Here is a 115,343-nt window from a genome sequence, read left to right as displayed (position 1 = left end):
GACCATGCCCAGCACCAGGGTCAGAGGAAAACCGATGGAAAAGATATTGAGCTGCGGTGCCGCACGGGTCATGACACCGAACGCGATATTGATGATCAGCAACGCGGTAATGGCCGGCAGCACCAGCCGCAGCCCCGAACTCATGACCCAGCCAAGCCCGGTGGCCAGCTCCCAGAAGTTACTGACCAGCAGACCACTGCCCACCGGCATCGTGGTGAAGCTCTCGACCAGAATTTCGAGCACCACCAGATGGCCGTTCATGGCCAGGAATATGAGCGTGACCAGCATGGTGAAGAACTGCCCGATCACTGCAGAGGACACGCCGTTGGTAGGGTCAACCATCGAGGCAAAGCCCATACCCATCTGGGTCGCGATGATCTGCCCGGCCACTACGAAGATATGGAAGAACAACTGCAGCGAAAGCCCCATTCCCGCGCCAATCAGGATCTGCTCACCGATCAGCAGCAGCGCGCTCAGGTCCAGCGCCTCGACCGGCGGCATGGCCGGTAGCACCGGCGCGACCACGACAGTCATGGCCACCGCGAAATACAGGCGCACACGCCGCGGCACCAGGGTCGTGCCGATGATCGGCATGGTCATCAGGACTGCGACAATCCGGAACAGCGGCAGCATGAAGCTGGCCACCCAGGTACTGATCTGGGTATCGGTCAGCGCAAGCAAGGGTTGCATGCGGGACTAGCCGATCAAGGTCGGAATACTGCCGTACAGCGACAGGATGTATTCCATGAATATTTTCAACAGCCAGGGGCCCACGACAATCAGGGTCACGAGCATCACGATCAGACGCGGAAGAAAACTCAAGGTCTGTTCGTTGATCTGGGTGGCCGCCTGGAACATCGCGACCAGCAGACCACAGATAAGGCTCGGCACTACCAGAATCGCAACCAGCACAGTGGTCAGCCACAGCGCTTCACGAAACAGATCGACAGCTACTTCCGGCGTCATCGGGCAGACTCCTCGTCAAAACGACTCATACACCACCAAAACTTCCCGCCAGCGTCCCGACGATCAGCGCCCAGCCATCCACCAGCACGAACAGCATGATCTTGAACGGCAAGGAAATGATCAGCGGCGAGAGCATCATCATACCCATGGCCATCAGCACACTGGCCACGACCAGGTCGATGATCAGGAATGGAATGAAGATCATGAAACCGATCTGAAAAGCGGTCTTGAGTTCGGAAATCACGAAGGCCGGAACCAGAATGGTCAAGGGCGCAGCGTCAGGCGTCTGAATGTCGGTACGCTTGGACAGGCGCATGAACAGGTCCAGGTCGCTGGTGCGAGTCTGGGCCAGCATGAAATCCTTGATCGGCACCTGCGCCTTGGCCACCGCATCCTGGGCACTGAGCTTCTCTGCCAGATAAGGCTGCAAGGCGTCCTGATTCACCCGGTCGAACACCGGAGCCATGATGAACATGGTCAGGAACAGCGCCATGCCGGTCAGAATCTGGTTCGAGGGCGTCTGCTGCAAGCCAAGGGCCTGCCGCAGGATCGAGAAGACAATGATGATCCGGGTAAAACTGGTCATCAGCATGACGAACGCCGGAATGAAACTCAGCGCCGTCATGATCAGCAGGATTTGCAGGCTGACCGAATATTCCTGCTGCCCGGCCGGGTTGTTGGACAACGTGATCGCCGGGATCGATAGCGGATCGGCAGCGAACGCGACAGGCGCCGCGATCAGCAGCGGCAGCAATATCAGGAAACGCAAGGCACCCATCACTTCTTGTCCTTATCCTTGCCCATCAACTCCAGCAGGCGCTGGGCGAACTCGGGAGTTGCCGACTCGCGCACCGGCATCTGCACCGGCTCCTTGAGCACATGCAAAGGCGTAATGCGTCCCGGCGTGACACCCAACAGAATCTGTTCGTTGCCCACCTGCACCAGCACCAGTCGATCACGCGCACCAAGCGCCCGCGATCCCAGCAGCTCGATGACCTGATTACTGTTGGGGCCAACGGTCTGGACCCGGCGCATGACCCAGGCCAGCACGAAAATAAGGCCGACCACGAGCAACAGGCCAAGCAGCAATTGCAACACTTGCCCGCCCATCCCGCTGGAAACCGCATTGCCGGCCTGTGGCGCCGCGGCAACCGCCTGGGCCACAGGTTCGCTGGCCAACGCCAGCGAAGGCAGCGTCAGCAGAACACTCAGCAAGCGCCTCACTTAGCGCAACTTCTTGATGCGTTCGCTCGGACTGATGACATCCGTCAGACGAATGCCGAACTTCTCGTTCACCACGACCACCTCGCCGTGGGCGATCAGGGTGCCGTTGACCAACACATCCAGCGGCTCGCCAGCCAGACGATCCAGCTCGATCACCGAGCCCTGGTTGAGTTGCAGCAGGTTACGGATGTTGATGTCGGTGCTGCCCACTTCCATGGAAATCGACACTGGAATATCCAGAATCACGTCCAGGTTGGGGCCGTCCAGCGTCACAGCCGCATTGTTCTTGGGAACGCTGCCGAACTCTTCCATGGTCATGCGCGAGGAAGAATTACCTGCATCGGCCGCCAGCAATGCGTCGATATCGTCCTGACCACCTTCGCCGGCTTCACCCAGGGCCGCAGCCCATTCATCGGCCAACGCCTGATCTTCAGCAGACGTCATTTCGTTTTCATCAGCCATCGGTTGTCCTCAGCGGGCATTGATTCAGTTACGCAACAATTCCGGCATCGATCTGACAGATCAACGCCGCTCTATGGGTTCGATTACTTGCAGGGCAAGATTGCCCTTGTGCGAGCCAAGCTTGACCTTGAAAGAAGGCACGCCATTGGCACGCATGACCAGTGTCTCGGGCAACTCGACCGGAATCACGTCGCCAGGCTGCATGTGCAGGATGTCGCGCAGCAGCATCTGACGCTGAACCACAGTCGTGCTCAATGGCACGGACACATCGAGTACATCTTCTTTCAACGCCTTGATCCAGCGCTCGTCCTGATCGTCGAGGTCCGACTGGAAGCCGGCATCGAGCATTTCGCGGATCGGCTCGATCATCGAGTACGGCATGGTCACGTGCAGGTCACCGCCACCGCCATCGAGTTCGATGTGGAAAGTGGAAATCACCACCGCCTCGCTTGGCCCGACGATGTTGGCCATGGCCGGGTTCACTTCAGAGTTGATGTACTCGAAGTTCACTTCCATGATCGCCTGCCAGGCTTCCTTGAGGTCGATGAACGCCTGATCCAGAACGATCCGCACCACGCGCAGCTCGGTCGGGGTGAATTCGCGCCCTTCGATCTTGGCGTGACGACCGTCACCACCGAAGAAGTTATCCACCAGCTTGAACACCAGCTTGGCATCGAGGATGAACAGCGCCGTGCCGCGCAGTGGCTTGATCTTGGCCAGGTTGAGGCTGGTCGGCACGTACAGCGAGTGCACGTACTCCCCGAACTTCATGACCTGGACACCACCGACCGCCACGTCCGCCGAACGCCGCAGCAGGTTGAACATGCTGATACGGGTATAGCGGGCAAAACGTTCGTTGATCATTTCCAGGGTCGGCATCCGACCCCGTACGATCCGGTCCTGGCTGGTCAGGTCATAGCTCTTGATACTGCCAGGCTCATTGTTACTTTCGGTCTGGACCATACCATCGTCAACGCCATGCAACAGCGCATCGATTTCGTCCTGGGACAGCAGGTCTTGCACGGCCATGTCAGAGTCCTACTGCAATACGAAGTTAGTGAAGAGCAGCTGTTCGATCACGGTCTTGCCGAGTTCTTTCTGCGCCACTTCCTGAATGCTCGCAGTCGCTTTCTGACGCAGCATTTCCTGGCCGATTGGCGTGGCCAGTGACTCGAAAGGAATCGATGCGAACAGCATCACCAGATTGTTGCGGATCACCGGCATATGCACTTTCAACGCTTCCATGTCAGCCGCATTGCGCGCCAGCATGGTGATGCTGACCTGCATGTAGCGTTGACGGCCATTGGCGTTGAAGTTGACCACGAAAGCCGGCGTCAGGGGCTCAAAGACCGCCGCAGGCTTGACGTTGGCTGCCGCCGCGACAGCCGCAGGATCGGGTGCGCTGGCAGACTTGTGCATGATGAACCAGGTTGCACCTACCGAAAGGCCGACAGCGAGCAACAAAGCCACGACTGCGACGATGATGAGCTTGAGTTTACCTTTGGAAGCGGGGTCTTTAACTTCTTCGCTCTTCGCCATGCCAATAATCCGTCACTATTCAAGGGGTTCGCTGATGCGTGAGAGAGGCAGAGCAAGTGTTATGCCAGAGTTGCGGGGAGGAAGGCGGGAGCACGAATGAATTCGTTACATGTGCACAGGTTTTTCGCGACTGAAGTCGCTCCCACACAATCTGCAGGAGCGACTTCAGTCGCGAACAGGCCAAGCACTTCAATGCTACTTTTGCGAATCAATTCGCTCCTGCCAGGGAGCGTGATTCATTGGCAAATCAGGCGTAGAAGTCGATCTCGCTGGAACCGATCACGCGGGCGGCAGGCTGGCTCACCGGCGCTGCTGCATCGGCGATGGCGTTGTCATCCAGGCCGTCATCGGAACCCGAACCACCACTGCGACCACTGCGCTGGGCACGGCTGGCCTGTTCCTGAGCCTGCTGCTGGGCTTGTTGCTGCGACTGATCGGAAACGTTGACGTCAACCTGGCCAAGTCCCTGCTGCACGAACGACTCACGCAAGCGGGCCATCTGGTTTTCCAGCGCTTCACGCACGCCCAGGTGGGCACTCATGAAGGTCACTTGAGTCTGCTGCTCCGGCGCCATATTGACGCGGATATCCAGACGTCCGAGTTCGGCAGGTTCCAGCTTGATTTCAGCGGACTTCAGGTTCTGGCTCGACAGGTACATGACCCGGTCGACGATCCCTTCGCTCCAGCCACTCTGATTCATCGCCAGCGGCTGGTTGATCAGGGTAGCCGGTGCAGCGGCCGGCGTTCTGGCCGGTTGCGCAGCCTGGCTCAGGGCGGCCAGACGCTCGGCGAAGTTATCGACTCGCGTATCGCCGTTCACGCTCTTGGTGTCCTTGAGGCCATCGCCGATCAGGTTGCTGAACGACTTGTCGCTGCTCTCGGTGCTGCTTTCATCGGACGGAAGCTGTTCGCTCAAGGCCGCCAGGTTATTGGCAACATTTTGACTCGGGTCGTTATCGGCATTGTTAGCCTTTCCCGAAGCCTGGGCATGCTGCGCCGCCTGCGACCTGGAATTGGCGTTCTCCAGCGCAAGCTGCACCGCATGCAGACCGTCCAGAGGATCAGCCTCAGGATCGAACGAATCTTCAGCCGCAACAGCCGTGGTCGGCGTAGCGGGCAATGCGGCTACTACCGGAAGGGCCTTGGCGGCATCGCTTGCGGCATTGGCAGCCGCCAGTGCCGCAGGCGTCTGGGCTGCGGCGAGCTGCAGGGCAGGATCAAGCGCAGGATCGGTGACCGGTGGCGTCAATACCTCGGCGACCTGGCCATCGGCATTCGACTGATCATCGCTGCTGGCACTGGCCGAGTCGGCAGGCAAACCATTGCCGCTTTCGGCAACGGTCGAGTCATCGGCGGCAGTCGTATTGTCGGCTTCGGTCTTGTCCTTGCCCGCGACGGTCTTGTCCTTTTCAGGTACAGACTTGTCACGCACAGGCTTGGGCGCAGCGTCGTTGCGATCAGCGACCTTGTCCTTGGCCTGCTTGGCGTAGACATTGGAAAAGCTGGAACCATCGCCCTTGCCGCTGTCAGCCGACTTGATCGCATTGTTGGCCGCTGCGGACTTTGACGTCGCAGTTACGTTGGCCTGAAGAAGCACGTTAGGGGCAAGGGGCATTTCGATCTCCGCACATGAGCAGCTGGTTCCATGAACAACAGCAAGATGCGGGCCAGCTTTGGCAGAAAATCGAAACGGGAAGAAATCAGGTCTGGCCGATGAACAACTGGCGCTCGGCGTCGAATAACTGGCGGATGGTCAGGTACTCGCTGTCGATCCTGCCGATCAGGTCTTCCAGACCGATGCGTTGCTGTTGACGGGCACGCTCTTCAAGCTCGCGACACAGATCCGACAGGAGCAAGGCACCCATGTTGCTGCTGCTGCCCTTGAAGCTGTGAGCCGTCAGACTCAATTCCTGCAGGTCGAGCATCTCGGTATCGACTGCCCGACGCAATTGCGATACGCGCTGCTCGGAGTCCTTGATAAAAACATCGAGCAAGGTGGGATATTCGTCCTCCATGACTTCCTGCAAGACACTCAAAACACTGTAATCCAGATGAATCGACACTTGTTCACTCCTTGATCAAGACTCTGGAGGCGATTATGCCATTGCTCTCCAGAAAAATTCCACGCAGGCAACCCGGCCATCCTTAGACCATTGCGCCTGCTGGCTCAATTCACGAATCAACCTCAGCCCTCGACCATGCAGCCCGTCCAGGGAAGGAGGCATGGCAAGCACTTCCTGCACATCGAAGCCTTGCCCGCTGTCTTCGACCCGCACTGTCAGCCTGCCACCCTGCTCCACAGGCTCGACCTGCAGATGCACACGGATGAAACCCGACTGCAGCGCCTCAAGACGCTCCGTTCGCTCCTTATAATAGCGGGCAAATCCGGCGGCATCCTGCTTGAGTGTCGAATCCAGCCCCAATACGCCATGCTCCAGGGCATTGCTATACAACTCGGTGAGCACGCTATGCAAGGCCGCACTCTGCTCTTGCAGGCCCGGAACCTCAAGCAATAACTGCATCAGGTAAGGCAAGGGGTTGAATCGGCGCAGGGTCGAGGCACGAAACTCGAAGCTGAGCGACCAGTCCAGCGGGCTCGACATGGCATTGTCCGAGTAATTCGATACCGCGGGCGCGTCCTGCTCGTCATCGATGACGCTGATTTCCAGCATGCTCACATCATCACGCGCCCGCCCGCCAAAATCGTTCAGCGCCTGGAGAATCTCCTGAATCAACAATTCAGGCTGACGGTTTGCCGTCAGGACTTCGCGCAGGCGTTGCGCGCCGAACAACTCATCGCAGCTGTTGCTGGTGTCCAGTACACCATCGGACAACAGGAAAATCCGATCCCCGGTGGACAGCGGATAAACCTCGGTACGGTCATCGAAAGATTTGGCACTCAGCACGCCCAAAGGCAAATGCAGCGACATCAGCGGCAAATGGCTGCCGTCGGCAACCCGCAACAGATAAGCATCCGGCAAGCCGCCATTCCAGATCTCGACTTGCTGCTGCTTGAGGTTGACGGACAGCAGCGCTGCACAGCAGAACATGTCCACCGGCAAAATGCGCTTGAGCTTGGCATTCATTTCCCGCAGCGTTTCGGCCACCCCGTAGCCTTTGGCGGTCATGCCATAGAACACTTCGGCCAGAGGCATCGCCCCCACCGCAGCCGGCAGGCCATGACCGGTGAAGTCACCGAGCAGGACGTGCATGTTCCCGGCCGGCGTGTAGGCCGCCAGCATCAGGTCACCGTTGAACAGCGCATAGGGCGATTGCAGATAACGAATATTCGCCGCCCCGAGACACCCCGAATGCGCCACCTGATCGAATACCGCCTTGGCGACGCGCTGCTCGTTGAGCAGATATTCATGGTGCCGGGCAATCAGGTCGCGCTGCTGCAGGACGGTTTCCTGCAACAGTCGCAGCCGGTTCATGGCATTGATCTTGGCCGCCAGCACCAGCGGATTGTAGGGTTTGGAAATGAAGTCATCGCCACCGGCATCCAGGCAGCGGGCCAGGGCCTCACCCTCGGTGAGAGAGGTCAGGAAAATGATCGGCACCAGCGAGTCGCCGGACAGACTCTTGATGCGCCGCGCCGCCTCGAAACCATCCATGACCGGCATCAGCGCATCCATCAGAATCAGATGCGGACGCTCGGCCTCGAACATCGCCAGCGCTTCGATACCATTGGCGGCACTCAGGACTCTGTGCCCCTGACGGGCAATGATTGTCGACAGCAGCAAACGGTCGCTGGCACTGTCGTCGGCGATCAGTATGCACAGCCCCTTGGATGCGGGCATCAACTCAGCTGGAACAGTTTCGAGAAGTTGGAAATGGTGAGGATCTTGATGACATCCGGCGTGCAGTTCACCAGCCGCACCACGGCGTCATCACCACCGGCATGATCGCGCAGCAGCAACAGCATTCCCAGCGCCGAACTGTCCAGATAGTGAGTACCGCCCAGATCAACCACGTAATTCAGGTTACCGGCATGCACCTCATAGGCGCCGCGAAAGTCCTGGTGAGTGGAAAAATCGAAACGCCCTTCAATGAAAATGGTCAGTTGCTGACCATCCTGGGATGGTGCGGAAGTGATCTTCGCCATAAGAATTCCTGAAGTACGTCATCACATATTCGCAAGCGTAGACCAGAGAACAGGGACACGAGTCTCAGGATCAATAATGATCATGCCGGGGCAGGCGCTGGGACAATTCGTCGAGCAGTTTCTGTTCACGCTTGTCTTCGAGCTGGCGCGCTTCATCGATGTAGCGCTGCACCAGCTTGCGCAGGCCTTCGACTCGCGCATAGCACTCCTGCCAGGCACCACGGGCCTTTTCCAGGTTCAGCTTGTGCCATTCCAGACTCTTGTTCTGCTGGCCGACCGCGGTTTCCAACTGATTGAGAAAGCGCTGGTAGTTGGTCAGCCATTGTCCCGAGACACCATGACTGCCCTGGCTGATCCATTGCTCCTGATAACTCAGGCGGAAGCGTTCCAGCTCTTCAAGCTTGCTGTAGGCCAGATTGACCTGGCCCTGAAAGTGTCCCAGACGCTGGGCTGCCGTACGTTCGGCGGCCTCCGCCATTTCGACCACTGGCGCCAGGCGCGCCGCACGACTCTGAGCCATGATCTATCAGCCGCCGGGAGCCGGGGCGAACACCGAAGCCAGGGCGTCGCTACTGGCCTGCATGCTTTCGTTGTCGCGCAACCCTTGACGCAGATAGCGCGCCAGAGCCGGTTGCAGGGCAATGGCCGTATCGGTTTCGCGATCACCGCCCGCCACGTAGGCACCGACGCTGATCAGATCACGACTCTGTTGATAACGCGACCACAGTTGCTTGAACAGTTGCGCACGCGCCATGTGTTCAGGGCTGACGACTGCCGGCATGACCCGACTGATGGAGGCTTCAATATCGATGGCAGGGTAATGACCCTCTTCGGCCAGACGCCGGGACAACACGATATGGCCGTCCAGCACACCCCGGGCGGAGTCGGCAATCGGATCCTGCTGGTCGTCACCCTCGGACAACACCGTATAGAAGGCAGTGATCGAACCACCTCCCGCTTCGGCATTACCGGCACGCTCGACCAGTTTGGGCAAGCGGGCAAATACCGAAGGCGGATAGCCTTTGGTGGCGGGCGGCTCACCGATGGCCAGGGCGATTTCCCGCTGTGCCTGGGCAAAACGGGTCAGGGAATCCATCAGCAACAGGACATTCTTGCCACGGTCACGGAAGTATTCGGCAATCCGCGTGCAGTACATTGCAGCGCGCAGACGCATGAGTGGTGCATCGTCGGCAGGTGACGCGACCACGACCGAGCGTTTGAGTCCTTCTTCACCGAGGATGTGCTCAATGAACTCCTTGACCTCACGGCCCCGCTCACCGATCAGGCCCACGACAATGATGTCGGCTTCGGTGAAGCGCGTCATCATGCCGAGCAGCACACTCTTGCCCACACCCGTACCGGCGAACAGACCCAGACGCTGACCGCGCCCTACCGTCAATAATCCGTTGATGCAGCGAATACCCACATCCAGCGGCTGGCTGATCGGGTTGCGCTTGAGCGGGTTGATGGTCGGGCCATCCATCGGCACCCAGTCTTCGGCCTTGATCGGCGGACGACCATCCAGCGGACGACCGGCGCCATCGAGTACCCGCCCCAGCATGCTCATGCCCATCGGCAGGCGCCCGGTATCGGCCAGCGGCACGACCCGCGCACCCGGCGCAATACCCGCCACGCTGCCCACCGGCATCAGGAAAACCTTGTTCCCCGAAAACCCCATGACCTCGGCATCGACCTGCACCGCATCATGACTGTCATCGTTGATCACCACGCAACGACTGCCCATGGCAGCCCGCAGACCCTCGGCTTCGAGGGTCAGGCCGACCATGCGCAACAGGCGCCCTTCCACCACCGGCTGGACAGGCAAGGTAATGGAGTCGGCATATGACCCCAGGCGCTTGCCGAAGCTTGTGCGATCAAGGCGCATCGTTTTTCTCTGGATCAGGCGCGCCTGCCATTGCGGCTGCGTCGTCACTCAGCTCGATATTCAGGTCGGCAGCACCGGGATGAGCGACCTGCTCATGCAACTGGTCGTACATTTTTGCTATGGCCAGGGAAATGCGCGTCTCGACGCTGGCATCGATGCGGCTATGTTCGGTTTCGATCCGGCAGCCGCCCGGCAGCAAACTGTCGTCTTCGAGAATCTTCCAGGTTTCGTCATGCCGCTCACGCAACGCCTTGACCAGCTCGAAGTCTTGCGGATTGATGAAGATTCGCAGGTTCTGCGCGCCCATCGGCAGCAACTTGAGGGAGTCGCGCAGGACGTGGGCGATCTGCTGCGAATCCGTCTGCAGCTCGCGCTGGATGACCTGCCGGGCAATGTGCTCGACCAGATGGATCAGCGCCTTTTCGATCTGCGAATCCTGCTCGGCCACCGGCTCCAGCAGGTTGCCCATCAATTGTTCGAGACTGGCAAGCCTGGCCGCCAGAGCCACTTCCGCTTCCTGGCGAACCTTGAGTTGGGTGCTGTGGAAACCTTCTCTTTCGCCCGTGGCAAAGCCTTCGTTCCAGGCTTCCTGACGAATGCTTTCCAGCTCTTCCAGGGTCAGTGGCTGAACCTCGTCCAATGGAACTTCTTCCATTTCGGCAGGTTCTTCCGCCACGGGCTCCGGTTCAGGTTCCGGTTCTGGCTCCTTGTGCGGATCAAAGCTGGGCAATGACCACATGTCGAAACCACGGACATCCTTGGCGCGAATAAGATCGCTAACCGATTCTTTACTGGAGCTAGCCATGAGTCAGAGCAATCCTTAGATCATTTCCTCGCCACCTTTGCCACCGAGTACGATCTCGCCGGCCTCGGCCATACGACGCGCAATGGTGAGGATTTCTTTCTGTGCGGTTTCCACGTCGCTGACACGCACCGGACCCTTGGCTTCCAGGTCGTCGCGCAACAGTTCGGCAGCGCGCTTGGACATGTTCTTGAAGATCTTTTCCTTGATCGCCTCGTCCGAACCCTTGAGCGCCAGTACCAGTACGTCCGAAGACACTTCGCGCAACAGCGCCTGGATACCACGGTCGTCCACGTCGGACAGGTTGTTGAAGACGAACATGAGATCTTCGATCTGCACCGACAGGTCTTCGTCGACCTCGCGGATCGAATCCATGAGCGCGCCTTCGATGGAGCTGTCGAGGAAGTTCATGATGTCGGCAGCACGCTTGATACCACCCAGGGTAGTACGCGAAGTGTTGGCGTTGCCGGAGAACTGCTTCTCGAGAATCTGGTTCAGCTCCTTGAGAGCTGCCGGTTGTACGGTATTGAGCGATGAAACGCGCAGGATGATGTCCAGACGCACCTTATGGTCGAAATGGCCAAGCACTTCGCCCGCCTGGTCGGCATCCAGATAGGCCACTACAATGGCCTGGATCTGCGGGTGCTCGAAGCGGATAACGTCGGCGACCGCGCGCGGCTCCATCCACTTCAGGCTGTCCAGGCCGCTGGTATTGCCACCCAGCAGAATGCGGTCGATGAGGCCGTTGGCCTTGTCTTCGCCCAGAGCCTGGGTGAGCATCTTGCGGATATAGCCATCGGAACCGACGCCAAGGCTGGTCTGGTCGCCGACGATATCGACGAACTCGCTCATGACTTCCTCGACCTGCTCGCGATGCACATTGCGCATCTGAGCCATGGCCACGCCCACTTTCTGGACTTCCTTGGGTCCCATGTGCCGAAGCACCTGGGCCGCATCGGTTTCACCCAGAGAAAGCAGCAGTACGGCTGCCTTCTCCACTCTGCTCAGTTTGGCTACGACGGCTCGATCATTCATCAGTGTTAATCCACTCTTTCACAACCTGGGCCACACGACCCGGGTCTTCGGCCACCAAACTCTTGATTGCATTCAACTGTGCGTCATAACCCTCGGTCGGGCTAGGCAACAGGATACTTTGCGGACCACCCAGGCTGACGCGGTCATTGGACAGTTCACCATCCATGCCACCGCCGCCCATGCCACCGAAGCCACCCAGCTCCGAATCGCCAAATCCGCCCAGCTCCTTGCCCTTGCCGCTGGTGATGTTGTTCAGCACAGGACGCAGAACACCGAACACCAGAATCAGGATGAAGATCACACCCACGGCCTGCTTGAGGATGTCCCAGAACCATGGCTGCGAGTAGAACGGTATTTCCGGAATCGCTTCGCCGCGCTCGGTGGAGAACGGCACGTTAATGACGCTGACGCTGTCACCACGGCTGGCATCGAAGCCGACCGCATCCTGGACCAGACGGGTAAAGCGGGCCAGATCGGTCGCACTCCATGGCGCACGGGTCACTTCGCCGTTGGCCGGATTGGTCTTGACCATGTCATCGACAACCACAGCCACCGACAGACGGGTCAGACGGCCCTGCTGCTGCTTGGTGTGACTGATGGAGCGATCCAGCTCGAAGTTCTTGGTCGACTGCACACGCTTGTCGGCCGGGTACGGCGCCAAAGCTGGCTGGCCGGTGGCCGGATCCATGATCTGCTGGCCGTTGGCATCGAGCAGCGGCTGACCGGGAGCGATGGCCGCTGCGGCACCGGCAGCACCGCCACCAGCGGTCTGAGGCGCGGTCGCCGGACCTGGCGGCTGGTTGCTCAAGGCACCCGGTACACCTTGCGGGCCGGAGCTGCTGGAGCGTTGTTCATTGACCGACTGTTCGCTGCGCAAGGCAGGCTGATCCGGGTTGAAGCTTTCGGCTGTCGACTCGACCGCGCTGAAATCAACCACTGCAGACACTTCGGCCTTGTAGCGGTCGCTACCCAGGATAGGTTGCAGAATGTTCTGCACGCGCTGGGTCAACATGCCTTCCATGCGGCGGCTGTAATCGAACTGTTTGCCGGCCATGGTCAGTTCGGAGTTTTCCGCCTGATCGGACAGCAAATGGCCCTTCTGGTCGACAACGGTGATCTGCGACTTGCTCAACTCGGGAACGCTGGTCGCGACCAGGTTCACGATGGCCACGACCTGGCTTGGCTCCAGGGTACGGCCGGCATACAGCTCGACCAGTACCGAGGCGCTTGGCTTGCGGTCATCACGCACAAACACCGAACTCTTCGGAATCGCCAGGTGCACGCGCGCAGCCTTGACGTTGTTCAGGGACGAGATAGTACGGGCCAGTTCGCCTTCCAGACCACGACGATAACGTGTGGCTTCCATGAACTGGCTGGTACCCAGGCCCTGATCCTTGTCGAGAATCTCGAAGCCGATATTGGAGTCGTTCTGCACGACGCCAGCCTGAGCAAGCTGGATACGCGCACGCTGAACATCATCGGCCTTGACCAGCAAGGCACCGGAGTTGGGCTCGACGGTATAGGCGATATTCGCCGCAGTCAGCGTCTCCATGATCTGCTTGCTGTCCATGCCCGCCAGGCTGCCGTAAAGCGGCCGGTAATCGGGTTGCTGGGACCAGAGCACCACGGCAAAGCCAATGGCCACACTGGCAGCCAGACCGACCATGAGGCCGATCTGACGCAGCATGGTCATTTCAGAAAGATTTTCCAGAAAAGACAGACCAAACAATGGTTTCTTGTCTGGAGCGCCCGCTCTTGCCGGAACGGTTTCGGCTGTTGCTTCGGCCATGACTCAGTACGTCCTTTAAACCGGCATCTGCATGATGTCTTGATAGGCTTGAACCAGTTTGTTGCGAACCTGGGTCAGAGCCTGAAACGAGACGCTGGCTTTCTGCGACGAAATCATCACGTCAGTCAGGTCGACACCGCTCTTGCCGATTTCAAATGCATTGGCCAACTGACCGGCAGCCTGTTGGGTTTCCGAAACCTTGTTGACGGCCTGGCCAAGCATATCGGCAAAGCTGCTGGTGCCGACTTCCGGCGTGGCGGTCACTGGTTTGGATGCCGCCATGGCATCCATCTGCATGGCCCGCATATCCAACATCAAGCGATTAAATTCAACACCTTGGCTCATGGACATTTTCTCTCGTAAGGCCCGCAATTTTTTGACACTGATTCAGCGGATAGTTAAGACATAGCAACAAGAGTGCCAAATAGATAACGGAGACCGTTTCACTCTGCCCTACCCACCACCCCAGCACTTCGGGAACCATCTATCCTGGTATTCATGACATCAATATGCCATTGAATTACAACATTCATACGACAAAGGCGAACGAATAGATCACAGGCTCAGGTCGCGAACAGGTAACCCTCGACATCCATGCCCGCATCCCGCATCTGCGCCAGCTTGTAGCGCAGCGTCCGCGGGCTGATCCCCAATCGTTCGGCCGCCTCTTTTCGACGCCCGCGCTCAGTGCGCAGCGTGTCGATAATCACCTGAAACTCACGACGCCTGAGATCATCTCCCAACGCACCGGCCGATTCGGAACTCACTCCTGCCGGGGAATTTTCCACCGGCACGACAGCTGGCGATACCATGGACGCTGCAGCTACCGCCTGCGCCACACCCGTGACAGGTCCCGCCAGACAGAAATCATCTGCCTCGATCACGCCGCCCTGCTGCAATATCAAGGCGCGCTGTACGGCATTATCCAGCTCGCGCACATTACCCGGCCACGAATACCCCACCAGACACGCCTGCGCCTGGGCAGACAATCGCACCGGGGCATGCTTCATTTTATTGACGTGCTTGGCTAACAGACGCTCAGCCAACGGCAGAATATCGGCAGTCCTTTGACGCAACGCTTGCCACGCCAGCGGAAATACCGATAACCGATAAAACAGATCCTCACGAAACCGCCCGGCCGCCACTTCACCCGCCAGATCACGGTTGGTGGTCGCCAGCACCCGAATATCCAGACTGATCGGCTTGCGAGCACCCACCCGCTCAACCTCCCGCTCCTGAAGCACGCGCAACAGCTTGGCCTGCAAGCCCATGGGCATTTCGGAGATTTCATCGAGCAGGATCGTACCGCCATCAGCCTGCTCGAACTTGCCTGCCTGCGCCGCAATGGCGCCGGTAAACGAACCTTTCTCATGGCCGAACAGCGTCGCTTCGAGCATGTTGTCCGGAATCGCCGCACAGTTGATCGCGATAAAAGGCTTATCGGCACGTGGTGAGTTTTGATGAATGAATCGCGCCAACACCTCTTTGCCGGTCCCAGACTCGCCGGAAATCAGCACGGTGGAATCGCTTTTTGCGACCCGACTCGCCAGATTCAAGAGCTGAATGCTGGCCGGCTCGACGGCGATCGGCCCGTCCTGCTCGGCAGGCCCAAGTCGCCCCAGCGCATGCCTGGCGACCAGCGCCAAAAGGGCTCGCGGCTCGAAAGGCTTGACCAGATAATCCGCCGCGCCCTGGCGCATTGCATCGACCGCGCGCTCGACGGCACCATGCGCGGTCATCAGCAGAACCGGTAATTGCGGATGACGGTTGCGCAACAACGCCAGCAACTGATGACCGTCCATGCCAGGCATGTTTACATCACTGATCACCAGGCTGAACGACTCCTGATCCACTGCGAGCAAGGCATCTTCCGCCGAACCCACGGCACGATAACCATAACCGGCCAGTTCAAGCGTCTCGCCCAGCGCTTCGCGCAACGCACGGTCATCTTCGACCAACAGCACCTTGATCGACATCAGTTGCTACTCACTGAAGTGGGAACCGCAATCAACGGCAAACTGACGATTGCGCAGGTTCCGCGATTGACAGTGGAACGGTATTGCACGCTGCCCTGATGGGCCCGCGTCACCGCCGTGACCACTGCAAGACCGAGGCCCGTGCCGGTAGTCTTGGTGGTGAAGAACGGCTCGCCAATACGCGACAGCGCCGCCTTGTCCATGCCGCCGCCATTATCACTGAAGCACAGCCGCAGGGTATTGCCACGGCTGTAGGCGTGTATTTTCAGACGCGTCCTACCGACACTGGCCTGCACGGCGTTTTCCACCAGATTGAGCAGCGCCCCCACGAGGGTGTCGCGATTACACAGCAATTCCCCGGCAATTGAATCACACTGCCAGCGCACCGCCACATCCTGCACATGGGTCTGCGCCGCAGACTGCAGGGCCTGGAACAGCGCGCCCGGCGTCAGGCGGTCGGTCAACGGCAATTCACCCCGGGCAAAGACCAACATGTCACGCACCTGATGCTCGAGCTCATGCAGGCGCTCCTTGAGCCGCGCAGCAAAACGCTGCTGGGTTTCCACCGGCAACTCCTGCTCGGTCAAATGACTGGCGTAGATCATGGCTGCCGACAGCGGCGTGCGGATCTGATGCGCCAGAGAAGCGACCATTCGCCCCAGAGAAGACAAACGCTCATGGCGAGCCAGTTGCTCCTGAAGATGACGGGTTTCAGTCAGGTCATTGAGCAATACCAGTTGCCCTGGCTCGGCATCCAGCGAGCGGGTGGCAATCGACAGGCGACGACCGTCGCGCAGGGAAACTTCATGTCCGTCATCTTCACGCGGGGCGAAGCAACGGCTGATGACATGGCGCCAGAGCATGCCCAGCAGCGGCTGCCCCAACAACTCGATGGCCGCCGGGTTGGCTTCACGCACAACGCCCATGCCATCAATGACGATAACGCCACCAGGCAACAAATCCAGCAGGTTCTGCAGACGATTGGCCAGACGCTCTTTCTCCGCCAGCTCCTGCATGCGCTCGACACCAGCCTGCTCCAGCTCGCCTTTCAACTCGGCGACGCGACTTTCCAGCAGGCCGTAGGAATCCGTCAGCTGTACGGACATCTGGTTAAACAACGAGAAAGCCTGCTCGAGCCCCTGGCGACTTTCCAGTTCCAGGGAGGGCTGAGCGTTGCAGGGCAAGTCGGAAGACATGTGGACAGCCTTGGACATAAATCATCTCTCGCGTGGCGAACCGTCATTAAACGGTATGTTGAGAGTGACTTAGCAATCCCCGTGCCGAAAAAAAACCCCTGAAAATTCAGAGGTTTGATTTTTCGCACACAGAACAGGCGTCAATCATCCGCCTGATCATCACCTTCTCGACGACTCATGCCGTACTTGCGCATCTTTTCTACCAGCGTTGTACGACGAATCCTGAGACGCTCGGCAGCACGCGCCACAATCCCGTTTGCATCGTCCAGTGCCTGCTGAATCAGACCTTGCTCCAGACCACCGAGGTAGTCCTTGAGATCCAGACCTTCGGGAGGAAGCACGGCACCGGACGCAAAGTTCGGCGTATGACCATTGATGGCCACGCGCTCTTCCAGATCGCTGCGCAGGCTGTCGACCATCTGCTCGTCTTCATCATCGACGTAGCGGAATTTTTTCGGCAGCTCAGCCACACCGATCACGCCATAGGGATGCATGATCGCCATGCGCTCAACCAGATTGGCCAGCTCACGGACGTTACCCGGCCAGGCGTGCCGGCACAGCGACATGATGGCCGCCGAGTTGAAACGAATCGAACCTCGTTTCTCGTGCTCCATGCGCGAGATCAGCTCGTTCATCAGCAACGGAATATCTTCGACCCGCTCCCGCAGGGGCGCCATCTCGATCGGGAAAACGTTCAGACGGTAATAGAGGTCTTCACGGAAACTGCCGATCTCGATCATGTTCTCGAGATTCTTGTGCGTTGCGGCAATGATCCGCACATCGATACTTTGAGTCTTGTTGCTGCCGACCCGCTCGAAGGTACGCTCCTGCAGGACGCGCAACAGCTTGACCTGCATCGGCAACGGCATGTCACCGATTTCATCGAGGAACAACGTGCCGCCATTGGCCAGCTCGAAGCGCCCGGCGCGACTGGTGATCGCCCCGGTGAATGCGCCCTTCTCATGACCAAACAATTCGCTTTCCAGCAACTCGGCCGGGATTGCGCCGCAGTTGACCGGAACAAAAGGCGCATCGCGACGCTTGGAGTGATAGTGCAGGTTACGCGCTACCACCTCCTTGCCCGTCCCCGACTCACCCAGGATCAGTACACTTGCATCGGTATCGGCAACCTGCTGCATCATCTGCCGCACATGCTGAATGGCACGGCTGGTGCCTACCAGACTGCGGAACAGGTTGGGCTCGCGATGACGACCACGCTCGCGGGCCTGATCGTACATTTCACGATAGACCTGGGCACGGTGCAGGGCATCCAGCAACTTGCTGTAGCTGGGTGGCATTTCGAGCGTGGAAAGTACGCGCCGACGCAGATCTTCAGGCAGGTCGACGGCAGAATTTTCGCCCATCAACAGAACCGGAAGGAACTCATCCCATGCAGCGACTGTCTTAAGGAGTCCCTGAAGGCTTCCAGGGGCATTGACGCTACCCACGAGTACACAAAGGACTTCGCGAGTGGACGTCAGCGAGCCGACAACCTGCTGCCAGTCCTGACTCGAGCAGGATAAATTTTCTTCGCCCAGAAAATTCAGGATAACCGCCAGATCCCGGCGGCGCTGGCTATCGTCATCGATTAGCAGAATCTTGATTTCACGCCACATGCAATAGCAACTTCCCTAGTCAACTCAATGCCCGCGATCGGGGGCAGCTTGGCATCTCAGCCGGTATATCCGATAAGACGCCAGAAAATAGTGAACATCACTAGTTAAGTCAAAAAAACACAGACAGTCAAATTTATGGCGAAACTATTGTCAGACAATAAAAATGACAATTAAAAGCTAGCCAAACAGATGGTATACCTTCGCGGCATTTTTCGCATTGCGGATTTGCGTCATTTCATCGGCGATTGCCTGACGCTCGTCAGTAGCAACGTCAATCAATTGTCGATACACGCCCAACAGCTCTTCCAGATTGGTGCGCAGCCCCGGCTCATCGGCAGGCGCTTCGCTGACCACCGCCTCCACACACTCACGGCATGCCAGATCAAGTTTGACGATCGCGTCCCAGTCACGCTCGGCCAAGGCCCCGACCAACGCTTCACGGGTTTCTTCGATACGCTTGAGCGCAGCACTCATGGTGTTTTCTCCAGAAGACAGCGAACTATTGTACGGTGCCGATTGCATCCCAGCCTTCCTTGACTGTGATCAGCAGGCCGGCAACTTCATCGAGCATCTTTTGATCGTTCTTGGCATTGGCTTCAGCCAGGCGCGTCATCATGTAATGGTAAAGGCTGTCCTGCTTGAGCAGAGCATCGGTAGGCTCGTTTTCCAGGTCCAGACCTTCACGCAACCCGCCGACAATACCAATTGCCTTGCTGATGAACACGCCTTTATTGGCGATGTCCTTGCGCGCCATGGCACCCTTGGCCTGAGCGATACGGTCCAGGCCACCCTCCATCAGCATCTGAACCAGACGGTGTGGGCTGGCCTCCGAGGTCTGGGCCTGGGAGCCAATCTTCTGATATTGACGCAGTGCTAACATCGGGTTCATAGGGGGCCTCGTAGCAGATCCAGATTACGTATACCCAAGCTATCGACGTACGGTCAGAAAACTTTAGCCCAAAAGCAAAAACCCGACACGAGGTCGGGTTTCTGGCACCGCTTTTATTTACGAAGCATTCTTCTGCGCGTTCATCGCCTCGAAAATCGAAGTGATGTTCTTGGCGGTAGCATTCAGCTTGCCGACCGCCAGGTCCATGGCGTTGTACTTCTTGGTCAGCGTTGCAGTCAGGGTCTCGATACGACGATCGAGCGCATCCTGCTCAGCGGTAAGACGAGTTTGAACCTGAGTCAGGCTGGTTTTCTTGGCAGCCAGAATCCCGCCGGTCTTGGTGTAGGGATCGATGGCTTTTTCCATACGCTCGATCAAACCACCAGTACCGGTAAACAGATTCTGGATCTGACCACCGAGCTTCTTGTCGTTCATCGCAGCAGTAAACTGGGAAGTATTCAGCGACAGCGTACCGTCGCTCTGCTGAGTGGTGATACCCAGCTGTGCGAGAGAGCCCAGACCACTGTTGGAGGTGGCAGTAGCAATCTGACCACGAATGGCCGCAAGCAAGGCACGCGGGGTCGAATCACCAGTCAGCGCAGCCGCCGTGTATTTTCCTTCACTGTCTACAGCGCCCTTGGTCAGGGTCGTGACCAGCTTGGCCAAGGTGTTATAGGAGTCGACAAAAGTTTGCAGCGAGGTTTTCAAGCCCTCGGTATTACTCGCAACCGTTATCACGGTATCGCTGGTGTTGTTGGCACTTTTGGCAACCAACTCGAAGCTCAGGCCGGACACCGCATTGCTGACGGTATTGGTCTTACTGGTCAGGCTCAATCCGTCGATGGTGAACTCGGCATCCTGAGCCAGTGCCGAAATCGCGCCCGCACCTGGAATGGCTCGACCATTGGCATCGGTCGAAGTACTGGTGGTACTCATCAGCTTGGTACCATCGATATTCAACATGCTGAGCTCGGTACCGCCGTCGACCGAAATATCGCTGTTTTTACCGGTCGTCGTCGAACTGAACACCAACCGCGAGCCATTGCTGTCAGTAATGATGTTCGCCGAAATACCTTTGCCCTGAAGTGTCGAGTTGATCGTGTCGCGCACCTCTTGCAAGGTAGAGGTCTGCGTGATCTTTACTTCATGGATAGTGCCATTTTGAGTGATTTTCAGGGTACCACTCGGAATAGCACTGGTCTGCGTGGAATCGAGCGCAGTCGTCGCAACCTTGGAAGCAGACGCCAACTGGCTTACATTAAGGGAATACGAACCACTGACTGCAGTGTTACCCGCAGTTGCCTTGACCACCGACTCATTGGCCGAAGTCGCTGCAAAACCCTGAAATGCAGGCGTCGTGGTGCTTTTGAGAGTATCCATCGACTTCTGAAAGGCACTCAATGCAGCCGTGAGCTGATCGACACCGGAAACCGATCCAGAAGTAAGTTTGGTCTGTTTGTCGATCTGGTTCTGCTTGGCTGCTTTTTCAACACCTACCAAACCATCCACAATCTCTTTGATATTCAGACCGGAGTTAATGCCTGTAGTCGCTGTAATTGTAGCCATGATGCTTATCCCTCAAGAATGCCGCCGACCTTTTGACCCTTTCAAGGAATCGGAAAATCCGCAACAAGTTTCGTGCCAGTAGTCAGGCCTTGACGTGAAACAACAAGCTGTGCGCGTCGCTCAAGCTATCGGCCAGTTTCAGAATTTCCGCATTCGGAATCTGTCGGACTACCTCACCGGAGTCACTTGCAATCACTTTGACAATGACTTTTCCAGAATCTTCGTCAATCGAAAATTCGAGGTTACGCTTGACCGACTGAAAGAATTTCTGAATATCTTCCGCCGCCGCCTTAACCTTCTCCTCGTCCTGTGAGTCATCCCTTTTCAAATCTGCACTATTACTTTCGGCCGTCGGGGCAACCCGCTCGACAGAAGGCTTATCAACAGGCTTATCCGTTGCAACAACAGGGCTTGCCGATTGAGCGGCAGGATAAGACAGGTTCAGCTTTACACTCATATCCATGACCATCACCTCCGAAAGTAAAAAAGCGAGAGAGCACTTTTACGCACTCCCCCGCCAAACTCATTCCGATATTACTGAAGCAGTTTCAGTACAGCGGAAGGCAGCTGGTTAGCCTGAGCCAGAACAGAGGTGGAAGCCTGTTGCAGGGTCTGTTGCTTGGTCAGCTGTGCAGTTTCAGCAGCGAAGTCGGTATCTTGTACGCGACCCAGTGCAGCACTGGCGTTTTCGTTGATGTTCTGCAGGTTGGAGATGGTGCTCGACAGACGGTTTTGTGCAGCACCGAGGTCAGCACGAGTGGCGTTGATGGTCGACAGAGCCGAGTCGATCGCGTCCATTGCAGCAGAGAACTTGGTTTCTGCATCAGCGCTGTCGGAACCGGCGATGCTGATGGCCGAACCAACGCCCAGGGTGTCAGCGTCGAAGCTGGAGCTCAGAGTCAGAGTGATCTGGTTCGAAGCGCCAGTGTTGGAACCAACCTGGAAAGTCATGGTGCTGGCAGTACCGTCGATCAGGTTCTTGCCGTTCAGGTTGGTACTGTTGGCGATACGGGTCAGCTCTTCACTCATTGCAGTGAATTCTTTGTTCAGAGCGTCACGGTCGCTTGCACTGTTGCTGTCGTTACGGGACTGGACGGCCAGTTCACGCATACGTTGCAGAATGTTGGTGGATTCTTGCAGAGCGCCTTCAGCGGTCTGAGCCAGGGACATACCGTCGTTGGCGTTCTTGATGGCCATGGTCTGGCCTTTGATCTGCGAGTTGATACGGGTGGAGATTTGCAGACCGGCGGCGTCGTCTTTGGCGCTGTTGATTTTCAGACCGGAAGACAGACGAGTCATCGAAGTCGACAGAGCGTCAGAAGCGCGGCCCAGGTTCTTTTGAACGTTCAAGGATGCAACGTTGGTGTTTACTGTTAAAGCCATGATGAATTCCTCGTTGGTTGTGTGCTACGTGGCTTCCGGCCCCTGCAAGCGCCGGGTGTGCCTAGAGAACCTTCGTAATAGTTATCGTCGCGGTGGCAGGTTGCTTGAGCATTTTTTTCAAAAATTTTGCCACCAATCTGCCAGCCCTTATAAAACAAGGGTTTGAGCCACGACCAACAAGGAAATGACGCCAGTAATTTGCCCTCGATCCGCAGGTATATAGGGCGGCAAAAAGCACGAATGCAAAATGCGTATATATGGCAACAGAGCCTTTCACGAAAAAAGCGCTTGCCGGATGCCCCGCAAGCGCTTTTTTTTGAGCTGACTGCAATCAGTCGCGATAAATGATCGCCGAGCCCCAGGACAGCCCCACACCAAAACCGCTCAACGCAACACGCTTCCAGGAAGAACCGAGTACATGCTTTTCAATCAGCAAGGGGATGCTGGAGGAAACCGTGTTGCCGGTTTCGACCATATCCTTGACGAATTTCTCGGGCTTGTCCTCGAAACGACGTGCCACGGCATCGACAATGGCCGCACTGCCCTGGTGAATACAGAAGGCGTCGATATCGTCAGGCTGCAGACCGGAGTCGCCCAGCAGTTCATGCAGATGCGCCGGCACCTTGAGCAGGGCAAAGTTGAATACCTGGCGACCATTCATGAAGAACACGCCGTTGCTGACCTTCAGGTGCGGCGCGCCGGAACCGTCGGTACCAAACTTCGCCTTGCCCAGTTGCCAGGGAGCATCTTCACCCATCCAGGTAGCGGTGGCCGCATCGCCAAACAGCATGGTGGTGTTGCGGTCCTCAGGGTCGACGATCTTCGAGTAAGGGTCGGCAGTCACCAACAGGCCATTCTTCAGGCCTGCCGCTTCCATGAAGCCCTTGATCGCATAGATGCCATAGACGTAGCCAGAGCAACCCAGAGAGATATCGAACGCCGCGACAGAGGTCGGCAGGCCCAGCTTGTCCTGGACGATTGCAGCCGTATGCGGCAGCCCTTCTTCATCGCCGTTCTGGGTGACAACAATCAGCACATCGATGCTTTCACGCTTCAGTTGAGGATTGTTGGCCAGCAGGGTATTGACCGCTTCCACGCACAGATCAGAAGTTTCCTGAGCAGAATCCTTGCGCGGGAGAAATGTGGAGCCGATTTTCCCAAAGATGAATTCTTCATCCTTGCCGAACTTGGCACCTTGAGCGTAGTTATCCACGCCAGCTGTGGGCACGTAACTCGCTATGCTTTTTATGCCAATCATCATGGCTTCCCGATTAGTAAACAGGTAAATGTTTGTCCCAAGAAAATCAGGGCGCTACCGAATAGAGGCAAAATTTGCGGGCATTTTCAGGGCATGCGACACACTTCGCAAGTCGAACCGGCGCTGCGCCCTGTAACACGATAATGTGGAGATGCACTTTATGACCCGCAGGTCACTCCCGGATGCATGCTTTGCGATTTGTGGAGCCTGAAAAAGCAGAAAAAAGTGCCTTCCCCGACTCAACGAGGAAGAGGCTATCCGCCTGCCTTGCAGGCGGATAGCACAAGGGATGCAGGATTAACGCGCAGCCAGCGTGAATCCCTGACCGTTGAGGTCAAGATTTCGGTTGTAAGCCTCATCCTGGGCAAACTGTGCCGACCATTTATCGATCAGCGCAGCACGCGCTTCATCAGGGGCATTCACCACGCCGGAATGCACAACTTGCACATGCGGCGTCCAGACCGTCAGATAACCGGCCTGGCCAGCCTTGAGACACAGGTCGACATCGCCCAGCGCTTCGGCAAACACGCCTTCATCCAGACCGTCCAGACCGTCGAACAACGCCTTGCCGATCATCAGGCAGGCCGAAGAAACCGCCGAGTAGTTCTGCTCGACCACCAGACGCTGCATGTAGCCGCGGGATTTCTTCGACTCGCCCACGAACGCCGAACCGATACCGCCATTGAGACCCAGAATCAGGCCCGCCTGAGTCACGGTGCCCTCGCGGTCCACCAGCCTGACGCCGACAATGCCGACTTCCGGACGCTGGGCCTGATTGAGCAGCGACTCGATCCAGCCGACATTGACGATCTGGCTCTGGGCATCGAGCAGAATCAGGTACTCGCCCTTGGCTTCCTGGCTGACCAGATTACGCAAGGCAGCAGTGCTCATGCGCTGATCAGCCCGGAACACGCGAACCCGATTGGAAAGTTTTTCCTGCTGATCGAGCCAGGTCGACAATTCAGGCGAGCTGCTGTTGTTGTCGGCAATCAGCACTTCATAGCGCTGATAGCGGGTGCGCTGCAGAATGCTTTGCAGACAGCGCTGCAATTCCGGCAGGTTGTCCTGGCTGTGCAGCAGGATCGACACCATCGGTCTATGTGCGTGGCGATAGTCGATCTTGTAGGTGCCCGGTAGTATCGAACTGACTTCGGCCTGATAACCGCGCTTGCCAAGATGGCGGGTAAGCGCCTTCTTCTCGTCGTCATTTTCTTCCAGTTGCGGCGCTTCGCAGATCAGCACCGGCTCACTCAAGTGCGCGAGACCACTCATGCCGCCCTGCTCGATCAGACGCAGCAACAGATCGAATTCCAGCGCCTTGGGGAACTCACGGGAATAACCACCTGCCTCGACCAGCAGCTCACGGCGAATCAGCCAGTGACGCGCCATCAGCGTTGGCAGGCTTTGCAGCAGATCCAGATTGAAGCCCGGACGGAACAGCGGCGCCAGCGTACCGTTAGGCTGACGATGGATTTCATCCACCGCCACCGCACGGCATTGCGCGGCATCGATCAGTTCGACGCTAGCCTGCAGCAGGCCGCTCATGGTGAACTCATCACCGGCCTGAGCCAGCAGCAACCAGTCGCTGGAAGACTGCTTGGCGACTTGATTGATCTTGTCGACGTAATTGCTCTCGGTAACCTTCACGAAGTGCAAGGTATTTTGCAGCGTGGTGACCGCTGGCAACTCACCCGTGGTGAAGACGATGACCTTGAACGCACGATAGTGGCCATTGATCAGGCTGTCGAAAGTGGCCTGCAATTTGAAGATATCGGCATCCAGATCAAGCAGCAGAATGCTGATCCCTGAGCCGGCAGGCTGCTGTGCCAATTGAGCGTTGAGCTTTTTCAGTTCGACCGGGCCGGGATTGCGCGCATCCAGCCACTTGAGCAGACGGCCGGAAGGCATGTTATCGAGCAGCTTGCCGTTATCGCTGCTGGAAACCGCCTTCAAGCGCTCGCCCCAGGCCACGATCCGCTCTGCTTCCTCCTCATCGTCTGCAGACTTGCTCAGCTCCTGAGCCAGTTTATGCACGACGCCATGATTAAATGCATAGGTTCCATAAGCCTGCCAGAGTCGACTGACCAGGCTCTCGGCATCGGGGTTGGTTTGTGGGCGCAGCAGTTCGTTCTGTTTGAGCAGCGCGGCTTCCAGCCCCTCCAACTGCTGGCGGCCGGCCGGCATGATATGAATCAGAAACTCGATGTTTTCCAGCTCATCGAAAAACGGCTGGTTGTAGAACGGCATTTCGACAAACTGCCGCGGCTCGAAACGCGGTTCGGAGTGCTCAAAGGCAACGCTCCATACTGCACTGATCAGTTTTTCCTTGCCTTGATAGCTTTGCGTGCTCAGCGATTGGCCCATCGCCTCGAAAGCGGCCAGGACCTGATCCTTGTCAAGTCCTGCGGACTGACCAAGGGTCGCCAGCAGTGTCTCGGCAAAGCCCTCACGCCCGGCCCGGGCCTTGGGATCGATATGAGTGAGTGCAGCCTTGATCGCTGAACCATGGCGTGCCTGTGCCTCTTCATCTGCAACGAAGTGCAACGCATAAGGGACCGGCAGGATGCGCAGTCGGGCAGCCGCTGCCAGGTAAGCCATATGGCCGATTTCCTGCCAGTGCGGATCGGTACTTTCCGGAACCGAGGCGAACCATTGCCGGGCCAGTACGGTACGGGTAACGGCGTTTAACAGGGAAAGGCTCTGCCCCATGAAGCTGACCAGGCGCTCACTTGCCTGATCGGTCGCATGATCCTCTGCAACCTTGCGATCACGACGCAAGTAGTCCACCTGCCCGACCTGCGCCTGATAACTCAGGCTGTAGCCCTGACAGGCGCCATATGACTCATTGCCTTCAAGAAAACGCAATGCGTCATTCAGCGCGCTCGGCAACAGGAAGCTGCTGACATCACCATAGGCCATGAACGGCGTGGTGACGTGCCTGACACCTTCGGCAACTCTGGCGCTCAGATCGGCATCAGCCAGGGCCGCAGCATGCACATACTGGATGCCGGCAACCCTGGCGATCTCGCTATCCGACTCAGGCGATGTGTCCACAACCACCAGCGTACAAGGATAATCGGCGTAGTACTTCAAGGCGCGACGCAGGAAATCCGGCTGATCCTGAGCCAGCAACACCAGTGTCAGACGCTGATTCAACGGCGTAGCTTCATTCCCGAAATTGCTTTGCATAGTCTTTCCCATAGCGAACCGATAGCCTCCTCAACACACGGAAACCTGCCTGAGCCGTTGTTGAAGCAAGAGCGAAAACATAGCAGCTCCAGTGCAGGTCCTGCACTGGAGCTCATTGATTATTTGCAGATCAATCCGGAAGCCAGCCATTGGCCCAGTACTGCAGGTTATCGCCGCGCAGCATGAAATCACGCAAAACCGTTTCCCGCAGTTCGTCACCCATACGGTAGCTGGCATTCGGATCGGACAGGTGCATGCGGATCGCCTGCAGCCACTCTTCGGAGCTGTTGGAGTAGACCCGGGTAGCCGGCAAATGGCCGCGATAAGCCTCGGTATCCGAACAGATGACCGGGTAGCCACACGCGCCATATTCCAGCAGACGCAGGTTGCTCTTGCAGTCGTTGAAGATATGGAATTCCAGCGGCGCCAGAGCCAGGTCCAGATTCAGGCTCGCCAGCTTGGCCGGATAGGTCTGCAGGCTGACCGCAGAATGGAACTCATGGATGTAAGGCCTGAGCAGATCCGGACACATGCCGAAGAATACCCATTCGACTTCATCGGCCAGCTCGCGCACCACATCGACAATCAGCTCCAGATCGCCCCGGTGACTGGTACCCCCCCCCCAGCCGACACGTGGCTTGCCGGAGCTGCGACGCACGCTCTTCAGGTTGTTCCACAAATGGGTCGCCAGCATGTTGGGCACGACGCGAATATCGCTGTGCATGCTGGACAGCGCCTGAGCCAGCGGATGGGTCGAAACCACCACCCGGTCACAGAGCCCGATCCCCTTACGCAGCATGGCCGCAATGTTGTCCGGCATATTGCGCCGATGCTCGTTCCTCTCCGGAACATCGGCGATATAGTCGTCCAGCTCGAAAATGCGCATGGCACTGGAGAAGTTCTTCGCCAGGGCGATATCCGGCACCTTGGCCTCGGTGTAGCGTCCTTGAAAGACGATGACATCCGGCGACTGACGCTCGATCTCGATAATCTTGGGCGACTCGTAGGTCATCTGCCCAAGTACCCGCCCGGCAGCCACCAGTTCCAGCAAAGGCTGGCTGACCCGGTAATGTCCTACTGCCGAGGAGTTGACCGCCATGCCCAGGATCGACGGCAGATGACGAGTACAGAACGGGTTCCAGCCGGCCACCAGCCCTGGCTCAAGATGGAAGGAAGAGACTTCACTAAGATTCAGGTTCGGGTTATACGCCGGATCCCTGGCCATTTTCGGCAGCCACTTCAGGTAGAAGGATTTTTGCTCGCTTTCAAGCGTCTGGCGCGAGGCATCGGAGCGCTGAACCGCTGCCGGCTCGGCCAGCATCACCGAGGAGCAAGGCGTCCCGACGATCAGATAACCCTCGCCACCAACGCGCATGCACAGGTCAAGATCCTGCAAGCCCTGGGTGAAAGTCGCAGCGTCCATCCCGCCAACACTGTCGAAGACATCTTTGCGAACCATCAGGCAGTTACCGCTGACCGCACTCCAGTTCTGCGTCAGTTGCAGCCGCTGCATGTAACCGCTCGCACCGGGAGAAGAGTTGACGAAAGGCTTGCCGGCCAGCCCTTCCATGCCCAGCACCATGCCTGCGTACAGGATGTTGCCTTGCAGGTTGAGGATCCGCGAACCGACAATACCGACCTCCGGACGTTGCGCATGATTGAGCAGCTCATCGAGCCAGTCGGCTTGATGAATCAATGCATGTGGGCTGAGCGTAAGCAGATACTGACCGCGAGCCTGCGCAGCCGCAAAGTTCTGCGTGGCTGCGTCGTTACCAGCATCGGGCGATGCGAAAATCCGCAGCTTCTCGCTGCCCAGCTCACCCATGGCGGCAAACCAGGTCCGGGCCTCGGCACTCTCGCTGGCCTTGTCGACAATCAGTACTTCGTAATTCGGATAACGGGTTTTGCTGAGCAGACTGTCGACGCAGCGCTCCAGATCGGCCAATTGGTCACGACAGGTGATGACAATCGACACCAGCGGACTGGAGGCATGCAGGTACTCGATGCGGTTGAGCAGCGGCAACTGGTCATGGTGGATGACATGCTGCATGCCGATACGCTGCAAATGCGCCGAAACCAGCGGCTCGCTGCGCTCGATCACCGCAGGCAACGACAGCCACTGGGCAAATGACAGGCAGGACTCGACCTGGACTTCGGCGATGTGTTCGATGGTTTGCGGGCCGGCACCTTCCACCAGCCGCCAGATCACATCATGGGGCGCCAGTTCGCCATGCGCCGGATCGAAACCACCGAGGGTCAACAGGTTACGCCGCTCAAAGGCCAGCGTGCGCCCTACATAGGGGTAGGCGCGCATCAGGTCGAGGTTGAAGTCCGGCTTGAAAACGGGTTCACGGGACTCATCATCAGTGATTGCGCCCTCGTCGCTGTAAGCACACAGCAGACCGGAAATCTGGGCAATACGCTCGGCCAGAACCAACAGCGCAGGCTGAGTCAACCGGTCACCTGCACGCAGCAGATACACCCAGTCGGCATTTTCCAGCAACGGCAGCACATCGTTCAGTTGCTGCGACCAGTTGGCCTGCAACGGGAAGCGCAGCACCTGCTGATCCTCGATGCTGGCGGCGTTGGTCAGCACCACCACGGACTCGGCCGGGTAGTCCTGATCGGAGATGCTCTTGAGCGTCATATCCAGAGCGTCGGCATCACTCTCGGCATCGATCACTACCGGAACGATGCGTGGATGCCAAGCCCAACGCGCCATGCGTTGTTCCAGCAGTTTTTTCTGCGGCGCAGTAAAACGCCGGCACGCCAACCACTCGGCATACAGTTCGGCATAGCTTTCACTGTGACTGCCGACCCGGCTGCGCATGATGCCTTGTCGACTCGCCATGACCCCGTAAAGACCAACCTCGTCCCACTCCCTTGGTGTCTCCAGAGCCTTGCGCAAGGCCATGAAACGCACCCAGCCCTGGGCTGGCGCCTGCTCGCCGCTGCGCGCCTTGAGCATTTCGTTCAGCCAGCTCCACTCGTTGGTGGCGACGTGATACATGTCCGGCTGACTGCTGAAACGGCCAGGATGCAGGCGCTCGACACTTTCAATGCTGTGCAACGCAACCAGATTGCCGCGCCGCAGCAGGCAGTTGAACAAGGTAAAGTCGAGCAAGGCGACAAAGCCCTGCCCCGGTTGCGCCAGGGAAGGCAGATATTCCATGACATCGGCCCTGCGCATCAAGGCAGTACTGAAGCCTCCAAGGGTATTGCGCGGCGTACGCTCGAAAATCGCCAGCATGTCCTCGCCCTTGAACAGGGCATCGTAAGGCACCAGGCCAACGTTCTCCATGCGGGTCGGCAGCACGTAGTCATCGACATCCACCAGATGCCGCCTGCCAATGACCAGCAGCACGTCGGAATGTTGATCCAGCACCTGAGCCTGACGAGCGATGCAATACCGGTACAGGCGATCGTCATCGCACAGAAACTTGATGTACTCGCCCTGTGCTTCTTCAAGGCACTTGAGCAGATTGCCCTGAAAACCCAGACGATACGGGTTGCCTACGTAACGCGCAATGACGCTCGATGACGCCACCAGCTCGTCGAATATCTGCTTGATTTCGCCGGTCTGGCAATCGTCGCAAACGATGATTTCAAGATTGTCGTAGCTCTGTTCCAGAGCACTTTGCAGTGCTTCGCGGAAGAACCGGGGATTGAGGGCGGGGATGACGATACTGACGAGGGGAGCTGGATTCACAGTGCGAACTCATGAGCGGCGGGAAACCAGCCTGTCGAATGGCTTCCCTCACCGCTGAAAAAAGACGGCGGATGCTCAGTGCCAGCAATCAGATCTGGCTGAACAGGTTCAACTTGGACAATTGCACAAACACGGCCTGGGATGCATCAAGCATGGTTTTCTGCAGTGTCAGCCTGGTGGTTGCCTCAACCATGTCGGCGTTGACGAAAGTACCCTGCTCGACCTCGTTGTTGCCCTTGAGCAAGTCGTTGGTCACGCCTTGCGCCGTGGCTGCAACCTGACGCGCACCGCCAGCCGAACGCGCCGTGGAAGCCTGTTCCGTACTGCTGACTATGTTACCCAGGGCAGAGGTCAATGCCGCATCAAGCTTCTGCGAAGCAACCAGATTGCCATCGGTAGGCGTGTTCAAGGCCTTGATTACCGTCGACAGGGTATTGAGTACGTTCTCGGTCTGGTGCGTCGAGGACTGCACGACAAACTGGTCACCGTTGGCCGGCGTTCCGTTGATGGTGAAGTTGACGCCCGCAGCACTGGCGGTAGTCCCGCTCAACGTGCCAGTGGAGACTGGCGTACTGCTGCTGGTGACCGGCGAAGCATACAGTTCATAGTTGGTGGCACTGGTGAACTTGAGAATCGCACCATTGGTCGGGAACGTATTGTTGAACGCCGTCAGTTCCGCCGCCGTAGTACCAACTGCCGAGCCGCTGATGGTCGCAGTCGACGGGTTACCCGGACTACGGGAGGTGGTGATGCTGTCCGGCGTCGAGGCCAATTGATAGGTACGGTTGGCCAGGGCCGTGTCGGCAGCCGCCGTAGTTGCCCTTTCCGCTGCACTCAGGTTGACGTTGAGGGTCAGCTCGACGCCACGAAAGGTGAAGGACTGATCATTGAAGCTGTCATGAGTGAACACGCCTGCCGTCGAGGCATCGGTGGTCACGTCATTGCCTGTGCCATCAGTGATCTTGAACTGGGTTCCACTGAGGAAGGTCAGCGTGTAGGGCTCGCCTGCCTGATAGTTGGAGTTATAGGCATTGCTGGACTTCACCAGGCCGCCGGTCAGCGACACCTTGCCATCCTCGACCGCAGGCGAAGTCAGGGTCGAAGAGGTGCGAGTGGTATTGAGTGCCTGCTCGAAGGCTTCAAAACCAGTGGTATTGCTTGCCAGGACCAGGCCATCACCAACCGCCAGATTCACGTGAGTCTGGTCACCGTTATAGCTGTAGGTACCATCGGCATTCTGCGAATACGGCGGGACCGAAGACTTCGAGCCCGAGAAAATGTACTGGCCGTTGGAGTCCTGGCTGTTCATCAAGCCGAGAATCTCGTTCTGCACCTGCTTGAGGTCGTTGGCCGTGGAAATGCGGTCGGCGTCGGTGTAGGAACCGTTACCGGCCTTGACGATCAACTCCTGTGCGGTCTGCATTGCGGTGACGATACTGGACAGCGCGGTTTCAGAGTTGGTGGTGTTGGTGTTGATCGTACCGATATTCGACGAATACTGAGCCAGCATGGAGTTCTGCTGCGCCAGTTGCAGTACGCGAGCAGCACCTACCGGGTCATCACTGGCGGTATTGAGCTTGATCCCGCTGGAGACCTCGTCGCCACTCTTGATCATGTTGGCATAGTTGCGCTGATAGTTCGCAGTCGTGGCTTCGTAGAACTGGGAAGTGGAAATACGCATGGCTCACGACTCCTTAAAGACTGTTGATCAGCGTGCTGAAAATGGTTTGCGCCGCCTTGATGATCTGCGAAGAGGCGGTGTAGTACTGCTGATACTTGATCAGGTTGGCAGCTTCTTCGTCCAGCGACACGCCGGATACCGAATCACGCGCTGACTTGGCCTGGGCCAGAACGGCGTCAGTGGCCGTGACATCGCTTTTGGCCTGGCTGGAACGAGTACCGACCTTGGCAACCAGATCGCCGTAGGCGCCAGACAGGCTGGTACCGACGCTGCCACCGGTGACGCCGACGCTCTTGGCAGTCTGCAAGGCAACACCGGCCAGGGCGTTACGGTTGTCGGAAGAACCTGCGCCAGTCAAATCGATGCTGAACGTGTCGTTGACGACCGGCGAACCGGACAGGGTCATCTCGATCTCGAACGCGGCCTGGGTGCTTGGCGTAGTGCGGGTATCGGCGTACCCCACACTGAGCTTGATGTTGTTGCTCTGGCCTTGCACGATCGAGCCGCCGACGGCGTTGCCATTCTGGTCGAGAACCGCAGCGCCAGTGGCATCTACCACGGTGTAAGCTTGCACGCCTGTGCTGCTGACCGCCCCCATCACCAGTTTCATGGGTGTGGAGCTTTGCAGCGCGTTACGCAGGTCACCCGTCTGGATCGAGTCGTAGATATCCGATTTGGTGTTCAGAACCGGCTGGGTAAAGCCACCGGTACCGGAGTTGCTGGCACCCGCCTTGGCGGTCAATGGCGCGGCAGCCGCAATATCCTTGGGATCGGTCAAGGCGACAGCGATACCTGAGGCACCGTTACGCGATGGCGTGACCTTGAAGCTGTCACCGGCCGCCAGGTTATTGCCGTTGAGGCTGACGGTGAAGCCGTCGAACTGGGTCGGCGGGTTATCCGCCAACGAACCGGTGCCGACGCTTTCGCCATTGGGCAGGCGGCGGACCGTGAAATTGTTGGCATCGCTGAAGGTGACTTCATAGTCGTCAGCCGTCAGCTTGCTGGTGTCCTTGATCGTGACATCCAGGTTGCCCGAGCCTGCGCTGTTACCGACCTTGCCGGTGCTGCGCTGGCTGATCAGGGCATCGCTGTTGATATTGGTGAACAGGCTGGAGCCGAAATTGCCCTTGCTGTCGATGCCCTGGCTCATCTGGCTGTTGACCTGATCGGCCAGCACCAGTGCCACGCGGCCAAGCTCGTTGGTCGCAGGCGTCAGGACTTCGGAACGGTAGCGCAGAAGACCACCGATAGCGCCACCGGTCACCACTGAAGTGACGTCAGTAGAGGTCTGGCCAATCTTGACTTGCAGATTGTACTGCAGAGGATCGGTCTTGCTCGGGCCGGCAGTGAGGGTCGCTGCGGTGGAGCCGCTTACCAGGGACTGCCCGGTGCCAGTCATGACATCGTAGGTGCCATTACTATTCTCAAGGACCTTGACGCCAATCAGTTCGTTGAGTTTACGCACCGTTTCATTACGCGTATCGAGCAAGGTATTGGGCGTAGTGTTGCCCGCAGCTGCACTGGTAATCTGCTTGTTGAGACTGGCAATCGTGCTCGTCAGCTCATTGACCTGATCGGCCAATGTAGTGAGCTGCGCATTGACATTGTCGTTCTGCGACGACAGTTGCGCGGCCACCGAATTGAAGCGGGCACTCAGCGCGCTGGCCTGGGTCAGGAAGGCAGAGCGTTCGGCCGACTGCGTCGCGTTGGAAGCAATGGACTGCAGGTCGGTGAAGAACTTCGACATCTGCGCCGCAACACCCGTGGTGCTGTCCGACAACAGGGTATCGGTCTTGCTCGCCTGGCCGGCATAAGCCGCAGCATCGGCGCTCAGCGACGTGCTGGTTTGCAATTGGGCATCAAGATAGCCGTTGTAGATACGACGCACATCGGACAGCGTCGTACCGGTACCGATGTAGCCGATACCCAGGCCAATATTGATCTGCGCCGAAGCCGTGGTCATTACCTGCTGACGCGAGTACCCGGCAGTGTCCACGTTGGCCGTGTTGTTACCGATGGTATTGATCGCGGCACTGCTGGCATTAATACCCGAGAGCCCAATTGAAATCAGCGACATGATTCAAACCTTATAAAGTCGTGGAAGAGCCCGTTGCAGCGGCGTAGTTCTGGTAACTCTTCATCTGTTTCGCAATCTGCGAAATCTTGCTTGCGTAGTTCGGGTCGGTGGCGTAACCGGCCTTCTGCAATTCTTTTACATACTGCTCAGAGTTATCGGCAGAGTTGATGACTTCTTTATAACGATTGTTGTTCTGCAGCAGGCTGACCAGGTCATGGAAGCTGTCTGCATAGGAGTCGTAGGAACGGAAATCTGCCGTCTCCTTGACCATCTTGCCGTCACGGAACTCGCTGGTGATTGCCCGGGCCTGCGCCCCTTGCCAGCTACCGGTCGCCTTGATGCCGAACAGGTTGTGGCTGCTATCGCCATCCTGCTGGCGCATGATCGATTTACCCCAGCCGGTTTCCAGCGCAGCCTGCGCCACCAGCATGACCGGATCGACCCCGATACGCGCTGCCGCTTCCTTGGCCAGAGGCAGCATGGTCGCCACAAACTGGTCGGAGTTGCTGAAGGCACGCTTGGCTGGCGCCAGTGGCGGCTGAGCCATGGTGCGCACGTATTGCGGCTCGGCCAGGTTGGGATCCAGAGTCCAGTCACCATTGTTACTGCCAGCCGCTTGCGCACGCTGTGCAGCCAGCGGGCTATTGGCGTTAGCGTTGGCCGTTGCAGTCGAAGGCACAATCCCCAGCAACAAACGATCAGTGAGCTTGCTAGGCAATGCCAGGCGACGCGAGTTGAGCAGCGCCATATCGTTGCGCCCCTCGGCAACACCTGTGGCCCCCGCCTTGTCAGCGGCTGCCGAACGTGTCGCCCACAACGGACGCTGATAGACGCTGGCGGCCAGCCCGGACTTCGCGGCATCGGTGGCGGCAGCCGGGTTTTCAGTAGGCGCAGCGGCGTGCTTGACGCCCTTGTCCTTCGACAGCTGGCGCATCAGCACATCCTGCAGGCCAATACCATTGGCGCGGGTCGACAGGGTTACCGCCAACTGCTGGTCATACATGTCCTGATATTGCCGCGTTGCCGCAGTGTTCATCGGGTTGTCCTTGGCCAGAACCTCGTTGGCCGAACGCATGGCCTTGAGCATCTGGCTGACGAACAGCGACTCGAACTCCCGGGCTACCTTCTTCAGGTTTTCCGGACTGTCCTTGTCGCCGTTCTTCAAGGCAGCCAGACGATTGACGTCGGTATAGGCACCCGAATCGATCGTCGAGGACATTCCGCTCTTGGGCATATCCATGCTCGACTCCTCAGATCACGATCAGGTCGGCTTGCAACGCACCGGCCTGTTTCAATGCTTCGAGAATGGCCATCAGGTCGCCCGGAGCCGCGCCAACCTGATTGACCGCACGGACGATCTCATCCAGCGTGGTACCCGGACCGAACTTGAACATCGGGTGCATTTCCTGCTGGGCGTTGAGCCTCGAGCGCGGCACGACAGCAGTCTGGCCGTTGGAAAGCGCGCCTGGCTGGCTGACGATCGGGTCTTCGGTAATGGTCACGGTCAGACTGCCGTGAGTCACGGCGGCCGGCGATACCTTGACGTTCTGGCCGATCACGATCGTACCGGTACGCGAGTTGATGATGACCTTGGCGGCGGTCTGGCCCGGATCGATTTCCAGGTTTTCCAGAATCGACAGGTAATCCACACGCTGACCCGGATCCAGAGGCGCAGTCACCCGCACCGAACCGCCATCCAGAGCCTGGGCAACGCCTGGGCCGAGCATGTCGTTGATCTTGTCGACGATGCGCTTGGCAGTGGTGAAGTCGGAGCGATTGAGGTTCAGGGTCAGGCTGTTGCCCTGGTTGAAACCACTCGGCACAGCCCGCTCGACCGATGCGCCGCCGGGAATACGGCCAGACGACGGAACGTTGACGGTAATCTTCGAGCCGTCGCGACCTTCGGCATCGAAACCACCGACCACCAGATTGCCCTGGGCAATCGCATAGACGTTGCCATCGACACCCTTGAGCGGGGTCATCAGCAGGCTACCGCCACGCAGGCTCTTGGAGTTACCAATGGACGAAACACTGATATCCACCACCTGACCCGGCTTGGCGAACGGCGGCAGATCCGCATAGACCGCCACCGCAGCCACGTTTTTCAACTGCACGGTGCCAGAACCGCTCGGCACCTTGATACCGAACTGCGACAGCATGTTGTTGAAGGTCTGCAGAGTGAACGGCGTCTGGGTGGTCTGGTCACCCGTACCGTTGAGCCCCACGACCAGGCCATAACCGATCAACTGGTTGGCCCGCACGCCCGAGATACTGGCAATGTCCTTCAAACGCTCGGCCTGAGCTGCGAAGGCCGTGGACAGCAGCAAGGTTGCCGCAATCAGATGCTTGAACTTGATCATGTCTATCCCGCTATCAGAAAGGGAACAACGGGCTGAGGAAGAACCGGTCGAACCAGCCTGGCTGGTTGGAGTCGGCAAATGCACCAGTACCTGAATACGTGATACGCGCATCCGCCACACGGGTGGATGACACGGTGTTATCGGTAGCAATGTCGTCGGCACGAATCAGACCGGCAATGCGCACCAGTTCGTCACCGGTATTGAGGGTCAGCCATTTCTCGCCGCGCACTGCCAGAATGCCGTTGGGCATCACGTCGGCCACCGTCACGGTCACCGAACCGGTCAGGCTGTTGCTCTGCGCTGCCTGCCCCTGCCCTGCGGTCGAACGGGCCCCGGTGTAACCGGCGTTGAGGCTCAGGTCGTTGCTGCCGATCGGATTGTTGGTCGTCAGGCCGGAACCGAACAGCGAGGTCAGGCCAATGCTGTTGGTGCTGTCCTTGGTGATCGCAGAACTGGCAGCCTTGCTGGACGCCATACGCTCGGAAAGCGTGATGGTGATGATATCGCCCACCCGGAAGGCCTTGCGGTCACCGTACAGGTTCTGCTCGAAGCCGGCCTGATAGATCGCCCCGTTGTTGGCAGCGGCAGACATCGGCGTGCGCGGCAACACCGGCGCGTAATAAGGGTCATTAGGCTTGGCAGAAGGCGCCACACAGCCTGACAGCAATGCGATCCCGCACAATGGAGCGATCAATACTGAAAAACGCAGAACACTTAGGCGTTTCATGACACTTGAAACCTCGCGGTGTAGCAGGCGCCCATCAGGCGCCCTGTCGGTTTGAGCAGATACATCAGGGTCTTACAGATTCTGAGTCAGGTTCTGCAACATCTGGTCGGCAGTCGAAATCACCTTGGAGTTCATCTCGTAGGCGCGCTGGGTAGTGATCATGTTGACCAGTTCCTCGACGGTGCTCACGTTGGAGTTTTCCAGGGTGTTCTGCAGGGTCGTACCCAGGCCGTTCAAGCCGGGAGTACCCACCTGAGGCGCACCACTGGAACCGGTTTCCAGATACAGGTTGCCGCCGATGGCCTGCAGGCCGGCCGGGTTGATGAACTCGGCAGTCTGGATGTTGCCGATCACTTGTGGCGTGGCGGTAGCACCGGCGACCGTGATCGACACAGTACCGTCCTGACCGACAGTGAAGGTCTGGGCGTTCTGCGGAACGACAATCGCAGGCTCCAGGGCATAACCGTTGGCAGTCACGATCTGGCCGTTGGCATCCAGGTGGAAAGTACCGTCGCGGCTGTAGGCGATGGTGCCGTCAGGCTGCGAGATCTGGAAGAAACCGCGGCCATTGACCGCCAGATCCAGAGGGTTTTCAGTGGTCTGCAGGCTGCCGGCAGTGAAGTTCTTCTGAGTGCCGACAATCCGCACACCGGTACCCAGTTGCAGACCGGACGGCAGCTCGCTGTCCTGAGTCGACTGGGCACCTGGCTGACGCTTGATCTGATAAAGCAGGTCCTGGAACTCGGCCCGATCACTCTTGAAACCTGTAGTCGAAACGTTCGCCAGGTTGTTGGAGATGGTGGTCAGGTTGGTGTCCTGAGCAGCGAGGCCGGTTTTGGCAACGTATAGTGCAGGAAGCATTCGTTTTCTCCTCAAGCGCCGGATTGTCGGCGCAAGCTGTCAATGGTTAGCCAAGTTGCAAGACGCGAGCCATCGCCTGATCATCTTCTTCAGCTGTTTTCATCATTTTCACGTGCAGCTCAAACTGCCGGGCCAGAGCCAGCACCGAGGTCATTTCTTCCACGGCATTGACGTTGCTCGCCTGCAGGAAACCGGACTCGACACGCACATTGGCGTCGACCGGCGCAGCCTGGCCGCTCTTGGTATGGATCAGGCCATCAGGACCTTTTTCCATGGTATTGAGATCAGGGTTGACCAGCTTGATGCGGTCGACCTCAGCCATCACCTGCGGACTTTCACCCATGGAGCGAATACTGATGGTGCCATCGGCACCGATCTCGATCTGCTGCTCGGGCGGCACGGCAATCGGCCCGCCGTTGCCCATGACCGGCAAACCGCTGCCGTCACGCAACACACCCAGGGCATCAATATTCATGCCAGCACTGCGGGTATAAGCCTCGCCACCATCGGGAGTCTGGACCGCAATCCAGCCATCGCCCTTGACGGCAACGTCAAGTTCACGACCGGTCTGGACCAGCGCACCACCGGAAAAGTCAGTACCCGGACGCTCGCTCATCGCATAGGCACGCGAAGGCATGACCTCGCCAAATACCGGCATGGAGCGCGCCTGCTGCAGGTCGCGCATGAAACCATTGGTCGATACGTTAGCCAGGTTGTTGGCGTGAGCCTTTTGCGCCATGGCGTTTTCAGACGCACCGCTCATTGCGACGTAAAGCAACTTGTCCACAGTCTTCCTCCTCTGACAGACGCTTGCCGCCTGTAGCTGTTCTGATAGGGAGAAAGCAATTTTTGAACCAACTTTTCAGACTTGGTACAAATGGCTGATTCCCTTGTAAAAACCGGAGGATGCCGAGCAACCTCGAACAAGGCCAGGCGCAAGAGTGGCGGTAGATTGCCGCCACGCTCCAGACCGGTACGAGACACCGCCAAAAAAACTTCGCTTATCGCTGTTCGTTCGACTTGCCGGCAAAGTGATAACCTTGTCCCAGGTCCACCCACCGGAAATCGACATGCCCTTTCGCGCCAGCCTTATCGCGCTCATCGCAACGCTGCTGACGCTCAGCACACTGCTCGCCCAGGCCGCCCCCGCCCGCTACTACAGATGGCAGGGAGAAAGCATGATCATCTGCGCCCAGACCAGTCCCGGCCCTGGCTGGAAACGACTGCACGGCTCGTTCATCAAATCCGACTGCTCGGTCTGACAAGCACCACGAAAGCTCAATTCCGCGACGGCAATTCGCATATCGCAGAAACAGAAAAGCCCCTGTAGAGGGGCTTTTCTATCACTCCATCAACCCGATTATCAGGTCATCTGGATAGTGGTCTGCATGATGGTGCTTTGAGTCGAAATGGTTTTCGCATTCGCCTGATAGTTGCTTTGTGCCTTGATCAGGTTAACCAGCTCCACTGTCAGATCAACGTTGGAGTCTTCCAACGCCTGACCAGTGATATAACCCAAAGTCCCCGACTGCGGAACACCAGTAAGGGCAATGCCCGAATCAAAGGTTTCGCGCCAGTTGGTACCGCCCGCAGGCGACAAGCCCTGCACGTTGGCGAATGTAGTCAGGGCAACCTGACCAATCACCTTGGACTGACCGTTAGTGTATGCCGCAAACAGATTACCACTGGCATCAACACTCATATCCTTGATCTGACCCGCTGCATAGCCATTCTGAGCACCGCTGGTGCGCCCGGAAAGAGTCGCCGTCTGAGACGAACCAGTCATATCGAAATGAATACCACCCGGCACACTTGCCGCACCGTTTGCAGCCCATGTAGTAGAGATACCAGTCCCGCTCTGAGCGGCTGGAATCCAGTTATTGATCTGAAAAGTACCATCAGTGTTTACCGAGATATTGGTACCGCTCGATGGCAAAGATGGCGTCGCCGCGGTATCAATGACCAGAGCTCCGGAAGAGTCAAAGGTCAGGTTATTACGATCCGGCGTAGTACTGGCCGGGTTACTGATACTGCGACCATCGATCAACGAATACATCGCCCAGGTATTGGTACCTGTTTTGGCGAAGTAGTTTTCAAGAGAATGCTCGTTACCCTGAGAGTCAAAAACCTTTGTGCTATAGGTGAAAGTGTAACTATTGGTATTGGTTGCATCAAACGGACTGATTGTTGGAACAGTCGCCGTCGAGTTAAGGCTTGCAACGTTAGTGATAGTACTGGTTGCCTTGGCTGGTTGATTGGAGCTGTCAACTCTCAGATCACCCAACACACCGACAGAAACCACACCATTTTCGTCAACGTTATAGCCCTGCAGGTTCATGCCAGCACTGTTGACAACATAACCATCCTTATCAGTACGGAATGCTCCGGCACGAGTATAAAGGCTGTCACCATTGTTGCTGATCATGAAGAAGCCGTTACCATTGATGGCCAGATCCAGGCTATTGCCAGTACCGGTAGTCAAGGTTCCCTGGGCAAACTGCTGGGAAACGGCGGCAGTAGTTACACCACTACCAATACTGGTACCGCCTGAAGTACCACGAATCGATTGCGCATACTGGTCGGCAAACTCGATACGCGACTGCTTGAAGCCATTGGTCGCCACGTTGGCAATGTTGTTGCCGGTAACGTCGAGACTTTTGTTTGCCGCATAGAGCCCACTAAGGCCGATATTGAATGACATGTACCACTCCTACGCCGTCTAGTCGGCTCTATATTCCGATTGATTGCACTTTGGACAAGGCGATTGAACTGCCGCCTGCCAGATTCAGTGTCATTTCCCCGCCACTCACAGCTGTTGTAACACTGTTGACCGTTGCTGGCAGGTAAGTACTCAAAGCCGTGTTTGTACCGTTAATGGTTCCATTTGCAACAAAACTGTAAGTACCAGATGGCATGGCAGCGCCCTCACTATTGAGGCCATCCCAGGTGAAACTTGCATTACCTGCAGTCTTGGTGCCCAGATCGATTGTATCGACCAGGTTTTTACTGGAGTCGTAGACCTTGACTGTCGTCGCCGAGGTCGAGGACGGCACGACCACCGATCCAGCCAGACCTTTGCTGGTATCCACTTGCGCGGTACCGGTCTCGACAATCACCGAGCGCCCGACCAGCGAAGAAGCCTGCAACGCTTGAGAAGATTTGTAGCTGGTCGCAATCGAATCGACCGTCGAGGTCAGGTTCTGCATGCTTTCCAGACTGCTGAACTGCGCCAACTGCGCAACGAATTGCGTGTTGTCCTGCGGATCCAGCGGGTTCTGGTTTTTCATCTGCGTTACGAGCAGCTGCAGGAACGCATCCTTGCCCAGCGCCTCACCCGAATTGGTAGCAGTGGTTTTAGGGTTCTGCAGCGAGCTTATAAAACTCGTCGATACATCGTTTTCAACGGCCATAACTATCGCCCTTTATCACTGACCGAGGGTCAGAACCTTCTGCATCATGGATTTTGCGGTGTTCATGATTTCGGCGTTCGTCTGGAACGAACGACTGGCGGAAATCATGTCGGCCATTTCTTCCACGACATTGACGTTGGGGTAGTAGACATACCCGTTCTTGTCAGCGGAGGGATGATTAGGCTCGAAGCGCGCTTCAAGGTTGGAACTGTCTTCGATGATGCCGTTGACCTGCACACCCTGCCCGGCATCGCCCTGATCCTGGAACAGCGAGCCACCGGTCGATTGCTGGTTCTGCAGCACAGTCGCGAACACCGGGTGACGGGCACGATAGGTCTGGTCCATGCTCGACGAGACGGTCTCGGCGTTGGCGATGTTACTGGCCGTGGTGTTCAGACGGGTGGTCTGGGCACTCATGGCGCTACCGGCAATGTTGAACACATTGGCTAGTGACATGAATTATTCTCCGCGAAGAGCTGAAACCAGCCCTTTGAATTTGCTGTTGAGCAGGGTGAAGCTGGCCTGGAAACCCATGGCGTTATCGGTATAGCTGGCCTGCTCGATCTGCGAATCGACGGTGTTCTGGTCCAGCGAAGGCTGCGACGGAGTGCGATACATCAGCGTACCGTCGCCACCGCTCATACCTTCAGCTTCGATATGATGGCTATTGGTCGTGTTCAGCGCGAAACGACCGTTCTGGGCTTTCTCACTCTCGGCAGCCAGCACCGAGGAAAAGTCCAGATCACGGGCCTTGAAATTCGGGGTGTCGGCGTTGGAAATGTTGTTGGCCAACACCTCTGCACGCTGAGCCCGGAAGTTAAGGGCCTTTTCGTGTATGCCTAATGCTTTATCGAAGCTGATGCTCATTTCGGGAAACCTTTGCCGGTTGACCTGATTCTCGTATCACAGAGAAAGCAATCGGCGTGCCAAAGTGGCATTCCCAATGTTTACGGGGCTTCCAGCGCATGCCAGGGCGGCAATGCCAGAAAAGCGGCAAGGCATTTCCGCTGCGAAGGGGTAAAGCGGCAAGGGATGCGTCGTTTTTTTGCCATGCCCATGGCGGGGCTGCCTTGCCGCAGGCAGCAGAAACGCTCGGACCGGTCACTGAGCCGTGGCAGGCAACTCGACATAACCGGGTTTCAGGCCCGAGACCTCGACCCCCTGGGGCATCGCACGACCGGCAGTGACAATCACCTGCTGTGGCGCATCGGCCATTTCCTTTCGATAGACAACGAAGGTTCTGCCTGCTGCATCCTGACGCAACACCTCAGGCGGAACCGTGAAACCGTTGTCAGCCCGATAAGTGACGATGGCCAGCCGGGCGCTCATGCCCAGACGGACTTTCAATTGCTGGGCGGGCGTCAAAGGAGCGATGCCTATGACGACCTCATACGTCGTGCCGCCACCGAACATATCAGGAGCCACGCCCTGCGCAGCAATCGACGATATCGCCCCTTGCAGGGTAATCCCCTCGAAACCATCACCCGTGACCTGCACAGGCATACCATCGGCCAACTGGTGCAGATCCACCTCTTCGACCCGCGCCACGGCCCTGATCTGCTCCAGACTCGCCAACTCGAAAAGCGGTGTACCCTGAGGCATGCGCATCCCTTGCTGGATCAGCGGCGCCACGCCCCCCTCCGGCCTTTGTGGCCGCAGCACAATTCCAGCGAACGGAGCATCAATCTCCCGCCGGGCATGCAGCGCCTGCAAGGCCTGATAGCGCGACTGGGCATTTGCCAGCTCCATATCGGCTATCTGGCGATTTTCCCCCCTGCCCTTCTCTATGACCGCATTCAGCTCCGACTGCGAGGCCGTCATGTCAAGCCGCTGCACCCTGGCCTGCTGCTCAAGCGAATCCACATCCATACGCGCAACGATACCGCGCTCGAACAGTCGGCGAGTGTCAGCCAGTTTTCGCTCGGTATCACTCAAGCCATACTGAGCAGTTGTCAGCGCACGGCGCGCCCGCGCAACTTCTTCGCCCTGCGCCCAGTTCTGCATGTCTTTTACTGTGCGTTGAAGCTTCAATTGGGCAGCCAGCGCCTCACGCAACTGAATATCCAGTTGCGTCGTATCCAGCGTCAGCAAACGTTGCCCACGCTCGACCCTTTGCCCCTCGACAACCGCAACTTCCTGCACCACACCTTCAAACGGCGCAGCCAGAGTGGATCGGCTGGCCGCTTCGATTCGTCCCACCAGCCCCAACTGACTCTCCAGCGCCTGTGGCTGCACTGGGATCCAGCTAGCGCCTGGCGATATCGACTCGGACTGCGATTGATAGCCATAGACAAGACTTGCAAGAAGCCCGCCGGCAACAAGCCCACCGACAACCCAGGTACTGACGCCAAAGGTACGCAACCGGGCCAGATAGTTAGTCATTGAGATCAATATCCCAGCTCTCCAGAGTCGTACCCAGCGTCTGATCCAGACTGGTCTGAGCATTAAGGTAAGCAATCAGCGCATTCAGGCGAGCATTTTCGGCATTGCGCAGGTCGGCCTCGAAACTCAGGACCTGAAAGTTGCTGGAACGACCGGACTGCAGTTTTTCCCGCTCGATATCCAGCTTGCGCAGTGACAATTCGCGTGCCCGCTGAGAGATTTCATACTGCCGCCAGCGAGTGCCCAGGTCGCGCACGCCATCACCCACATCACGTGCCAGAGACTGATCAGCCTCAGCCATGAGCAACTCCTGATTTTCCACATCGACCCGCGCCCGGACTTCGGCTTGTCGGCGACTTAAATCGCCAATCGGAATATCGATCTGGACACCGGCATAGCCTTCCCAGGTGCGGTTCGTACTCGGCCCAAAATCATTCGGGGAACGATCACGAACCTGCGTGGCACCACCGATTAACGACACATCCCATAACCGCTCATTCCGGGCGACCAGCAGATTGATTTCCGCCTGCTTGCCGGCAATCAGACGAGTGAGGTAGGCAGGCTGCCGCTCCCTGGCCGTAATCAGCGCCTGCTTCTGATTGACATCGATACGCCGTGCATCCAGCACTTCTGCCGCACGCAACCGCGTGCCAAGATCCAGCGCCAGGAGGCGTAACAGCTCAAGGCGACTGGCATCCAGCTGGTTGGCCGCCTCTTCTATAGCCAGCTCCTGAGTGGCGACGTCCGCTTCAGTCTGGACAATATCGAACTCAGCCATTTGCCCCGCAGAAATCATCGCCCGGTTTGCGTCAAGCAACTGCCGTGAGCGCTCCAGAGCATCACGTGCGATACGCACCTGCTCCTGAGCACGCAACAGCTCTCGATACCCGGTGATGATCTGAGTAATGGTGTCCGAGACGGTAGATTTCAGAGTCAGACGATTGACCTTTTCCGAAAGCACAGCCAGCCGCACAGGAGCCGTTGCGACATCCTTCCCCGCTCCACGCAACAAAGGCTGAATGACCGTCAGGGTCGCGCCATCATTGCGGGTTCGACCTGCCGTGTCGGCCATGGTCAGTTGATTCGACCAGGCAAGAGAAAGCTGGGTACCGTATTCACCCAGCATGGTGGTCTGCGGAATCACTTCTGCCTGACGATAGTGATCACTCTGATTGCGTGTTGCCAGATAACGGCTGCTGAGAACCAGCTTGGGGGTAAAAAGATCCTCGGCAACGCGCAGGTCGAACTTCTGGGCAATTCGATCAAGGTAGGCACTGCGAATCGAACGGTTTGCCCGCAAGCCCAGAAATACCGCATCAGCCAGCGTCAGCTCGATGGTCTGCTCATTCAGGGAAACACTCCTGGCCGGCATGCTCGGACCGCCAGGCACAAGAGGTGCCGCCAACGCTGACTGTATGCCGCAAACAACCAGGCAGAGCACGGCAAGACTCCGATAGAAATCAGTCATCGCGCAACGCCTGTACCGGTTCCAGCCGAGCTGCCATCAGGGCTGGATTCAAGCCGAAAAAAAGTCCCACCAGCAGTGAGCTGGCAATGCCCAGAGGCAGTGAAGGAAGCGACAAGGTAAAACCCCAGCCTGACAGCATCGAGAACAGCCAGGCCGCGAGCAAACCGACGCACGCACCAATCGACGCCCCGGCAATGGACAGCACGGCGGCCTCCAGCAGAAACAGTCGGCCAATATCCACAGGACGCGCACCAAGCGCCATGCGCACACCAATTTCCCGGCGCCGTTCGGACACATTCATGACCATCACATTCATGACACCCACCCCTCCCACCAACAGGGATATACCGCCAAGGCCTGCCAGCAGATAGGAAAAGGTACGAGACTGCTGTGCCAGACCGTCAATCAATTGCTGAGGAATCTGCACCTGGACATCGCGTCCCGGCGCCAGGGTTTGCAGAAAATCACTCAGGGCCTGGCCATCCTGCTCCAGGGTTTCGCCGCTCCCGCCCCTGGCAATGACATTGTTGATTTCAGGTCTTGAACTGATACGCCGCATGCCTTCGATGGGGACGAAAACAGCCTCATCCACGGAAACAGGAATAAGTGGATTCTGCCCATGCCCGGCCAGTATTCCGATAATTTCAAACAGATAACCGTCGACCTGTATGCGTCTTCCGGCAACCTCCTGAAGATTATCGACACCCAGCTCTCTGGCTACCTGCGCACCAAGCACGGCATAAGTGCTTCGGCTGTCATAGCCGGAAAGGAATCGCCCCTGGGCCACACGTACACCCAGGACGACCGGCAAATCACTGGAAGTGCCGACGACGTTTACGTTGTGCGTGCGACCATCAAGACTCGCCCGCGTCGAAAGCATCATCACCGGCGCGAGATGAAGGATGCCGGGGACCGCACTCATTACCGCCTGGCTATCCAGCGAAGAGGGAGCCGGTCGCATCTTCATCCCTGGCGTTGCGGCAAAGCTGACCACCAGCATATCGCTGCCAAGTCCCTTGAAAGCACTGACTGCTTCATTGGCTGCGTTCTGGCCAATGTTCAACAAAGCGACCACCGAGGCACAGCCCACGGCAATACCCAGCAAGGCCAGCAACGATCTGCGTCCCAAAAGACGCAAACTGTTCAAGGGCTCCATGAATATCTGCCCAAGCGCTGGGCCGTAGCTTGCGAAGCGCCCTTCAGACATGGGCAATCCCGACTGGCAGTAGCTGTTCCTCGAGGCAGCCATCCCTGACATGCAGGCAACGCTGCATATGCCGGGCAAGAGAGTTATCGTGAGTCACCACAATCAAGGTCACGCCCTGCTCCCGGTTCAGGGCCAGCAGCAAGGCAAGAATCTCGGAAGCCGTGGTGCTGTCGAGATTGCCGGTTGGTTCATCGGCAAGAATCAGGGCTGGCTGCCCGACCAGGGCGCGGGCAATTGCCACTCTTTGCCGCTGCCCACCGGACAGTTCGGCGGGACGATGATGCGCCCGGTCAGCCAGACCAACGCGCTCTATCTCACGTTGCGCGACTACCCGCGCAGCCTGGCGAGAATAGCCGCGATACAGCAACGGCAAGGCGACGTTATCCAGGGCGTTCAGGCGCGGCAGGAGGTTGAAGCTTTGAAAGACAAAACCAATCAGCTGGTTGCGAACCCTGGCACGCAATTGCGCAGAGGCATCGCCCATGTCCAGCCCGTCGAGGAACAGGCCACCAGAGGTAGGACGATCAAGCAGGCCGAGAATGTTAAGCAGCGTGCTCTTGCCTGAACCGGAGCTTCCGACAATCGCACAGCTTTGCCCGCGCTCAATGGTCAACGAGACATTGTGCAGGACGGCGTGAGACACAACGCCGGCCTGGTAAGAGTGACAAATACGGTCTAACTGAATCAGGTTCGTGCAGGCTGCCGCTTTCCTGCATTGCTCCTGAGTGACTTGCCCTTCCATTGCGTACTGCCTTCTCCATGACCTCGTATTCGCCCGCCCTTATAGCACTTCACTAGATAGCATTGGAGCGTTTTTTTGGCATGGCGAAAAAATTCATGGTGCCTTACCTAAAAAAGACACCTGAAAAACCCTCAACTAAATAAACACACAAAGAAAATATGACAAATTATCACACCAAAGAAAAATTCTTCACGCAAAAAACTTAAAAACAATCAGGAAATACAGCACCTGCACACCTTTACAACTACGGCATAATTCAAAATATTACAAATACTCAAAAGCACCAACAAGAAAATCACTCAACCAGCACAAAGAGCAAGAAAGGTGTCAACGCCGCTTAAAATTGTTTTTTTGAAAAACCATCTTGTTTCAAAAAAATTGAAAAGGTATAAAGTTCACCGCTGCTTGTCAGGACAGACAAGCGCTTCGCAAGATGCGAATTCATGAATTAAAAGGAGTCTTAAAAATGAAAAGAAAAGGTATTCTTGGATATGCAGCAGCACTGACGCTGGCCGTAGTCGGCAGCAACGCCTTTGCCGTAGGTGGCGGATACTCTCGAGAGGTCAATGTTCCGCCCACCTTCTCTACAAATCAGTGGAACACTACAAACTTCCCGATTCTGGGCACAGCTCCGGCCAGCGGCAAAATAACTTTCATTAGCTGGCGATATACAATGGGACCGATCCCCGCCAACGCAACCTTCAACGCATACCTGTGCCACGGAGATACCAGCTCCTGTATTGACGTCACCTCTCTCAAAAGTGGATCAACCACATTTTTCGCAAATAGATCGCCAGACAAGACCTTCTTCTTGTATCACCGCATCTATCGCGCCAGTTCATTCGCCCCGGTAACAGGTGGAGCAGCGCAGGTCATTGTTAACTGGGAGAATTGATTCCGGAATCATATACTTGCCGAACTGCTAAAAATCAGTAATTCAGCAAGCATGATAGCCGCGGCGCCGTTCAAATTGCGGGTAATACTGGCAAAAACGCCAGCCCCCTCAGCATGTGGGCGCCTATAGAATCTTTCATGTGAATACCAACAGCATAAGCATGAAGTATTCCGACACTACTAAATACAATCTTTGATTTACAGGGACACTGGCGCCCTGCCGAAAGGGCGCCAGTAGACTCATACGTAGCCCACACGCGCCTTTGACCCAACACTCATTTCACACTCCCAACAAAAAAGAGACCCGAAGGTCTCTTTCATGCTCACTACAACAACCATCACTTGGCCTTGTAGATAATCCCCGGACTGCACTGGACCATCTGGTAGTGATCCGGCAAGCCGTTGAGTGCCTCGGAAGCTCCAAGGAACAGGTAGCCGCCCGGCTTGAGCGTGCCATGGATGCGCAGCAGGATGTCTTTCTTCACTTCAGCCGAGAAGTAGATCAACACGTTGCGGCAGAACACGATGTCGAACTTGCCCAGACTGGCGTAGCTGTCGAGCAGGTTGAACGAGCGGAATTCGACACGGCTCTTGATAGGCGCCTTGACCACCCAGCGGCCCGGACTTTTCACGTCGAAGTAGCGCTGCAGGCGATCCGGTGACAGACCGCGACCGATTGCCAGGCTGTCGTACTCACCGGTCTTGCAGTTGGTGAGCATCAAGCCGGACAGGTCGGTTGCCACAATCTGCGCACCCGCCTTGAGCTGACCCGGATTGCTGCGCTCGAACTCGTCGATGGACATCGACAGCGAGTACGGTTCCTGGCCGGACGAACAGGCTGCCGACCAGATACGCAAACGCTGGCCGGGACTGGCCTTGATCTGCTCGGGCAGCACCTTGTTCTTCAGCACCTCAAAGGGATAGGTATCACGAAACCACAGGGTTTCGTTGGTGGTCATCGCATCGACCACCTGTTCGCGCAAACCGCTGCGGGGCTGGGTCTGGATACGCTGTACCAGCTCGCCCAACGATTTGAGGCCCTGCTGCTCCATCAGCTTGTTGAGACGGCTGGAGACCAGGTACTGCTTGTTTTCCCCCAGCAAGATGCCACAGGCTTTTTCCAGAAAGACCCGGAACTGTTCAAAATCCAAATTACCTGTAGACAAGGTGCCGCCCCTCAAAATCATGTGAACCACCAGGAACGAAGCCCCTAGCTATTATCTGCCGCCTTGATCCGCGCCACGACCCTGGCCGCCAGGTCATCAGGTCGAAACTTCGCGAGAAAATCGTCAGCACCCACTTTCTTTACCATCGCCTGGTTGAATACCCCGGAAAGCGAGGTATGCAAGGTGATGTGCAGCTTCTGCATCCGTGGATCATTACGTATGGCTGTTGTAAGGGTATAGCCATCCATCTCCGGCATTTCAATGTCGGAGATCATCATCAGAAACTCTTCATCAGGTTTCTTGCCCTCTTCGACCATCGCCTTGAGGTAGTCCAGCGCCTGACGACCATCGTTCAAGGCCACTACCTCGACCCCGACGGTTTCCAGGCAACGACTGACCTGCTTGCGTGCGACCGAAGAGTCATCGACTGTCAGCACCCGCAACGAAACGGCCTTCTTGTGCGTATCTTCATCGATCACACCGTGGGACACCGCCTCGGTAATCGGCGCCACCTCGGCGAGAATCTTCTCGACGTCGATGATTTCCACCAACTGATTGTCGACACGGGTCACGGCCGTCAGATAGTGGTCGCGCCCGGTGCCCTTGGGCGGCGGATGAATCTCTTCCCAGTTCATGTTGACGATGCGCTCGACCGAGTGCACCAGAAACCCCTGAACCTTGGTGTTGTACTCGGTAATGATGACGAAGGAATTCACCAGCGAAATCATTCCGGTCGAACCCGTCGCCATTGCCAGATCCATGATCGGGATCGTGCCACCGCGAATGTTGGCCACCCCACGCACAATCCGGCTGGACTTGGGCATGATGGTCAGTTTCGGGCATTGCAGTACTTCTTTAACCTTGAATACGTTAATCCCATAAAGCTGCTTGCCGTCCAGACGGAACAACAGCAGCTCAAGGCGATTCTGTCCGACCAGCTGAGTTCGCTGGTTCACCGAATCCATTACACCCGCCATGCCCGACCCCCTTAACAAAAGCCACCATTAGCCACACACCAGATTTGGCAAGCGGCACGGGCCTTGCTTTTTATACGCCATGAACACGAAGACGACAATTTTTCGACACCTGACACTGGAAACCCGCAGACTTCTCTGGGCGATCGTTGTGCTGTGCCTTTCAAGCACTGCCAACTACGGCCGCGCCGAGAGTTTCACACTGCCTGAACAGCTTATCGGCGTCACTCAGGGGTTTCTTGAGTTCACAGTAGAAGACTATTTATCGAGCAACCAGATTGAAGGCCGATTTGAAATTCAGGTCAGGCAGCTGGACCCCCGTTTACGCATGGGTTTCTGTGACAAGGATTTGACAGCCAAACTGGAAAGCCCCAGGCCAATGGGCAGGGTGACAGTGCGCGTACGCTGCGAGGGCTCCTCACCGTGGACCGTGTTCGTGCCGGCCGAGGTCAAGCTGTTTCGCAACGTGGTTGTCTCGGTACGGCCCTTGAAACGCGACAATATCGTGTCGGCCGATGATGTTGCCCTGCGCGAAAAGGATATCGGCAGCCTTGGTCTTGGATTTCTGTCGTCCCTGGACCAGGCCGTAGGACAGAAAGTGATCCGACCAACGGTCATCGACCAGGTGATGTCGCCGGTCTTTCTGGAGCAGCCGCAGATGATCCGCAAGGGCGATCAGGTGGTGATCATTGCCCGCAGCGGCTCGCTGGCCGTGCGGATGCCGGGCGAGGCACTGTCCGACGGCAGTTTCAACGAGCAGATACGGGTCAAGAACCTGAATTCCAATCGCGTCATCAAGGCCAACATTACCGGGCCAGGGCAGGTGGAAGTTGCCATGTAGATAGATTTAGGCTGGCGTCGAACGCGCGTTTTTCCTAGACTGCGGTGCATATTCCCGCGGTGGAAAGCCCGTTCCGTATGCTTTTCACACAAAGCCTAAAGTTTTTTTGGGTTGGGCCGAAAACAAGGCAAGCGTCCAAACACCCAGAGGTTTTTTCAATCATGGTCATAGATTTTAGTCGCCTTGGAAATTCACAGTCTGTCGGTAGCACTTCGCGTACCGGGGCTACAAAGGAAAGCGGTAAAACCGATGCACCGGCATCCGCAGCCACTGCTGCCAACGTCAAAGGCACCGGCGAATCCGTTCACTTGAGCAGTGAGGCTCAACAGTTGCAGAAGATCACTGATAAGTTGGGCGAACTGCCAACCGTCAACAGCGCTCGCGTAGCCGAATTGAAGCAGGCGATTGCAGACGGCACTTACACAGTGGACAGCAACCGTGTTGCCAGCAAACTGCTGAACTTTGAAACCCAGCGCTAGCCCTGTGCTAGCGGTGGATAATCTGGACGCTTGAAAACCAGAGCATGCGATGCAAGATACTACTTTGCTTCAGATGATCACCGACGGCATGGTTCCGACCCGACAACTGCTTGAGTTGCTTCAGGCCGAGTCACTGGTTCTGCATGGCCGCGACATGGGCGAGATGGAACATATCCTGGCGCAGAAACAGGCGCTGGTGATTCTCCTCGAACAGCATGGTCGCAGGCGCAGCCAGCTACTCGCGGGCATTGGGCTACCTGCGAACCGCAAAGGTCTCCAGGAGCTGGCCAGCCAGTCCGATGTGGGCGAACAGCTTCTCGCGGCCAGCGACGAACTGAGCGCACTCATTGCCGAATGCCAGGCGATCAATGAGCAGAATGGCAGTCTCATCCAGTTGCAGCAGGTGACAACCGCTCACCAACTGCGCATCCTGAATGGTGCCGATACGCCGACGCTGTATGACAGCCGCGGATCGACCGCAGGAAGAGCAAGGCCACGCCCTCTCAGTCAGGCGTAACTTCCTGTTCCAAGGTTCAGTGCGTAGTGGCAGAATGCCTGTTGTTGCGTTGCCGTAGTATTTTGCCTGGAGATGTAAAAACGTGAATGGCTCAAGCGCGGATGATGCTCCGCAGCCCCCGAAGGTACTCAATACACCTTTGGAAATCGCCGCTAACCTGCGGTTACTACTTGAACATAATGATCCGCTGATCATTACCTTTCATGAGCGTTCCCAACGCTTCCAGAGCTACCTGATCGAAGTTGACCGTGACAGCAATGTCCTGGCGCTCGACGAAATGATCCCCCGCGACGGTGAACGCTTCCTGGCCAACGGCGAATCATTCCGCGTCGAAGGTTTCCACGACGGCGTGCGCATCGCCTGGGAAAGCTCGGACCCGATGGAAATCGTCGATACCGACGGCCAACGCCTCTACCGCGGCTCCCTACCCAAAGAAGTCATCTACCACCAGCGTCGCAACGCATTCCGTGCAGCACTCAAGCTGGCACAGCTGGTCGACATTGAAATTGGTGGCGACCGCCTCAAGTCCCCACTGGTTGGCAAGCTCCTGGATATTTCCGCGACCGGCTGCAAGTTGCGCTTCGAGGGCGACGTGTCCGAACGCATGCAACTGGGTCAGGTCTATGAACGCTTCATCGCCAAGCTGCCTTTCGGCGCAATGACCGCTCCGGTAGAGCTGCGTTACCTGCATTTTGAAGAGCACTTCCATACCACTTTCGCCGGCGTACGCTTCCACAACATGAGCGGCCTGGTGCAGCGTCAGGTGGAACGCTTCGTTTATCAACTGCAGCGCGAAGCACGTCGTTTCGATAAAGACGACGACTTCTGATCGCGGCAGCCTGAAGCAAAAAGGCGATTGCGTTGTACACGCAATCGCCTTTTTTGTGCCTGCCCCGAAGTCACCCCGCCATCAAGGCCGATCAATTTCCTCATCTGCGGCCACTTTTGCCGCCTTCACACTTGGCTCGACTTCAACCTCGTCCCTGACTTCGGGTTCGGGCTCAGGCTCAACTTCCGGCTCGACCGTGACCTGCATCTGATCCTGAACCACCTGCTCGTCAACCCGTGGATCAAGCGCTACAACCAGTGGAGAGCTGGACATGCTGTCCGGCATTGCCACGTGATGCAACGGCGCATCATCCACCTGATGCAGGTGCGTGACGGCTTTAGGCCGGATCAGCAGGGTCAGCGCCAGCGAGATGAAACTGACGAACGCATAAAGCATGTTGCTGCCGAACGCCTTCATCAACGCACCGGCGACCAGCGGGCCGATACTGGCCCCGATCCCGAAGGTCATCAACAGCATGGCAGTCAATGAAACGCGGCGCTCGCCCTCGACGTGGTCGTTGGCGAAGGCCACCGCCAGTGGATACAGGCTGAACTGCACCAGCGACGCAATGAAGCCGACTACCAGCAGCATCGTCAGCGGCATGCTCGGCAACAGCGCCAGCGGCAAGGCTGCCAGCGCCAGAATCCCCGCGAAAGCGCGCATCAGCTGCGCCCGGTCATAGCGATCCGACAACAGTCCCAGCGGCCACTGCACCAGCAGCCCGGCCAGAATACAGAAGCCCATGAACATACCGACATGCTCGGTCGACAGCCCTTGCTGGGCGGCATACAGCGGTGCCAGGCCATAGAAGGCGCCGACGATCAGCCCGGAAGCCAGAACCGTGGTCAACGACTGCGGAACCCGATTCATGAAGAATCGCGGTTCCAGCGGCGCCGGACGCAGCGGCGCCGGGTGAATGCTGCGAGTCATGGCGACCGGCACCAGACACAAGGCAAAACACATTGCGATCAGCATCAGCAGTTCCGGCCCAAGCCCGGGATGCACCACCAGAATCAACTGACCGAGGACCAGCCCCAGATACGAGGCAATCATGTAGCCGCTGAAGACCATGCCTCGCTGACGTGCCGCCGCCTGCTCGTTCAGCCAGCTCTCGACGACCATGTACTGACACATCATTCCCAGGCCGACGATCATGCGCAGGAACAGCCAGGCCGGCAGCCAGTTGATCAAGCCCAGGCCCAGCACGGCCGCACCGACAATACCGGCGCAAGTCGCATAGGCGCGAATGTGCCCCACCCGGCCAATCAGACGGTGCCCGACCTTGCCGCCCAGCACCAGACCGAAATAGTTGGCCGCCATCATTGCGCCGATCCACAGGCCGTCCACCTCGTCGGCCGCCAGCCGCAAGGCCAGATAGGTACTTAGCAGACCCGACCCGATCAGCATCATCAGTGAAGCGAAATACAGACCCCGAAAAGATTTCCAGATTTGGCGCATGAACATTCCAAAAATAAAGAACTGCCCGAACGGGCAAGTCTAAAACAACGGTTTCTAAACCTGGGCAGCCAACACACGCCGCTCCCAGGGGGTTATTTCATCGAAAAAGCTGGTCAGCTCCAGGGTCTTCGAGGCGATGTAGCCTTCGATAAAGACCTGACCAAACAGTTCCTTGGCCAACGAACTGCGCTTCAGACGCTTCAGGGCGGCGTGCAAGGTACATGGCAAGGCCAATTCCTGCGGCACAACAATGTCGCCCCGGACTGGCGCCGTCGGCTCCAGCCCTTGCGCGATCCCATGCAGACCCGCAGCCAGGCTTGCGGCAATCGCCAGATAAGGATTGGCATCGGCACCCGGCAGGCGATTTTCCACCCTTCTGGCCTCGGCCGCACTGGCAGGAATGCGTAACCCTGCACCACGATTGTCGTGGGACCAACAGGCATTGTTGGGCGAGGCGTAAGGATGAAACAGACGCTGATAGGAGTTCACGTTAGGCGCAAACAAGGCAGTGAACTCGGCAAGGCAGGCCTGCTGACCACCAATGAAATGCCGGAAGATATCGGTAGCCTGCCCCTGCTCATCATTGAACACATTCCGTCCCGACGCCAGGCTCACCACGCTCTGGTGAATGTGCATCGAACTGCCCGCCGTCTGCGCCAGCGGCTTGGCCATGCAGACCACAGTCAGGCCATGCTTGAGAGCAACTTCCTTCAGCAGGTGCTTGAACAGAAAGGTCTGGTCGGCCAGCAGCAGCGGATCGCCGTGCAACAGATTGATCTCGAACTGGCTGACGCCCATCTCGTGCATGACGGTATCGCGCGGCAGATCCAGCTCTGCCATGCAGCGATAGACTTCACTGAAGAACGGGCGCAGGCCGTTATTGGAACTGACGCTGAATGCCGAATGGCCGTCCTCACGCCGACCATCCAGCCCCACTGGCGGCACAAAGGGCCGGGCAGGATCAGGGTTGGGCGCCAGGACAAAAAATTCCAGTTCGGTGGCCACCACCGGCGCCAGGCCGCGCTCGGCATAGCGGGCAATCACCGCCTTGAGCTGTGCCCGTGTGGACAGCTCGCAACCCTCACCGCTCAGGTCATCGGCATCGCAGATTGCCAGAGCACGGGCTGGCTCGCTCCAGGGCAAACGGTGGATCTGCTGTGGATCGGCAACCAGAGCGAGGTCGCCATCATCGCTGCCGTAAAAGTGCGCCGGCGGGTAGCCGCCCATGATGCATTGCAACAACACGCCACGGGCCATCTGCAGGCGACGTCCTTCCAGGAAACCGGCAGCGCTCATCACCTTGCCGCGGGGCACGCCATTGAGATCGGGTGTAACGCACTCCACCTCATCGATGCCCGTCAGCAGTTGCTCAAGCGAACGGGAGTCATTGCAGGTCATCGCTCAATCCTTTGATTGTCATCGGGGCCGCCTGGCGGCAATTCGCACAAAATACGCATCGGGCCTGCGGAATATCAAGTATTGAAACGCCTTGTCGACAGGGTCACAACCCGCACGCAACGGATCCGGGCACAGCATTCTTGGCCGACTTCTTGCTTTTACCATCGGCAAAACAGTTCGGCTGCCATTTTTATGTCAAAAGCCCCTTTCACTATCAGGAAGGCGTCAATAAATGTCCTGCCGGGCAGCAATCATCTGCGATACGAGTAGAGAACTCTCCATGAGCGCATCGATTCCTGTAACTCGTCCCCTGTTACCGCCGCTTGAGGAGTTCATTCCCTACCTCGAACAGATCTGGCAAAGCCACCAACTCACCAACGGTGGTCCGTTTCACCAGCAACTCGAAAAAGAGCTGGCCGAATACCTCGGCGTCCAGCACCTGTCGCTGTTCTCCAACGGCACCCTGGCGTTGATGACTGCCATCCAGGCCTTGCGGATCAAGGGCGAAGTCATTACCACGCCCTACTCCTTCGTCGCCACTGCGCACTCTCTGCTGTGGAATGGTCTGACTCCGGTCTTTGTCGATATCGATCCGAATACCTACAGCCTGGACCCGGACCGCATCGAAGAGGCCATCACTCCGGCAACCACGGCGATCATGCCCGTGCACTGCTACGGCATTCCCTGCGATGTGGACCGCATCCAGCAGATCGCCGACCGTTACGGCCTGAAAGTCATCTACGACGCGGCCCATGCCTTCGGCGTGCAATACCGTGGCGAAAGCCTGCTCAACCATGGCGATCTTTCGGTCCTGAGCTTTCACGCCACCAAGGTGTTCAACACGTTCGAGGGCGGCGCCATCGTCAGCCCGGATGCGAAAACCAAACAGCGCATCGACTACCTGAAGAACTTCGGGTTCGCCGATGAAGTCACTGTGGTTGCGCCCGGCATCAACGGCAAGATGAGCGAAGTGAATGCCGCTTTCGGCCTTCTGCAGTTGCAACACATCGACCAGGCGCTGCTCAAGCGCCAGCGTATCGACGAACGCTATCGCGATGCACTGGCCACGGTGCCGGGAATCGACATCGTCTGGCAGAGCAGCGAAAAGCACAATTACTCGTACTTCCCGGTTCTGGTCAGGAAAGAGTTCGCAGTTTCCCGCGACGCTCTGTACCAGCGCATGCGCGACCACAACATCCTCGCCCGTCGCTATTTCTATCCGCTGATTTCGACCTTCCCGATGTACAGAGGCCTCGATTCGGCCAAGCCCGATCGCCTGCCCATCGCCACCGACCTGTCCAACCAGATCCTCTGTCTGCCCATTTTCGACAGCCTCACCGATGAAGCCTTCGACAGCATCATCGACGTGATCGTCACTGCAAGTAATGAGAACTAAACATGCGAACGTGCCCGGTCTGCTCATGTCGTTTTCCGAACTTCTACCCGCTGGGTAGAACCTATCTGGAAGCGGCCCACCGCTTGAACGTCCATTACTCGATGGAAGATTACGAAACACTGAATGTCGGCCAGTACAGTTGCCCGGAATGCGCGGCCTCCGACCGCGACCGGCTCTACGCACTGTTTGCCATGCACATGCTCAACAACCCGGACGGCACGCTACTGCGCATCCTCGACATCGCGCCCGCGCCGGTGCTGTCAAAGTTCCTGCGCAGCCTGCCCAATGCCCGCTATCGCTCGGCCGACCTGTTCTCGCCCATGGCCGATGACAAGGTCGACATCATGGACATGAACATCTATGCCGACGAATCGTTCGACTTCATCGTCTGCTCCCACGTCCTCGAACACGTGCGTGACGATGCCCGGGCCATGTCCGAGCTGCACCGCGTGCTGGCCAAGGGCGGCGCAGCCATTCTGATGGTGCCGGTACTGCTGAGCGCAACCGAAACCCTGGAAGATCCGGACGAAGAAAACGTGGACGAACGCTGGGCCCGTTTTGGCCAGGACGATCATGTGCGTATGTACGCCAAACACGACTTCATTTCGCGTCTGGAAACCGCCGGATTCCAGATCGATGCACTGGGTACGCAAGCCTTCGGTGACGGGGTATTCAAACAGCACGGCATCACCGAGCAATCGGTTCTGTACATAGGCCGCAAGTGCTGAGCAAACCTTGCCGACGCGCACCGGGCCGCTTGAGCGACCGGTCCTCCCTACTCTCTTCACATGTGGTATTGCGATGAGCTCATCACGCCTGGTCAGTATTGTTATCCCGGCTTACAAGGCCACTTTTTTCGAGACCGCGCTGGCTAGCGCGATCAGCCAGAACCACGACGATGTTGAAATCGTCATCTGCGACGATTGCCCGACCGAGGCCATCAAGGAAATCGTCGACAAGCTCAGCCCCGGCAGTCGCTGGCCGATCCGCTACGAGAGAAACCCGGTTGGCCTCGGTGAAGAGCACAACGGTGCCCGCGCGATCAGCCTGGCCCGCGGCCAGTTCATCAAGTTTCTGTACGACGACGACATTCTGGTACCCGACTGCGTCCGCTTGCTCTTCGATGTGCTGCACGACAGCCCAGACATCAAGATGGCCTGCGCCACCCGCAAACTGGTGGATGACAGAGGCCAGTTCATGCAGGACAACATGGCCACGCGCAATCCGTTCGGCCGCAATGTGGTGATCAATGGTCCGGAACTGGTGTCGTTCATTGCCCAGTACCCGATCAACTTCATTGGCGAACCCAGCTCGGTGATGTTCCGTCGCGAAGATGCCCTGGTGTTCGGCAAGGAAATCATGTCGCTGGGTGGAATATTCATCTGGGGACTGGCGGACGTCGCGCTGTATGTGAAGTTGCTTCGTCAGGGCAACCTGGCGATGCTTGCCCGTCCGCTGTCGTACTTCAGGGTTTCCGATCAGCAGAGCAGTGAAGTCTGCCGCACCAACCCGGAACTGCCGAGGCAGCGTCGTGCCGACTATCAGCGGTTCACCCGCGAGTCTGGCTGGGTGCGTCCGGAAGAACAGAACCGCACGGTCAAGATCGCCCCGCTGTCCCAGCGCGACAATATCCAGGAACTGGATCTGGTTGCCTATTTCGACCGGCGCCCGGAAGATCAGCGGCGCAACCAGCAGGTCGCCAGCTGGCTGGGAACACGCAGGCTCAGTGCCGCGCAACAGAGCCTCATCAAACAGCATCTGCACGATCATGACGGCGGTCCGAGCATCGCGATTGTCGTGTCAGACTTCAATCAGCACCCCGAAGGCGTGCTGAGCACCGTGCAGAGCCTTGCCGGTGAATCGCAATTGCTGGACAAGCTCAAGGTCTTCATCCTCGCCGATTACGACAGGTCGAATCAGACACCTCTGCAAGCCCAGCTACCCTGGTTGAGCGCCAGCGCCCAGGACCGTGCCATGGTCATCAATGAGCTGATGGCAGAGAATCAACATGACTGGTGGCTGCTGGTAGACGCCGGCGTCACCTTCACGCAAAGCGGCCTGCTGTGCGCGGCAATGAAAACGATCGAGGCACCGCAGGTCTGCGCCGTGTTCGGCGATGAAGTCGCCCTCGATGGCCAGGCCGGTGCCAGCCTCGGCCTGCGCCCGGAGTTCAGCCTCGACTACCTGTTGGCCAACCCTTCGGCAACCAGTCGCAACTGGCTGTTCAGCAGAGAGAAAACCCTGTCGGTAGGTGGCTTCAATCAGGATCATGTCCAGGCCATGGAGCTGGATCTGATCCTGCGCATGATCGAAAACCCGGGCTTTACCGAGTTTGCCCATGTCGCCGAACCGCTGGTGGTCGCGCCACTGGCCCAGCCGCAGTACAACCACGACGAGATTCGCACGCTGCAGCGCCACCTGTTCGCTCGTGGCTACGCTGACAGCCAGATCCAGACCACCGAGTCGGGACATTACCGGATCACTTACGGTCACGCCGAACAGCCGCTGGTCTCCATCATTATCGGCTCGCATGATCGACTGGACACGCTGCTGCCCTGCGTAGAAGGCGTCCTGGAAAACACGACCTATCAGAATTATGAAATTCTGATCAGCGATAACAACAGCCAGTCAGCGCAAACCCTGGAATGGCTGGCCGGTATCGATTCGCTGCAATCGGACAAAATCCGCGTCGTGCATCATCAGCAAACGCTGAGCCACTCGGCACTGATCAACAGCGCTGCTCAACAGGCACGGGGCGAATACCTGCTGCTACTGGCCGACAATGCCCAGGTCCTGCACAAGGACTGGCTGGACAATCTGCTCAATCATGCCCTGCGCTCCGAAGTCGGTGTCGTCGGTGCAAAAATCCTTGGCGCAGACGGCAACCTGGCCAACGCCGGCATCATTGTCGGCCTGCAGGGCACGGCACAGGCAGTTACTGGCGGCGAACCAGCCGCGTCGGCATCGGTTACGCCACGCCTGAACACCGAGCAGAACTACAGCGCGGTCAGCGGTGCATGCCTGATGGTACGCAAGTCGCTGTATGACGAAATCCAGGGCCTGGAAGAACATCTGTTCCATCAATACTTCAACGACGTCGATCTGTGCCTCAGGGTTCGCGATGCCCAGCATCTGGTGGTGTGGACGCCGCATACCCTCATCAAGCTGCGCTCGGCCCCTCAGGACAACGATCCAGAAGCCATGGACTTCGCCCGTCGTGCACTGCATCACCGCTGGCTGCACTACATGGCCTGGGACCCGGCCTACAACACCAACCTGAGCCTGCAGGCGACAAGCTTTGTCACCCAAAGCAACCCGCAACAGGCCTGGCGCCCGCTGATCCATCGCCCGTTGCCCGTGGTGCTAGTGCAAGCGGATGACAGCCATGCCGCCAGCCGCATCACTCAACCATTGCAACTGCTGGGCAGCCATCTGGCTGTCGACGCAATCCTGAGCAACAGCCCGCTGTCGCTGCCGGAAATCGCCCGACTGAGCCCGGACAGCGTGGTGCTTCAAGGCCCGATAACCCCGGCGCAGATCGATGCAATCGGCTCGATCAAGGAACACACCAATGCGCGGGTCACCCTTGATCTGCCCCGCTATCCGGAAGGCGTCGAATCGGTATCGTCATTGCGTAGCGCCCTGGAACTGGTGGACACCGTGACCGTCCCGACCCGGGCGCTGGCCGACCTTATCCAGGGTGCACATGCCAACATTCAGGTGATTGCAACCCGATTGTCGCCGGATATCTGGCTGAACATGCCAAGCCAGCGACAAACCCGCGACAAGCCGCGAGTGGGCTGGGTCGCAACAGCCGATCAGCAGGCAGAACTGCTGATGCTCTCCGGCGTGATCAAGGCTCTCGCCGACAAGGTCGAATGGGTGATCATGGGACCATGCTCACGCTGGTTAAGACCGTATATTCATGAGCTGCGTGCACCGGTGGAAGGTGGTCTGTATCCGCAATTGCTCGCCAGCCTGAATCTGGACCTGGTGCTGGTACCTGCCGAATCGAACCTGACCAACCAGAGCAAAAGCCCGGTATCCCTGCTTGAATTTGGTGCCTGTGGTTATCCGGTTATCTGCAGCGATGCGCTGTGCATCGAAGGCAACCTGCCGGTGACCAGAGTCAGTAATGAAACCTCGGCCTGGATAGCGGCTATCGAAGCGCACATCAACCAACCGGGCGAATGCGCGCGTCTTGGGGATCAACTCAAGCGTGAAGTGCTGGAAAACTGGATGCTTGATACGCCGTCCCTACAGGACTGGCAGAACAACTGGTAAAGCCTGGCTTGAGTGTCGAGGCACCCCATAGACGGGGTGCCTTGTTCAGGCTTTATCCAGTACAACCCGGATAAAATACTTCTCGCCCAGTTCATCGTGGAAGTAGGCATTCTTGAAGTTGCCGTGCGAGGTGGCACGCAACAGATTGATATGGTCGCGCAACGAACCGACTTCATCCAGGTTCAACTCGCACAACTCGTTGTAATCCTTGATCCCGTTGTAATTGCCTTCCGCCAGTGGCTTGAATACTTCATAGCCACCTTGCAGGATGCGCGGCAGGTACTCACGCATGAGTTCTTTCTCGGCCTCGATCACTTTGTTGTAGACCTCGAGCGAAGTTTCACCCGAGCCCACCGTGACCGGCTTCTGGGCAATGATGTGACCGTGGTCGATATCTTCGTCCATGAGGTGAATCGTTGCACCCACAGGCAGCCCGTTGAGAATCGAAAAGGCCTGGGGATACCAGCCACGATTGAACGGATTGAAGCCGGGATGAAAGTTGATGCAGCGCACGCCTTCGACCAGCCGCTTGGGAAACAGCTGCTTGCAGTGAACACTCAGAACCAGGTCGTAATGGCCAATAATGAAGTCCACTACTGCGTCATCTTTTACGTTGATCTCGAGCGCGCCAATATCAATCATGCCCTGGGGCGTCTTGTTATATGACGTATACCTTAGATCCAGTTCGACCGTTAACGGATCAGCCAGGCTTTCAAGGCACTCAATCAACGCGGCAGAAAGGGGCTGATTATCGGAAACAACCAACAGTCTGACTTCCGACTTGCGCCCCGAAACGGAGTGATTGCTTTCTGTCAACTTCACGGATTTTATCCATATGCCAGTTAAACTGCAGAGTGCGGCAAAAATATAGCAGCGACTTCCAGACAGGCGCAAGGCGCGCCCCGTGGGCTGCTACTCACTCAAGCACAGGCATTACGCAGCGCCATTCACGGCAGGAACAGACTGAACCTGGCGCCGCCCAGCAGACCGCCATTGGCAATCTCGATACGTCCGGGCACACCATTACGCTCATGCAGGCGAGCGATATGCGCGGCGAAGTAAAGGCCAAGACCGGTGCTGCCGCTGCTCTGGTTGATGCCCTGAACATAATCGGCCTGATGCTCGATCATGTGCGCCGGATAGCCAGGACCGTCGTCATTGATGACGATCTTCAACTGCCCGTCCTCTTCGCCCGCGCTGATCACAATCTCTTCGCGGGCAAAACGGATGGCGTTGACGATGATATTGGCGACCACCGAACCGATCAGCTCGCGGTCGAAAAAGCCCAGCGGGCTCAAGGCATCGATTGCACAGTTGGCGGTAATGCCACGACTGGCCAGCACTTCCTGATGATGCGCCAGTTGCGCCTCGATGAAATCATCCAGTTCGTGGTAGTCGGGACGCAGAGGCAACTGGTTGACGCCCAGCTTGTAGATTCCGAGCAACTGCACCAGCATGCCGTTGAGGTTGGCGAACTCGTAATCGATGACGCCATGCTCGGGCGCACTGCGCTGCTCGCTGGGCAGTTGCGCCAGCCACTCGCTGTGGGCCTGGGTCAGGGTCGCCAGGGAGTTCTTCATGTCGTGGACAGTGGAAGCGATCACCATCGAGAAATCGAGTCCGTTCTCTTTATCACTCATGCGCCAAACGCCCTTTCCTTGAGTTTCTGATAACGCTCGTACCGTGGATCGCTATCGGGCATCTTGCCGACCATTTTCAGGCTGGCACGACATTCTTCACGCCCGGCTTCGCCCAGGTTCTGGCCTGGATGCAGCAAGGACTGCGCCATGTTCAGCGCAATACTGATGTTCTTGGGCTGCAAGGCCAGGGCGCGACGGAACAGATCCTGTGCCTCGCTCAGGTTGCCGGCCTTGTAGCTGCGCACGCCTTGCAGGTTGAGATCGATGGCGGCCTTGTTGGCGCCCAGAATCTCTGGATCATCGGTCATGGAGGCGATGTTTTTCATGACAGTCGGGTCATCGCCGTAGATTTCCGCACAGTTCTTGAGCACACCGGCGCCCGCGTCTGCCTGGCCCAGTTGCTTGAGCTGGGTAGCGACCACCAGCGCCGCTTCCGCACTGAGGAACTGTGCCATGCCGTCCAGGCGCGTCATGGCCTGCTCGGTGAGTTTGGCTGCGGCTTCAGGGTCCGAATGCTGCAGACTGGCGGCTTTCATCAAGCGGGTACGCACCTGCAGGCCTTCGTCCTCGCCGTGTTCCTTGGCAACGTCGCCCAGGGCATTGTTGATTTCAATGCGGGCACGCGCATCCAGCCCTTGATCGCCACCCTTGCTGATCAGCGCGTGCGCCAGACCGAGGTTGGTTTCAGGGTCCTTGAAACGCGAATGCTGGCCCTGGGAAACCGCCTGGCGATAAGCCTTGGATGCACTCTCGAAATCTTCGTTACCCAGCGCCAGCTTGCCCAGCAGCTTTTGCCGACGCACTGCCAGCGGTGACAGGCGCACGGCATTTTCCAGCACGCTCTGAGCACGTTTGACATCGCCACGGGCAACGAGCACTTCGGCCAGGCCGTCGAACAGCGCGGGCATGGTCGGAAACGCCTTGATGGCCTGCTCGAAAACCGCCTGGGCTTCGGTCACCTTGCCACGCTTGAGCAGCAGGTTGCCCAGTGCGCCATACGCCCAGGGCGTGGCGCGGTCGGCCAGGATGGTCTTGAGGAAGCTTTCCAGCGGTTCGTTCTGATTCAGGTCGCGCAGGGCATCGGCCTTGTAGCGCAGACACAACGGCGCAAAGCGCGGGTCCTGCTGGATCAGGGTGTTGCAGGCCGCCAGCACCTCGGCGGGCTTGCGCCGGTCGAGCGCTTGCAGGATCGGCTTGAGCAGGGTCTTGCGCTGCACCAGCTTTTCCAGGCGCTGGGCCAGACCGGCACGGTTGAAGGGCTTGGTCAGGTAGCCATCGGGCTCCCACTCAAGAGCACTCATGACCATGGCCTGGCTGTTCTCGGCAGTGACCATGATAAAGACGCTTTCGTAGCTCAGGAGTCTTTCGACCATCAGGTCTTCGAGCACTTGCTGGCCGTTCTTGCGGCCATCACCCAGGTTGAAGTCATGCAGGACGAAGTCATAGCGCTTTTGCGAGCACATGCGCAGGGCTTGTTCGCCGGTGTCGGCCGTATCCACTTCCTTGACGCCCAGTTCGCGCAGCATCGATCTTACCGAGCTGCGGAAATCGGAAAAGTCGTCGACGATAAGAAAGCTCTTTTGGTTGTACGCCAGCATCCAGATTCCTGTCTTGCAGTGGGTGAAAATGTGCGTCTAAAAACCTGAAAACGCTTTATTCCGGGCTTTGTAAGCAACTTTCAGGGTGAGCATGATAACTAATGGCTAGATGCCATTAAACATTTTTCCACGCGCGGAATTGTTTCCGCTATCTGCCAGCCTAGTTGGCGAGACTTTCCAGTTTTTCGACCGGGGCTGAAGAAACTATAGTGCGATCATTCACTTAAGCATGTGCAGGATTGCCCGGAATGAGAAGCAGGGAGAATAAATAGCGCTCTTTCGCGGATGATTACCACCCCGTGGGAGCGAATTCATTCGCGAAAAACGGTATTTCCAGGATGTAGTGGCCTCTCTGGATTCAGTGGTACAGGCGCCGCAGATCGCGACGTTGGTGAAGGCTGAGTGGAGGCAGTTATCCGCACCGGGCCATGGGGGGCGATTGTGGCGACCGCCGGATCACTGCCGGAACAAAGGAACCCCGCCACAAGGCGGGGCCGAACCCGGAGCAGTGGCTTTGGTTACTTTGGCCGTAACCAAAGTAACGCGCCGTAAGGATGCAAGGCGACCCTGACTCAAACGGTTAGTCAAAGAACAGGCACGCTCAACTGAGCATATCCAGATTATCTGTCCATGCTAGAGCTGCAAAAATGCTGGCCATGGCCTCAAACCCAACCGTCGTTACGCTTGCGACTACGTGTCATCGACGGCAGGATCAGGCCGACCAGCAGGCCAATACCGGCAATGCTGCCACCGTAGACCATGTAGCGCATCATGACTTGCTTGTTCTCGTCTCCCAGGCGGGCCTGGGTTGTACGCAGTTCGGCCTGGGTGTCGGCCAGTTCGGTGCTCAGTGCCTGGCTGCGGGCTTCGAGTTCATCGATGAGTTTCTTGCGCGAATCCAGAGTTTCCTGCATGCCCTGCACACGGGTTTTCCAGGTATTGTCGATGTTCGCCAGTTGCCCGGTGAGCTGCCCGACCTGTTCGGTCAATTGCGGCACCCGTTCCGCCGGACCGGCAACTTCCTGCAGATCGCTGCTGAGGATCCAGACAGTGCTGCCGCCCTCGCCGCGCACCTGGCTGTAATTGCCTTGAGTGCCGAGCAGATCGACCTTTTCTCCGGACTTCAGGGTACCGACGATACGATGCCCATCGGTAGGGCCACTGCGCACATAGGTGCTCAAGTGGTCGCTGACCCAGCGATCGTTTTCCGCAGCCTGGGCATGCACAGGGGTCAAAACAGCAAATACGCTGCCGAGCAGGCCAGCACCGAGAAGGCGACGAGAAGAATTGAAGAGGACAGGTGCACGAGCAACCAATGCAGAAAGATGACGAGACATGGCAATGATTATCTTTGTCTGAAATAAGAAATTAAGACCCTGAGGCTCCTGACCTTGTGGTCCGTCGAGTGAGTCCATCAGCTAACAGACCTTGAGAAAGGGGTCAGGTTCACTGCTGGCCTGCATAGCGTCAAAATTCAGCCATATGGCACAAGGCCCGTTATTGGTTGATTTCAAAAGGTTTCAGGCATGCGACTATGCTCAATACAGCGACTGTGGTGCACAGTGTTTGCTTTCCCGTCCACGTGCCGTAGAGAATACGGCCAGGCGTGAACGTCATCGATGCTCACCATCCTGATGCAACTGCGGCTGCATCGCTCTAATGGAAAATAGAATGATCCCAAGACAAGTGATTAACGCCTCGGTCAGCCCAAAAGGCAGCCTCGAAACCCTTTCCCAACGTGAAGTGCAGCAGCTCAGCGCTGCCGGCTCAGGCAGTACCTACACGCTTTTCCGCCAGTGCGCCCTGGCCATTCTCAACACTGGCGCGCATGTCGACAACGCCAAGACCATCCTTGAAGCCTACGAGAATTTCGAGGTTCGCATTCACCAGCAGGATCGCGGCGTGCGCCTGGAACTGCTCAACGCTCCGGCAGATGCCTTCGTCGATGGCGAAATGATCGCCAGCACCCGGGAAATGCTGTTCAGCGCCCTGCGCGATATCGTCTACACCGAAAGCGAACTGGACAGCCAGCGCATTGACCTGAGTGATTCCCAGGGCATCACCGACTACGTATTCCATCTGCTGCGCAACGCCCGCACCCTGCGCGCAGGTGTCGAGCCGAAGATGGTGGTGTGCTGGGGCGGTCATTCGATCAACACCGAAGAATACAAATACACCAAGAAAGTCGGCCACGAACTGGGCCTGCGCAGCCTGGACATCTGCACCGGCTGCGGCCCCGGCGTAATGAAAGGCCCGATGAAAGGCGCGACCATTGCCCATGCCAAGCAGCGCATCAATGGCGGCCGCTATCTGGGCCTGACCGAACCGGGCATCATCGCCGCCGAAGCGCCAAACCCCATCGTCAACGAGCTGGTGATCCTGCCGGATATCGAGAAACGCCTGGAAGCCTTCGTACGGGTCGGCCACGGCATCATCATCTTCCCGGGCGGCGCTGGTACGGCCGAGGAGTTCCTGTACCTGCTCGGCATCCTGATGCATCCGGACAACAAGGATGTGCCGTTCCCGGTAATCCTCACCGGGCCGAAAAACACCGAACCGTACCTGCAACAGTTGCATGCCTTCGTCGGTGCCACCCTGGGCGAAGCCGCACAGAAACACTACCAGATCATCGTCGACGATCCGGCAGAAGTGGCACGGGTGATGACCCGCGGCCTGAAGGACGTCAAACAGTTCCGCCGCGAGCGCAACGATGCCTTCCACTTCAACTGGCTGCTCAAGATCGAGGAAAGCTTCCAGCACCCCTTCGATCCGACCCATGAGAACATGGCAAAACTGCAACTGAACCATGACGTGCCGCCTCACGAACTGGCAGCCAACCTGCGTCGGGCGTTCTCCGGCATCGTGGCCGGCAACGTGAAGGACAAGGGCATTCGCCTGATCGAAGAACATGGTCCTTACCAGATCCATGGCGACCCGGCGATCATGAAGCCGCTGGACAAACTGCTGCAGGCCTTCGTCGAACAGCACCGCATGAAGCTGCCCGGTGGCGCAGCCTATGTGCCGTGTTATCAGGTAGTGACGTAAGTACCAACGGGGCGCCTGCAAGGCGCCCCGTTGGTTTCAGCGCTGGAGACGAAACTGCCGCGGAGACAGCCCCGTCGCCCGTTTGAAGAAGCGCGAGAAATACGCGGGCTCGGAAAACCCCAGGCTGTCGGACACCTGATTGATGGTCATGGTGGTGTAGACCAGGTTGCGCCTGGCCTCCAGCAGCAAGCGCTGGTTGATGATCTGCAAGGCCGACTGATCGCTCAGGCGGCGACACAGGGCATTGAGATGCGCGGCGCTGATGCCCATCTTCTGCGCATGTTGCTCGATGGGCCAGTGTTCCCGAAAGCTCGACTCCAGTTGGTGCATGAACACCTGCAAATGCTCGCGCCCGCGATCCGGTGCCTGCACAGCCTGATGTGCCTGCTCATTACTGCGCCGGTTGAGCCAGACCATCAATACATTGATCAATGACTGCAACATCAGGTCGCGCCCCGAGCAAGGCTGTCGGTACTCGGCGGCAATCGCGCTGAACAGCGTGTCCACATAATGACTGTCGGCGCCCAAGGCATAGCATTGCGCACTGCTCAGCAGCGAAGTCTCCAGAGCCGTCTCCAGTTGCTCCACCAGAGGCCTGGCCAGACTGAGGATGTGACCCTGAATGTCCTCGCAGAACTTGAAAGTGTGCACACTCAGCGCCGGCACTACTTGCAGCGAAGGCGTGTCGACCTGACTGAGCGTGTCTTCGACTTTCAGCACCGCCTGCCCCGACTGCACATACAGCAATTGCACCAGATCACTGTGCCGGTGAGGCTTGATCTCCCATTCATGCATCTGGCTGCGCTCGGGAATCGATTCGCAGTGGATCAGGTCCGGCGTCGGCCAGGCCGCCGTCTCGCCATAAAGCTTGAATACCGGAATCGCAACGGGCGTTGTTCTGGGCATGGCGTGCTCCGCTTAAACCCTCGAAAAGTCCAGATAATGCGCTGGATATTGCCTTCTTATGCCCTGCACATCCATTAAAAATACAGGAGACAAAAACAAAGACATCTCACCGGCCCCGGGCTGGCAGGGATCACCAGACAGGACAAGAACAATGAAAACCCAAGTCGCAATCATCGGCTCAGGCCCGTCCGGGCTGTTGCTGGGCCAACTGCTGCAACGTGCCGGCATCGATAACGTCATCATCGAACGCAAGGACCCCGAATACATTCTTTCCCGCATCCGCGCCGGCGTACTTGAGCAAGGTATGGTCGACCTGCTGCGCGAAGCCGGCGCCGGTGAGCGCATGGACGCCGAGGGCCTGATTCATGATGGTTTCGAGCTGGCTTTCGATGGACGCTGCGAACGTATCGACCTGAAAACCCTGACCGGCGGCAAGACGGTCATGGTGTATGGCCAGACCGAAGTCACCCGCGACCTGATGCAGGCTCGCTCGGCAGCTGGTGCCACGACTTTTTATGACGCCGAAGACGTTCAGCTTCACGACCTGAAAAGCGGGCGCCCTTTCGTAACCTTCAACAAGAACGGCGAAACCCTGCGCCTGGAGTGCGACTACATTGCCGGTTGCGATGGTTTTCACGGGGTTTCCCGGCAATCCATTCCTGCGGACAGCCTGAAGGTGTTCGAGCGTGTCTATCCGTTTGGCTGGCTCGGTGTGCTGGCCGACACACCACCGGTCAACGAAGAGCTGGTGTACGCCAACCATCCACGCGGCTTTGCCCTGTGCAGCATGCGCTCGGCAACCCGCACCCGTTATTACGTGCAGGTCAGTGCCGATGAGAAAGTCGAGGACTGGTCGGATCAACGTTTCTGGGAAGAACTGAAAACCCGGCTTCCCGAACATCTGGCCGAACGGCTGGTCACCGGCCCTTCCATCGAGAAAAGCATTGCACCCCTGCGCAGCTTTGTGGTGGAGCCCATGCAGTACGGCCAACTGTTCCTGCTCGGCGATGCCGCGCATATCGTCCCGCCGACCGGCGCCAAGGGTCTGAACCTGGCAGCCAGCGATGTCAGTACGCTGTACCGGATCCTGCTCAAGGTCTATCAGGAAGGCCGCGTGGACCTGCTGGAAAAATACTCACAGATCTGCCTGCGCCGGATCTGGAAGGCCGAGCGCTTTTCCTGGTGGATGACTTCGATCCTGCACAACTTTCCCGGCACCGATGACTTCAGCCAGCGAATCCAGCAGACCGAACTGGATTACTACGTGGGCTCGGAATCCGGGCGCAGGACCATTGCCGAAAACTATGTGGGATTGCCCTACGAAACCATCGAATGATAAAGCCTTCCCACAGACTGTATTGGCTCCCACTGCGTAGGTACCTCCATCGCCAGTTGTGCAATCTCACAACAAGCACCTCGCCCGGCAGTGCAAACCGCCAAAGAGTTTTTGTTGCCAGCCCCATAAGATCGAGCGTTACGGCACGCTGTATAAAAACAACAAGCACTGAGGATTCACCGCCATGTCCAACCCATCGATCCGGGATGCTGGCGACGTCGAAGGCAATCATGTCTACCGTCGCATCACCCTGCGCCTTATCCCCTTCATCTTTATCTGCTACCTGTTCAACTATCTGGATCGGGTCAACGTCGGCTTTGCCAAGCTGCAGATGCTCGACGCCCTGAGTTTCAGTGAAACGGTCTACGGCCTGGGTGCCGGGATTTTCTTCATCGGTTACGTGCTGTGCGGCCTGCCTAGCAATCTGGCGCTCAACCGTTTCGGGCCACGGCGCTGGATCGGGCTGATGATGATTACCTGGGGCACGTTCTCCACCTGCCTGCTGTTTGTCACCACGCCGATGGAGTTCTATGTCCTGCGCTTCCTGACCGGCATGGCCGAAGCCGGGTTCTTCCCCGGTATCGTGCTTTACCTGTCGCGCTGGTACCCGAACCAGCGTCGCGGCCGGATCATGGCGCTGTTCATGTCCGCCATTCCGGTTTCAGGCCTGCTGGGCGGGCCATTCTCCGGCTGGATTCTCAACCACTTCGCCGCCGGTCAAGGCGGCATGGCCGGCTGGCAATGGATGTTTCTGATCCAGGGCCTGCCGACCGTTGCCCTGGGCGTGATGGCGTTCTGGTTGCTGTGCGACAAGGTCGAAGATGCACGCTGGCTGACACCTGAACAGCGCCAGCGGGTCAAATCCGATATCACTGCCGACGAACTCGGCCGTCCGGTCATCGCCGAGAAGACCTCTCCCCTGTCGGTGCTGACCATGCCGTTCATCTGGGTATTGGGCTTTATCTACTTCTGCATCCAGAGTGGCGTGTATGCGATCAACTTCTGGCTGCCATCGATCATCAAGAACCTGGGGTTCAGCGATGCGCTGGTGATCGGCTGGATCAGCGCCGTGCCGTATCTCATGGCTGGCGTGTTCATGTTGCTGGTGGGCCGCTCGGCGGATCTGCGCAACGAGCGGCGCTGGCATCTGGTGGTGCCGATGCTGATGGGCGCACTCGGCCTGATCATCGCCGCCAACTTCGCCACGGTGCCGGTCATCGCCATTCTGGGCCTGACCATCGCCACCATGGGCGCCTTGACCGGCCTGCCAATGTTCTGGCCGCTGCCCACCGCCCTGCTCAGCGCCAGCGTTGCAGTGGCTGGCCTGGCACTGATCAACTCGATCGGCCAGATGGCCGGCTTCCTCAGCCCATACCTCGTAGGCTGGATCAAGGACCAGACCGGCTCCACCACCATGGCGCTGTATTCCCTGGCCGGCCTGACCATCGTCGGCAGCCTGGTGGCCCTGCGGATCAGCCGCCAGCCAAGTGCCAAGGCAACCGCCGCAGCGTAAATCCTTGCTGAAACATCAAAAGCCAGACCCAGTGTCTGGCTTTTGTATTTACGGCTCCGCTACATCAACGGCATTGATCGTTTCCCTCCTTGATTCCCTTCTCAATCGCACCTTTTGAAAAAATCGATCAAAAAACCTTGCGACAAATGATCGATTCAATCACTATCAAGCCACTAACAATAAAACGAGACTATGGCCATGCAATTTCGCGGCATCATTCCAGCTCTGGTCACGCCCTTTACCGCAGACCAGCAACTCGATGAACAAGCCCTTCGCGGCCTGATCGAAAACCTTCTGCAAGCTGGTGTCCACGGGCTTTTCGTGCTGGGCACCAACGGCGAGTTCTTTACCCTTTCCGAATCCGAAAAGCTGAAAATTGCACGTATCACCGTCGAAGCGGCAGCCGGACGTGTGCCTGTGGTCGTGGGCACTGGCGCTTTCGCCACTCACGAAGTGATTGAAATGAACAAAAAAATGATCGATGTGGGCGCCGATGCCCTGTCCATCATCACGCCTTACTTCAATGCCATCAGCCAGTCAGAGCTGATCAAGCATTACAGCGCGATTGCCGATGCCTCCGAGCTGCCGCTGATGATGTACAACATCCCGGCCAAGACCGGCATGTCGATCGGCATTGGTGCCGTGGCAACCCTCAGCCAGCATCCGAAGATCAAAGGCATCAAGGACAGCGCCGGCAATTTCGACGCATTGGTGCAGATGATGAAGTACCGCAGCGACGATTTCGCGGTGTTCGCCGGCACCGACTCGCTGATCTACTGGAACCTGCTGGCCGGTGGCGATGGCGCTATCGCGGCGACCGCCAATGCCGTGCCGGATCTGGTGATGTCGATCTGGAACAACTTTCAGGCTGGCAATCACGACGCCGCCCGCGCCGCTCAGGAAGCCCTGCGCCCGCTACGCGATGCCTTCGCGCTGGGCACCATGCCCGTGGTGCTGAAAACCGCGACGCAACTGCTCAATGTCCCGGTCGGCCCGTGCCGCGCTCCGGTCCAGCCGCTCGATGCCGCGGCGCTGGAAAAACTTCAGGGCCTGCTGGCCGTGTACCGCTAAGTCGGAGGTAATCCCATGTCCGCCACCTACCACTTCCAGACCGTGAAACATGTGGTTCACGGCCCGGGCAGCCTTGATCTGCTCGCCGAGAAACTGCCGTTGCTGGATGTCACTCTCAAATCGGTGGTGCTGGTCACCCAGAACGCCATGCACAATCTGGGCGTGACCCAGCGCGTCATTGAACAGCTCCGTGCGCAGAATATCAGCGTGCACATGCTCGATAACGTCGAGATCGAGCCGACGCTGGAAAACATCGAACGGGTATTCCGGGAAGACGTTGCGCCCCACGCGCCCGACGCACTGATCGCGATTGGCGGCGGCAGCGTACTGGATGCCGCCAAGCTGTTCGCGGTGATGCTGACCAACGACACACCACTCAAGGATCTGCTGGGCATCGACAAGGTCGCTCATCCGGGCAAGCCCATGGTGCTGGTGCCAACCACGTCGGGCACCGGTTCGGAAGTCACTCCCAACGCCATCGTTACCCTGCCGGATGAAGAGCTGAAAATCGGCGTGGTAAGCCGTCACCTGTTGCCGACGCTGGTGCTGCTCGACCCGCTGCTGACCCTGAGCCTGCCGCGCCCGATCACTGCCGCCACCGGGATGGATGCCTTCACCCATTCGCTGGAATCCTTCATTTCCACCAAGGCCAATCCGATCAGCGATGCCTTTGCTCTTGAGTCCATGCGCCTGATCGCCGGCAGCATCGTCGAGTCCTACCAGCAACCGCAATCGGTTCGGGCACGCGGCGACATGTTGCTGGGTTCGATGTACGGCGGCCTGGCGCTGACGGCTGCCGGAACCGCAGCGGTGCATGCACTGGCCTATCCGCTGGGCGGCAAGTTCCATGTCACCCATGGCGTAGCCAACGCCATGCTCTTGCCGCATGTCATGGCCTTCAATCTGGACAGTTGCGCCGAACGCCTCAAGCGCGCCGCGCTGGTGTGCGGTCTGGCCAGCCAGGAAGACAGCAATGAAGTGGCGGCCAACAAGCTGATCGAGCAGATCCGTCAATGGACCCAGGTCCTGAACATTCCGCAGAACCTGCGTGATTTCGGCGTGGCAGAGGAGCACCTGCCAGACATGGCCGTGGCGGCCTCCAAGGTCACCCGACTGATGACCAACAATCCCAAGCCGCTGAGCCTGGACGATATTCAGCAGTTGTACCGGTGCCTGCTGCCATGAATCGCGCCGACTTTCCCGGCCTGTTGATCCTCGCCGACGATCTGTCGGGGGCCGCCGACTGTGCAGCCGACTTTGCCACGCGCATCGACACCCGGGTGGTGCTGACGCCTGCCGGTTTGCTGGCGGCTGGCGTGGTCAGCATAGATGTGGATTCACGTCGTCTTTCGCCTCAGCAGGCCGCCGAGCAACATCGTGCAGTGCTGCGCCGCCAACAGGCGACAACGATGGCGCTGTACAAGAAGATCGACTCGACTCTGCGCGGCAATATCGCCAGCGAAATCGACGCACTCCAGCAAGTGCGCGGCATGGCGCTGGTGGCACCGGCCTTCCCGGACATGAAGCGCATCACCCGCCAGGGCGTGCAATTGATCGACGGTGTGCCGGTGGATCAAAGCGATGTGTGGCGTAACGAAAACCTGCAAGGCACCAGCAATCTGCTGGAAATGCTGCTCACTCAGGGCTTGCGCACCCAATGGCTGGGCCTGGATGAACTTCGCGACAGCAATGCTCTGCAGCAGACCCTGCGCACGGCGCTGGAAAACAATGTGCAGGCGCTGGTCTGCGATGCCGAACTGGACAGCGATCTGCAGCAACTGGCCGAAGTGTCGGCCCAGTGGCATGAAGAACTGTTCTGGGTCGGTTCGGCAGGTCTTGCCCGACACTTGCCCAAGGCTCTGGGGCTTGCAGCGGCCAGCGCCATCCAGGTCACGCCCAGCTCTCCGGTGCTGACCGTGGTCGGCAGCATGTCCCGGCACTCTCAGGCCCAGGCCGAAACACTGGCGCATTCCAGCCCGCAATACTGCCTGACCGTGTCGCCGGCCACCTTGCTGGACAGCAACACCGAAGCCGAACGCCATGCGCTGCAACGACAATTGAAAGAGCGCTTGAGCGCCGGTCACGACGTGCTGGTGCGTCTGGACCAGCAACAACGCAATCCGGCACAGGCTGCCGCCTTGAGCGATGCATTGGCCCAGTGGCTGGCCCCGGCCCTGCCCGATGCCGGATCGCTGATCGCCACCGGTGGTGAAACTGCCCGGGCGATTCTGCTTGAGGCCGGCATCGAACACATGATGTTGCTGGGCGAAATCGCCACCGGCGTGGTGCTGTCCCAGGCGCAACTTGCCGGGCGCAGCCTGAACGTGGTGACCAAGGCCGGTGGCTTTGGCCAACCCGACACCCTGCTCGAAGCCTGGCGACAGCTGCACGAACCGCTCCCGACCGGCACCCCCTTCAAAGAGGAAACTCCCTATGTCTGAACGTCCTGTCATTGGTATCACCATGGGCGACGCCGCCGGGGTGGGTCCGGAAATCATCATGAAAACCCTGACCCACGCTTCGGTCTATGAAACCTGCCGTCCGCTGGTGATCGGCGATGCCAGACGCCTGGAAGATGCCAGCCGCATTGTCGGCAGCAATCTGCGCGTCAACAGCATCGCCAGTCCGGCCCAGGCGCGCTTCGCCCAGGGCGTAGTGGATTGCATCGATCTGGGGCTGATCCCCGAAGACCTGCCTTACGGCAAGTTGTCGCCCATCGCCGGGGATGCAGCCTTTCGCTATATCGAACGCACCGTGCAACTGACCGAAGCCGGTGAGCTGGACGCGATCTGTACGGCGCCGCTGAACAAGGAAGCGCTGCATGCGGGCGGGCATATCTTTCCCGGGCATACCGAAATGCTCGCGCACCTGCTGGGTGTGGAGGAAGTGTCGATGATGCTGATGACCCCGATCCTGCGGGTCATCCACGTCACTACCCATATCGGCATCATCGACGCCATCGCCCGCATCGAACCGGGCCTGGTGAAGCGCACTATCGAACGCGCCCGGGAAACCCTGACCCGTGCCGGTATCGAGAACCCGCTGATCGCGGTGTGCGGCATCAATCCCCACGCCGGGGAAAACGGTCTGTTCGGCTACGGCGAAGAGGCCACCAAGATCCAGCCCGCCATCGACGAACTGCGTGCCCGCGGCTGGCGTGTCGAAGGCCCGCTGCCGGCCGACACGCTGTTCTTCCGCGCCGGGCGTGGCGACTTCGATGCGGTGGTCGCCATGTACCACGACCAGGGTCATGGCCCGGTCAAGGTCATGGGCCTGGAAGCCGGCGTCAACGTGACCATCGGCCTGCCGGTGATCCGCACTTCGGTCGACCACGGCACCGCTTTCGACATTGCCGGCAAAGGCATCGCCGACGAGCGCAGCCTGATCGAAGCCCTGCGCCAGGCTGTCGAGCTGGCGACCCGTAAACGCGACACCCGCAATTCCATCGCCGTCTGAGTACACCTGCGAACAAAGACGTGCGGCACCCATAACGCGCCAAAAAAACAATAATGGAGCGATACCGATGGATACCTTCAACACGCAAGACACCACGATCATCGTCGGCATGGTGATCGTCTATATCGCAATCACCACCTGGATGAGCATGCGCATGCGCAGCAAGACCAGCGAGCAATATATGGTCGCTGCCAGGACCATGCCTGCCGTCATCGTCGGCATCTTGATGATGTCCGAATTCATCGGCGCCAAATCCACGGTCGGCACCGCACAGGCGGCCTTTGAAAGTGGCTTCGCTGCCTCATGGTCGGTGATCGCCGCCGCCATCGGCTTCCCGCTGTTCGGCCTGTTGATGGCCCGCAAGCTGTACAGCTCCGGGGAGTTCACCATCTCCGGCTTCATTGCCAAGAAATACGGTACGTCCACCAAGCTCGCGGTATCGATCATCATGATCTACGCACTGTTGCTGGTGAACGTCGGCAACTATGTCAGTGGCGCGGCGGCCATCGCCACGGTGCTCAAGATCAACCTGACCACCGCCGCTTTCATTACCGCGATCATCAGTACCCTGTACTACGTGTTCGGTGGCCTGAAGAGCGTGGCGTACATGAGCATCCTGCATACCGGGGTGAAATACCTCGGGGTGATGATCGTTCTTGGCGTGGCGCTGCACATGACCGGTGGTTTCACCCCGGTGATCCAGAACATGCCGGAACACTATTTCACCTGGGATGGCACCATCGGCGGGTCGAAAATCATGGCGTGGATCATCGGCACTGTCGGTGCGATCTTCTCCACCCAGTTCATCATTCAGGCGATCTCTTCCACCCAGAGCCCTGATGCAGCCCGTCGCTCGACCTTCTATGCCTCGCTGCTGTGCATCCCTATCGCACTGGCGCTGGGCTTCATCGGTGTCGCCTCCAAGTACCTGCACCCGGACATGAGCAGCCTCTACGCGCTGCCGGTATTCCTGCAATCGATGAGCCCGGTGATGGCCGGTGTAGTGACCATTTCGCTGGTCGCCTCGATCTTCGTCAGCGTCAGCACCGTGGCCCTGGCCATTGCTTCGCTGGTGGTCCGCGACTTCTACGTACCGTGGCGCAAACCTTCGGTGGATCAGGAGTTCAAGACCACGCGCCTGATTGCCCTGGTGATCGGTTTCGTACCTCTGTTCTTCGTGTTCTTCGTCCCGGAAATCCTTAACCTGTCGTTCTTCACCCGTGCCCTGCGCCTGTCGATTGCGGTGGTCGCGATGATCGCCATCTACCTGCCCTTCTTCGGTTCGGGCCGTGGCGCGACACTGGGTCTGGTCGCTTCGGCGATTACCACCAGCGTCTGGTATCTGTTGAACAACCCTTATGGCATCGACAACATGTATATCGCTCTGGTGACACCGGCCATCGTGATTGCCATCGAACACCTGCTGCCCAAATCCGCCCAGGCCAAACGCCAAGACGCCGAGGTTCCCAATGCCAACCAATGACCTGCGCCAGGACGCTTTCCTGCCGACGCCCTACGCCCAGAACCATGCCGCCAACCTGCATGAACTGGCCGACGGTACGCTGCTGTGTACCTGGTTTGCCGGAACCCAGGAAGGCATGGCCGACATCTTCGTCCTGCTGTCACGCCGCGACCCGCACACCGGGGTCTGGAGCGAGCCGGAAAAGATGTCCGAAGACGCCACCCGCTCGGAGCAGAATCCGATCCTGTTCCAGGCACCCGGCGGGCCGCTGTGGCTGATCTGGACCGCACAGATTTCCGGCAATCAGGAAACCGCGATCATCCGCCGTCGCCTGTCTCGGGATCAGGGCAAGACCTGGGGCAGCATCGAGACGCTGTTCGATGAAGCCGGTACCTTCGTACGCCAACCACCGGCGGTGCTGGACAACGGTGACTGGCTGCTGCCGGTCTGGTACTGCATCACCGGGCCTGGCGAAAAGTGGATCGGCAACCATGACGTCAGCGCCGTGATGATTTCCAGCGATCAGGGCGTTACCTGGTCGCGGCATGACGTGCCGGACAGCACCGGCAGCGTGCACATGAACGTCCATCAACTACCTGACGGCAGTCTGCTCGGGCTGTTTCGCAGTCGCTGGGCCGACTTCATCTACAGCAGTCGCTCGAATGATCGTGGCCGCACCTGGAGCGTGCCCGCGCCAACCGAGCTGCCGAACAACAACTCGTCGATCCAGTTCGTCAGGCTGGCCACCGATGAGCTGGCGCTGGTCTACAACCCGGTCAGTGCCGAAGGCCATGCCCAGCGTCGCGCCTCGCTGTACGACGAGATCGAGGACGAAGGCGATGATCGAGTCACACCCGGCGCGCGCAGCGACGGCAAGGTCGCCATCTGGGGGATTCCCCGCGCGCCGATGAGCCTGGCGGTCTCGCGGGACGGCGGCCACACTTGGCCGACCCGTCTGGATATCGAGCTGGGCGATGGCTTCTGCATGACCAACAATTCACAGGAAAAGCTCAATCGCGAGTTCTCCTACCCCAGCATCATTCAGGCGACCGATGGTAGCCTGCATGTCGCCTTCACTTACTTCCGGCAGAAGATCAAGCACGTGCACCTGCCGCTCAATGCCATTCGCTGACAGTCTGGCGCCGGCTTGCAGGCCGGCGCCGCTGCGGGAAACCTGACTATGTCCGACCCGATCAAATCCGTACTCGTGACCGGTGCCAGTTCCGGCATCGGCCTGGCCATCGTCGAGCGTCTGCTTGAACAGGGCATGCAGGTCACCGGCCTGAGCCGACGCGCACCCGACCTGCAACACCCGGATTTCAAATGGATCGAATGCGACCTCAATGATTTCAATGCGCTGGACCGGGCACTGCAACAGACGCCGCAGATCGATGCCCTGGTGCATGCTGCCGGCTTCATGCGCACCGCGCCGCTGGGGCAACTCAACGATGCCGATGGCCAGGCCATGTGGCATCTGCATGTAAATGCTGCCAGCCATATGGTCAATGCGCTTTATCCGCGACTCAGGTCCGGCGCACGCCTGTTGCTGATCGGCAGTCGCACCATGCAGGGCGCTGCCGGACGCAGCCAGTACGCTGCTACCAAGGCCGCACTGCAAGGCCTGGTCCGCTCATGGGCCATCGAACTGGCGCCACGCGGGATTACCGTCAACCTGATCGCTCCCGGTGCCACCGAAACCCCGATGCTGCTCGATCCGGCCCGCAGCGCCACACCGCCGAACAAACCGCCGCTGGGACGCTTTGTACAGCCCCATGAGATAGCCGGGCTGACTGCCTTTCTGCTTGGCCCGGATGCCGGCGCCATCACCGGTCAAAGCCTGGTGGTATGCGGCGGTGCGTCGTTGTAAGGTTGCACCTCGTTTTCCTGTGCCAGAAGAGCTTGAATGAAAGTCGCCAATCGCCGCCAATCGATACTCGAACTGGTTCTCTCCGGAAAATCCAACGTCGATGAACTCTGTGCCCAGCTCGGGGTTTCCGAAGCCACGGTGCGCCGCGACCTGACCGCGCTGGCCGAAGACGGCCTGATCGTGCGCACCTATGGCGGTGCCGCGCATATCGGTCAGCGCGAACCGGAAACCACGATTGAAGAGCGCAGTCGCCAGCACAGCCGGGAAAAGATGGACATCGCCCTCGCCGCGCTGGCGCACATCAACGATCACGACACGTTATTTCTCGAAGGCGGCACCAGCACCAGCGCTTTGGCACATGTCCTCAATCAGCGGCGTGGCCTGCATGTGATCACCAATAACCTGACGGCGCTGGGCGATCTGGCACTGATTCCCGAGGGTCGGGTCACGGTGCTGGGCGGCACCTTGCGCCCGGCGAGCATGTCGACTTATGGAGTTGCCGCACAGGCTGCGCTGGAACACCTCAGCGCCGACAAACTGTTCGTCAGCGCCGATGGCGTGGTGGCCGACCTGGGCTTGTGCGAAGCCAGCGCCGAGCAGGCCTATCTCAAGGAAAACATGCTGGCCCGCGCTGCGCAGATCTTCGTCCTGGCCGACTCCACCAAGCTGGGCCGCGCCCGTCAGCAGCACTGGACGCCACTGCGCCAGCCCTGGACGCTGATCACCAACCCGGTGGACGATGAATCCTTGCTCGCGCCGTTCAAGGCGCGCAAGTCGATTCAGGTGGAAATAGCCCCGCCACCAAAGGCCTGAACCAGAGAGTTACAACTTGCCTATGCCACCGGGCTCGAACACCGCCTCACTCGCCGCCAGGCCATTGACCAGCGACTGGCCGAAATCAGGCTGGCTGATCTCGAAGCGATCCCCGGGCTGAGTTCGCACGCCGTCGGCAAAGGACAGTGTCGCGGTGCCGAAGAAATGGATATGCACATCGCCCGGGCGCAGGAACTGGTTGTACTTGAAGTGGTGATACTCAAGGTTCTCCAGGCTGTGGCACATGTTGGCTTCGCCGCTGAGAAACTCTTTCTCCCACAACAGCTCACCGTCACGCCAGATGCGGCTGGTACCCACCAGGTTCTCGGGCAGGTCACCGACCCGCAGCTCAGGTCCGAACGAGCAGGCGCGCAGCTTGGAATGAGCCAGGTACAGATAATTGCGGCGCTCCATGACGTGGTCGGAAAACTCGTTGCCAATCGCAAAACCCAGGCGATACGGCTTGCGGTCATGACCGATCACATACAGGCCGCTCAGTTCCGGTTCTTCGCCGCCGTCTTCGGCAAACGGCGGTAGCGTGAAAGACGCTCCGGGCCGCACCACAATGCTGCCATCGCCCTTGTAGAACCACTCCGGCTGCACACCCGCCTGACCGGCCAGCGGCTTGCCGCCCTCCACGCCCCATTTGAAGATACGCATGGTGTCGGTCATCGACGCTTCGTCACCGGCCTGCTGATGCATCTTGTCCCGCGCCGAGGCGCTACCCAGATGCGTCAACCCCGTGCCGCTGACCAGCAGGTGCGCAGGATCGGGATGATCCAGCGGCGGCAGGACCCGCACTTCACGCAGCAACTGCGCATAGTCATGGTCGGTGCCCAGCCCCTGAAGATCGACCTGTCGGGCCAGACTGGAGCCCGCCTCAATGGCTTTCAGGGCCAGCTCGCGCACGCTTTCGGCGCCCAGTACTTCACGTACCCGCTCGCCATCCACCAGGCCAACCCGGCGCTGGCCATGACTCAACTCGAACTGTATCAACCGCATGAGACTCTCCTTTCAACGATGGGTCGAAGCGCTTGCCGAAAATTCGGACTCCGGCAACACATGCCGACGCTCCAGGACGCGATAGACAATGCCGGTCAGTACCAGCCCGAACACCATGACGCCGGACAGGAAGTACAGGCCCGAAGCCAGATTGCCGGTGATTTCCTTCAGCGCGCCGATGACGAACGGGCCGATGTAGCCGCCCAGATTGCCGACCGAGTTGATCAGCGCGATGCCCGCCGCCGCACTGGCTCCGGCAAAGAACCGCCCCGGCAGGGTCCAGAACACGGCGGTGCAGGAAAACAGCGCGAACGCGACCAGACACAGCGCCGCCAGTTGCGCGACCGGCAACGTCAGCCAGGCACTGCAGAACAGACCGATGGCTCCCAGCACATAAAGTACCGCCAGATGTCCGTAACGGTCGTTGAGGCGGTCGGAACTGCGCGGCACGATCAGCAGGCCGATGATGCCGAAAATGTACGGCACCGAGGAAACGAAGCCGGTGGTCAGGTCACTGCCGCCAAACTGTTTGATCAGGGTCGGCAGCCACAGGCCCAAGCCATAGATGCTCAGTGTCACCGGCAGATAGAACAACGCCAGCAACAAGACCCGCTTGTCCTTCAAGGCATGCAGCGGATTGCCGTGCCGGGTCTGGCCGTAGGCTTGCAGATCGTTTTGCAGTTCACCGTCCAGCCAGTCCTTCTCGGCCTGGCTCATCCATGACACCTGCTGCGGAGCATCCGGCAGCCAGCGCAGGACCGGCCAGGTCAGCAGGATCGCCGGTGTACCGATGACAATGAACAGCCACTGCCAGCCATGCAGACCGAGAATCCCATCCATGCCCAGCAGACCGCCGGACACCGGACCGGTAACCATCATGGCGATGGGTTGCGAAAGAATGAAAAAGCCGAGGATCTTGCCGCGATGGCGTACCGGGAACCATTGGGTGATGTAGTACAGCACGCCGGGAAAGAACCCCGCCTCGGCCGCGCCCAGCAGGAAGCGCATCACATAGAAACTGTAAGGCCCCTGCACGAAGGCCATGCCGATGGTGATTGCACCCCAGGTGATCATGATCCGCGCGAACCAGCGACGCGCACCGAAGCGCTCCAGCATCAGGTTGCTGGGAATCTCGAACAGAAAGTAACCAATGAAAAACAGCCCGGCACCCAGCCCGTAGGCGGCATCGCCGATGCCGATGTCGGCGCCCATGTGCAGCTTGGCGAAACCCACCGCAGAGCGATCCACATAGGCGATCAGGTACAGCAGGATCAGGAAGGGAATCAACTTCAGGGTGATGCGACGTATAAGCCTCAGTTCCTGGCTCATAAAGACGGTCTCCATTTTGTTTTTGTTATGGAACCTCGATTACCACTGACTATATAGTATTACTATTTAGACTTACAACTCTTCCAATAGCGGATATTTAGGCTTACCTTAGCCGAATGCAACGCAATTAAGTCTTACAATAAGAGAGCCGACCATGTCTGATTCCGATAAAAAACCGACCCTGCGTTCTGCCCAATGGTTTGGTACCGCCGACAAGAATGGCTTCATGTACCGCAGCTGGATGAAGAATCAGGGCATCGCCGACCACCAGTTTCAGGGCAAGCCCATCATCGGCATCTGTAATACCTGGTCGGAACTGACACCGTGCAACGCGCACTTCCGGCAGATCGCCGAGCACGTCAAACGCGGCGTGATCGAAGCCGGAGGCTGGCCGGTGGAGTTCCCGGTGTTTTCCAACGGCGAATCCAACCTGCGCCCCACTGCGATGTTCACCCGCAACCTGGCCAGCATGGATGTCGAAGAAGCGATTCGCGGCAATCCCATCGATGGCGTCGTGTTGCTCACCGGCTGCGACAAGACCACCCCGGCCCTGCTGATGGGCGCCGCCAGTTGTGACATACCGGCCATCGTCGTTACCGGCGGACCGATGCTCAACGGTAAGCATCAGGGCAAGGACATCGGTGCGGGCACCATCGTCTGGCAGATGCACGAATCCTACAAAGCCGGGCAGATCGGCCTCGACGAATTCCTTTCCGCCGAAGCCGGCATGTCGCGCTCGGCCGGCACCTGCAACACCATGGGCACCGCCTCGACCATGGCCTGCATGGCCGAAGCGCTGGGCACGTCCCTGCCGCACAACGCCGCGATTCCGGCAGTGGATTCACGGCGCTACGTGCTGGCGCACATGTCCGGCATGCGTGCGGTGGACATGGTTCGCGAAGACCTGCGCCTGTCGAAGATCCTCACCAAGGCCGCGTTCGAGAACGCGATCCGGGTCAATGCCGCGATTGGCGGTTCGACCAACGCCGTCATCCACTTGAAGGCCATTGCCGGGCGCATTGGTGTCGATCTGGAGCTGGATGACTGGACCCGCATCGGCCGCGGCATGCCGACCATCGTCGACCTGCAGCCCTCGGGGCGCTTCCTGATGGAAGAGTTCTACTACGCTGGCGGCCTGCCCGCCGTATTGCGGCGCATGAACGAAGCCAGCCTGCTGCCCAACCCCGATGCCCTGACCGTGAACGGCAAGAGCATTGGCGAAAACACCCGCAACGCGCCGATCTACGGCGAAGACCAGGTGATCCGCGCACTGGACAACCCGATCCGCGCCGACGGCGGCATTTGCGTGCTGCGCGGCAACCTTGCACCGCTGGGCGCCGTGCTCAAGCCTTCGGCGGCGACTCCGGCCTTGATGCAGCATCGTGGCCGGGCGGTAGTGTTCGAGAACTTCGAGATGTACAAGGCACGCATCAACGATCCGGATCTGGAAGTCGATGCCACTTCAGTGATGGTTCTCAAGAACTGCGGCCCCAAGGGTTATCCGGGCATGGCCGAAGTCGGCAACATGGGCCTGCCAGCCAAACTGCTGGCTCAGGGTGTAACCGACATGGTACGGATTTCCGATGCGCGCATGAGCGGCACCGCCTACGGCACCGTGGTGCTGCATGTGGCGCCGGAAGCTGCAGCGGGCGGACCGCTGGCGGTGGTGCAGGAAGGTGACTGGATCGAACTCGATTGCGCCAGCGGGCGGCTGCATCTGGATATTCCGGAAGCGGAACTGGCTGCGCGCCTGGCCGACTGGCAAGCGCCGCAACAGTTACTGCTCGGCGGTTATCGCCAACTGTATGTCGACCGGGTAATGCAGGCCGATCAGGGCTGCGATTTCGATTTCCTGGTCGGCTGCCGGGGCGCCGAAGTGCCTCGCCATTCGCATTGATCAAACGGGCACTTGAAGATAATGGCGGGAAGCCACAGGTACGGCTCCCGCCCTCTGCGTTGTGCAATGTTATGATGCGCGGCATCACTGCCAGGATCGACTTGCGTTCCCATGGATTACCGAAAGCCCTCCGACCGTAAAAGCATGCACTCGCGCATCGTCCAGGAACTGGGCATGCAGATCGTTTCCGGCCGCTTCAAGCCGGACGATAAACTGCCGGCCGAAGCCCTGCTCTGCGAGGAATACGCCGTCAGCCGTCCGGTCTTGCGCGAAGCTACGCGGGTACTGGTGGCCAAGGGACTGGTGTATTCGCGCCCGCGGGTCGGCACGGTGGTCAAGGCACGACGCGAATGGCATCTGCTCGATCCGGATGTGTTGCATTGGGTGATGCAAAGCTCGCCGCAGAACGAATTCTTCAATCTGCTGACCAGCGTACGCGCCGTGATCGAACCGGCGGTTGCCGCACTGGCTGCGCAGCATGCCACCGACGAGGAAATCGCCTTGATCGGCGAAGCCTACCAACGCATGGAAGACGCCCCCACGCCCGAAGCCCTGCTGCAGCCGGACCTGGACTTTCACAGCCGGATCGCCGACGCCACCCACAACGACCTGCTGGCGCACTTGTGCAATATGCTGTCGCTGGCCCTGCGTGAAGCGCTCAAGCACTCCAACAAACGTCCCAACCTGCATGAACTGGCCTTGCCAAGACACAAGGCCATTCTCACCGCCATCCAGAACCGCGACGCCCTTGGCGCCCGGCACGCAACCCTGGTGCAGCTCGACGATGCCCGCAATGCGTTGAGTGTCGTGTTAGGGGTTCGCGAATAAATTCGCTTCTACCGATGCCTGATATATATGGTTTTTGGAAGACCGCCGTCGCGGGCAAGCGCGCTCCTGCCACTGTAGGAGCGCGCTTGCCCGCGACGAGGCCATGAACTCAATGCGAAAACAATGAGTTCCCTGTCTTGCCGGCCATTTTCTCCGGTTTGATCAGGAACCGCGCCAGCGCCGGCAGCAGCCATAGCGCGCCAAACATGTTCCACAGCAGCATGAAGGTCAGCATCAGACCCATGTCTGCCTGGAACTTGATCGCCGAGAAGATCCAGGTACAGACCCCGATCGCCAGGCACAGACCGGTGAACAACACCGCCTTGCCGGTGGACTTGAGGGTTTCGTAATAGGCTTCCTGCAACGACAGCCCGGCACGCAGGAAGCTTTCCAGGCGACTGTAGATGTAAATCCCGTAATCGACCCCGATCCCCACCCCCAGCGCCACCACCGGCAAGGTCGCGACTTTCACTCCGATGCCCATGAAGGCCATCAGCGCGTTGCCCAGCACCGAGGTCAGCACCAGCGGCAGCACGATGCACAGCGTCGCCGCCCAGGAACGGAAGGTGATCATGCACATGGCCGCAACACAGATATAAACCAGAATCAGGATGATCAACTCGGACTGCTTGATCACCTCGTTGGTCGCAGCCTCGATCCCGGCGTTACCGGCTGCCAGCAGGAACTGCAGGTCCGGCTTGTTGTTTTCCCTGGCGAAGTCCTGCACCGCATGCACGGCGCGGTCCAGTGTTTCGGCCTTGTGGTCGTTGAGGAACACCAGCAGCGGTGCCAGCGAGCAATCGTTGTTGTACAGGCCGTCAGCACGGGCGATGGAGCTGTTGAGCACGTCCTTGTTGCGCGACAGCGACTCCCATTTCAGGTTGCCCTCGTTCATGCCCTTGATGACCTGTTTGGAAACGGTCACCAGCGATATCGCCGACTGTACGCCCTGGGTGTTTTCCATCTTCCAGGCCAGCTCGTTGATGGCCGACATGGTCGGATAGGCCGAGCAGCCTTCACGCGGAGTCTTGACCATCACCACCAGCACGTCCGAACTGGTGGAGTAATGGCTGATGATGAAGTTGTTGTCCTGGTTGTAGCGCGAATCGGGACGCAACTCGGGCGCGCCCTGATCGAGGTCACCGATCTTCAGGTTCTGGCTGTACCAGAGGCCGCCACCAAAAGCCAGCAACGCCAGAACGATGGAAACCGGGGCCACTTTCGGGCTGGCAAAGTTCGACAGCAGACGCCAGAACGGATGTTCCGAGACGGCATCCTGCTTGCTGCGCACCACCGCTCTCTTGCTGATGCCAACGTAGGAAATCGCCACCGGCAACAGAATCAGGTTGGTGAACACGATCACCGCGACCCCGATGGAAGCCCCGATGGCCAGTTCGCGGATCACCCCGATGTCGATGATCAACAGGGTGATGAAGCCCACCGCATCGGCCAGAATCGCAATCATCCCCGGCAGGAACAACTGGCGGAATGTACGGCGTGCCGCGGTCAGGGCGTTGTCCGCGTCACTGGACTGCAAGGCGATACCGTTGATTTTCTGCACGCCATGGGAAATACCGATGGCGAAGATCAGGAACGGCACCAGCATCGAATATGGATCGATGCCGAAGCCCACCACATGCATCAATCCCAGTTGCCAGATCACCGCAATCAGCGTGGTACTCAACACCGCGATGGTGCTGCGGATGCAACGGGTGAACCAGATCAGCAAGACCAGGGTAATGACAAACGCAATGCCGAAGAACATCACCACCATGAACAGGCCGTCGATCAGGTCACCGACCTTCTTGGCAAAACCGACGATGTGAATCTTGATGTTGGGGTTCTGCGCCTGATACTTGTCGCGGATCTTTTCTTCGAGCTGATGGGAAAACTGCTGGTAATCCAGGGCGAGCAACTTGCCCTGATCCGCTGGGTCCGGATAGGACTCCATCAACGGCACGTCAATGATGCTGGACTTGAAGTCGTTGGCCACCAGCCGTCCGACCTGCCCGGACTTGAGGACGTTGTTGCGCAACTGGTCGAGGCTGTCGTCCGAGCCGTCATAGCTCTGCGGAATGACTTCGCCACCGGCAAAGCCCTCTTCGGTCACTTCGGTCCAGCGGACGCTGGGGCTCCACAGCGACTTCAGGCCGGAGCGGTCAACGCCGGAGATGTAGAACACCTCGTCATTGATCTCGCGCAGGGTTTCCATGTAGTCCTTGGAAAAGATGTCGCCATCCAGTGCCTCGACGGAAATGCGCACGGTATTGCCCAGGTTCGCCAGGTCGTTGCGGTGCGCCATCATGTTCTGGATGAACGGATGATCCAGCGGGATCATTTTCTCGAAACTGGTCGAGGGCCGGACCTGAAGCGCCTGCCAGAACAGAAAGATACTGGTCAGCAGACACAGCAGAATCACCGTCGGGCGATTGTTGAAGATCAGGCGCTCAAGGAAAGTTGCCTTGTCGCCTTTGTGCTGCTGTTCGTGATGAAGGTTGGTCATGCCTGAATGTCCCGCCCTGAAGGTTCTTATTGTTGGGTCGTCTCGGCACCCGTAGGCGAGGTGACGCGCACGCCGCCCTGCCCGACCAGAATCAGATTGCCCCGGTCATTGGTCGTCACACCCGCCAGCGAAATGCGATCGGGGCGGTTGAAGATCTGAAACGTCTGGCCATCGTCGCTGCTGCGCATCACGCTGCCGCCATTACCCACCAGAACCAGCGAGCCATCGGCCAGCAAGGTGGCATTGGCCAGACCAAACTCCAGCGGCCCACGCGCCGCCTCCAGCGGGATGGTTTCCCAGTTGTCGCCAAAATCGCTGGAGCGGAACAGATTGCCGCGCAGGCCATAAGCCAACAGAGTCGAAGACTGGGCGGTGCCGGTTACCCCGAACAGCGAGCCTTGATAAGGGCCTTCAAGCTTTTCCCAGCTCTGCCCGTCATCGCTGGAGCGGAACATGCTGCCCGCCTCACCGACGATGAACAGGCCAGCATCCTTGACCTGGGCGATACCGTTGAGGTGGAACTGGTCTTCGTTATCGAGGCGGTCACTGACATCTTCCCAGTGCTGGCCGCCATCGGTGGTAGTCAACAGCGCACCATAGGCGCCCACTGCAAAGCCGTTGTTCAGGTCCTTGAACCAGACATCCAGCAAGGGCGCCTCGCGCTTTAGGTCCTCGAACTGCTTGTTCCAGGTCTTGCCCCCATCGCTGCTGGCCAGAATCTGTGCGTCATGGCCCACGGCCCAGCCGTGCTGCTCGTCGACGAAATACACTGCCGTCAGCAGCTGGCGGGTCGGCACTCTGGCCTGGACCCAGGTCTTGCCCTGGTCGTCGGAATAGAGAATGTGGCCGTGATCGCCAACCACCACCAGCCGCGCCCCGGCGTGGGCCACGTCCAGCAACAGGCCGCGTACGGCCTTGGCCGATTCGATGGAGTAGATGGGGTCTGTGGAATTGTTTGCGGCATCGGATGCAGCGTGCGCAGGCATGGCAATCGCCGATGCCAGTAGCGCGACCCAAAGCGTCAGGGACATGCCCGCAGATGACCGGGTGCGCCGGATGAAAGGCTCACTCATGGACTTCTCCCGTTATTGTTATCAGGTCTTTATGTGGGCCAGAAGGCTCTAGCCTTACCCTTTTGGAAGCAGCCACATCCTAGTCGGCTTTTCAAATCCATGACAATCGGCAAGTCGTTATCTTTTGTTAAGCGGGCAACAATTCGCGAATGAATTGGCTCCTGCACAATGAAGGCTGGAACGAATTCATTCACAAGGCACAAATCAATCAATCACCACATGCGGCAGAAACCGGCTGGTGTCCTTGGTGATGAGGCTTTCGTCTTCGCGGATACCGATTCCCGAGGCCAGGTCGCCGATGACCCAGGAGCCGATCAGAGTGTAGCTGTCGTCAAAACGCGGCAGTGGCGAATAGGCCTGCAGGATGTACGGCGCATCGGTGTAGGGCCCGTCGACAGCAATCACCTGGTCACCCGGCGTACGCATCTCGATATTGGCTCCCTCGCGAGAGAAATATGGCTTGCGCACCCAGCCTTTGGGCACCGGCTTTTGGGGATCGCGGTCGGTATGCGCAGGCAACAGGTTCGGATGGCCTTCGTTGAACTGCCAGAGCAGCGGCAGGATGCCCTTGTTGCTGAGGATCGCCTTCCAGGCCGGTTCGACGAACCGGGTACCACTGGCCGCCACGTGCTGGCCGAACGGCTCGTGAAAGATGTGCTCCCAGGCATGCAGCTTGAACAACCGCTCGATCCAGCCGCCTTCCAGGTCGACAAAGCGCCCGTCAGCCGTGAGCCCGATGTCTTCGATATCGATATGCCGTGCATCGATGCCGACATGCGCGGCCATTCGGCGCAGGAAATCCGTGGTGCCCCGGTCCTCGACAGAACCGGACATGCAGGAAAAGTAGAACGGGCTCTCCAGTGGAAACTCGGCAAAGGCCCGCACTACGTCTTCGGCGATGGAGTTGAACTGAGTGGCATGCGCGGGCAGCACCCCGCGCGCCATCTGCTCTTCGAGCCAGAGCAACTGAAAGGCACCGGCCTCCATCAGGCTGGTCGGCGTATCGGCATTGATCTCGTACATCTTCGCCGGGCCGTTGCCGTCGTAGGCAAAGTCGAAACGGCTGTACAGATGCTGGTGACCCTGCTGCCATGAAGTACGGATCAGGTCGAAAAAAGCTTCGGGAATCGCCAGTTGGCCGAGCAGTTCCTCACTGTCGACGATCCGCGCCACCGCATCCAGGCACATCTGGTGAAGCTCCTGGGTCGGCGCTTCAAGGTCGCGGGTGATCTGCTGTTCGGTGAACAGGTAATACCCGCGTTCGTCCCAGTAGCGCTCGCCATCGATGGTGTGGAAATTGAATCCCTCACGCTCTGCGGTGCTGCGCCAGTCCGGACGCTCCTCGATGCTGATCTTTTTCATGACCCGGGTTCCCTAACCGCCGAAACTGCTGCTGCCGCTGCTCTTCCCGCCCCAACCGCTGCGCGCCGAAGCCTGGCTGCCGAAACCGCCACGGGAAATCGTCGAGGATACCGACGAGTTGGAGCCGGAACTGCCAAGGCTGCGGCCCAGCGTGTTCTTGCTGTAGCTCTTGTCCGGACTCGACCTGGCCTGGATCGAACGATTGAAGGTCTTGCCCCGGTCAATCTGGCCTGGCAGAGAAGAGGTGTAATAGCCGCCACGGTCATCGCGGGTCTGATAGACGGGCTGCGAGTAATAGCGCTGGTTGCCGAAGCCGTTGCTCAGCAGATTACCGATCAGCAGGCCGGTCAACAGGCCACTGGTGCCGCTCATGCCGGCCGGAGCGGACTGAGCGACTTCCTGATTGGCCCGGTCGAGCGCTTCCTTGGGCACATTGCCGGAAAAGCCCAGCTCGAAACCGCCCATCTTCGGCATGTATTTGCCATCCGAGGTGACCTGGCAGTAATCCGGCACGAAGTCGGCATCGCAGGCAGCCTTGTCATCATAGGTAGGAGCAATCCGTCGATGATCGGCCAGGGCCTGCATGTAGGCATCCGAGCACACATCCACCGGTACTTTGGACTCGACACACTCCTGCACCGACTTGAAGTTGGCCTGGGTAGTGAAATTCGGTGCGTCGTCCGGCGAGCCGCAAGCGGAAAGCGCCAGAGGAAGCGTGCTGGCGAGCACAAGTTTTGCTGAACTACGTCTCATCGTGAGTCTCCTTGACCTTGGCCGCTGTCAGACCGAAGGGGTCATGCAAGCCGCGTTGAGAAGACCGACGCTGATCGCGACACTGGCCGAGTAGATCGCTGCCGCTGTCTCGCCCCTGGCAATGCGCGCCGAAAGCCCCTTGAGCACCAGACTGGTGATGCCGAACGCCAACAGTTGCACCACCGCCGCGATCACCACCCAGACGATCACATCCAGAATGCCGACGCTGTAGGTGATGATATTGCTGGCCGGCAGCGCAAAGCCGATCAGCGAACCGCCCAGCGCCAGCGCCGCAGCATTGTTGTTATCGCGGATCAGGGCAAATTCCTTGTGCGGCGTGACCCGGCTGTAGATGAACTGGAACAGGGCAAACAGGATGCCCGCGACCAGGATGTACATGATGAAACCAAACACGGCAGTGGCATTGAGCGACATACGCAGCGCGTCGATCATGAGGATTTCCTTGTCATAGAACGTTGATATCAGTGGATTGCAGCGTTACACCAACCGCCGTTGTCAGGGTGATGGCACCCTCCTCGTCTTCTTCCACTGAAAACAGCAGAAATTCCCGACGGTTTATCAAGCCCGTTTCACGGGCGTACAGCATGCTCAGGTGCTTGATGCGATAGTTGCCGTCCGGGCTGCTCACACTCTCGTCCATGGGGGTCAGCTCGGTCTGTCCGGGCTCGGTGCCCCACTGCCGCTCAAAGACTTCGCCATCGTGCTCATAGCTCGGCAAACCGAGCTTCGAGTCCGGGCCGGTCAGGCGCAGCAGTTCATCCTTGCTGGCTATCGGCGAGGCACTGTAATAGCCGAACAGAATGATGTCCTGGATATCTTCGGGATTGGGGCCATTGCTGACCACTTGCAGGAAGTAATCCTCGTTATCCAGATAGAAACGATGGATGGTCATCGACTGGCCCAGATCAATGCGCCCCAGCGCCCAGACTTTCTCATCGCCGGGCAGCACGACCTCGGAATGGCCGTCGAGGAGCATTTTCAGCGAGGAGTCCAGACACAGCATGCGCCCCGAAGCCAGGCCAAAGGGGTTGCCCGGTTCGCTGCGATTTCCGGAGGCCTTGGGCGCTTCCAGGCCCATTGCACGTTTGAACCAACTCATAACGCATCTCCCTGAAGTCGACTGGAGGCAATGTAGAAAATTTCCCCGCCCCGGATAGAGACATCGTTGCCGGGATTGATTTCAAATTGTCCCTGAGCAGACGAACGATAACCGATCAGCGTGGCATTGAACTCCTGGCGCAGGCGCACATACAGTTCGCCGCATGAGGTCGTGAAGTCGGCAGGCAGGACATGGCGGAACTGCGTGGCGCCCTGGCCGATGCACAGCAACTCGTTGATGACGCTGCTGGAGCCCGGATCCTGGGAGGAGCGGACCAGCATTTCGATAGCCATGTTCGAGGTGCATTCCAGTTCCGGCGCATAGGTTCTGGCCAGTGCGGCCCGCTCGGAGTTATTGAAATGGGCCACCACATGACCGGCTGGCCCCAGACTCTTTAAGGTCAGCACAATCGCAAGCGTCAGGCTGTCGGACTGGGTATGCACCAGAATCCGCTGGGCACCGATGACGCCTGCGCGCAGCAGCAGCGCTGGCGAATCCAGCGAGTCGCCGCGGATAAATGATGCCCGGCCCGGCATCGGGTTTTCGGCGATGATCGAGTCGCAGATCACCAGTCCGCCACGACTGGTCGAAGCGTCCTGATCGAGCAGTTCGACAATACGTTCGCTGGATTCACCATCCCAGCCGACCAGCACCGTATGGCCCTTGAGTGCAGAGCAATCGCCCTGTCCCTTCATGTTTCTTCTCCAGATATCACCGACCGAAGTCGATGCCTTGCCGATCACGGTGGTCAGCAAGGCGATACCGCCCAGCATGATCCAGGTGGTAGTGATGACTTTGCCCCAGCCGGATTTGGGCGACAGATCGCCATAGCCGACAGTGGTTGCGGTCGTCAGATAGAAATAGGTGAAATCGGCGCCCTGGAGCAGATGCTCTTCGCCCGCCAGGGTCAGCAGCAGCCATGAAACGGCGTAATGCACGACCAGCAACATACCGATGCCGGCCCAGCCGAACCGGTCAAAGAATACCGATACGTGACGCCGCAACAACAGAAACAGGGTCATCCGTGCAAATCCTTGAGTCAGCGATCACTTTCCTGCAAGCCAGGGCACAGGCGAAAGCGCGGGGATCGCCTTCGCCTGAATTCGGTACGGCTTATTGTGCCGGAGTCTGCCGGGCTTTCAGGCGCGCCAACACATCTTCGGCACCGCCATTCTTCGCGCCGATCCCGGCGTCCTGCAGACGACGCTCAAGATCGCTGCCACTCGACTGGCTGGCCAGTTCTTCAGCCGCTTCCAGCTTGGCGTCCTGTTCATCCTGGCGCTGCTTCAGGCGCGCCAGAGAACTTACCGCATTCTCGACCGCGCCGCTGGCGCCACCGGTAGCCGAAGCCGTCGCGACCCGCGCCTTTTGCACGGTTTCCCGGGCCTTGGCCATCTCGACCTGCTGCTTGAGGCTCTTGATCCGCGACTCGGCCTTCATGACCTGATCCTGCAACAGGCTGACCTGCTTGTTGAACTGGTCGGCCAGTTCCTGTTCCTGATCGCGCAGGGTTTCGATTTCTGCGATCTTTGCCGCGCATTCAACGGCCAGGGCTTCTTCACCCTTGTTCAGCGCCTGCAGCGCGCGACCTTCCCAGTTGGCAATGCTGGTGGCATGTTCTTCCAGGCGCTGGGCCGAGAGTTTGTGTTTGGCCTTGATGGTGATCAGGCCGTCGCGGGCCTTGACCAGCGCGCTGTCGGCGTCACGGATTTCCTGATCGAGGATGCGGATCGCATTGGCATCGACAATCGACTCGCCCACTTCGGAAGCACCGCCACGTACGGCAGTTACCAGCTTTTTCCAGATACTTGTAGTCATGAATTCTCTCCTCCTGACAGGACTATTCAGCGGATGAAATGATCTTCAAAGGCTTCGGCCGCACGGATCACGTTGTCCGCGAGGGTGAAGATTTCCTGAACAATCACGGTAAGGGACGATGCGGCGCTCAGCGCGCCGAACAGGCAGTAGACTTCCTGATCATCGGCCAGGGTTTCGATACCGACCGACGACAACGGAAACAGGTCGCGGCTGCGCAGCACGACAGCGTTGAAAGCGGCCACGTCCTTGATACGGCTGACCTCGATCAATGTGGCATCGGCGAGGATCTGGTCGCCGGCAACAGCGATGTAGATCGGCAGATCGCCGTAACCCTTCATGGTCAGGCGGATACCGGCATCCGCGCCTTCGGTGACAGCCAGTTCAATCTCACCCTGCGTGACCAGATCCAGTTCGGCCAGAGATTTCTGCAGGGAGCTGATGGTCCAGTTGGTGTTCTCGGTCATGAAATCCTCCAGTTTGATTCTCTCGCCCAGAAAGGGCTGCCTTAACGCTTTTTCGATGCCGCGCAACGCATCGACGTTTTCCGGGCGGATCCAGAATTCACGCTTGACCAGACCCGCTTCCTTGAGTCGCAGACGCATTTCACGCATGTAATCGGTGGAACTCTTCGACACTTTGCTCGGGACTGCTGCACGGTCGTCTCTGGCTTTACGAGGCATTGGTATTCCCCTGTATATCGCCTTGGATCAGGTGCGAAACGTAACAGATGTCCTGGCGGATAGATACGCCTCACATGTGAGATTTTTCTCAAGCATGATACGGAGCCTGCAAGCCCCTGGCAGGCCATGGACACAGGCTCTGCAAAGGCTGACTCCCGGGCGCAAAAAAGGTGCTATCCGCAATCGCGAACAGCACCCTCTGCAAAGTGCGAATGACGCACTCAATGACGCATCGGACCTTACTCGGCCAGACTTTTGCTCACCACCTCGAACACGTCCGAGGAAAGCTCGCCCGAACCGCGAATGCGCTCCAGTTCCGCTTTCATCAACGCCTGACGGGCGCTGTCGTATTTACGCCAGCGGGTCAACGGCGCCAGTTGGCGGGAAGCGATCTGCGGGTTGAAGCCATTGAGTTCGATCACCAGGTCCGCCAGGAAACGATAGCCGGAGCCGTCCGCCGCATGGAAGTTGATCAGGTTCTGGCCGGCAAAGGCGCCGATCAGCGCACGAACCTTGTTCGGGTTCTTGATGTTGAACGCCGGATGCTCCATCAACGCCTTGACCCGCTGCAGGCCACCCGGTTGAGTGCTGCCCGCCTGGACGCTGAACCACTGGTCCATGACCAGCGGGTTGTCCTTGAAGTTTTCGGCAAACACGGCCAAGGCCTTGGCCCGCTCTTCGCTGAACGGCGAGTTGACCAGCACGGCCAGCGCAGTCAGGCGCTCGGTCATGTTGTCACTGCTATCGAACTGCTCGATGGCTGCGCTCAGCACCTGCGGCTTGCCACTGAGCATCAGGTACGACAGGGCGATGTTCTGCAGGCTGCGGCGGGCGAAATGCTCGGCGGCGGCGACGTAAGGCGTGGTTTTCGACAGCTCGCGGTTGGCCTGATAGCGCGCCCACAGAGCGTCGAACAGACTGTCGGCGATCTGCTGACGGGCAAATTCGCGGGCCGCGTGAATGGCATCGACATCCGCCACGTCACTGATTTCCGTGAGGTAAGCCTCACCCGGCAGCGACAGCATTTCCGCGACCATGGCCTGATCAAGCTGTTGATCCGCCAGGACCGTGCCCAGCGCGGTAACCAGACGCTGATCCATGACCAGTGGCTGGCCCTGCTGATGCTGGCCGATCATTTCCTGCAGCACCTGCACGGCAAGTTGCTGGCCTGCATCCCAGCGATTGAAGCCATCGCTGTCGTGCTGCATCAGGAACATCAACTGGTCGCGGTTGTAAGGGAAGCTGAGCTTGACCGGTGCCGAGAAGCCACGCAGCAGCGACGGCAGCGGCTGCTCGGCAATATCGACGAAAGTGAAGGTCTGCTCGGCCCCGGTCACCGACAGCACGCGGGAAGTACCGCTGGCCGCGGCTTCGCCGGACAGACGCAGGGCAATCTCGCCGCCCTGTTTGTCCAGCAACCCCAGCGCCACCGGAATCACGAATGGCTGCTTCTCCTGTTTGTCCGGCGTCTGCGGGCAGCTCTGGCGGAAGGTCAGGCTGTAGGTGCGCGCCGCGCTGTCGTAGGACTCGCTGACCGCCAGACGTGGCGTGCCGGCCTGGCTGTACCAGCGCTTGAACTGGGTCAGGTCGACGCCGTTGGCATCTTCCATGGCCTTGATGAAATCGTCACAGGTCACGGCCTGGCCGTCGTGGCGCTCGAAATACAGGTCGCTGCCCTTGCGGAAGCCTTCGGCGCCCAACAGGGTGTGGATCATGCCGACCACTTCGGAACCCTTTTCATAAACGGTCAGGGTGTAGAAGTTGGAGATTTCAATAAAGCTGTCCGGGCGCACGGCATGCGCCATGGGACCGGCGTCTTCGGCGAACTGGTGAGTGCGCAGGTAGGCGACGTCCTGGATGCGCTTGACCGTGGCCGAGTTCATGTCCGCCGAGAAGCCCGAATCACGGAACACCGTGAAGCCTTCCTTGAGCGACAGCTGGAACCAGTCGCGGCAGGTCACGCGGTTGCCCGACCAGTTGTGGAAATATTCGTGGGCGACAATCGCCTCGACCCGCTGGTGAGCGGCATCGGTCGCGGTTTCGGCACGCGCCAGCACAGCGCTGGAGTTGAAGATATTGAGGCCCTTGTTCTCCATGGCGCCCATGTTGAAGTCGTTGACCGCCACGATCATGAAGATATCCAGGTCGTACTCGCGACCATAGGTTTCCTCGTCCCAGCGCATCGACTTCTTCAGGCTGTCCATGGCGTGCTGGCACTTGTCGATATTTTCCGGCTCGACGTAGATACGCAGCGTGACGACGCGCTGACTCATGGTGGTGAAAGTGTCTTCGACACACCACAGATCACCGGCCACCAGTGCAAACAGGTAGGCAGGCTTCATGAACGGGTCTTCCCAGGTCGCCCAGTGCCGACCGTCGTCTTCCTGGCCGCTGGCAATCGGGTTGCCATTGGACAGCAGCACCGGGAAGTCATGCTTGTCGGCGCTCAGGGTCGTGGTGAACTTGCTCATCACGTCCGGGCGGTCGAGGTAATAGGTGATCTTGCGGAAACCTTCGGCCTCGCACTGGGTACAGAACATGCCGCTGGACTTGTACAGGCCTTCGAGCGCGGTGTTGGTTTCCGGATGAATGCGCACGGTGCTGTCGACCGTAAAGCGCTCGGTCTTTGGCTGCAGGGTCAGATGGTCGGGCGTCAGCTGATAATCGCCGGCGCTCAGCTCGACATCATCCAGTTGCAGCGACACCAGTTCCAGCAACTGGCCATCGAGCACCAGAGGCGGCAAGCCTGCGCCGCGCTCCGGGTTGCGGCGCATGATCAGTTGCGCGTGCACCAGCGAATGGTCGTCGAACAACTCGAAGGTCAGGTGCGTTTCGTCAATGAAGTACTCGGGCGCCTGATAGTCTTTCAGGTAAATCATTTTCGGTTGCTCAGTACGCATACTGGAGTCCTTATTACTGATGCACGGCCAGTTGATAGGCCGTGTACTTGCGAATATTGACCACGCCGGTATCGAAAATCAGGTATTGGCCCTTGATCCCCAGCAGCGTGCCCTCGGCAATCGGGTTCTTGTCCAGGTTGAAACTGACGATCTTGGTCGGATACGCCTCGACCGGATAACGAAACTCGACGGGCTCGGCGTCCTGCAGCAACTGGATGGCCTGCAGGCCGAATCGGTCCTGCAACTCCTTTAATCCGGCAGCGCAACTGTCGAACAGTTCCTGGCGAATGGCCTTGAGATCCACCGGCTGCGCATCGCCCTTGAGCAAGGCGCGCCAGTTGGTGCGGTCCGCAACCTGACTGCGCAGCAGGTCTTCGACGAAGCCGGACTGCTGCCGGGTCGCCACGCGCAGGATCGGCAGGGCCTGGCTCGCACCCTGATCCAGCCAGCGGGTCGGCAACTGGGTGGAACGGGTGATGCCGACCTTCACGCCCGATGAATTGGCGAGATAGACGATATGGTCGGTCATGCAGAACTGCTCGCCCCATGACGGATCACGGCACGTACCCTGATCGTGATGGCACTTCTCCGGGCTCATGATGCACACGTCGCACTGGGCCAGCTTGAGCATGCAAGGGTAGCAATAGCCCTGGCTGTAGCTGGACTTGGTCTTGCGACCGCAATGGCTGCAATGGATCGCGCCCAGGTATTCCAGGCGCACGGTCTTGCCGATCAGCGGATTGACCGGAATTTCCACATCGCCCAGGCGAAAGTTGTATTGCACGAACGACGCCTCATCCTGGCGCGCCGACATTTTGTTGACTGCTCCGCGACCAATCTCGATCAATGGATGGCATCCGACTTGAACAGGATATTGGCCACCGGCTCGGACTTGGACGCACATTCCTGCGGGCCCATGTAGCCGATGCGCTGGTCTTCCGGCAGGTTCTGCGCTTCCCAGGCGATCAACGCCTGCAAGGACAGCTCGCGCTGCTCCTGAGTCAGCTTGCGGCCATCGGACCATTTGCCGATTTCCACGGCCAGCTTCAGGCTCTCATAGATATCCGGGGTGATGTTTTCAATCATTTCTGCAAAAGAGGACATTAAGGTGCTCCAGAAAATAGCGGGCAATTTCAGGTTCTGCGGCGAGCGATGGCTCCGCCCAAAAGCCCTGTGACACAACCGATGATCAGACCGCCGACATGAGCGCCGTTGGCGATTTCGCCAAAGCCCAGCATGCTCACCAGCCCGGACAGACACAGCACCAGCCAGACCAGCATCATTATCAGCACGCCACGTGGCATGCGGTAGACCGGATTGGGCGCCAGCAGCTGGAAAATCCAGCAATGGCCCAGCAATCCATAAAGAACACCCGACAACCCGCCAAACAGGCTCGGGCCGCCGAACACATATTGAACCGAGTTGGAAACCGCGGCGAACAGCAGGGTCAGGCCCAACAGATGCCAACGGCCCTGACGCAGCTCGATGCGACGTCCAAGCTCCCAGTACCACAGCCCGTTCATGGACAGATGCAGGATGCCGAAATGAATCAGCATCGGCGAAAAGATCCGCCACCACTGCCCCGCTGCCAGACTGTCGGCAAGCGGCGTGAACATCGCGTAATCGCCCTGTACCTGAAAATCCAGGAAAGTCAGCCAGCGCAGGGTATCGAGGTCATCGCCCAGCAGGGTGAAGCAGGCAACGATCAGAGTCGCCAGCAATACCAGCGCAGTCATCGGGCTGGCGCGTAGTTGCTGCATGAAGCCAGGACGCTTTACCTCGATAATGGCGGCGCCAGGCGGCAGTTGGTAGGTGTCGTCACCCTCGGGAAAGCGGGCGTACAAATGACGCACATCTTCGGCAAGTTGCCCGGCATCCGGTACCCACAACACTTGCTCGCCAGCCTCTTCGCTGACCCGATGCGGAACGCCAAGGCGTTGCAACAAGCTGATGAAACCGGTCAGGTCCGTGCTCAAGGGCAAACGCAGAGCGGCGACGGGAATCATGATGCAACCTCGGGCCGCTGCACATCGACCCAGACGAACTTGTCCGGGTCGAGCCGGGTTTCCTGATCCAGACGATAAGCCACGAGCTTGCCGTAAAGCACCGCGCTGTAATCCAGGCAGGCCAGGTTGGGCCGGATCGGTGCCGGTATGCCGCTGCGCCAGTAATGGCCAACAAACAGCAACGGCTCGTCGATGCCATAACGCAACAGGGCGTTCTTTTCCGAAGTGGACAGCGGCGTCTTGGCCACGCCTTCGGGCAGCGCATCGGGCTGGAACACCACATCGCCATAAGTCTGCGGATCGTCTTCCCAGAACTTGGTGCGGAAAAAGGCGCGGGACAGGCCGTCACCGCCGGTCAGGGTCAAGCCGTGCGGCAGGCGCATGTCGGTGCCGCGCAGCAGGCGGTTGAAAACGCCACTGGCAAAACTCCCCGGTACTGCCGAGGCCTGGACGAAATGCTTGTCGATGCAGCCATTGCCGTGCAGGCCGCGCAACGGCTTGATCAGACTCGGGTCCCAACAGGCGTGAACCACGCGAAAGCGGTCGGCGTCGATATACAGCGGCAGCTCATAGAACCATTGGACAAACTCGCTCCATTCCGCCGGATACTGCTCGAACTGCGCCAGGGTTTCGCCGATCAACCGCGCATGCCGCGGCGTGTGCTCGCGTACAAAGCGCTGGCTGCCCTCAGGCAGGGCCGGGGTCACCCAGCCCAGCGCATTGAACTCATGGTTGCCCATGATGCAATAGGCCTGCCCCGCCTGGACCATATCGCGCACGATATGCAGCGCTTCGCGAATCCTCGGGCCGCGATCAATGATATCGCCGAGGAAAATCACCATGCGTTCAGGATGACGCCAGACGCCCGCCTGAAAACGGTAGCCGAGCAGTTCCAGCAAGTGCTCAAGGGTATGAGCACAACCGTGCACGTCACCGATCAGATCGTAGCCACGCGCAGGATCGAGCATCAGTCGCCTCCGGCGCCGAGTCTGCTGCCCCAGCCGAGCTTGGTGCGGCAGACTTCGTAATAGTTGTGATCCAGCGGATGAATCAGGCGCAGCTTCTGTGATTTCTTGCTGACGGTAATGGTGTCGCCCGGCGCACAGGTGAAATGGTTCTGGCCATCGCAGGACACCTGGGGATAGATCGTCATGTCCTTGGAGACGACGATTTTCAGCTCGCTGTTGCCGTCGACCACGATCGGCCGACCAGACAGGGTGTGCGGGTACATTGGCACGATGACGATGGCATCGAGCTTGGGATGCATGATCGGCCCGCCTGCCGACAGCGCGTAGGCGGTCGACCCGGTCGGCGTGGCGACGATCAGGCCGTCAGCCTTCTGGCTGCAGACGAACTGGCCATCGATATAGATCTCGAATTCGATCATCCGCGTCGACTTGCCGGGATGCAGCACTACATCGTTGAGCGCATCGCCCTGGCCAATCGCCTCGCCATGCCGACGGACCTCGGCCTGGAGCAGGAAGCGGTTTTCCACCAGATAGTGGCCTTCGAGAACTTCAGCGACCTTCACTTCCAGTTCGTCGGGACGGATATCGGTCAGAAAACCCAGGCTGCCACGGTTGATGCCCAGCACCGGAACGTTGTGCTTGGCCAGGGCCCGCGCCGCGCCCAGCAGACTGCCGTCGCCGCCGACCACAATCACCATGTCGCACACTTCACCGAGCATCTTGCGCGACGAGGTCTGCAGACCGTGACCGGGCAGGACTTCAGCGATGGTGTCTTCCAGAATGACGTGCAGATGCCGGTCCAACAGGAATCTCTTGAGTCGGCGAACGGTATCGAGCACCTGGACACTGCCCAGACGGCCGATGATGCCGATATTGCGAAATTGCTCCATGGGGCTCCTGCTGCGGGTTCGATACGGCTTTAAAGAAGTGGATTATGGGCGAAATGGCCTTGCAGCGGCAATGTATGCCGTTTTCGCGAATGAATTCGCTTCTACCGGAACAGTAAAGCTATCCTCGATACATGACTCTCTTCCCCAGCCTCATCGATCTGCCGCGTCAGCTGCGCCATCCCGAGGTGCGCGACCTGGCCTGGGTCATCCTCGCCCCGCCGATGCTCGATCAGACACCCTGGCCGCAACGCCATCCGCTGACCGGCAGCGCCTGGGTGCAGGAACCCGGACAACTGGCGGACTTCCTGCTGCAACTGGATCAGGACAGCAGCCCTCTGGAGCACTGGCTGTCGCTCAGCGCGACACGGCGGCTGGGGCTCTATTACGAACGGCTCTGGCAGTTCGCGGTACATCATGCACCGGGGGTCGAAATCATCGCCGCCAACCTGCCGATTCGCCAGGAAGGCCATACGCTGGGCGAACTGGATATGCTGCTGCGCGACCGCGATGGCGTGCATCACGTGGAACTGGCCATCAAACTCTATCTCGGCCCGCAGGACGGCGACGGCCGCGACACCGCGCAATGGCTGGGCCCTGGATGTCATGACCGGCTGGACCGCAAGCTGACCCACCTGAGCCAGCATCAACTGCCGATTTCCGCACGGCCGGAAAGCCGCGCAACGCTGGCGGCGCTGGGTATCGAGGCCTTTTCCGCAGAATTGTGGCTAGGAGGCTATCTGCTTTATCCATGGCCGGGTCACAGCAGCGCGCCCACCGGCGCGCACCAGCAGCACCTCAAGGGGCGCTGGCTGCATCAACGTGACTGGCAAGCGTTCATCGCCCAAAGTCCGGACGGTCGCTGGCAACCGTTGCCGCGCCATGCCTGGCTGGCACCGGCGCATTACGCCCAGGCGTGGAGTCATGAGCAGTTGCAGGACTGGCTGGAGCAGCTCGACCCGCTGGCGCCGGCGCAACTGCTGGTGCGCCTGAATCAGAACCCGCAGGGCGACTGGGAAGAAACCGAGCGCCTGTTTCTGGTATCGGACATGTGGCCCAATCTGGCCGATACCAGCAACACCGTCAGCCCTCTCGAAGTGTCGACACCTTCGGCCTGATCACTTGGTCCTGGGCAGGAACACGGTCAGGATCCCGAGCAGCGGCAGGAACGAGCACAGGTTATAGACAAACAGGATGCCGTGACTGTCGGCCAGATAACCGAGCAGCGCCGCACCAATCCCGCCAAAGCCGAACATCAGGCCAAAGAAGATCCCGGCAATCATGCCCACGTTGCCCGGCACCAACTCCTGGGCATACACCACGATGGCGGAAAACGCCGAGGCCAGGATGAAGCCGATAATCACGCTCAGCACGCTGGTCCAGAACAGATCGGCATAAGGCAGTGCCAGGGTGAACGGTGCCGCACCCAGAATCGAAAACCAGATCACTTTCTTGCGGCCGATTCTGTCGCCAATCGGGCCACCGAAAAAGGTCCCCGCCGCCACCGCGCCGAGAAACAGGAACAGATGCAATTGCGAGCTGGCCACTGACAGGTCGAACTTCTCGATCAGGTAGAAAGTGAAGTAACTGGTGAGGCTGGTCATGTAGAAAAACTTGGAAAACACCAGAAACGCCAGGATGCCCAGCGAAACAATCACCCGCTTTCTCGACAGCCCGTGCGTTGCAGCCTGCCCGGCCTTGAGCTTGAACAGATTCAGGTGCGCCCGATACCAGCGGCTGATGGCATACAGCAAACCAAGGGAAAACAGCGCAAACAAGCCGATCCAGACCACATTGCCCTGACCGAACGGAATGATGATCGCTGCCGCCAGCAGCGGACCGAATGCCGAACCGGTATTGCCTCCAACCTGAAAGGTCGACTGCGCCAGGCCAAAACGGCCACCGGAGGCCAGCCGGGCAATACGTGAGGCTTCAGGGTGAAAGGTCGAAGAACCAATGCCGATCAACGCCGAAGCCAGCAAGATCAACGGAAAGCTGCCAACCATCGACAGCATCACGATACCGATCAAAGTACAGATCGAACCCAGCGGAAGCACCAGCGGGTTGGGATGCCGGTCGGTGTAATAACCGACCCAGGGTTGCAACAGGGAAGCGGTGATCTGGAAGGTCAGAGTAATCAGCCCGATCTGGGTGAAACTCAAATCGTAGCTGGCCTTGAGCATTGGATAGATCGAAGGCAGTACCGCCTGAATCAGATCGTTGATCAAGTGCGCCAGGGCGACCGCGCCGATAATGCGCATCACCAATGGACTGCTCTGAGGAGTCGTCGAGGCCGCGGGAGAACCGGGCTGAGCGCTGATCGCCATGGATTTCATCCGTAAAAATGGTTTTGGTATGCCCTCAATCTGATATTACAAAATGTGTCATATCCAGACGAGGGCCGCCAATGTGCCATTTTTCGCTGCGCGCGTGGCATTTTTTGTTGAGTATTTGCGACAGGCTTAAACCAGTAGCGAATTTATTCGCGAACCAGTTCCGACAAATCCCCGCCCTTCCCCACCACCGCCACATCATGCAATGAAACCTTCGAGGTTTCCGGCAATGCCAGACCACCCAGCAAGGCCAGAACCGCGACAGCAATCAGGTAGAAAGCCGGTGACAGGTTGCTGCCGGTGCTGCTGATCAACCAGGTCGCCACCAGCGGCGCGGTCCCGCCAAACAGGGTGTAAGCCATGTTGTAGGTAATGGCCGACGCGGTGTAGCGGGTGCGGGTCGGGAAGGTTTCCGACAGCAACGCCGCAGTCACCACGCCGCACAATACTGCGCCAATCGCCAGCAGCATCACGCCCAGAATCGAAGCCGCGAACGAGCCCGAACTGGCCATCAGGAAAGATGGAAACACCACCAGCATCAACAACACGCAGGCCGTCACCATCGTGGCACGCCGCCCGACCCGGTCGGAATAGGCGCCGGCCAACGGGCAGATCGCGGCCGCGAACAGCAGCGCAATCAACGACACCAGCAATGCCGTGGCCCGACTCAAGCCGCCTGCGACTTGCAGGTAGGTGGCGAAGTAAGTGGTGAACATATAGAACGACAACGCCGTCAGGGAAATGAAAGCCCCCAGGCAACAGATGGCAGCCCCGTGATTGCGCAAGGTTTCCTTGAGCGGCGAATGAGCCACTGCATGCTCCTCGGTTACCGCCTGGAAAGCCGGGGTTTCATCCAGCCTCCAGCGCAGATACAAACCAACCAGCCCCAGAGGAGCCGAGATCAGGAACGGCAGGCGCCAGCCCCAACTGCCCATGGTTTCAGCCGACAGGGCCGCTTCGAGCGCATAGGCCACCACCGCCGCAGCGGCGAAGGCCGAGAATGTCGAAACCGGCAGGAAACTGCCGTACCAGGCACGCTGGTCCTGCGGAGCATGTTCCATCAGATAGGCGCAGGCACCGGCATACTCACCACCCGCCGAGAAACCCTGGGCACAGCGGATGATGGTCAACAGGATCGGAGCGGTCACGCCGATGGCTGCATAGGTGGGCAGCAGGCCAATCAGGGTCGTGGCGGCCGCCATCAACAGGATGGTGAAGGCCAGGGTGCGTTTGCGTCCGATCCTGTCGCCCAGCATGCCAAAGAAAATCCCGCCCAGAGGCCGGAAGGCAAAGGCCACGGCAAAAACCGCGAAGGTTTTCAGCAAGGCAGCGCTGGGGTCGGTACTGGGAAAGAATTGCAGGGCAATGGTGGTGGCCAGAAAGCCATAGACCGCAAAGTCGAACCATTCGACAAAATTACCGATGGCGGCAGCCACGATGACTTTTCTCAAAGTCGCAGGATCGACCTGCTCTACAGCGCTAGTTGTCATGCTGACCTCGGCCATTGATGGGGGAATGGACCGATTATCAGGACAGTGAATGGAAGGCTTTACTCTGAAAGTGTCATCCACGTAGTCAGGGACGACGCCCGACTTCAGGACATCATGGCCCGCCGACCTTGCAGGCCGCCGGTGTGAACGAAAATCAGGCGAGTGCCCGGAATGAAGCGCCCGGCTGCCACTTCATGGTGCAGGGCCAGCAGCGCCTTGCCGGTGTAGAGCGGCTCCAGCGGGATGCCGCTCTGTGCTTCGGTACGAGCAATGAAATCCAGCAGATGCGCATCGGTTCTGGCAAACGCACCACGACTGGCATCGATCAGATGATAGTGTGGGCAATCCCCAGCCAGCGCCGCCACATTCTGCGCCACGCCATGATCGTCCGGGACCGCCAGCGCACCGTACACCGCATGCGCCCCGGCTTCCGCCAGCACCAGCCCGGCCAGAGTGGTGCCGGTGCCTGCCGCCAACCACCAACCGTGATAATCCTCCCAGCCCAGGGACTGCAACGGCTGTTTTATCAAGTCCAGCAATCGGGCACAGCCCAGCGCGCCGGACATTCCGCCGCCACCCTCGGGAATCGGGTAAAGCTCGGGATACTGGGTCTGCCAGGGCGACCAGAACCCTTCGGCATGCCGTGCGCGATAACCGGCATAACCCAGCCAGTGCAGTTGCATACCGAACGCTTGCAGATCGAGCACCGTGGGCGTCAGTTGCTCATGGCCGCGCAACAAGCCAACTGTGGGAAAACCGAAACGCTTGCCCGCCGCGGCCAGCGCATGCAGATGATTGGAATGCGCACCGCCCAGGCTGATCACCCCGGCAGCGCCCTGCCGGACCGCGCAGGCCAGATGCTCGGTGAGCTTGAACCACTTGTTGCCACTGATCAGCGGGTCGATAAGGTCCAGTCGCAGGATCGCGACTTCGATACCTGTCCGTTTCAACCAGGGCAGGTTCAGGAGTTCGAGCGGGGCAGTCGGACGCCAGGTCAGTGCAGAGGCAAGCATGAAAAGATCAGAAATGAGGGGACGGGCCGAAGTGTACAGCTTTTGTATACCGCTGGGCCCTGGTCCCCACACTCAGCAACTTGCAGACATCCCGATCACTCGACCTTGAACCCCGGCTTGCCGTTTTCGGCTCGCCACTGCTTGATGGTATTCACGATGCCTTCTGGAGAAGAGTCTGCATCTGGCTGTGGGTAAAAAATGAGATCGTCTCCGAAAGGATGCTCGATGATCGCTCTGAAGTGATTGACCCATAGTTGGTGTTCAACCTCAGTTGCTGCGTTGACCAAGCAAATATCCGTCACAAAATGGATAAATTCCTGCTCGGTGTAGTCCTCGATTTTATTTTTCAATTTAGTCATGTTTCAGCTCCGAATTAATTTAATAGCGTTCATGATTTTTCTGAAAACTCGGCCTTAAACCCTGGCTTACCATTTTCAGCTCGCCACTGCTTGATGGTGCTCACGATGCCTTCTGGAGAAGAGTCTGCATCTGGCTTCGGATAATAAATTAGATCACTACCATCTGGATGCTCGATAATCGCCCTGAAGTGCCTAACCCATTGCCTGTGTTCAGCTTCACTTGTTGCGTTGACTACGCAAATATCCGTTACAAAACGGATAAACTCTTGTTCGGTGTAACTCTCAATTTTATTTTTCAACTCAGCCACGCTTCACCTCCGAATGTAACTTAATATGAACCCTAGGAGTCACAACACGTAGATTATCAACATCATAAACAGCTCCCCCTTTGAAAATAAAGTCTACATGATGTATCTCGAACACATCTCTCTTACCAACAACATATTCCATGGTTACGGTCGGAGCGTAACCTTTTTTCATCTCCGCTATATTATGCGCAGTAAAATGAAGCACTAACTTTTCATCATTCGCTACCAGCTTCCAGAAGGCCTCTCTAAAGCGAGAAAAATTACTGAACTGCTTACCTCGTAATTGTTCGGCTATCTGCTTCGGTATAGGAGCCCCGCCCCCCTCTACGAGTGCTCCTAGCCAGTTACCTGAAACAGTCTGCCCCTCACCGCTCACGACTCCTGGCATATTTCTAGGATTTTGGAAAACCACGTAAAGTGCAGGCAGTCCAGAATCAGCAGGGAATATAAAAACATAATCATCGATCTCGACATCATCGAGTTCCGGGTAAGTGTCAATACTGCCAGCAACAGGTATCAATGTGGCACCGCCATACACTGACACTTGAGGTGTATCGACAGGTAGTGCAGTAGAACTGTTGCCAGGATCGGCTATTGGCGTCCAGATCATGGTCTTGGACGGTATATCCGGCGTTGAGACCGAGTAAACATTCTGTACAGAATCATATATCGCAGCGACAACCCGCACGTTTCTCGATATATGTACCCCGTCAGCGGGAATGGCGATAACCTCCGTGTGCCCGCTGCTCGCCGATTTAAAGCCGAGACGGACAGGTAGATTTATCGGGCCATGGTTTATCTCAGTAATCGGCGATGCTGTCAGATCCGTTAGCGGCAACGTGAGTGCGTAGCGATTTGGCAACTCACCGTTTCCCAGTTCGGAGGGATAAATCAAGGCACTTACACCGACCAAAAGACCAGAAGCTGCACCAGTAGCCAACTCACTCAAAGCGGCAATCGAGGCGCGCATAGAGGCCTGCAAGGTTAACGCAGCACCTTCGGCCGCCAAAATCCTCCCGGCCGTAGTAACAAGTTGAGCACCGGCCGCAATTGTCGCCCCTGAAAGATATTTGAAGCGACCTGCTCTGGCCCCCGCTCTTTTTGTAACCTCTCGGCTTCCCTCTGAACTTGTTCCGCCACTGCTCGCGCTGCTGCTTCCGCCTGAGCCTGTTCCGCCGCTGCTCGCGCTGCTGCTTCCGCCTGAGCCTGTTCCGCCACTGCTCGCGCTGCTGCTTCCGCTTGAGCCTGTTCAGCTGCGGCCCTGGCTGCTGCCTCTGCTGCTTGCCTTTGCAGTTCCGCCAGTCTTGCGCGTAATGCAGCCGATTGGCCTGCCAACTTCCCAAGTGACTCCTGTGCAAAACGGCGCTTATAAGCTGCTTCATGAGAAGTCTGGGCAAACCAATGAAGTTCTCTAGGGCGAGGGTGACCATTTATAAGGCGGATAACTACATCCATTTGCTGTTTATGAGTCAACGACAATGGATCAGCCCCATAAAATCGATCCGCCTCCGAAGAAACCTGTTGGATTTCAGCTCTCTTTTTTTCCATAAGCTGTCCGCGCAAAATCAACTCACGCTGAAGCCCTTCGATCGTATTTGTGTCTTGAATAGTGCCCCCACGAGCGACACTGAGTTCTTGACCAAGAACAGAATCAAGCAAAGCCAGACTGGTTTGAAAGCTTTTCTCCCAATCCAAGAGGGTGTGATACATGAAAGGTCCAAACCGCATAGCTTCCGGTATCGCGGGCGCTGATGCTCCCGTTGAGCGCCCAAGACTAAAATCCACAGTCGGAGGCTGCGCCCCAATATAAATAGGCGGTAGTGTTATTTGTTTCTTTGACATTAATCATCCTTAAAACAACGCCCCCCTGAATACAGGACTTCAGGCACGTATAAAAATGCATCCATGCAGTTATTAAAAGTAACAGAACAATAGGGCAAGGCCACTAAACAAATCCGTTTAAACACTACACAGGAAAAATGTACAGCAGCACAAAAAACAAGACCAATACAATTTATTACAAGCAAAGATCACAAATATAAAGTTCGATTTTTTGAAAAATCAAAAGCAGACACGCCGCAACTGGCCGTAGGAAACACCCGAAGCCAAGAAAGTATTTTTCGCACCAAAAAGAAAAGGCGCTTGCGCGCCCTTTCAACCAAAAAGAATGGATCAGTTCAAAACTACAAGGCCGCAGCCAGTCGTGATCCCTGATCGATCGCCCGTTTGGCATCCAGCTCCGCCGCGACATCCGCGCCGCCGATCAGGTGCACGCTCTGCCCTGCCTCGACCAGACCGTCATACAACTCACGCAAAGGGTCCTGCCCGGCGCAGATAACAATGTTATCCACCGGCAGCAGTTTTTCTTCGCCTTCGCCAATCCGGATATGCAGGCCGGCATCGTCGATCTTCAGGTACTGCACGCTGTTGAGCATCTGCACCTGCTTGTTTTTCAGGCCAGTGCGGTGAATCCAGCCGGTAGTTTTGCCCAAGCCGTCACCAACCTTGGTGTCCTTGCGCTGCAACAAGAAGACCTGACGCGCCGGGGCAGGCACTTCGGCCTTGATGCCCGCCACACCGCCACGCGCCTGCAAGGTGGTGTCGATGCCCCACTCTTTCCAGAAGGCGTCACGGTCCTGGCTGGTAGACACACCCTGATGGACCAGAAACTCCGACACATCGAAGCCGATTCCACCCGCGCCGATCACCGCCACGCTGCGTCCGACCGGCTTGCGTTGCAGGATCACGTCCAGATAGCTCAGCACCTTGGGGTTATCGATGCCCGGAATGGCCGGTGTGCGCGGAACGATGCCGGTGGCCAGCAGTACTTCGTCAAAACCACCCTGCAACAGATCCTGCGCTGTGACCCGAGTTTCAAGGCGCAACTCAACACCCGTGTTCTCCAGCTTGTGCTTGAAGTAACGCAAGGTTTCATAGAACTCTTCCTTGCCCGGTACCCGCTTGGCGATGTTGAATTGACCACCGATTTCACTGGCCGAATCGAACAGTGTCACCTGATGCCCGCGCTCTGCCGCCACGCTTGCAGCGGCCAGCCCGGCAGGTCCTGCGCCCACCACCGCGATTTTCCTGACCTGGCGCACGGGCAGGTAATTGAGTTCGGTTTCATGACAGGCACGCGGGTTGACCAGGCAACTGGTCAGCTTGCCGCCGAAGGTATGGTCGAGGCAGGCCTGGTTGCAGCCGATGCAGGTATTGATTTCCTCGGCGCGACCGGCTGCGGCCTTGTTGACGAACTCCGGGTCGGCCAGGAATGGGCGGGCCATGGACACCATGTCGGCATCGCCTTCGGCAAGAATCCGCTCGGCGATTTCAGGAGTATTGATCCGGTTGGTGGTGATCAGCGGGATCTTCACCGCGCCTCGCAACCTGGCCGTGACCTTGCTGAACGCTCCGCGCGGCACCTTGGTGGCGATGGTCGGGATGCGCGCCTCATGCCAGCCGATACCGGTGTTGATGATGGTCGCACCGGCCTGTTCGATGGCCTTGGCCAGGGTGACGATTTCTTCCCAGGTACTGCCGCCTTCGACCAGATCCAGCATCGACAGGCGGAAAATGATGATGAACTCGGCGCCCACCGCTTCGCGAACCCGACGCACGATCTCGACCGGCAGACGCATGCGGTTTTCGTAGCTGCCACCCCAGCGGTCGGTACGATGATTGGTCTGCGCCACCAGGAACTGGTTGATGAAGTAGCCTTCGGAACCCATGATTTCCACGCCGTCATAGCCGGCGCTACGGGCCAGGGTCGAGCAGGTCACAAAATCGCTGATCTGCTTCTCGATCCCCTCTTCGTCCAGCTCTCGTGGCGTGAAAGGGTTGATCGGTGCCTGAATGGCGCTGGGCGCGACTTGCTCGGGGCTGTAGGCGTAACGCCCGGCATGCAGGATCTGCAGACAAATCCTGCCGCCCGCCTCATGAACCGCTTCGGTGACGATACGATGCCGCTCGGCTTCTTCGGCAGTGGTCAGTTTCGCTGCGCCTTTATAAACCCCGCCCTCCTTGTTGGGCGCTATGCCGCCAGTGACCATCAGCCCTACGCCACCTTGCGCACGCTCGGCAAAATAGGCAGCCATCCGCTCGAAACCTCCCGGCTGCTCTTCGAGACCGGTATGCATCGACCCCATCAGGGTACGGTTGCGCAAGGTAGTGAAACCCAGATCCAGCGGGGCCAGCAGGTGCGGATAGCGAGTGGCAGTCATGAGACGCTCCATCGGTTTCATCACGGAAAAACAGAGGCCTCTGCGTGCCCCCTTATTTTATTGCGGGCCATTTCTGCGGCCCGTTCATGACACAAACAGTAAAGAGCCGACCGGCGTCGCTCAATGACCGAAAGTGACAAGTTATTGATCCAAACGTGCAGGCAGGCTAGTGTCCTGTCTTGACCACGGATCAACAGTCTTCCATGCGTAAATTCTTCGTTGCCTGCCTCATCCTGGCGAGTGTGGCCACCCTTGTCAGCTATGGCCTCTGGACCGGACAACGTCCCGAGGGGCATTACCTGTCCGACCTGCGCATTCACCTGGCCATCAATTCCGGCCAGCCCGCCGAGCGCGGCAATCTGCTGGGAATCGAGCCGGAACTGTTTCCCACCGACTACCAGAATCCGCAACGCTTGCATCGAAAACTGGCCGCCTACCTGCAACATGCCCGCGAACAGGGCCTGATCAATGCCCGGACCATTGTGGTGTTGCCGGAACATGTCGGCACCTGGCTGTTTGTAACCGGAGAGAAAAACCAGCTGTTTCAAGCCAGCGTCCGGGATCAGGCCATGAGCTGGCTGCCTTGGAGCAATCCGCTGACGTTCATCAAGGCCTTTGTCCAGGCAACCGGTGAGAATCGGCTGGAAGATGCTTATCTGCGCATGAAGGCAAGCAGCATGGCGCAGGATTACCAGACATTGTTCGGTGGTCTGGCCAGAGAGTTCGGCGTAACGCTGGTGGCGGGCAGCATCGTCCTGCCGGAACCTTATGTCGAAGCGGGCCAGCTACGGATCGGCAGTGGAGCCCTGTATAACAGCAGCCTGGTGTTTGGCAGCGACGGCCTGCCGCTCGGCCAGCCGCAACGCCAACTGTATGCAGGCCCGTATCAGCACGATTATGTCCAGAGTGCAGGCAACAAGGCCGCGCTGAACGTCATCGATACCCCGGCAGGCCGCCTGGCAGTGTTGATCGGCAGCGACAGCTGGTATCCGGCCAATTACGCACGCCTGAATGACAACGGCGCCGAACTGATTGCCGTGCCGGCCTTCGTGGCTGGCAGAAGCAGTTGGGACAGCCCGTGGCGCGGCTACTGGGGCAAGACCGAAGCCGCGAGCAGCGAGCTGAAAGCCGGCTCCGTCAGCGAAGGCGAAGCCTGGCGCCAACTGACCCTCACCGGCCGCGCCCCGCAAAGCAACGCGCGGGCAGGCATCAGTGTGTTCATGCACGGGCAGTTCTGGAATCAGGGCAGCTCCGGACAAAGCTTTGCCAGCCACAACGGGCAGATCATTGGCGAGTCGCCCGGGGGGGGCCGTGCCATGAACGGTGCCCGCCTGATCAATCTGTGGCTCTAGACATGCCTGACCTGACGCTGCGTCTTGGTGATCTCTCCGTCGGCTTTATCCAGAGCCTGGGTGAAGCCGTGCGCAGCTTTGATCACGACCCTGCCCCGCTGCTGGAGCAATACGGCCTCGATACGGCGCGCTTGAGTGAGGCTGGAGCGCGTTTGTCGATCCCGCGCTACATGCGCCTGGGCCATGCGGCAATCCAGCTTACCGGGCAGGCCGGGCTGGGTTTGCGCATGGGCCAACTGACACGCCTCGGCCAGCTCGGGCTGGCTGGCGTCACCGCCGCGCAAGCACCGACAGTGCGCGAGGCGGCGCGAGTCCTGATCCGTTTCGAGGCGCTGTATGGCTCCAACTATCGCGGCCAGTCGAGCTTTCATGAAGACGCCGAAGGCGCCTGGCTACGCTTCTACTCCATCAGTCCCTACAACGCTTACAACCGTTTCGTGGTGGACTCGATCCTGTGCGGCTGGCTTACCCAGCTGTCCACACTGGCTGGCAAGCCCTTGCGTGGCCAACGGGTCGAGATCGAGTTTGAAGCGCCCGAATATGCAGCCGAGTACAGCTTGCTGAGCGATAACCCGGTGATCTTTGGTGCAGCCACCAACCAGTTGCGCCTGGATCAGACCAGCCTGGAATTGCGCAATCCCGAGCATTGCCCGAGCACCTGGCAGCACTTGCTGCAATTGTGTGAAAAGGAACTGGAACAACTGACCCGCACGCGCAGCCTGCGCGAGCGCATCATTCGCTTGCTGGGACCGTTATTGAACGGTGGCAGGGAGCCCGATCTGGAAGAAATTGCAGCCCGGCTCAAGTTGCCGACCTGGACGCTGCGCCGAAAACTGGCCGATGAAGGCACGCGCTTTCGCAGCATTCTCAATGACACACGTCGTGACTTGGCGATGACCTACATTCGCGACACTGAACTGGCGTTCGGCGAGATCGCGTATCTGTTGGGATTTGCCTCGGCAGAGGCCTTTCAACGCGCCTTCAAGCGCTGGAACAGCCAGACCCCGGGAGAGTTTCGCCGCAGCCAGCGCCAGAGCGCCTGAGGCCCTTCACAGCTCGGTAGCGTCGTCGGCGGGTTCCAGCGGATCCAGTTCAAAGGCGCGGGATTCGAGCAGCTCTTCTTGATAGTCGTCCATTTTTCAGTCCTTTTGGCTTAATGATTAGTTCTTTTACAACAGTGGGATAACTGACCACAGCTCGCAGAATAAAGTGCCGACATGAAACAAAAATGTCACTGCATAGAAAAATACGAGTCGCAGACGGGGGAATTTAGCGCCCTCTTCACCCTTGACTTGGCAGCACCTCTGGCCATAACCTCCAGCCCATGAACGCACTCAAGCAAAACCTCGGCCAGATTATTATTACCGTCATTCCAGTCATGGCGGGTTAGCCGACGTTTGCAAAAAACCCGCCCTGGAGGCGGGTTTTTTCTGTCTCCCGGGCCACTTACCAGACCAGGAGTCAGACATGATCATTATCCATCGCTCTATCGCCCTTCTCTCTGCGTTGAACCTGAACGTCATGCCTCTGCACAAGGTAACGACGCGATGACCGATCTGCTCAACCACTACGCCCGCAAAATCCTCACCTCCCGCGTCTACGATGTCGCTGTCGAAACCCCGTTGCAGAGCGCTCGCCAGCTTTCCGAGCGGCTGGAAAACCAGATACTGCTCAAGCGTGAAGACCTGCAGCCGGTGTTTTCCTTCAAGATTCGTGGCGCCTATAACAAGCTGGCGCAGTTGAGCCCCGAGGAACTGGCGCGTGGCGTGGTCACCGCTTCGGCGGGCAACCATGCACAAGGCCTGGCGCTGGCAGCCAGGGTGCTGGGTATCAAGGCGACTATCGTCATGCCCAAGACCACGCCTGAAATCAAGGTCGAGGGCGTGCGCTCGCGGGGCGCTCAGGTGGTGCTGCACGGCGATTCGTTTCCCGAAGCGCTGGCCTACTCGCTGAAGCTGGTGGATGAACAGGGCTTCGTCTACATCCACCCGTACGACGATCCCGACACCATCGCCGGCCAGGGCACCGTGGCCATGGAAATCCTGCGCCAGCAGCCCGGCCAGCTGGACGCGATCTTCGTGCCCGTGGGTGGCGGCGGCCTGATTGCCGGGATTGCCGCCTACGTCAAATACCTGCGCCCGGATATCAAGGTGATAGGCGTCGAGCCGGACGACTCCAACTGCCTGCAGGCCGCCATGGCTGCCGGTGAGCGCGTGGTTTTGAGTCAGGTCGGGCTGTTTGCCGATGGCGTGGCGGTGGCGCAGATTGGTCATCACACCTTTGAAGTGTGCCGTCAGTACGTCGATGAAGTGATCACGGTCAGCACCGATGAAATCTGTGCAGCCATCAAGGACATCTACGACGACACCCGTTCCATCACCGAACCGGCGGGTGCGCTGGGTGTGGCCGGGATCAAGAAGTACGTCGAGCAGCGCGGCATCAGCGGCCAGACGCTGGTGGCCATCGACTCCGGCGCCAACGTCAACTTCGACCGCCTACGCCATGTCGCCGAGCGTGCCGAACTGGGTGAAGGCCGTGAAGCCATCATCGCGGTAACCATTCCCGAGCAGCCGGGCAGCTTCAAGGCGTTCTGCCAGGCCATCGGCAAGCGCCAGATCACCGAATTCAACTACCGCTACCACACCGACCGCGAAGCGCACATCTTCGTCGGTGTACAGACCCACCCGGAAAACGA

At 58.5% G+C, this 115,343-nt stretch carries 104 protein-coding genes (1 of these 104 running past the window's edge); 27 read left to right on the top strand and 77 right to left on the bottom strand.

From position 1 onward, the window contains the following. From fliR to ALQ04_RS15355, 35 genes are all read right to left on the bottom strand, one after another. On the bottom strand, positions 1 to 690 hold the 5' portion of the coding sequence (gene fliR, locus ALQ04_RS15525; RefSeq protein ID WP_122316632.1) for a flagellar biosynthetic protein FliR. The gene continues 96 nt to the left of window position 1, outside the view; only the first 690 of its 786 coding nucleotides appear in the window; the start codon lies at positions 688 to 690; its stop codon lies off the left edge, out of view. A 6-nt stretch (positions 691 to 696) separates the two neighbouring features. After that, positions 697 to 966, bottom strand: coding sequence for a flagellar biosynthesis protein FliQ (gene fliQ, locus ALQ04_RS15520; RefSeq protein ID WP_122316631.1), 270 nt, complete (start codon positions 964 to 966; stop codon positions 697 to 699). 25 nt (positions 967 to 991) lie between these two features. Beyond that, positions 992 to 1,744 (bottom strand): flagellar type III secretion system pore protein FliP, encoded by a 753-nt coding sequence (gene fliP / locus ALQ04_RS15515; RefSeq protein ID WP_122316630.1) that lies wholly within the window; start codon positions 1,742 to 1,744, stop codon positions 992 to 994. Then, a complete protein-coding gene (gene fliO / locus ALQ04_RS15510; protein ID WP_122316629.1) occupies positions 1,744 to 2,190 on the bottom strand; it encodes a flagellar biosynthetic protein FliO in 447 nt (148 codons plus the stop codon). Before fliO ends, fliP begins: the two co-directional genes overlap by 1 nt. Beyond that, positions 2,191 to 2,652, bottom strand: a complete 462-nt coding sequence (gene fliN / locus ALQ04_RS15505; protein WP_122316628.1) for a flagellar motor switch protein FliN — start codon at positions 2,650 to 2,652, stop codon at positions 2,191 to 2,193. A 60-nt stretch (positions 2,653 to 2,712) separates the two neighbouring features. After that, complete coding sequence (fliM, locus tag ALQ04_RS15500; RefSeq protein WP_117166711.1) at positions 2,713 to 3,681, bottom strand: flagellar motor switch protein FliM; 969 nt, start codon at positions 3,679 to 3,681, stop codon at positions 2,713 to 2,715. 9 nt (positions 3,682 to 3,690) lie between these two features. Continuing rightward, positions 3,691 to 4,191 carry a flagellar basal body-associated protein FliL gene (gene fliL, locus ALQ04_RS15495; protein WP_122316627.1) on the bottom strand — a complete coding sequence of 167 codons (501 nt, stop codon included), beginning with the start codon at positions 4,189 to 4,191 and terminating at the stop codon, positions 3,691 to 3,693. Positions 4,192 to 4,438: 247 nt separating this feature from the next. Continuing rightward, on the bottom strand, positions 4,439 to 5,806 hold the full coding sequence (locus ALQ04_RS15490) for a flagellar hook-length control protein FliK (protein ID WP_122316626.1): 1,368 nt from the start codon (positions 5,804 to 5,806) through the stop codon (positions 4,439 to 4,441). 85 nt (positions 5,807 to 5,891) lie between these two features. Next, positions 5,892 to 6,254 (bottom strand): Hpt domain-containing protein, encoded by a 363-nt coding sequence (locus ALQ04_RS15485; RefSeq protein WP_122316625.1) that lies wholly within the window; start codon positions 6,252 to 6,254, stop codon positions 5,892 to 5,894. Between the two features lie 33 nt (positions 6,255 to 6,287). After that, positions 6,288 to 7,991, bottom strand: coding sequence for a fused response regulator/phosphatase (locus ALQ04_RS15480; protein WP_122316624.1), 1,704 nt, complete (start codon positions 7,989 to 7,991; stop codon positions 6,288 to 6,290). Further along, complete coding sequence (locus tag ALQ04_RS15475) at positions 7,991 to 8,296, bottom strand: STAS domain-containing protein (RefSeq protein WP_122316623.1); 306 nt, start codon at positions 8,294 to 8,296, stop codon at positions 7,991 to 7,993. The genes ALQ04_RS15480 and ALQ04_RS15475 overlap by 1 nt, the downstream gene beginning before the upstream one ends. Before the next feature lie 70 nt (positions 8,297 to 8,366). Continuing rightward, the gene (gene fliJ, locus ALQ04_RS15470) at positions 8,367 to 8,816 is read right to left on the bottom strand and encodes a flagellar export protein FliJ (RefSeq protein ID WP_122316622.1); all 450 of its coding nucleotides are present in this window, start codon (positions 8,814 to 8,816) and stop codon (positions 8,367 to 8,369) included. A gap of 6 nt (positions 8,817 to 8,822) precedes the next feature. Further along, positions 8,823 to 10,181 (bottom strand): flagellar protein export ATPase FliI, encoded by a 1,359-nt coding sequence (gene fliI, locus ALQ04_RS15465; RefSeq protein WP_122316621.1) that lies wholly within the window; start codon positions 10,179 to 10,181, stop codon positions 8,823 to 8,825. Next, entirely contained in the window at positions 10,171 to 10,986 is an 816-nt protein-coding gene (gene fliH, locus ALQ04_RS15460) for a flagellar assembly protein FliH (protein ID WP_122316620.1), read from the bottom strand. The genes fliI and fliH overlap by 11 nt, the downstream gene beginning before the upstream one ends. A 15-nt stretch (positions 10,987 to 11,001) precedes the next feature. After that, positions 11,002 to 12,018 (bottom strand): flagellar motor switch protein FliG, encoded by a 1,017-nt coding sequence (gene fliG / locus ALQ04_RS15455; protein WP_117181174.1) that lies wholly within the window; start codon positions 12,016 to 12,018, stop codon positions 11,002 to 11,004. Next, positions 12,011 to 13,807, bottom strand: coding sequence for a flagellar basal-body MS-ring/collar protein FliF (gene fliF / locus ALQ04_RS15450; RefSeq protein ID WP_122316619.1), 1,797 nt, complete (start codon positions 13,805 to 13,807; stop codon positions 12,011 to 12,013). Before fliF ends, fliG begins: the two co-directional genes overlap by 8 nt. A gap of 15 nt (positions 13,808 to 13,822) precedes the next feature. After that, positions 13,823 to 14,152, bottom strand: a complete 330-nt coding sequence (fliE, locus tag ALQ04_RS15445) for a flagellar hook-basal body complex protein FliE (protein ID WP_025260897.1) — start codon at positions 14,150 to 14,152, stop codon at positions 13,823 to 13,825. A gap of 218 nt (positions 14,153 to 14,370) precedes the next feature. Next, positions 14,371 to 15,783 carry a sigma-54 dependent transcriptional regulator gene (locus tag ALQ04_RS15440; RefSeq protein ID WP_122316618.1) on the bottom strand — a complete coding sequence of 471 codons (1,413 nt, stop codon included), beginning with the start codon at positions 15,781 to 15,783 and terminating at the stop codon, positions 14,371 to 14,373. After that, positions 15,783 to 16,979, bottom strand: a complete 1,197-nt coding sequence (locus tag ALQ04_RS15435; protein ID WP_409077265.1) for a sensor histidine kinase — start codon at positions 16,977 to 16,979, stop codon at positions 15,783 to 15,785. The genes ALQ04_RS15440 and ALQ04_RS15435 overlap by 1 nt, the downstream gene beginning before the upstream one ends. Before the next feature lie 140 nt (positions 16,980 to 17,119). Beyond that, positions 17,120 to 18,595 (bottom strand): transcriptional regulator FleQ, encoded by a 1,476-nt coding sequence (fleQ, locus tag ALQ04_RS15430; protein ID WP_122316616.1) that lies wholly within the window; start codon positions 18,593 to 18,595, stop codon positions 17,120 to 17,122. Positions 18,596 to 18,772: 177 nt separating this feature from the next. Further along, positions 18,773 to 19,069, bottom strand: a complete 297-nt coding sequence (gene fliT, locus ALQ04_RS15425; RefSeq protein ID WP_122316615.1) for a flagellar protein FliT — start codon at positions 19,067 to 19,069, stop codon at positions 18,773 to 18,775. A 25-nt stretch (positions 19,070 to 19,094) separates the two neighbouring features. Continuing rightward, on the bottom strand, positions 19,095 to 19,484 hold the full coding sequence (fliS, locus tag ALQ04_RS15420) for a flagellar export chaperone FliS (protein WP_122316614.1): 390 nt from the start codon (positions 19,482 to 19,484) through the stop codon (positions 19,095 to 19,097). Positions 19,485 to 19,601: 117 nt separating this feature from the next. After that, positions 19,602 to 21,050, bottom strand: a complete 1,449-nt coding sequence (gene fliD, locus ALQ04_RS15415) for a flagellar filament capping protein FliD (protein ID WP_409077262.1) — start codon at positions 21,048 to 21,050, stop codon at positions 19,602 to 19,604. An 82-nt stretch (positions 21,051 to 21,132) separates the two neighbouring features. Next, positions 21,133 to 21,513 (bottom strand): flagellar protein FlaG, encoded by a 381-nt coding sequence (locus ALQ04_RS15410; protein ID WP_183142188.1) that lies wholly within the window; start codon positions 21,511 to 21,513, stop codon positions 21,133 to 21,135. A gap of 71 nt (positions 21,514 to 21,584) precedes the next feature. Continuing rightward, positions 21,585 to 22,433: a flagellin domain-containing protein gene (locus tag ALQ04_RS15405; RefSeq protein ID WP_122316611.1), complete on the bottom strand. Its 849-nt coding sequence runs from the start codon at positions 22,431 to 22,433 to the stop codon at positions 21,585 to 21,587. Between the two features lie 331 nt (positions 22,434 to 22,764). Further along, positions 22,765 to 23,691 carry a ketoacyl-ACP synthase III gene (locus ALQ04_RS15400; protein ID WP_183142187.1) on the bottom strand — a complete coding sequence of 309 codons (927 nt, stop codon included), beginning with the start codon at positions 23,689 to 23,691 and terminating at the stop codon, positions 22,765 to 22,767. A 297-nt stretch (positions 23,692 to 23,988) separates the two neighbouring features. Beyond that, positions 23,989 to 26,880 carry a glycosyltransferase gene (locus ALQ04_RS15395; RefSeq protein WP_122316609.1) on the bottom strand — a complete coding sequence of 964 codons (2,892 nt, stop codon included), beginning with the start codon at positions 26,878 to 26,880 and terminating at the stop codon, positions 23,989 to 23,991. Between the two features lie 130 nt (positions 26,881 to 27,010). Continuing rightward, a complete protein-coding gene (locus tag ALQ04_RS15390; RefSeq protein WP_122316608.1) occupies positions 27,011 to 30,589 on the bottom strand; it encodes a glycosyltransferase in 3,579 nt (1,192 codons plus the stop codon). A gap of 88 nt (positions 30,590 to 30,677) precedes the next feature. Continuing rightward, positions 30,678 to 32,270 carry a flagellar hook-associated protein 3 gene (locus ALQ04_RS15385; protein WP_122316607.1) on the bottom strand — a complete coding sequence of 531 codons (1,593 nt, stop codon included), beginning with the start codon at positions 32,268 to 32,270 and terminating at the stop codon, positions 30,678 to 30,680. A 13-nt stretch (positions 32,271 to 32,283) separates the two neighbouring features. Then, the gene (gene flgK / locus ALQ04_RS15380) at positions 32,284 to 34,347 is read right to left on the bottom strand and encodes a flagellar hook-associated protein FlgK (RefSeq protein ID WP_122316606.1); all 2,064 of its coding nucleotides are present in this window, start codon (positions 34,345 to 34,347) and stop codon (positions 32,284 to 32,286) included. A gap of 10 nt (positions 34,348 to 34,357) precedes the next feature. Continuing rightward, on the bottom strand, positions 34,358 to 35,587 hold the full coding sequence (gene flgJ / locus ALQ04_RS15375) for a flagellar assembly peptidoglycan hydrolase FlgJ (RefSeq protein ID WP_122316605.1): 1,230 nt from the start codon (positions 35,585 to 35,587) through the stop codon (positions 34,358 to 34,360). 10 nt (positions 35,588 to 35,597) lie between these two features. After that, positions 35,598 to 36,707 carry a flagellar basal body P-ring protein FlgI gene (locus tag ALQ04_RS15370; protein ID WP_122316604.1) on the bottom strand — a complete coding sequence of 370 codons (1,110 nt, stop codon included), beginning with the start codon at positions 36,705 to 36,707 and terminating at the stop codon, positions 35,598 to 35,600. 13 nt (positions 36,708 to 36,720) lie between these two features. Further along, the gene (gene flgH / locus ALQ04_RS15365) at positions 36,721 to 37,434 is read right to left on the bottom strand and encodes a flagellar basal body L-ring protein FlgH (protein ID WP_122316603.1); all 714 of its coding nucleotides are present in this window, start codon (positions 37,432 to 37,434) and stop codon (positions 36,721 to 36,723) included. 72 nt (positions 37,435 to 37,506) lie between these two features. Continuing rightward, the gene (gene flgG / locus ALQ04_RS15360; RefSeq protein WP_122316602.1) at positions 37,507 to 38,295 is read right to left on the bottom strand and encodes a flagellar basal-body rod protein FlgG; all 789 of its coding nucleotides are present in this window, start codon (positions 38,293 to 38,295) and stop codon (positions 37,507 to 37,509) included. A gap of 46 nt (positions 38,296 to 38,341) precedes the next feature. Then, positions 38,342 to 39,082 (bottom strand): flagellar basal body rod protein FlgF, encoded by a 741-nt coding sequence (locus tag ALQ04_RS15355; protein ID WP_122316601.1) that lies wholly within the window; start codon positions 39,080 to 39,082, stop codon positions 38,342 to 38,344. Positions 39,083 to 39,365: 283 nt separating this feature from the next. On the opposite strand from ALQ04_RS15355, the gene ALQ04_RS15350 reads away from it, so the two are divergent. Continuing rightward, a complete protein-coding gene (locus ALQ04_RS15350) occupies positions 39,366 to 39,557 on the top strand; it encodes a hypothetical protein (protein ID WP_122316600.1) in 192 nt (63 codons plus the stop codon). Positions 39,558 to 39,658: 101 nt separating this feature from the next. On the opposite strand, the gene flgE is transcribed toward ALQ04_RS15350, so the two are convergent. From flgE to ALQ04_RS15305, 8 genes are all read right to left on the bottom strand, one after another. Further along, the gene (flgE, locus tag ALQ04_RS15345) at positions 39,659 to 40,996 is read right to left on the bottom strand and encodes a flagellar hook protein FlgE (protein ID WP_122316599.1); all 1,338 of its coding nucleotides are present in this window, start codon (positions 40,994 to 40,996) and stop codon (positions 39,659 to 39,661) included. A gap of 28 nt (positions 40,997 to 41,024) precedes the next feature. Then, the gene (gene flgD, locus ALQ04_RS15340; RefSeq protein WP_122316598.1) at positions 41,025 to 41,705 is read right to left on the bottom strand and encodes a flagellar hook assembly protein FlgD; all 681 of its coding nucleotides are present in this window, start codon (positions 41,703 to 41,705) and stop codon (positions 41,025 to 41,027) included. A 15-nt stretch (positions 41,706 to 41,720) separates the two neighbouring features. Further along, a complete protein-coding gene (flgC, locus tag ALQ04_RS15335) occupies positions 41,721 to 42,161 on the bottom strand; it encodes a flagellar basal body rod protein FlgC (protein ID WP_122316597.1) in 441 nt (146 codons plus the stop codon). Between the two features lie 3 nt (positions 42,162 to 42,164). Next, entirely contained in the window at positions 42,165 to 42,572 is a 408-nt protein-coding gene (flgB, locus tag ALQ04_RS15330; protein WP_122316596.1) for a flagellar basal body rod protein FlgB, read from the bottom strand. A 234-nt stretch (positions 42,573 to 42,806) separates the two neighbouring features. Then, positions 42,807 to 44,087 (bottom strand): efflux RND transporter periplasmic adaptor subunit, encoded by a 1,281-nt coding sequence (locus ALQ04_RS15320; protein ID WP_122316594.1) that lies wholly within the window; start codon positions 44,085 to 44,087, stop codon positions 42,807 to 42,809. After that, positions 44,080 to 45,555: a TolC family protein gene (locus ALQ04_RS15315; protein WP_122316593.1), complete on the bottom strand. Its 1,476-nt coding sequence runs from the start codon at positions 45,553 to 45,555 to the stop codon at positions 44,080 to 44,082. Before ALQ04_RS15315 ends, ALQ04_RS15320 begins: the two co-directional genes overlap by 8 nt. After that, a complete protein-coding gene (locus tag ALQ04_RS15310) occupies positions 45,548 to 46,762 on the bottom strand; it encodes an ABC transporter permease (RefSeq protein WP_122316592.1) in 1,215 nt (404 codons plus the stop codon). Before ALQ04_RS15310 ends, ALQ04_RS15315 begins: the two co-directional genes overlap by 8 nt. Then, positions 46,755 to 47,504, bottom strand: a complete 750-nt coding sequence (locus ALQ04_RS15305; RefSeq protein WP_122316591.1) for an ABC transporter ATP-binding protein — start codon at positions 47,502 to 47,504, stop codon at positions 46,755 to 46,757. Before ALQ04_RS15305 ends, ALQ04_RS15310 begins: the two co-directional genes overlap by 8 nt. Positions 47,505 to 47,970: 466 nt before the next feature. On the opposite strand from ALQ04_RS15305, the gene ALQ04_RS15300 reads away from it, so the two are divergent. Then, positions 47,971 to 48,399, top strand: a complete 429-nt coding sequence (locus tag ALQ04_RS15300; RefSeq protein WP_183142186.1) for a flagellar protein FlhE — start codon at positions 47,971 to 47,973, stop codon at positions 48,397 to 48,399. Between the two features lie 337 nt (positions 48,400 to 48,736). Here ALQ04_RS15300 and cheR read toward each other — a convergent pair whose 3' ends face one another. Both cheR and ALQ04_RS15290 read right to left on the bottom strand, forming a co-directional pair. Continuing rightward, entirely contained in the window at positions 48,737 to 49,564 is an 828-nt protein-coding gene (cheR, locus tag ALQ04_RS15295) for a protein-glutamate O-methyltransferase CheR (protein WP_183142185.1), read from the bottom strand. A gap of 44 nt (positions 49,565 to 49,608) precedes the next feature. Beyond that, the gene (locus ALQ04_RS15290) at positions 49,609 to 50,541 is read right to left on the bottom strand and encodes a chemotaxis protein CheV (protein ID WP_122316589.1); all 933 of its coding nucleotides are present in this window, start codon (positions 50,539 to 50,541) and stop codon (positions 49,609 to 49,611) included. 79 nt (positions 50,542 to 50,620) lie between these two features. Here ALQ04_RS15290 and flgA point away from each other — a divergent pair, with 79 nt between their 5' ends. The 4 genes from flgA (at position 50,621) to ALQ04_RS15270 (ending at position 53,204) form a co-directional block, all read left to right on the top strand. After that, positions 50,621 to 51,379: a flagellar basal body P-ring formation chaperone FlgA gene (gene flgA, locus ALQ04_RS15285; RefSeq protein ID WP_122316588.1), complete on the top strand. Its 759-nt coding sequence runs from the start codon at positions 50,621 to 50,623 to the stop codon at positions 51,377 to 51,379. 161 nt (positions 51,380 to 51,540) lie between these two features. Next, entirely contained in the window at positions 51,541 to 51,858 is a 318-nt protein-coding gene (gene flgM / locus ALQ04_RS15280) for a flagellar biosynthesis anti-sigma factor FlgM (protein WP_122316587.1), read from the top strand. Positions 51,859 to 51,907: 49 nt separating this feature from the next. Beyond that, positions 51,908 to 52,375, top strand: coding sequence for a flagella synthesis protein FlgN (locus tag ALQ04_RS15275; protein WP_122316586.1), 468 nt, complete (start codon positions 51,908 to 51,910; stop codon positions 52,373 to 52,375). A gap of 82 nt (positions 52,376 to 52,457) precedes the next feature. Further along, positions 52,458 to 53,204 (top strand): flagellar brake protein, encoded by a 747-nt coding sequence (locus tag ALQ04_RS15270; protein ID WP_122316585.1) that lies wholly within the window; start codon positions 52,458 to 52,460, stop codon positions 53,202 to 53,204. 81 nt (positions 53,205 to 53,285) lie between these two features. Here the strand turns inward: ALQ04_RS15270 and ALQ04_RS15265 are convergent, their stop codons facing one another. After that, positions 53,286 to 54,662, bottom strand: coding sequence for an MFS transporter (locus ALQ04_RS15265; protein ID WP_122316584.1), 1,377 nt, complete (start codon positions 54,660 to 54,662; stop codon positions 53,286 to 53,288). 54 nt (positions 54,663 to 54,716) lie between these two features. Then, entirely contained in the window at positions 54,717 to 56,060 is a 1,344-nt protein-coding gene (locus ALQ04_RS15260) for a glutamine synthetase family protein (RefSeq protein ID WP_122316583.1), read from the bottom strand. 280 nt (positions 56,061 to 56,340) lie between these two features. On the opposite strand from ALQ04_RS15260, the gene vioA reads away from it, so the two are divergent. From vioA to ALQ04_RS15245, 3 genes are all read left to right on the top strand, one after another. Beyond that, the gene (gene vioA, locus ALQ04_RS15255) at positions 56,341 to 57,456 is read left to right on the top strand and encodes a dTDP-4-amino-4,6-dideoxy-D-glucose aminotransferase VioA (protein WP_122316582.1); all 1,116 of its coding nucleotides are present in this window, start codon (positions 56,341 to 56,343) and stop codon (positions 57,454 to 57,456) included. 2 nt (positions 57,457 to 57,458) lie between these two features. Next, on the top strand, positions 57,459 to 58,184 hold the full coding sequence (locus ALQ04_RS15250) for a class I SAM-dependent methyltransferase (protein ID WP_122316581.1): 726 nt from the start codon (positions 57,459 to 57,461) through the stop codon (positions 58,182 to 58,184). Positions 58,185 to 58,257: 73 nt separating this feature from the next. Then, on the top strand, positions 58,258 to 61,740 hold the full coding sequence (locus tag ALQ04_RS15245) for a glycosyltransferase (protein WP_122316580.1): 3,483 nt from the start codon (positions 58,258 to 58,260) through the stop codon (positions 61,738 to 61,740). A gap of 45 nt (positions 61,741 to 61,785) precedes the next feature. Here the strand turns inward: ALQ04_RS15245 and ALQ04_RS15240 are convergent, their stop codons facing one another. The 4 genes from ALQ04_RS15240 to ALQ04_RS15225 all read right to left on the bottom strand — a co-directional run bounded on the left by ALQ04_RS15240 (position 61,786) and on the right by ALQ04_RS15225 (position 66,315). Then, entirely contained in the window at positions 61,786 to 62,562 is a 777-nt protein-coding gene (locus ALQ04_RS15240) for a dTDP-4-amino-4,6-dideoxyglucose formyltransferase (protein ID WP_259645018.1), read from the bottom strand. 125 nt (positions 62,563 to 62,687) lie between these two features. Continuing rightward, a complete protein-coding gene (locus ALQ04_RS15235; RefSeq protein ID WP_122316579.1) occupies positions 62,688 to 63,380 on the bottom strand; it encodes a sensor histidine kinase KdpD in 693 nt (230 codons plus the stop codon). Beyond that, a complete protein-coding gene (locus tag ALQ04_RS15230; RefSeq protein ID WP_122316578.1) occupies positions 63,377 to 64,978 on the bottom strand; it encodes a tetratricopeptide repeat-containing response regulator in 1,602 nt (533 codons plus the stop codon). The genes ALQ04_RS15235 and ALQ04_RS15230 overlap by 4 nt, the downstream gene beginning before the upstream one ends. A gap of 662 nt (positions 64,979 to 65,640) precedes the next feature. After that, positions 65,641 to 66,315, bottom strand: a complete 675-nt coding sequence (locus ALQ04_RS15225; RefSeq protein ID WP_122316577.1) for a TIGR04211 family SH3 domain-containing protein — start codon at positions 66,313 to 66,315, stop codon at positions 65,641 to 65,643. Positions 66,316 to 66,649: 334 nt separating this feature from the next. Here ALQ04_RS15225 and ppnN point away from each other — a divergent pair, with 334 nt between their 5' ends. Further along, on the top strand, positions 66,650 to 68,023 hold the full coding sequence (gene ppnN, locus ALQ04_RS15220; protein ID WP_122316576.1) for a nucleotide 5'-monophosphate nucleosidase PpnN: 1,374 nt from the start codon (positions 66,650 to 66,652) through the stop codon (positions 68,021 to 68,023). Positions 68,024 to 68,059: 36 nt separating this feature from the next. Here the strand turns inward: ppnN and ALQ04_RS15215 are convergent, their stop codons facing one another. Continuing rightward, the gene (locus ALQ04_RS15215; protein ID WP_122316575.1) at positions 68,060 to 68,929 is read right to left on the bottom strand and encodes a helix-turn-helix domain-containing protein; all 870 of its coding nucleotides are present in this window, start codon (positions 68,927 to 68,929) and stop codon (positions 68,060 to 68,062) included. A 151-nt stretch (positions 68,930 to 69,080) separates the two neighbouring features. Here ALQ04_RS15215 and pobA point away from each other — a divergent pair, with 151 nt between their 5' ends. The 10 genes from pobA to ALQ04_RS15165 all read left to right on the top strand — a co-directional run bounded on the left by pobA (position 69,081) and on the right by ALQ04_RS15165 (position 80,447). After that, on the top strand, positions 69,081 to 70,265 hold the full coding sequence (gene pobA, locus ALQ04_RS15210; protein WP_122316574.1) for a 4-hydroxybenzoate 3-monooxygenase: 1,185 nt from the start codon (positions 69,081 to 69,083) through the stop codon (positions 70,263 to 70,265). 184 nt (positions 70,266 to 70,449) lie between these two features. Next, positions 70,450 to 71,778 carry an MFS transporter gene (locus ALQ04_RS15205; RefSeq protein WP_122316573.1) on the top strand — a complete coding sequence of 443 codons (1,329 nt, stop codon included), beginning with the start codon at positions 70,450 to 70,452 and terminating at the stop codon, positions 71,776 to 71,778. A gap of 198 nt (positions 71,779 to 71,976) precedes the next feature. Further along, on the top strand, positions 71,977 to 72,849 hold the full coding sequence (gene dapA / locus ALQ04_RS15200; protein WP_122316688.1) for a 4-hydroxy-tetrahydrodipicolinate synthase: 873 nt from the start codon (positions 71,977 to 71,979) through the stop codon (positions 72,847 to 72,849). 15 nt (positions 72,850 to 72,864) lie between these two features. Continuing rightward, positions 72,865 to 74,034, top strand: coding sequence for an iron-containing alcohol dehydrogenase (locus ALQ04_RS15195; RefSeq protein WP_122316572.1), 1,170 nt, complete (start codon positions 72,865 to 72,867; stop codon positions 74,032 to 74,034). Further along, positions 74,031 to 75,290, top strand: a complete 1,260-nt coding sequence (locus ALQ04_RS15190) for a four-carbon acid sugar kinase family protein (RefSeq protein ID WP_122316571.1) — start codon at positions 74,031 to 74,033, stop codon at positions 75,288 to 75,290. The genes ALQ04_RS15195 and ALQ04_RS15190 overlap by 4 nt, the downstream gene beginning before the upstream one ends. Then, positions 75,283 to 76,305: a 4-hydroxythreonine-4-phosphate dehydrogenase PdxA gene (gene pdxA, locus ALQ04_RS15185; RefSeq protein ID WP_122316570.1), complete on the top strand. Its 1,023-nt coding sequence runs from the start codon at positions 75,283 to 75,285 to the stop codon at positions 76,303 to 76,305. The genes ALQ04_RS15190 and pdxA overlap by 8 nt, the downstream gene beginning before the upstream one ends. A gap of 67 nt (positions 76,306 to 76,372) precedes the next feature. Next, on the top strand, positions 76,373 to 77,788 hold the full coding sequence (locus tag ALQ04_RS15180) for a sodium:solute symporter family protein (protein WP_122316569.1): 1,416 nt from the start codon (positions 76,373 to 76,375) through the stop codon (positions 77,786 to 77,788). Next, positions 77,775 to 78,899: an exo-alpha-sialidase gene (locus ALQ04_RS15175; protein WP_122316568.1), complete on the top strand. Its 1,125-nt coding sequence runs from the start codon at positions 77,775 to 77,777 to the stop codon at positions 78,897 to 78,899. Before ALQ04_RS15180 ends, ALQ04_RS15175 begins: the two co-directional genes overlap by 14 nt. Positions 78,900 to 78,947: 48 nt before the next feature. Next, positions 78,948 to 79,634, top strand: coding sequence for an SDR family NAD(P)-dependent oxidoreductase (locus tag ALQ04_RS15170; RefSeq protein ID WP_122316567.1), 687 nt, complete (start codon positions 78,948 to 78,950; stop codon positions 79,632 to 79,634). Positions 79,635 to 79,670: 36 nt separating this feature from the next. Continuing rightward, positions 79,671 to 80,447 carry a DeoR/GlpR family DNA-binding transcription regulator gene (locus ALQ04_RS15165; protein WP_122316566.1) on the top strand — a complete coding sequence of 259 codons (777 nt, stop codon included), beginning with the start codon at positions 79,671 to 79,673 and terminating at the stop codon, positions 80,445 to 80,447. A gap of 9 nt (positions 80,448 to 80,456) precedes the next feature. On the opposite strand, the gene araD1 is transcribed toward ALQ04_RS15165, so the two are convergent. Together araD1 and ALQ04_RS15155 are read right to left on the bottom strand one after the other, a co-directional pair. Beyond that, entirely contained in the window at positions 80,457 to 81,449 is a 993-nt protein-coding gene (gene araD1, locus ALQ04_RS15160; protein WP_122316565.1) for an AraD1 family protein, read from the bottom strand. Between the two features lie 12 nt (positions 81,450 to 81,461). Next, a complete protein-coding gene (locus ALQ04_RS15155; protein ID WP_122316564.1) occupies positions 81,462 to 82,778 on the bottom strand; it encodes an MFS transporter in 1,317 nt (438 codons plus the stop codon). Between the two features lie 154 nt (positions 82,779 to 82,932). Between ALQ04_RS15155 and ALQ04_RS15150 the strand changes: the two genes are divergently transcribed. Both ALQ04_RS15150 and ALQ04_RS15145 read left to right on the top strand, forming a co-directional pair. Then, complete coding sequence (locus tag ALQ04_RS15150; RefSeq protein ID WP_122316563.1) at positions 82,933 to 84,675, top strand: IlvD/Edd family dehydratase; 1,743 nt, start codon at positions 82,933 to 82,935, stop codon at positions 84,673 to 84,675. Between the two features lie 111 nt (positions 84,676 to 84,786). Further along, positions 84,787 to 85,503 carry a FadR/GntR family transcriptional regulator gene (locus ALQ04_RS15145; protein WP_122316562.1) on the top strand — a complete coding sequence of 239 codons (717 nt, stop codon included), beginning with the start codon at positions 84,787 to 84,789 and terminating at the stop codon, positions 85,501 to 85,503. Positions 85,504 to 85,612: 109 nt separating this feature from the next. On the opposite strand, the gene ALQ04_RS15140 is transcribed toward ALQ04_RS15145, so the two are convergent. The 15 genes from ALQ04_RS15140 to ALQ04_RS15070 form a co-directional block, all read right to left on the bottom strand. Then, positions 85,613 to 88,006, bottom strand: coding sequence for an RND family transporter (locus ALQ04_RS15140; protein ID WP_122316561.1), 2,394 nt, complete (start codon positions 88,004 to 88,006; stop codon positions 85,613 to 85,615). 26 nt (positions 88,007 to 88,032) lie between these two features. Then, a complete protein-coding gene (locus tag ALQ04_RS15135; RefSeq protein WP_122316560.1) occupies positions 88,033 to 89,079 on the bottom strand; it encodes a YCF48-related protein in 1,047 nt (348 codons plus the stop codon). Between the two features lie 204 nt (positions 89,080 to 89,283). Continuing rightward, positions 89,284 to 90,441 carry a glutathionylspermidine synthase family protein gene (locus ALQ04_RS15130; RefSeq protein ID WP_122316559.1) on the bottom strand — a complete coding sequence of 386 codons (1,158 nt, stop codon included), beginning with the start codon at positions 90,439 to 90,441 and terminating at the stop codon, positions 89,284 to 89,286. Positions 90,442 to 90,453: 12 nt separating this feature from the next. Beyond that, complete coding sequence (locus ALQ04_RS15125; protein ID WP_122316558.1) at positions 90,454 to 91,194, bottom strand: DUF1190 domain-containing protein; 741 nt, start codon at positions 91,192 to 91,194, stop codon at positions 90,454 to 90,456. A 27-nt stretch (positions 91,195 to 91,221) separates the two neighbouring features. Further along, complete coding sequence (locus ALQ04_RS15120) at positions 91,222 to 91,647, bottom strand: DUF350 domain-containing protein (RefSeq protein ID WP_122316557.1); 426 nt, start codon at positions 91,645 to 91,647, stop codon at positions 91,222 to 91,224. Between the two features lie 13 nt (positions 91,648 to 91,660). Then, positions 91,661 to 92,314 carry a YjfK family protein gene (locus tag ALQ04_RS15115; protein ID WP_122316556.1) on the bottom strand — a complete coding sequence of 218 codons (654 nt, stop codon included), beginning with the start codon at positions 92,312 to 92,314 and terminating at the stop codon, positions 91,661 to 91,663. Continuing rightward, a complete protein-coding gene (locus ALQ04_RS15110; protein WP_122316555.1) occupies positions 92,311 to 93,336 on the bottom strand; it encodes an ion channel in 1,026 nt (341 codons plus the stop codon). The genes ALQ04_RS15115 and ALQ04_RS15110 overlap by 4 nt, the downstream gene beginning before the upstream one ends. 91 nt (positions 93,337 to 93,427) lie before the next feature. Beyond that, positions 93,428 to 94,132 (bottom strand): PspA/IM30 family protein, encoded by a 705-nt coding sequence (locus ALQ04_RS15105; RefSeq protein WP_122316554.1) that lies wholly within the window; start codon positions 94,130 to 94,132, stop codon positions 93,428 to 93,430. Positions 94,133 to 94,158: 26 nt separating this feature from the next. Then, complete coding sequence (locus tag ALQ04_RS15100; protein WP_122316553.1) at positions 94,159 to 94,812, bottom strand: YjfI family protein; 654 nt, start codon at positions 94,810 to 94,812, stop codon at positions 94,159 to 94,161. Between the two features lie 239 nt (positions 94,813 to 95,051). Beyond that, the gene (gene pepN / locus ALQ04_RS15095; protein WP_122316552.1) at positions 95,052 to 97,712 is read right to left on the bottom strand and encodes an aminopeptidase N; all 2,661 of its coding nucleotides are present in this window, start codon (positions 97,710 to 97,712) and stop codon (positions 95,052 to 95,054) included. A gap of 13 nt (positions 97,713 to 97,725) precedes the next feature. Then, positions 97,726 to 98,559 carry a DUF2797 domain-containing protein gene (locus ALQ04_RS15090; protein ID WP_183142184.1) on the bottom strand — a complete coding sequence of 278 codons (834 nt, stop codon included), beginning with the start codon at positions 98,557 to 98,559 and terminating at the stop codon, positions 97,726 to 97,728. Then, a complete protein-coding gene (locus ALQ04_RS15085; RefSeq protein ID WP_122316551.1) occupies positions 98,556 to 98,816 on the bottom strand; it encodes a YeaC family protein in 261 nt (86 codons plus the stop codon). Before ALQ04_RS15085 ends, ALQ04_RS15090 begins: the two co-directional genes overlap by 4 nt. Positions 98,817 to 98,845: 29 nt before the next feature. Then, entirely contained in the window at positions 98,846 to 99,718 is an 873-nt protein-coding gene (locus ALQ04_RS15080) for a rhomboid family intramembrane serine protease (RefSeq protein ID WP_122316550.1), read from the bottom strand. Then, complete coding sequence (locus tag ALQ04_RS15075) at positions 99,715 to 100,686, bottom strand: metallophosphoesterase (protein WP_122316549.1); 972 nt, start codon at positions 100,684 to 100,686, stop codon at positions 99,715 to 99,717. Before ALQ04_RS15075 ends, ALQ04_RS15080 begins: the two co-directional genes overlap by 4 nt. Continuing rightward, entirely contained in the window at positions 100,686 to 101,576 is an 891-nt protein-coding gene (locus ALQ04_RS15070; protein WP_025260972.1) for an NAD(+) kinase, read from the bottom strand. Before ALQ04_RS15070 ends, ALQ04_RS15075 begins: the two co-directional genes overlap by 1 nt. A 131-nt stretch (positions 101,577 to 101,707) precedes the next feature. Here ALQ04_RS15070 and ALQ04_RS15065 point away from each other — a divergent pair, with 131 nt between their 5' ends. After that, entirely contained in the window at positions 101,708 to 102,691 is a 984-nt protein-coding gene (locus tag ALQ04_RS15065; RefSeq protein WP_122316548.1) for a DUF1853 family protein, read from the top strand. On the opposite strand, the gene ALQ04_RS15060 is transcribed toward ALQ04_RS15065, so the two are convergent. The 6 genes from ALQ04_RS15060 to ALQ04_RS15035 form a co-directional block, all read right to left on the bottom strand. Continuing rightward, positions 102,692 to 103,900 carry an MFS transporter gene (locus ALQ04_RS15060; protein WP_122316686.1) on the bottom strand — a complete coding sequence of 403 codons (1,209 nt, stop codon included), beginning with the start codon at positions 103,898 to 103,900 and terminating at the stop codon, positions 102,692 to 102,694. Between the two features lie 152 nt (positions 103,901 to 104,052). Then, complete coding sequence (locus ALQ04_RS15055) at positions 104,053 to 105,396, bottom strand: MFS transporter (RefSeq protein WP_122316685.1); 1,344 nt, start codon at positions 105,394 to 105,396, stop codon at positions 104,053 to 104,055. 104 nt (positions 105,397 to 105,500) lie between these two features. Beyond that, complete coding sequence (locus tag ALQ04_RS15050; protein ID WP_122316547.1) at positions 105,501 to 106,409, bottom strand: 1-aminocyclopropane-1-carboxylate deaminase/D-cysteine desulfhydrase; 909 nt, start codon at positions 106,407 to 106,409, stop codon at positions 105,501 to 105,503. Between the two features lie 95 nt (positions 106,410 to 106,504). Further along, positions 106,505 to 106,768, bottom strand: coding sequence for a bacteriocin immunity protein (locus ALQ04_RS15045; RefSeq protein WP_122316546.1), 264 nt, complete (start codon positions 106,766 to 106,768; stop codon positions 106,505 to 106,507). Positions 106,769 to 106,797: 29 nt separating this feature from the next. Beyond that, positions 106,798 to 107,076, bottom strand: coding sequence for a bacteriocin immunity protein (locus ALQ04_RS15040; RefSeq protein WP_122316545.1), 279 nt, complete (start codon positions 107,074 to 107,076; stop codon positions 106,798 to 106,800). After that, the gene (locus ALQ04_RS15035; protein ID WP_409077264.1) at positions 107,069 to 107,914 is read right to left on the bottom strand and encodes an S-type pyocin domain-containing protein; all 846 of its coding nucleotides are present in this window, start codon (positions 107,912 to 107,914) and stop codon (positions 107,069 to 107,071) included. Before ALQ04_RS15035 ends, ALQ04_RS15040 begins: the two co-directional genes overlap by 8 nt. Positions 107,915 to 107,966: 52 nt before the next feature. On the opposite strand from ALQ04_RS15035, the gene ALQ04_RS27695 reads away from it, so the two are divergent. Beyond that, positions 107,967 to 108,113 carry a hypothetical protein gene (locus ALQ04_RS27695; RefSeq protein WP_409077263.1) on the top strand — a complete coding sequence of 49 codons (147 nt, stop codon included), beginning with the start codon at positions 107,967 to 107,969 and terminating at the stop codon, positions 108,111 to 108,113. Here the strand turns inward: ALQ04_RS27695 and ALQ04_RS26770 are convergent. Then, positions 108,061 to 108,918 carry a hypothetical protein gene (locus tag ALQ04_RS26770; RefSeq protein WP_147466604.1) on the bottom strand — a complete coding sequence of 286 codons (858 nt, stop codon included), beginning with the start codon at positions 108,916 to 108,918 and terminating at the stop codon, positions 108,061 to 108,063. The two genes, ALQ04_RS27695 and ALQ04_RS26770, sit on opposite strands and share 53 nt — an antisense overlap. Positions 108,919 to 109,259: 341 nt before the next feature. After that, on the bottom strand, positions 109,260 to 111,296 hold the full coding sequence (locus ALQ04_RS15020) for an NADPH-dependent 2,4-dienoyl-CoA reductase (protein WP_122316541.1): 2,037 nt from the start codon (positions 111,294 to 111,296) through the stop codon (positions 109,260 to 109,262). Positions 111,297 to 111,499: 203 nt separating this feature from the next. Here ALQ04_RS15020 and ALQ04_RS15015 point away from each other — a divergent pair, with 203 nt between their 5' ends. The 3 genes from ALQ04_RS15015 to ilvA all read left to right on the top strand — a co-directional run. Then, a complete protein-coding gene (locus ALQ04_RS15015) occupies positions 111,500 to 112,648 on the top strand; it encodes a carbon-nitrogen hydrolase family protein (protein ID WP_122316540.1) in 1,149 nt (382 codons plus the stop codon). 2 nt (positions 112,649 to 112,650) lie between these two features. Then, positions 112,651 to 113,691: an AraC family transcriptional regulator gene (locus ALQ04_RS15010; protein WP_122316539.1), complete on the top strand. Its 1,041-nt coding sequence runs from the start codon at positions 112,651 to 112,653 to the stop codon at positions 113,689 to 113,691. Positions 113,692 to 114,195: 504 nt separating this feature from the next. Further along, the coding region (gene ilvA, locus ALQ04_RS15000) for a threonine ammonia-lyase, biosynthetic (RefSeq protein ID WP_122316538.1) at positions 114,196 to 115,343 on the top strand (1,148 nt) is incomplete at its 3' end.

It is taken from the genome of Pseudomonas cichorii, assembly GCF_003700275.1.
Taxonomy (GTDB): domain Bacteria; phylum Pseudomonadota; class Gammaproteobacteria; order Pseudomonadales; family Pseudomonadaceae; genus Aquipseudomonas; species Aquipseudomonas cichorii_B.
Note: the sequence above shows the minus strand (reverse complement) of the source record. Positions and strands in the feature narration are given on the sequence as shown.

Excerpts from the sequence above, each read along its gene's own strand:
- fliQ (WP_122316631.1), bottom strand. The coding sequence starts at position 966 with ATGACGCCGGAAGTAGCTGTCGATCTGTTTCGTGAAGCGCTGTGGCTG.
- fliP (WP_122316630.1), bottom strand. The coding sequence starts at position 1,744 with ATGGGTGCCTTGCGTTTCCTGATATTGCTGCCGCTGCTGATCGCGGCG.
- fliN (WP_122316628.1), bottom strand. The coding sequence starts at position 2,652 with ATGGCTGATGAAAACGAAATGACGTCTGCTGAAGATCAGGCGTTGGCC.
- fliM (WP_117166711.1), bottom strand. The coding sequence starts at position 3,681 with ATGGCCGTGCAAGACCTGCTGTCCCAGGACGAAATCGATGCGCTGTTG.
- fliL (WP_122316627.1), bottom strand. The coding sequence starts at position 4,191 with ATGGCGAAGAGCGAAGAAGTTAAAGACCCCGCTTCCAAAGGTAAACTC.
- ALQ04_RS15490 (WP_122316626.1), bottom strand. The coding sequence starts at position 5,806 with ATGCCCCTTGCCCCTAACGTGCTTCTTCAGGCCAACGTAACTGCGACG.
- ALQ04_RS15480 (WP_122316624.1), bottom strand. The coding sequence starts at position 7,991 with ATGCCCGCATCCAAGGGGCTGTGCATACTGATCGCCGACGACAGTGCC.
- ALQ04_RS15475 (WP_122316623.1), bottom strand. The coding sequence starts at position 8,296 with ATGGCGAAGATCACTTCCGCACCATCCCAGGATGGTCAGCAACTGACC.
- fliJ (WP_122316622.1), bottom strand. The coding sequence starts at position 8,816 with ATGGCTCAGAGTCGTGCGGCGCGCCTGGCGCCAGTGGTCGAAATGGCG.
- fliI (WP_122316621.1), bottom strand. The coding sequence starts at position 10,181 with ATGCGCCTTGATCGCACAAGCTTCGGCAAGCGCCTGGGGTCATATGCC.
- fliH (WP_122316620.1), bottom strand. The coding sequence starts at position 10,986 with ATGGCTAGCTCCAGTAAAGAATCGGTTAGCGATCTTATTCGCGCCAAG.
- fliG (WP_117181174.1), bottom strand. The coding sequence starts at position 12,018 with ATGAATGATCGAGCCGTCGTAGCCAAACTGAGCAGAGTGGAGAAGGCA.
- fliF (WP_122316619.1), bottom strand. The coding sequence starts at position 13,807 with ATGGCCGAAGCAACAGCCGAAACCGTTCCGGCAAGAGCGGGCGCTCCA.
- fliE (WP_025260897.1), bottom strand. The coding sequence starts at position 14,152 with ATGAGCCAAGGTGTTGAATTTAATCGCTTGATGTTGGATATGCGGGCC.
- ALQ04_RS15440 (WP_122316618.1), bottom strand. The coding sequence starts at position 15,783 with ATGTCGATCAAGGTGCTGTTGGTCGAAGATGACCGTGCGTTGCGCGAA.
- ALQ04_RS15435 (WP_409077265.1), bottom strand. The coding sequence starts at position 16,979 with ATGTCTTCCGACTTGCCCTGCAACGCTCAGCCCTCCCTGGAACTGGAA.
- fleQ (WP_122316616.1), bottom strand. The coding sequence starts at position 18,595 with ATGTGGCGTGAAATCAAGATTCTGCTAATCGATGACGATAGCCAGCGC.
- fliT (WP_122316615.1), bottom strand. The coding sequence starts at position 19,069 with ATGAGTGCTGCGCTCAAGCGTATCGAAGAAACCCGTGAAGCGTTGGTC.
- fliS (WP_122316614.1), bottom strand. The coding sequence starts at position 19,484 with ATGAACCCGATGTTAGCACTGCGTCAATATCAGAAGATTGGCTCCCAG.
- fliD (WP_409077262.1), bottom strand. The coding sequence starts at position 21,050 with ATGGCTACAATTACAGCGACTACAGGCATTAACTCCGGTCTGAATATC.
- ALQ04_RS15410 (WP_183142188.1), bottom strand. The coding sequence starts at position 21,513 with ATGGATATGAGTGTAAAGCTGAACCTGTCTTATCCTGCCGCTCAATCG.
- ALQ04_RS15405 (WP_122316611.1), bottom strand. The coding sequence starts at position 22,433 with ATGGCTTTAACAGTAAACACCAACGTTGCATCCTTGAACGTTCAAAAG.
- ALQ04_RS15400 (WP_183142187.1), bottom strand. The coding sequence starts at position 23,691 with ATGATTGGCATAAAAAGCATAGCGAGTTACGTGCCCACAGCTGGCGTG.
- ALQ04_RS15395 (WP_122316609.1), bottom strand. The coding sequence starts at position 26,880 with ATGCAAAGCAATTTCGGGAATGAAGCTACGCCGTTGAATCAGCGTCTG.
- ALQ04_RS15385 (WP_122316607.1), bottom strand. The coding sequence starts at position 32,270 with ATGCGTATTTCCACTTCCCAGTTCTACGAAGCCACGACTGCGAACTAT.
- flgK (WP_122316606.1), bottom strand. The coding sequence starts at position 34,347 with ATGTCGCTGATTTCAATTGGGCTCTCGGGTATTAATGCCAGCAGTGCC.
- flgJ (WP_122316605.1), bottom strand. The coding sequence starts at position 35,587 with ATGGATATGCCCAAGAGCGGAATGTCCTCGACGATCGATTCGGGTGCC.
- ALQ04_RS15370 (WP_122316604.1), bottom strand. The coding sequence starts at position 36,707 with ATGATCAAGTTCAAGCATCTGATTGCGGCAACCTTGCTGCTGTCCACG.
- flgH (WP_122316603.1), bottom strand. The coding sequence starts at position 37,434 with ATGAAACGCCTAAGTGTTCTGCGTTTTTCAGTATTGATCGCTCCATTG.
- flgG (WP_122316602.1), bottom strand. The coding sequence starts at position 38,295 with ATGCTTCCTGCACTATACGTTGCCAAAACCGGCCTCGCTGCTCAGGAC.
- ALQ04_RS15350 (WP_122316600.1), top strand. The coding sequence starts at position 39,366 with ATGCCCTTTCGCGCCAGCCTTATCGCGCTCATCGCAACGCTGCTGACG.
- flgE (WP_122316599.1), bottom strand. The coding sequence starts at position 40,996 with ATGTCATTCAATATCGGCCTTAGTGGGCTCTATGCGGCAAACAAAAGT.
- flgD (WP_122316598.1), bottom strand. The coding sequence starts at position 41,705 with ATGGCCGTTGAAAACGATGTATCGACGAGTTTTATAAGCTCGCTGCAG.
- flgC (WP_122316597.1), bottom strand. The coding sequence starts at position 42,161 with ATGTCACTAGCCAATGTGTTCAACATTGCCGGTAGCGCCATGAGTGCC.
- flgB (WP_122316596.1), bottom strand. The coding sequence starts at position 42,572 with ATGAGCATCAGCTTCGATAAAGCATTAGGCATACACGAAAAGGCCCTT.
- ALQ04_RS15320 (WP_122316594.1), bottom strand. The coding sequence starts at position 44,087 with ATGACTAACTATCTGGCCCGGTTGCGTACCTTTGGCGTCAGTACCTGG.
- ALQ04_RS15315 (WP_122316593.1), bottom strand. The coding sequence starts at position 45,555 with ATGACTGATTTCTATCGGAGTCTTGCCGTGCTCTGCCTGGTTGTTTGC.
- ALQ04_RS15310 (WP_122316592.1), bottom strand. The coding sequence starts at position 46,762 with ATGTCTGAAGGGCGCTTCGCAAGCTACGGCCCAGCGCTTGGGCAGATA.
- ALQ04_RS15305 (WP_122316591.1), bottom strand. The coding sequence starts at position 47,504 with ATGGAAGGGCAAGTCACTCAGGAGCAATGCAGGAAAGCGGCAGCCTGC.
- ALQ04_RS15300 (WP_183142186.1), top strand. The coding sequence starts at position 47,971 with ATGAAAAGAAAAGGTATTCTTGGATATGCAGCAGCACTGACGCTGGCC.
- ALQ04_RS15290 (WP_122316589.1), bottom strand. The coding sequence starts at position 50,541 with ATGGCGGGTGTAATGGATTCGGTGAACCAGCGAACTCAGCTGGTCGGA.
- flgA (WP_122316588.1), top strand. The coding sequence starts at position 50,621 with ATGAACACGAAGACGACAATTTTTCGACACCTGACACTGGAAACCCGC.
- flgM (WP_122316587.1), top strand. The coding sequence starts at position 51,541 with ATGGTCATAGATTTTAGTCGCCTTGGAAATTCACAGTCTGTCGGTAGC.
- ALQ04_RS15275 (WP_122316586.1), top strand. The coding sequence starts at position 51,908 with ATGCAAGATACTACTTTGCTTCAGATGATCACCGACGGCATGGTTCCG.
- ALQ04_RS15265 (WP_122316584.1), bottom strand. The coding sequence starts at position 54,662 with ATGCGCCAAATCTGGAAATCTTTTCGGGGTCTGTATTTCGCTTCACTG.
- ALQ04_RS15260 (WP_122316583.1), bottom strand. The coding sequence starts at position 56,060 with ATGACCTGCAATGACTCCCGTTCGCTTGAGCAACTGCTGACGGGCATC.
- vioA (WP_122316582.1), top strand. The coding sequence starts at position 56,341 with ATGAGCGCATCGATTCCTGTAACTCGTCCCCTGTTACCGCCGCTTGAG.
- ALQ04_RS15250 (WP_122316581.1), top strand. The coding sequence starts at position 57,459 with ATGCGAACGTGCCCGGTCTGCTCATGTCGTTTTCCGAACTTCTACCCG.
- ALQ04_RS15245 (WP_122316580.1), top strand. The coding sequence starts at position 58,258 with ATGAGCTCATCACGCCTGGTCAGTATTGTTATCCCGGCTTACAAGGCC.
- ALQ04_RS15235 (WP_122316579.1), bottom strand. The coding sequence starts at position 63,380 with ATGAGTGATAAAGAGAACGGACTCGATTTCTCGATGGTGATCGCTTCC.
- ALQ04_RS15230 (WP_122316578.1), bottom strand. The coding sequence starts at position 64,978 with ATGCTGGCGTACAACCAAAAGAGCTTTCTTATCGTCGACGACTTTTCC.
- ALQ04_RS15225 (WP_122316577.1), bottom strand. The coding sequence starts at position 66,315 with ATGTCTCGTCATCTTTCTGCATTGGTTGCTCGTGCACCTGTCCTCTTC.
- ppnN (WP_122316576.1), top strand. The coding sequence starts at position 66,650 with ATGATCCCAAGACAAGTGATTAACGCCTCGGTCAGCCCAAAAGGCAGC.
- ALQ04_RS15215 (WP_122316575.1), bottom strand. The coding sequence starts at position 68,929 with ATGCCCAGAACAACGCCCGTTGCGATTCCGGTATTCAAGCTTTATGGC.
- pobA (WP_122316574.1), top strand. The coding sequence starts at position 69,081 with ATGAAAACCCAAGTCGCAATCATCGGCTCAGGCCCGTCCGGGCTGTTG.
- ALQ04_RS15205 (WP_122316573.1), top strand. The coding sequence starts at position 70,450 with ATGTCCAACCCATCGATCCGGGATGCTGGCGACGTCGAAGGCAATCAT.
- dapA (WP_122316688.1), top strand. The coding sequence starts at position 71,977 with ATGCAATTTCGCGGCATCATTCCAGCTCTGGTCACGCCCTTTACCGCA.
- ALQ04_RS15195 (WP_122316572.1), top strand. The coding sequence starts at position 72,865 with ATGTCCGCCACCTACCACTTCCAGACCGTGAAACATGTGGTTCACGGC.
- ALQ04_RS15190 (WP_122316571.1), top strand. The coding sequence starts at position 74,031 with ATGAATCGCGCCGACTTTCCCGGCCTGTTGATCCTCGCCGACGATCTG.
- pdxA (WP_122316570.1), top strand. The coding sequence starts at position 75,283 with ATGTCTGAACGTCCTGTCATTGGTATCACCATGGGCGACGCCGCCGGG.
- ALQ04_RS15180 (WP_122316569.1), top strand. The coding sequence starts at position 76,373 with ATGGATACCTTCAACACGCAAGACACCACGATCATCGTCGGCATGGTG.
- ALQ04_RS15175 (WP_122316568.1), top strand. The coding sequence starts at position 77,775 with ATGCCAACCAATGACCTGCGCCAGGACGCTTTCCTGCCGACGCCCTAC.
- ALQ04_RS15170 (WP_122316567.1), top strand. The coding sequence starts at position 78,948 with ATGTCCGACCCGATCAAATCCGTACTCGTGACCGGTGCCAGTTCCGGC.
- ALQ04_RS15165 (WP_122316566.1), top strand. The coding sequence starts at position 79,671 with ATGAAAGTCGCCAATCGCCGCCAATCGATACTCGAACTGGTTCTCTCC.
- araD1 (WP_122316565.1), bottom strand. The coding sequence starts at position 81,449 with ATGCGGTTGATACAGTTCGAGTTGAGTCATGGCCAGCGCCGGGTTGGC.
- ALQ04_RS15155 (WP_122316564.1), bottom strand. The coding sequence starts at position 82,778 with ATGAGCCAGGAACTGAGGCTTATACGTCGCATCACCCTGAAGTTGATT.
- ALQ04_RS15150 (WP_122316563.1), top strand. The coding sequence starts at position 82,933 with ATGTCTGATTCCGATAAAAAACCGACCCTGCGTTCTGCCCAATGGTTT.
- ALQ04_RS15145 (WP_122316562.1), top strand. The coding sequence starts at position 84,787 with ATGGATTACCGAAAGCCCTCCGACCGTAAAAGCATGCACTCGCGCATC.
- ALQ04_RS15140 (WP_122316561.1), bottom strand. The coding sequence starts at position 88,006 with ATGACCAACCTTCATCACGAACAGCAGCACAAAGGCGACAAGGCAACT.
- ALQ04_RS15135 (WP_122316560.1), bottom strand. The coding sequence starts at position 89,079 with ATGAGTGAGCCTTTCATCCGGCGCACCCGGTCATCTGCGGGCATGTCC.
- ALQ04_RS15130 (WP_122316559.1), bottom strand. The coding sequence starts at position 90,441 with ATGAAAAAGATCAGCATCGAGGAGCGTCCGGACTGGCGCAGCACCGCA.
- ALQ04_RS15125 (WP_122316558.1), bottom strand. The coding sequence starts at position 91,194 with ATGAGACGTAGTTCAGCAAAACTTGTGCTCGCCAGCACGCTTCCTCTG.
- ALQ04_RS15120 (WP_122316557.1), bottom strand. The coding sequence starts at position 91,647 with ATGATCGACGCGCTGCGTATGTCGCTCAATGCCACTGCCGTGTTTGGT.
- ALQ04_RS15115 (WP_122316556.1), bottom strand. The coding sequence starts at position 92,314 with ATGAGTTGGTTCAAACGTGCAATGGGCCTGGAAGCGCCCAAGGCCTCC.
- ALQ04_RS15110 (WP_122316555.1), bottom strand. The coding sequence starts at position 93,336 with ATGACCCTGTTTCTGTTGTTGCGGCGTCACGTATCGGTATTCTTTGAC.
- ALQ04_RS15105 (WP_122316554.1), bottom strand. The coding sequence starts at position 94,132 with ATGACTACAAGTATCTGGAAAAAGCTGGTAACTGCCGTACGTGGCGGT.
- ALQ04_RS15100 (WP_122316553.1), bottom strand. The coding sequence starts at position 94,812 with ATGCCTCGTAAAGCCAGAGACGACCGTGCAGCAGTCCCGAGCAAAGTG.
- pepN (WP_122316552.1), bottom strand. The coding sequence starts at position 97,712 with ATGCGTACTGAGCAACCGAAAATGATTTACCTGAAAGACTATCAGGCG.
- ALQ04_RS15085 (WP_122316551.1), bottom strand. The coding sequence starts at position 98,816 with ATGTCCTCTTTTGCAGAAATGATTGAAAACATCACCCCGGATATCTAT.
- ALQ04_RS15080 (WP_122316550.1), bottom strand. The coding sequence starts at position 99,718 with ATGATTCCCGTCGCCGCTCTGCGTTTGCCCTTGAGCACGGACCTGACC.
- ALQ04_RS15075 (WP_122316549.1), bottom strand. The coding sequence starts at position 100,686 with ATGCTCGATCCTGCGCGTGGCTACGATCTGATCGGTGACGTGCACGGT.
- ALQ04_RS15070 (WP_025260972.1), bottom strand. The coding sequence starts at position 101,576 with ATGGAGCAATTTCGCAATATCGGCATCATCGGCCGTCTGGGCAGTGTC.
- ALQ04_RS15065 (WP_122316548.1), top strand. The coding sequence starts at position 101,708 with ATGACTCTCTTCCCCAGCCTCATCGATCTGCCGCGTCAGCTGCGCCAT.
- ALQ04_RS15060 (WP_122316686.1), bottom strand. The coding sequence starts at position 103,900 with ATGGCGATCAGCGCTCAGCCCGGTTCTCCCGCGGCCTCGACGACTCCT.
- ALQ04_RS15055 (WP_122316685.1), bottom strand. The coding sequence starts at position 105,396 with ATGACAACTAGCGCTGTAGAGCAGGTCGATCCTGCGACTTTGAGAAAA.
- ALQ04_RS15050 (WP_122316547.1), bottom strand. The coding sequence starts at position 106,409 with ATGCTTGCCTCTGCACTGACCTGGCGTCCGACTGCCCCGCTCGAACTC.
- ALQ04_RS15045 (WP_122316546.1), bottom strand. The coding sequence starts at position 106,768 with ATGACTAAATTGAAAAATAAAATCGAGGACTACACCGAGCAGGAATTT.
- ALQ04_RS26770 (WP_147466604.1), bottom strand. The coding sequence starts at position 108,918 with ATGTCAAAGAAACAAATAACACTACCGCCTATTTATATTGGGGCGCAG.
- ALQ04_RS15020 (WP_122316541.1), bottom strand. The coding sequence starts at position 111,296 with ATGACTGCCACTCGCTATCCGCACCTGCTGGCCCCGCTGGATCTGGGT.
- ALQ04_RS15015 (WP_122316540.1), top strand. The coding sequence starts at position 111,500 with ATGCGTAAATTCTTCGTTGCCTGCCTCATCCTGGCGAGTGTGGCCACC.
- ALQ04_RS15010 (WP_122316539.1), top strand. The coding sequence starts at position 112,651 with ATGCCTGACCTGACGCTGCGTCTTGGTGATCTCTCCGTCGGCTTTATC.